This window comes from Saccharothrix sp. CB00851 (assembly GCF_001905065.1).
In the GTDB taxonomy this organism is placed as follows: Bacteria; Actinomycetota; Actinomycetes; order Mycobacteriales; family Pseudonocardiaceae; genus Actinosynnema.
The window spans coordinates 1-115,343 of record NZ_LWLC01000022.1; the positions used below are offsets into that span (position 1 = coordinate 1).

Here is a 115,343-nt window from a genome sequence, read left to right on the forward strand (position 1 = left end):
GACCGACCAGCACAAACGGGTTAAAACGCCAGCGTCCGGCGAGGACGCTCTTTATCTTTTGCTTTCGAGACCCCGACCTCACCCGATCGGTGCGTCCCGCTCCACCGCCCGTCACCGCGCTCCAGCCCGTGGGAAGCGTTGACAGCGGGCATGATGATGCCCATGAGGACCATCACCCTGAACAACGGCGTCACCATGCCGCAGCTCGGTTTCGGTGTCTTCCAGGTGTCCATTGAGGACACCTACGCCGCGGTGACCGAGGCGTTGCGGGTCGGCTACCGCAGCATCGACACGGCCGCCGCCTACCGCAACGAGCAGCCCGTCGGCCGGGCCGTCGCCGACTCGTCCGTGCCGCGCGATGACATCTTCGTGACGACCAAGCTGTGGAACTCCGACCAAGGCTACGACGAGGCGCTGCGCGCGTTCGACACCAGCGCCGACCGGCTCGGCCTCGACCGGGTCGATTTGTACCTGGTGCACTGGCCCGCACCCAAGCAGGACCGGTACGTCGACAGCTGGCGCGCGCTGGGCAAGCTGCACGCCGACGGCCGGGTCCGGGCGATCGGCGTGTCCAACTTCCAGCCCGCCCACCTGGAGCGGATCGTGGAGGCCACCGGCGCGGTGCCCGCGGTGAACCAGGTCGAGCTGCACCCGTGGCTCCAGCAGGCCGACCTGCGCGCCTTCCACGCCCGGCACGGCATCGCGACCGAGGCGTGGAGCCCGCTGGCGCAGGGCGGCGCGCTGCTGTCCGACCCGGTCATCACCGGGATCGCGGCCAAGCACGGCCGCACACCGGCACAGGTGGTGCTGCGCTGGCACGTGCAGCTGGACAACGTGGTCATCCCCAAGTCGGTGACGCCCAGCCGCATCGCGGAGAACTTCGCCCTGTTCGACTTCGAGCTGGACGCCGAGGACATGGAGCGCATCAAGGGCCTGGACCGGGACGAGCGCACCGGCCCCGACCCCGACACGTTCGGCTGATCCCCGCCGAACACCCGACCTACGAACATCCGACCACAGAACGACCCACGGCCGCACCGTCGCGCCGCCGGCCGCGCCCGACACTCACCGCGCGACCGGCCGCGCCAGACACTCATCGCGCACCGGCCGCGCTAGACGCTCACCGGGCCGCCGGACCGCCAGTACTCGCCGTCGGCCCGGCTGAGCAGGCCTTCGTCCACGAGGTACCGCCGCACGGTCACGTGGTCGACCTCACCGCCGTCGCACCACCGCTTCAGCACCTCCACCACGTCCCGCTCGGGGTACCGTCTACCCGGCTCGAACGCGGTGCTCACCTGTTCGAGCACCGCCCGCCTGCGCCCGCGCTGCGCGGGGAGCTTCACCAGCCGCCCATCTCGCACGAACGGGTCCTCCGGGGCCCGGTTCGCCTGTTCGACCCGGGTGGCCTCCTTGAACAGTTCCTCGCGCAGTCGCAAGCCCGACCCGTCGGTGACGACGAGTCCCGCCGACCGCAGTCGGCGCAACGAGTTCTCGACCCTCCGAACGTCCAACCCGGTCGCCGCGGTGATGTCCGCACTCGTGCGGGCGCCCAGGACCAGCGCGGCGGCCACGCGCAACCGTTCGGGTTCGGCCAGCAGTCCGATCAGTGAATCAGGGGTCACGCTTCGAGCTAACCGAAGGCGGCGGGCTGGTGCACGCCCATTTGGGGCGGACCTTAATAGCCGTGCGCACTGATCACCTCTTCCCCCTGTCGTCGGTGGAGCCGGTTTTCGGCATGCCGATCGAGAACGCCCGCAAGTTCCAGCAGGTGGCCGCCGAGCAGGACCTGGTCATCGACGTGCGGGCGACGAACCCGCACGCGGTGGCGTGGTTGCGCGAGGGCGCGCTGCCCAAACCCGAGGCGGTGAAGGCCAAGACCATCGACGACCTCGACGTCCGGCTCGGCGCGGCCCGCCGCCACCGCGGCCTGGTCGGCTACTTCCGGCCCGAGTTACCCCGCTTCGACCTGCACGACCGGCTGCTGCGCCGCTACGACCAGCGGCGCGTCGAGTTCGAGGCGCTGCGGGACAAGATGGACCGGTTCGAGCGGCGCGGCGAGTACGTCGTGCGGGACGGCGTGGTGCACGGTTTCGACCGGCGCGGCAGGCTGCGGCCCCTGACCGGCGACCACGACGTGTTCGACATCCGCGCCTCCGGTGGTGCGGACCTGAGCCGGCGCCGGTACGACCGGGCGGTGGCGACCATGATGTCGATGGACATGGGCGTCACCCACGGCGCCCACATGTACTGGCGGCCCACCACCAAGTCCGACCTCGCGATGTTCGAGTCGATCGCGCGCAGCGGCGACGCCAAGCTCCGCTTCCACCCCGACGGCACCCTGACCGCGGGCGACTACCGCCGCTTGAACGCGGGCACCAGCGCGATCACCACGCCCGCCAGGGCGGCCCGCCCGTACGCCAGCGTCTCCCACGTCGGCAGGCCCAGGACGCCGGTCTCCTCCGCGTCGGTGATGAACAGCTGACCGTAGAGCAGCAGCAGGAGCACGCCGTACATCCGCGCGTGCCGGTGCTGCCACGCGAGCAGGACCCCGGCCACGCCCGTGCACACGTACAGGGTGTGGATGGCGCCGTCGCCCATCGGCAGGAACGGGAAGGACGCGAGCACGATCTGCAGCACGCCCACCAGGAGCGCGAGCAGCTGAGCCCGGCTGAAGGAGCGGCTCCCGGCCTCGGTCCCCGGCCGGGTCTTCTTCCCCGTACGCCGTTCGGTCAAGACTGCCTCGTTCCGCATGACACGGGGTTACCCGGGCCCGTTCGGCTCACCCTCGGCCGCCGGTGCATTACCCCTATGGGTCAGATCGCGCAACACGGTCCGGCATTACGGCTGATCGGCGGGTCGCGGCAGGTCGACGCCCGTGCCGCCCGGTCAGCGCAGCAGCCGGTCGATCTCCGCCCTGGCGTCCGCAGTCGCCTGATCGGGGCGTCGCTCGCCGGTGAGCACCCGGGTGGCCATGGTGGCGAGCGCGCGGGACACCTCCGGGTACTTCGCGCCGTACGCGGTGCGGTTGCGCGCCGACCCCAGCCCACCGGTGAAACCGGGCACGTTCGGGTCCCACCGCCAGGCCAGGTCGTCCACGGTGTCGGTGCGGTTGGGCAGCGCGCCGAGGCCGCCGCCGAACTCGGTGGTGTTGTCGGGGTGCTCGGCCAGCCAGGTGAGCACGTCCCACGCCCGGTCGACCTCGCCGTGGCGGCCGATCACCCAGGTCTCGCCGCCCAGCAGCCCCGCCGCACCCGCCGCGCCGTCGGGCAGCGGCGCCGCCGCCCAGTCCAGCCCCGCCTGGTTGAGCTCGGGGATCGCGGCCGGCCCGGTGACCGCCATCGCGCAGCGACCCTCGGCCAACCGCTGCCGCGCGTCGGCGTCGGTCCAGCCCAGCACGTCCGCCGGGGTGCTCCGGTCGGCGTTCACCAGGCCGTCGAGGTGGGCGAGGGCGTCGAGGGACGCCTCGTCGCCGAGGTCGGTGACGTCACCGCCCGCCTGCCACAGCAGCGGCAGGAGCGTGGCGGTCAGGTCGTCGTCCTTCGCGCCGAAGCACAGGCCGGACCGGTCGGCCGTGGTCAGGGCCTTCGCCGCGGCACGCAGCCCCGCCCAGGTCGTCGGCGGGTCGGTGAGGCCGGCCGCGGTGAAGTGGTCCCGGTGGTAGACGAGCGCGGTGGTGGTGGTGCGCAGCGGGACGCCGTGCACGCGGCCTTCGTGGACGACGCTGTCGCGCACCGGCGGGAGGAACCGGTCGCCGACGTCCCACCGGTCGAAGCGGTCCGTGACGTCGGCCAGGGCGCCGCCCTCGGCCAGCCGGGGCAGGTCGGTGGTGTCGACCGCGGCGATGTCGGGGAACACGCCGGACGCGGTCGCCTCGGCGAGCTTGGCCTGGAACTCGGCGCGGGGCAGGGACGTCCGCTCGATCCGCACGTCGGGGTGTTCGGTCTGGTAACGGGTGAGGAGGCTGTCCACGGCCTGGTCCGCCATGGGGGAGTGGTTCAGGTAGTCCCACCAGGTCAGTGTCACCTGTTCAGGGGGGTCGATCTGCTCTGCGTTGCACGCGCCGGCGGCGAACAGGGCTGCTGCCAGGAGCAGCGCTCGTCCACGCATTCCGCTCCACCCTTCGGGGTAGGCGACCTTTACGGGCTGCGTTCGTCCTACTCCGCTGCGCGAGGCGGTGTCAAGATCGGAAGTGGTTCAGACCTTCGGACGGGGTTGCGGCTGGGGCCGCGGTGCGGACGGCGCGGCCGGGGGCGCGGGCCGCTCGGCCGGTTCCGCCGGCCCGTCGGAACCGGCCGGCTCGGGGATGAGGTCGGCGAGGTAGGTGGCCGCCAACTCGTCGTAGATCGGTGTTGAGCTCACGTTTCGGCATCCTGTCCGGCCGCGGGCCGCAGCGCTGCCCCTCTCACTCCTGTGGGTTACCTTCCGCGTCGCGGCCGGCCGAGCGCGCCCGCCCGGCCGCGGAGATCGTCCGCGCTGGTCAAGCCCCTGCACGAGGCAGTGGACGGTGCGCTCTGGCGGGTGATGACGCGGATCACGGTGCCAAGGCCAAATCGGATGGTTGAACTCCGGTAACAGGGGTACCCGTGCCTGCGATGAGGGCTTAGGCGGCCACCGCCCCCCAACTGGCCGCCTGACAAGTCCCGGCCGGACTCCCCTCCCCCCAAGAGTCCGGCCGGGCACCTCATCGCCGATCTCCTTGCCCGGCCCTGGTTCCGGCGTTCCGCCCACCCCCGGAACGCCTGTGAACGATCAGCGGACCGGCGGCACCCTCCGCGCCGGGGCGCGGTGCGGCGGCTGGGTCAGCTCGGGCGGTTCCGGCGGGTCCGGTGTGGACATCGTGACCGGGTGGCCCGGCTCCACCACGATCGGCTCGCCGTGGTGGCTGGTGCGCAGCACCCCGCCGGTGACGATCCGGTAGGTGACCGAACCGCCCTCGACCTCCACCGCGAACCGGGTGCCGCGCCACGACATCCGGAACGCCATCCTGGTCAGCCCCGGCGGCAGGCGCGGCGCGAACGACAGCTCGCCGTCGTGGTCGCGCATCCCGCCGAACCCGGCCACCAGGCCGACCCACGCGCCCGCCAACGACGCCATGTGCAGTCCGTTGTGGACGTTGCGGTGCAGGTCGTGCAGATCGGTGAACGCCCCCTCGGCCAGGTAGTCGTAGGCCAGCCGCAACGCTCCCACCTCGGCCGCCAGCACGGCCTGCGACCCGGCCGACAGCGACGAGTCGCGCACCGTCCGCGACTCGTAGTAGGCGAAGTTGCGCGCCTTCTGCTCCGGCGTGAACGCGTCACCGCGCACGTGCATCGCCAGCACCAGGTCGGCCTGCTTGACCACCTGCTTGCGGTACAGGTCGAAGTACGGCCGGTTGAGCAGCAACGGGTACTCGTCGGGGTCGGTGTTCTCGAAGTCCCACTCGGCGTGCGAGGTGAACCCCTCGGCCTGCTGGTGCACGCCGAGCAGGTCGTCGAACGGGATCAGCATCCCGTCCGCGGCCTTGCGCCACGACTGCACCTCCTCGGCGGTCACGTCCAGCCGATCGGCCACGTCGGGGTGCCGCTCGCACGCCTCCGCCGCACCGCGCAGGTTCTTCTGCGCGATCAGGTTGGTGTAGATGTTGTTGTCCACCACGGCCGAGTACTCGTCCGGCCCGGTCACCCCGTCGATGCGGAACCCGCCGTGCTGGTCGTGGTGCCCCAGCGACGTCCACAGCCGCGCCGTCTCCACCAGGATCTCGCCGCCGCACTCCCGTTCGAATGCGCGGTCGCCGGTGGCGTTGACGTACTGCAGCACGGCGTGCGAGACGTCGCCGTTGACGTGGAACGCGGCCGTGCTCGCGGGCCAGTACGCCGAGCACTCCGCGCCGCTGATCGACCGCCACGGGAACGCCGCGCCGCGCTGGCCGAGCACCTCGGCCCGCTCCCGCGCCTTGGGCAGCGTCGAGTGCCGCCACCGCAACGCGTCCCGCGCCGCCTCCGGCACGGTGTAGGCCAGCACGGGCAGCACGAACATCTCGGTGTCCCAGAACGCGTGCCCGTCGTACCCCGGGCCGGTCAGCCCCTTGCCCGGGATCGCCCGCGTCTCGCCGCGCACCGCCGCCTGCATGATGTGGAACAGCGCGAACCGCAGCGCCTGCTGCAACTCGTCGTCGCCGTGCAGCTCGATGTCGGCGGCCTCCCAGAAGTCGTCCAGGAACCGGCGCTGCTCGGCCAGCAGGCCGTCCCAGCCGGTCTGCCGCGCGCCCGCCAGCGCCGCCTCCACCTGGGCGCGCAGCGCGGGGATCGACCGCTGCGCGGACCAGCCGTAACCCAGGTACTTGACCAGCCGCAGCTTCCCCCCGGCGGGCACGTCCACGGCCGCGGTGAAGCGGGCCAGGTCGCCCTCGGCGTGGATCTCGGTGCGCACGCCGTCCTCGACCTCCAGCTCGTGGTCCATCGCGGCGGCCATCCGCAGCCCCGAGTTGCGCGCGTGGTGCGCCAGCACCGCCCGGTAGTCCTCGGCGTGCGCGAACTCCGACACCAGCGGTTCGTTCAGCGCCGCCGCCACCCGCGGGTCGTCGCCCTCGTTCTCCACCGGCTCGTTGGCCAGCAGGTCGGACTGCACGACCAGCTGCACGTCCTCGTCCGGCACGACCTCGTAGTGGATCGCCGCGACGGCCCGCTGGGTCAGCGACACCAGCCGCTCGGTGCGCACGGTCACCCGGCGGCCGGTCGGCGACTCCCACTCCGTGCAGCGGCGCAGCGTGCCGGTGCGGAAGTCCAGCTCCCGCTGGTGCGCGTGGGCCCGGCCGTAGCGCATGTCCAGCGGCTCGTCCTCGACCAGCAGCCGGATCACCTTGCCGTCGGTGACGTTGACGACCGTCTGCCCGGCCTCGGGGTAGCCGTAGCCGGATTCGCCGTACGGCAGCGCGTGCGCCTCGTAGAAGCCGTTGAGGTAGGTGCCGGGCAGGCCGCGCGGCTCGCCCTCGTCCAGCGTGCCGCGCAGGCCGATGTGCCCGTTGGACAGCGCGAACACCGACTCGGTCCGGCGCAGCTGGTCCACCGCGAGGCCGTCCCAGCGCACCATCCAGGGGTGGATCTCCCAACCGGTCACAGCAGCTCCGCGAGGTCTTCGACGACGACGTCCGCGCCGTGTGCCAGCAACGCCTCCCGCTGACCGGTCCGGTCCACGCCCACGACGTGCCCGAACCCGCCCGCTCGACCGGCCCGCACGCCCGCCAGCGCGTCCTCGAACACCGCCGCGTGCTCCGGGCTCACGCCCAGCAGCCGGGCGCCCACCAGGAACGAGTCCGGCGCGGGCTTGCCCTTGAGCCCGTCGCGGCTGATGACCACGCCGTCCACCAGCGCCCGCACGAACGGGCTCAGGCCCGCCGCGTCGAGCACCTTGCGGGCGTTGGCCGATGACGTCACCACACCGATGCCCAATCCTTCGTCCTCGACCGCGCGCAGGTACGGCACCGTACCCGCGTAGGGCGTCACACCTTCGTGTCGGATGATCGCCTCCAGCAGGTCGTTCTTGCGGTTGCCGACGCCGTGCACGGTGTCCGCGTCGGGTGGGTCGTCGGGCTCGCCCTCGGGCAACGTGATGCCGCGCGAGGCGAGGAACTCGCGCACCCCGTCGTACCGGGGCCGGCCGTCCACGTACTTGAGGTAATCCGATTCGGCGAACGGAGGCTCGCCGCGCGGGCGCAGGAAGTCGTCGAACGTGCGCCGCCACGCGCGGCGGTGCAGCACGGCCGTGCTGGTCAGCACGCCGTCGAGGTCGAAGAGGCAGGCGGTGATCGCGTCGGGCAGTCCCAGGGCCATGGTCGTTGTCTACCCCGTCCGACCGCGGGGTACCCGCTGGCGGAACGCACATCGGCGGAGGGAACGGTCATGGGCGAGCCGCGCGTGCTGGTCGTCGGAACGGGCTTCGCGGGCTACCACTGCCTGCGGACGCTGGAACGCGTGCTGCCCGCCGACGCCGCCGAACTGGTGGCGGTCAACCCCACCGACTACATGCTCTACGTCCCGCTGCTGCCCGAGGTCGCGGGCGGATCGCTGGACCCGCGCCGGGTGGCCGTGCCGCTGCGCCCCAAGCTGCCGCGCACCCGCCTGGTGCAGGCGCACGCCACCGGGCTCGACCTGGCCGCGCGCACGTGCACCGCGGTCGACGTCGAGGGGCGCGAGCACGTCCTGGAGTGGGACCGGCTCGTGCTGACGGCGGGCTCGGTCACCCGGCTGCTGTCGATCCCGGGGGTGGCCGAGCACGCGTTCGGGTTCAAGTCGGTCGCCGAGGCGGTGTTCCTGCGCGACCACGTGCTGCGGCAGGTGGAGTTGGCCGAGCAGGCCACCGACCCGGCCGAACGGGCCGCGCGCGCGACGTTCGTCGTGGTCGGCGCCGGGTACACGGGCACGGAACTGGTGGCGCAGGGCCAGCAGCTCACCCGGTCGGCGTTGCGCGGGCGCAACGGGTTGTCGGAGTCCGAGGTGAAGTGGGTGCTGGTCGACATGGCGCCGCGCGTGCTGCCCGGCCTGGACGAACGGCTGTCCGGACCGGCGGCGCGGGTGCTGCGGGCCCGTGGCGCGGACGTGCGGCTGGAGACCAGCGTCGAGGAGGTCACCGCGCACTGCGCGAAGCTGACCGACGGCAGCGAGATCCCGACCCGGACGGTGGTGTGGTGCGTGGGCGTGCGGCCGGACCCGTTGGTGGAGTCCGTCTCGCTGGCCACCGTGAAGGGTCGGGTGGTGGTCGACCCGACGCTGGCCGTGCCGACGCACCCGCACGTGTTCGCCGCCGGTGACGTGGCGGCCGTGCCGGACGTGTTCAACGACGGCAAGCCGACACCCATGACCGCGCAACACGCTCAGCGCCAGGGCAAGCTCGCCGGGCGCAACGTCGCCGCCTCCCTCGGCCACGGCACGGTCGGCACCTATCGGCACCGCGACCTCGGCTTCGTGGTCGACCTGGCCGGCTCACAGGCGGTGGCCGACCCGCTGCACGTGCCGCTGACCGGCCTGCCCGCGAAGGCCGTGGCCCGCGGCTACCACCTGCTGGCGATGCCCGGCAACCGGCTGCGGGTGGCCGTGGACTGGCTCACCGACCTCCTCGCCCGCCGCCAGGTCGTGCAGTTCGGGCTGGTGCCCGAGGCGGGCGTGCGGTTGGGGGACGCCGAGAAAGTCGGCGCCGCCCACCGGGGCTGAAGCTCAAGCCGGCTTCAGCGGGTCGTGGCCGATGGACATGAGCCGGTGCCGCCAGTGCGCCTCGCCCGCCGTCGGCTCCAGGTCGTCGCGCCGCTGCTCGTGCACCCGGTCCACGACCTTGCGCATCACCTTGACGTCCTCCGTGGTCAGGTCCGTGCGGCGCTTGCGCAGCACCCGCAGCACCTCCTGGCCGGTCGGCGTGCCCGCGTGCTCGGGCACGGTCTCGCTCTGCTCGTCCGCCGAGCGGGTGCGCAGCCAGTCCTCCAGTTCGTGCGAGGTCATGTTCACTACGCGGTGGAACTCGTCCCACAAGGTGTCGGTCATGGGGGAGAGGGTTGCCGCTGGGGTGGCGGGTGAAACGGGCCGGTTTCGAGAACTTTGCGTGATCCGAACATTCGTCGCACGGGCTCCACACCCTGTCCCGCCATGGTGGTCGCCATGGACACTTGGATTCGCCTCGCGGTCATCGCGACCGCCGCCTTCGGCCTCACGTCCACCGGCGTCGCCGCCGCCCAGGACTACTCGCCCATCACGATCAGCCCCGAACAGGTGAAGAAGCTGTGCGAGGAGCGGGCGCCGAAGGTTGAGGAGCGCATCACCCGGCTCACCACCCGCATCAACGGCGGTGCCGACGTGCCGGGGTCGACGGCGTGGCTGCGGGCACAGGCGCAGAAGGCGCGCGACGTGGGCAACACCGCCCGGGTCTCGCGACTGGAACGCCGGTTGGAGCGGCGCGACGGTCAGCTGGCCAAGCTGGGTGACGCCCAGCGTCGCGTGGACACCTTCCAAGCCGAGCACTGCGGCGCCAAGTGAGGGCCGTGGTCGCCGCCTTCGTGCTGCTGTTCGCGGTGACCGGGTGCCGTGCCGACGACGCGGCACCCGTGGACCCCGGCTTCGACGGCATCGAGACGACGCTGGACGCGGTCGAATCCGAGGTCTCGGAACCGTAGGCGTCAGGTGAGGTCCGGCGCGTACTGGGCCTTCGCCGCCGTGACGGCCGCCGCCAGCTCCTCGTCCGTCGCGGTGCCCGAGGCCTCGACCGCCGCCGTCCACGCGTCGATGGTCCCCAGGTTGTACTCCTGCATCTCCCGCGTGTTCCTGGCGGCCACCGGGTCGTCGGCCACCTCGGCCGCCAGGAACCGGGCCAGGCTGAGCAGCGCCTCGTCCCAGCCGGGCCCGACGTACAGCGCGCCCGCGCCGCTGCCCGCCATCGTCTTGGGCACGGTGTGCTCCAGCTCGACGGTGGTGCGCTCGTCGCCGTCCTCGGTGAGGCGCAGTTCCACGACGCTGGACGGGGCACCCCACGTCACCCGCAGCAGCTTCGGTGGCGCACACGTGAGGACCTCGCCGCTCGCGTTGCCCTCCACCTGGAAGGTCCCGCCCTCCCGCAGGTCGCCGCCGACCGGCAGGAACCAGCGCTTGAGCCGGTCCGGGTCGGTCAGCGCGTCCCACACGTCCGCCGCCGCCGCGTCGTACGTGCGGCGCAGCAGCACACCGATGGTCTCCTCCGAGCCCTCGCTCACCTCGCGGTGGATGGCCTTGAGCCGGCCGGCGATGTCGATCACTGTTGTTCCTCCTTGAGTCGCCTCTCGCGCTTGCCGCGCGCGAGTTCGGTGGCCAGCGCGTCGAGGTGCCCGCTCCAGAACCGGCGGAACCGGTCGAGCCACTCGTCCACCTCGCGCAGGCCTCGGTCGTCCACCGCGTAGAGGCGCCGGGTGCCCTCCGCGCGGACGCGGGCGAAGCCGTTCTCGCGCAGCACCCGCAGGTGCTGGGAGACGGCGGGCTGCGAGATGCCGAACTCCCGGCGGACCACCTCCGTGACCGCGCCGGAGGTCTGCTCGCCGTCGGAGAGCAGCTCCAAGATGCGGCGACGGACCGGGTCGCCGAGGACGTCGAACGCGTGCACGACCAGCATCTTTCAGTCTCAGCTTATATAAGTCAAATCTTAGGAAGCGGAATTGTCGGTGGTCGGTGGCACTATCTCGAACGGATGTTCGGTACGCGTTCGAAGGGAGTCATGCGATGCGTGTTCGACTCGATCCCCGTCAGTGGCCCGGCCGTGTCATCCCCGAGACCGACGCCGAGATCGACACGGCGGTCGAGGCGCTCTGCCTGCGCGCGACCTGGCCCGACGCCCACCGCGCCGCCGTGCGCCGGGTCGTCGAGCCCTGGTTCGGCGAGGGGTGGAGCGTCGATGCCCTGCTCGCGGCGGTCGACCGCAGGCCGGACGGCACCAGGCAGGGCAGCCCGAGGAGCCGCGACCAGGTGGCGCACGACTTCCTCCGTGCGCGGCTGCGCTCGTGGTGGCAGGGGGGCGCGCGGCGTGCGCGCCCCCCGGTGGCGGGCATGACGCTGGGCGCCTGGTGGCGCATCAACCGGCGCAACGCCCGCCTGGTCGAGCCGCGCCCCCGGCGGCCGTTGAGCACGGCGGGCAGCCTGGCCCGTGAGCAGTCGCGGGAGCGGGTGCGCGCCCGGCTCAAGGATCCGGTCGAGCGGGCGCGCGAGTTGGCGCGGCGCCGGCAGGAGGTGCTGGACAGCTTGTTGGTTCCCGGGCAACGGGTTCCGACGTTCGACGACGCCCGCAAGCTGCTCGCCGACGTGCGGCTGCCCGCGCACCCGGTGTGCAGCCGGTGCGGCTGCAGGCAGGGGGTGCTGCCGAACGCCGCTTGACACGTCCTTAGTCTGTGGTTCCCGACACGGTGAATTCGGCCGACGGGTCGTGTGCTTTCGGGTCGAGCTGGTGGCATCGACGTCCTGCCGGCGGGTGCGACGCCCGCGGTGCCCGCCCTGCCCGCCGAGCTGCGCGCGGCCTGTCGTGACGCGTCCGGTCGACGTCCCTGTTCCGCAAGCTGTGGCCGTAGGAGTTGGCAGTGTCCTGGTTGTTCACCATCGTCCTGTGCGTGGCGGCGTTCCTGGCGGGCGCGGCGGTCGTCTGGCTGCGCCTCAACCCCACCATCGTCGACCTGCGCGCCCGCCTCGACCCGCCGTCCACCGAACCCGGGTCCAAGCCCAAGCACGCCAAGCCCGAGCCCGGCGACACCCCTGCCGCCAAGGCTGACGACACCGCCGCCGCTCCCGTCGTCGTCGCGGCGCCGGAGCCCGAGGTCGCGCCCGAGCCCGTGGCGGAGCAGCCGAAGACCGGCCAGGAGCCCGAGGTCGCCGCGGAGCCGAAGGCCGCCCAGAAGTCCGAGATTGTCGCGGAGTCGAAGGCCGCCACCAAGCCCGAGGTTGCCGCTGAGCCCGAGGTCGTGGCGGAGTCGAAGGCTGCCGAGAAGTCCGAGGCCGCTGCCGAACCCCAGGCCGCCGCTGAGCCGGCAGCGCCGCCGGCCGTCGAGGACGTGGTCGCCGAGGCCAAGGCCGAGCCCGAGGTCGAGCAGCCGGTCGCCGTCACCGAGCCGGTCGTTGTTGCCGAGCCGGTCGTGGTCGAGGAGCCGGCTGCCGCGCCCGAGTCGCTGGAGGTCAAGGCGAACTCCAAGTCGATGATCTTCCACACCCCGGACTCGCCGTACTACAAGCGCATGAAGGGCGACGTCACGTTCCGCTCGGTCGCCGAGGCCGAGCAGGCCGGCTACACGCAGTGGACCCCGAAGTCGAAGGTCGCCTCGTCCGCCCGCTGAGGTGAGCCGTCCGGGCCGGCCATGGAGTGCGTTCAGGCGAATAGGGTTGCACCGGCCGGGTATTCACCGGTCGGGGTGACGCCATGCCAACGCGAGACCGCAGGCCCGGAGCCGGCGGCGTGACCGCGTTCGCGCTCCACCGCACGGACGTCGACGGCGCGGCCGTGGTCCGCCCGACCGGCCGACTGGACCTGACCACCTACCGCGAGCTGCGCGACGGGCTGCTCAAGTGCGCGGTGGACGAGCCGACGGCCGTCATCGTGCGCCTGGACGACGGCTTCGAGTGCGTCACGCCCGTGTTCCTGTCGGTCTTCGCCACGGTGTGGCTGCGGGTGGCGGAGTGGCCGGGCGTGCCGCTGATGCTGGTCGGCGAGTCGCCCGGTCACCGCCGCGCGCTCGCGAGCAGCGGCCGCAGCGGTGCCGCGGTCGGCGCGGTGCCGCGGTTCGCCGGGCTGCGCGCCGCCCTGGCCGCCGTCGGACGCCCGCCCGAACGCACCCGTGACGAGATGCAGCTGCCCGGCGAGCTGATCAGCGGCCTGCTGGCGCGGGAGTTCGTCCGCGAGGTCTGCGAACGCCGCAGCGTCACCCACTTCGCCCACGACGCGGTCACGGTGGCCACCGAACTGGTGGAGAACGCCGTCCGCCACGCCCGCTCCGCGCCCGTGCTGCGCCTGGAACTGCGTGGCCACCGACTCACCGTCGCCGTGCGCGACGAGAGCCCGGACCCGCCCAAGGAGCCGAAACCCGAACCGCTGCGCCCCCGCGGCTGGGGCCTCACGATCGTGTCGGCGCTGAGCCGCACGTGGGGCTGCTACCCGTGGCCGCGGGGTGGCAAGGTGGTCTGGGCCGTGCTGGACGACTGATCACCTCAGCCCGCCTCGCACACCGCCGCCACGATTGTGAAGTGGCCGGTGAGGTCGGTCAGCTCCAGCGGCTGCAGCACGGCCTTCGTGGTCGCCACCAACCGCAGCTCCGCGCCCGCCGCGGCGCACTCCGCCCGCAGCGCGATCAGCAGGTTGATCCCGGTCGACCCGAGGAACGTCACCCCGGAGAGGTCGAGCACCAGGGCCCGGCTCGCGTCGCCCACCCTGGGCCGGACGTACTCCTCCACCACCGGCACCGTCGCCATGTCGAGTTCACCCGCCACGGCGACGACCACCACGCCCGCGGTCACCTCGCGCGCCGTGAGCGTGACGGCGTCGGTGAAATCCTCCATGTCCACCCCTGGGTGTGGTCGGCAGCGCGCGGCTGTCTGCTCAACCGCGTCCAGCCTAGGCACAGGGGAACTGTGAGCGCCCGTCAGGACGTGTGCAACTCCTCCGCCGACGGCGACCAGCCATCCGGGGGGATCAGCCGACCACGCGCCGGATGACGTTGACCGGTCCGATGGACTCGATGTCCTGGACCTTCACGGGCGCGTTCTCGGTCGAGGCGTGCACCGCGCGCAGCCCGTCGATCGCCATCGCCACGTGCGACTGGCCCGAGTAGTAGATGATCAGGTCGCCGGCCTTCACCTCGTTGCGCGACACCGAGCGGCCGATGGTGGCCTGGCCGTACGTGGTGCGCGGGATCGCGATGCCGACCGACCGGTACGCCGCCTGCATGAGGCTGGAGCAGTCCCACGAGTTGGGGCCGTTGGAGCCGTAGACGTAGGGCTTGCCACGCTGCGACAGGGCGAACGCCAACGCCTCACCGGCCTTGCCCGGGGGCACCGGGATCGCGCTCATGTCGCCCTTGTTGTTCAGGATCGCCCGGTCGGCCGCGCTCAGCGAGCGGTACGCCTCGCGCGCCTCGGTGATCTGCCCGTCCAGCGCGATCTTGCGCTGGTCGATGTCGGCGATCGCCTGGTTCGCGGCACCGGCGGCCTCGGTGGCCCGGCGAGCCGCGTCGTTGGCCAGGTCGACGGCGTCGCTGAGCCCCTGCAACGCCTCCGCGTTGTCACCCGCCAGCACGCCGAGCGCGGACATGCGGTTGAGGAAGTCCTGCTGCGAGTCGCTGACCAGCAACGCGGACAGCTGGCTGAACCGCGCGCCCTCGAACGACGCCTCGGTGAGCAGGTCGACCTGGCCGCGCAACGCCTCCTGCGCGTGCTGGGCCGCGGTGAGGTCGCGGTTGGCCTGGTCCAGCGCGCCCTGCGCGTTGGACAACGCCTCCTGCGCCCGCAGGTGCTCTTCGTTCAGCGCCTCGGCCTCGTGGGAGAGGTCGTTGTACCTCTTCAACGCCTCCGAGGCGTTGGGCGCCTCGGGGTCGGCGGCGGCGTGGGGGAGGGGCATCGCGGCGCCGAGCAGCGCGGAGACGGCGGTCGCCGTCAGGGCTGCGCGGACGGTGCGCTGAGCGGATTTCGACGCCACGGTTCGCGCAATCCTCCTTGAGCCGGGTGGGGCCCGAACGGGTTACCCCCGCCCAGGTCTCGGACAGGTTACGGAACCCGCCGTCGCTCGTCCATAAGGGGTCCACTTCCCGCCGGTTCAGGCGACGGCGGCGGCGTGGGTGAACTCGCCCGCCCGCACGCCGCGCAGGAACATCTCCCACTCGCCGCGCGTGTAGCGCAACGCGGTGCCGTCGTGGCGGGCGCGGAGGATCACTCCGCCGCGCGGGGCGGGCAGGACCGTCAACGCGCCGTCCGCGTCGACCGAACCCGCCTGCAACTGCCGGAGGAAGCCGTCCCACCGCATCGCGTCGAGGGTGATCACCGGGCCCCGTCCCCGGTCCTTGGTGTCCCGCACCAGGACCACGTCACCGTCGAACCGGACCTCGACGCAATCACCCGACGCCGTGCTGAAGCTGCTCTTGAACCAGGCCGAGGGGGTGTTGGGCATCAGTACCGCTCCATCTCGTGGTAGACCGCGTCGATGAACTCGCGCGAGTCGCGGTCGTCGAGCGCTCGGTCGAACGTCTCCGCGAAGCTCGCCGCCGATTCGAGTATCACTTGGCGCTTGTCGATGATGACACCGCTGATCGCGGTCTCCTGGTACATCAGATCGCCGAGCCTGTTGGAACGAAAGGAAAGGATCTTCAACGCCGCGCCGAGCAGCGGGTGCGCCCCGGCCGTGAACGGGATGACGCGGACGCGGACGTGATCACCCATCCGGTCCAGGACTTCCAGCAGCCGCGCCAGTTGTCCCCGCACCACCTCGGGATCGCCGACCCACTGCCGCAACGCGGCCTCGCCGAGCACGACGTCGAGCCGCAACGGGTCGTCGGCCTCGAGCCGGACCTGGCGCGCCAGCCGGGTTTCCAGTCGGGGGCCGACGTCGACCGGCCGGATGTAAGGCGTGCCGGCCCGCATCACGGCCCGTGCGTAGTCGGCGGTCTGGAGCAACCCGGGGACGAGGTCGGGCGCGTACTCGTAGACCTTCTCCGCGCCCGCCTCCAAGCCCAGCAACCGCAGGAAGTCGTCGGAGTAGAGACGCGCGTAGTCGTACCACCACTCGCGCCGCTCGGTCTGCGCCCGCAGCGCTTCGAGGTCGGCGCGCTCGTCATCCGGCAGTTCGTACGCGTCGGCGAGGTCACCGAGCTTCGCCGCCGTGAGCCGGCGCTTGCCGGACTCGATCGCGGACAGGTTGGTGCCGCCGATGCCGGTCGTCTTGCCGACCGCCGCCGCCGTGAGCCCGAGCCGTTCCCGGTGTTCGCGCAGCCTCAGCCCGAGTTCCCACGCCTGCACCGTGCTGGAGATCGGGCCGTCGCCCATGTCCTTCGTCCCGTCGGTCTGTGGTCACAGCGACACAGAGCGTAGCGACAGTGCACTCGATCGATGAGTCGACAGTCGGATAAGTATCAAGATAGCTTCGGGGGGGTAGGAACGCCGCCACCGAAAGCGATCAATCGCCGATGGAACGCAAGCCCGCGCTGCGCAGCCGCCTGCTGGGGTTGGAACTGCGCCGGGTCCGGGAGGCCAACGGTCTGACCGTGGCCGAACTCGCTCACCGCACGCAGCAGTCCCCGCAACGCATCTCCGAGTTGGAGAAGGGCGTCGCGGCCGCGCCGACGCCCGATCCGACCATGTGGTGCGCCTGGGGCACCGAGGCGACGTGCGTGATCAACGTGCTGTGCCGGACCGCGGTACGGATCGACGTGCTCGCGCCGTTGGGCCTCAACCCGATCTTCGAACGGCTCGACGCCGACCGCTGCACGGTCTACGTCCTGGAGGGCGCTGCGGTAGACCGCACCGATGTCACGGTCCGGGTGATCCCGCGCAGTGCCGGGTACTGCCCCGGCGTCGAGCACCCGTTGACCCGGTTCGTGCTCGCGGACGGCCCGGCCGTGGTCTTCTACGCCTACCTGCACCGCGCGATGTTCACCGAGGAACCGCGCCACCTCCGGTCGGCGGAGGAGCTGTTCGGCCGACTAGCCGAACTGGCGCGCGGCTAGCGAGAGCCCGGTGAGGTCCGTGCGGCCGCCGGGGTGGCGCACCGCGCGACCTGCGGCGGCGGTGGCCAGCCTGCCCGCGTCCTCCGGGTTGTCACCGCGCACCAAAGCCACCGTCAGCGCGGCCACGAACGCGTCACCGCCGCCCGTCGTGTCCACGACCTCCTCGTCGGTCAACCCGATCACCGCCGAGTCCTCGCCCCACGTCAGCACGTTCGCCTCGCCCGGCACCTCCAGCGCCACCACCGACGGCCCGCGGGCCAGCAGCTCGCGCCCCGCCCGGACGGCCGCGTCCGCCCCGGTGATCGACCGCCCGGTCAACGCCTCCGCCTCGGCGTGATCGGCGCGTACCACGTCGGCCGCGGCCAGGAGTTCGGCCGCGCGCCCGTCCGGCGCGCCGTCCAGCACGACCAGCCCGCTCGCGGCGCGGACCGCCGCCAGTGCCGCCTCGGCGGGCTGCTCCAGCTGCACGACCACGGCGTCCGCGCCGGCCAGCGTCGCCGCGGCGGCCCGCACGTCCCGCGCCGTCACGAGGGTCGACGTGGGGATGTCCATCAGGTACCGGTACTTGCCGTCGCACACGACGTCCACGATCAGAGCCGTCCGGCTGCCCTCCCGGCACACCACCGCGGTCGTCGCTACGCCGTCCGCGTCGAGCCGCTCGACCAGCAGGCGGCCCTCCCGGTCGTCCCCGACGACGCCCACCAGCGCGGCCGTTGCGCCGAGCTGCCTGGTGCCCCGCGCGATGTTCGAGCCCTTGCCGCCGAGCATTTCGCGACGTTCCACGACCGTCGCCCGACCACCGGGTTCGGGCACCTCCGGCACTGTCAAGACCAGGTCACGGGCTATCTGACCGACCACCGCGATCCGCATGGTCGAGCGGTACCCGGTGGCCACCAGTTGAAACGGGTCGTTGACGTGGCGTCACCGGTAATGCGATCGTAATTCTGGGAGCGCTCCCAGTCCCCGTTTCACAGATCACCGTCGATCTGAAGGAGAAGGTCCTTGCGACTCAAGCGCTTTGGGGCGTTGGCCGTGGCCGCGCTCGGTATCGTCGGTGTGACCAGCGTCTTCGTCCAGAGCGGCGTAGCGGTGGCGCACGGGTCGATGACGTACCCCGCAAGCCGCACCTACGCCTGCTACGAAGACGGCAGGGCGAACAGCGGTGGCGGTGACCTGAACCCGGCGAACCCGGCGTGCGTCGCCGCGGTGCAGATCGGTGGCAAGCAGCCGCTGTGGGACTGGTACGGCAACCTGATCAGCCAGGCGGCCGGCAAGCACCGCGAGATCATCGCCGACGGCGACCTGTGCGGGCCCACCACCAAGTACGACGCCTACAACCTGGCCCGCAACGACTGGCCGGTGACCACGCTGCAGGCCGGCGCGCGGATCAACTTCAAGTACAACGCCTGGGCTCCCCACCCGGGTCGCTGGGACCAGTACGTGACCCGGGACGGCTTCGACGTCACGCAGCCGCTGAAGTGGTCCGACCTGGAGCCGGCGCCGTTCGACAGCATCACCAACCCGCCGCTGGGCAACGGCGAGTACTCGTGGACCGGCACCCTGCCCAACAAGTCCGGCCGCCACATCATCTACTCGATCTGGCAGCGCAACGACAGCCCCGAGGCGTTCTACAGCTGCTCGGACGTGATCTTCAGCGGCGGCAACAGCGGCGGTGACACCCAGGCGCCCACGGCACCGGGCACGCCCACCGCGACGGCCACGGCCACCTCGGTGTCGCTGAGCTGGGCCGCGGCGTCGGACAACAACGCCGTCAGCGGCTACACGGTCTACCGGGAGGCGGGCGCCACCGACGTGGCGGTCGCGACGTCGTCGAGCACCTCGGCCACTGTCACCGGTCTGACCGCGGACACCGCTTACCAGTTCTACGTGGTGGCGCGGGACGCGGCGGGCAACACCTCGCCGCCGTCGGCGGTGGTGTCGGTGCGCACCAGCACGGGTGGCGGCACGACGCCGGGCGCCTGCGCGGTGACCTACAGCGTGCCCAGCCAGTGGTCCGGCGGCTTCACCGCGAACGTGTCGGTGAAGAACACGGGCACCAGCGCGGTCAGCGCGTGGCAGCTGGTCTGGGACGTCCCCGCGGGTCACGGGATCACCCAGGCGTGGTCGGCCGAGGTCGCCGTCGCGGCGGGCAAGGCGACCGCGAAGGGTGCGAGCTGGAACCAGAACATCCAGCCGGGCCAGACGGTGAGCTTCGGGTTCAACGGCACGTCGCAGGGGACGCCCGCGAACCCGACGTCGTTCGCCCTCAACGGCGCTTCCTGCGCCGCGGCCTGATGTTGGGTCGAAGCGCGGCCCTGGTCGCGCTCCTGGTGGGGTCGGTCGCCTGCTCCTCGGCGGCGACCGACTCCACCGGTCTGGCCGGTCCCAACGGTCTGGGGGCCAACGCCCTCGGGCCGCCGCTGGCCACCTCGTCGGAGGTGGGCAAGTGGGTCGAGGAGAAGACCGGGCAGTGCGACGAGGTGGTGCCGCGGACGTTGGAGGAGTTCGGGGAGTTCGTCGGCCCGTTGCGGGCGAAGCTCTACGCGCCGTACGTGGCGGAGTGGGCGACGTGCGAGGCGGGGCCGTACGAGCGGCTCGGACTGGTGGTGTTCCAGCGGGAGAAGCTGGCGGACTTCCAGAACTCGTGGAAGGGCGCGATGTCGAGCGGCGAGGTCTCGGACAACCCCGACTTCGGGTTCGGCAACGGCTTCGCGTTGAGCGGCACGCTCGGCCTGGAGCTGCTGGGACTGCACGAACTGCGTTGCACACCGGTGGTGCCCGGTGCGGACGTGGGGCACACCCTGCCCGCGGAGGCGGAGGGGTGCACCTACGTCCAGAAGCCGGGCCACCACCACTAGAGGCGGCTCGTCAGCGCGGCGCGGCGGTGCTCTGACGCACCACCAGCGTGGTGGCAAGCTCGATTCGGCGGTGTTCGGGCTCTTCACCACGTGCCAGCGTGATGGCGAGACGGGTGCCCGCCGCGGCCATGTCCTGCAGCGGCTGCCGGACCGTGGTCAGCGGCGGGCCCACCCACTGGGCGACCGGGAGGTCGTCGAAGCCGATGACGCTGAGGTCTTCCGGGATGCGCAGACCGGCGGCGCGTGCCGCCTCGTACACGCCGAGGGCCTGCAGGTCCGACCCGGCGAAGACGGCCGTGGGCGGGTCCGGCAGGTCGAGCAGCGGCGCGAACTGGGCGCGGCCGGACTCGACGTGGAAGTCGCCGTAGCGGACCAGGGCGGGGTCGAAGGCCAGGCCGGCGGTCTCCAGCGCGGCGCGGTAGCCGTCCACGCGGGCGCGGCTGCACAGGACCCGCTCCGGGCCGCCGATCATGGCGATGCGGCGGTGGCCGAGTTCGATGAGGTGGCGGGTGGCGGTGAGGCCGCCGTTCCAGTTGGTGGCTCCTATGGAGGGCGTCTCCAGCTGGGGTTCGCCGATCGGGTCGACCACGACGACCGGGATGTCCCGGGCGCGCAGCTTGGCGAGCTGCTGCGAGGTGAGGTCGGAGAAGACCGAGATCACGGCCAGGGGCTTGCGCGCGATGACGCCTTCGAGCCAGCCGTGGCCGGGCGTGAGCCTGCCCTGCGACTCGGAGAGCACGAGCGCGAGACCTTGCTCGGCGGCCACCTGCTCGGCGCCGCGGATGATCTCCAGCGCCCAGGCGCTCTCCAACTCGTGGAACATCAGTTCCACCAGGTTGGACCGCCGCGACCGCTCGTCCGCCCGCCGCTGGTAGCCGTGCCGCCGGATGATCGCCTCGACCCGTTCCCGGGTGTGCGGAGCCACGTCCGCGCGACCGTTCATAACCTTCGAAACAGTCGGAACCGAGACCCCGGCCTCCGCCGCGATGGCGGCGATAGTGATCTTGCCCGAGGCTGTGCCATCCGAGGGTGACGGGTCGGCTTTGGTCGGCATGGGGGCAGTCTACGGCAGCGCAGCCCAGTTCCAGCCGCTGGACGAGGGTTCACGGCGGTGGGTTGTTCATCACTTGGGACGCACGTAACCCGTTCGAAACAATCGCCGTTCGGGTCGAAACTGTCGAAGGTGCCGTGAGTGTCCAGTAATTGAGACGCTGCGCAACCCTCAGGTTACCGCACCGTAGTCGGAAGCTGCGGGAAGCTGCGGGAAGTTGTGGGGGGCTGTGGAAAGCTTGAAAGATCAAAAGCGTCCTCGCCGGACGGGCAGATCAGCAGGATGACATCCCCCGGTTCCGTCTCCGTCTTGTTGGGTTGGGAACTCCCGTTGGGTTGGTGGTCCCGGACTCCGTGTCATCCCACCGACCTCCCTCCGGGTTACCACACGTGTCAAGGGCGGCGCGAGGTCCCAGTGAAGTAGCAGGCAAAGGTGGACGCGCCGCCCTTGACACGTGCGGTAAGGCTGCGCCAGGTCGGCGGGATGACACGAAGCCCTCCTATGAGGGAGAAAGAGCGCCGCCAGTGGCACGTGCAGGGGGTCGCCGGCGAGCGCGGGGTCGAGCGGGCCCGGGGCGGGTGCGTCCGCTCTTCACAAAGTAGGGGTTCGTGTCATCCCGCCGACCTGGCGTAGCCCTACCGCACGTGTCAAGAGGGCCTCGTGCAAGCGTTGCCTGATACTCCAACTTCGGGGCCCTCTTGACGCGTGTGGTAGCCCGGAGGGAGGTCGGTGGGATGACACGCACCCCGGGACCACGCTGGGTCAGAAGTTCCCGACGCAACCAGACCCCGAACGGGACCGGGGGATGTCATCCTGCTGATCTGCCCGTCCGGCGAGGACGCTTTTCAAGGTTTTTGAAGGCCTTTTAAGCTTTCAAGCTCTTGCACGTTGACGGGAGGGCTCGGGCCCGCTGGGAGAGGTGTGACGGGCCCGAGCCCGGTCGGGTCAGTCCCGGCGGCGCACGCCGCCGAACGAGAGATCGTCACGCAACGCCCGACAAGCGGGCTTGGGCGCGAAGTTCTCGTCGAGGATGTTGGCCGCACCGTCACCCTCGAACCACCCGGGCACCCAGGAGTACCTGTCCGTGTACCCCCAGACCGTGAACGACAGGCAACCCGGCGTCACCAAGCAGGCGCGCAGCGCCGTGCGATACACGTTCGCCTGGGCCTGGAGCTTGACCGGGTCGGCCGGCAGCGCCATCCGCACGTCCGCCTCGGTCACCGCCGTGCGCAAACCCAAGGCGTCGAACCGCCCCAGGTTCTCCCGCATCGTCAACGGCGCGTGGTCGGCCGTGAGGTGACCCTGCAGGCCGACGCCGTGGATCGGCACGCCCTGTCGCAAGAGGTCGCGAACGAGGTCGTGCACGCCGTCGCTCTTGGCGTTGACCTCTTCGACCTCGTAGTCGTTGTAGAACAGCAGCGCGTCGGGGTCGGCCTCGTGCGCCCACCGGAACGCGTCCGCGATGTAACCGGGACCGAGCGCCCGCAGCCAGACGGTGTCGCGCGGCGACCCGTCGTCCTCGAAGACCTCGTTCACCACGTCCCACTGCCAGATCCGGCCCCGGTAACGCCGCACGGTGGTCTGGACGTGGTTCTTCAGCACCGCTCCCAGCTCGTCGGGCGGCACGTCCACCAGCCACGCCGGGTTCTGGTTGTGCCAGACCGGCGTGTGGCCGCGCACGCGCTGCCCGTTGGCCTGCGCGAACGCGACCAGCGCGTCCGCCGGACCCCACTCGTACCGCCCGCGGGCGGGCTCCAGCGCGGCCCACTTCATCGCGTTCTCGGCGGTGACGGTGTCGAACTGCGCCGCCACCCACGCCCGGTACTCCGCGTCCGCGGCCAACGTCGGCAGGTCGACGGCGGTGCCGAACGCGAGACCGTGCCGTGCCGCCAGCTCCCGCAGGGTCGGTTCCGCTGCCGCCGCGCGTGCGGCGGCAGCGGAACCCGCGGCCGGAACGGGTGCGACGTCCCGCATGAGCGTTCCTCCAGCCGCGAGTGGACTACTTGCCGAAACCGGCCGTGAGGCCGCTGAGCAGGAACCGCCGCCCGATCAGGTACACCACGAAGATCGGCAGCACGGACAGCGTCACGGCGGCGAGCAGCGCGGGCACGTTCGTGCCGAACTGCCCCTGGAAGTCCCACAACCCCAGGGTGAGCACCCGAGACGATTCCGACTGGGTGAGCACCAACGGGAAGAGGAACCCGTTCCACGCGTTGAGCGCCGTGTAGACGACGACCGTCATGATCGCGGGCCGCGCCAGCGGCAGGACCAGCGACACGAGCACCCGCATCGGGCCGGCGCCGTCGATCGCCTGCGCCTCGTACAGCTCACGCGGCACGTCGCGCAGGCTGTTGACCAGCACCAGCATCGCCACCGGCAGCGCGAACGCCGCCGTCGGCAGGATGATCGCGGTCAACGTGTCGTACAGCTGCATCCGGGTGATCATCAGGTACACCGGGATGATCGTGGCCTGCGCGGGGATCGCCAGCCCCATCAGCAGCAGGGTGAACCCCTTCTGCACGAACTGGCTGGTGTTGCGCACCACCGCGTACGCGGCGGGCACCGTCACCAGCACCACGATCGCCACCGTCGCGACGGTCACGACCACGTTGTTGAACAGGTACTGGCCGAAGCTGCCGGTGAGCACGGTGACGTAGTTGTCCAGCGTCAGCGCGTCCGGCACCTCCCACGCGCTCTTGCCGAGGTACTCGGAACGCGAGCGCAGGGACAACGTGACCAGGTAGAGCAGCGGTCCGACGACGATCGCCAGCCACGCCAGGGCGAACAGCCCGGCGGGCCAGTTGGGACGAGACTTCACGACCCCTCCTGCTGGCTGCTCATCTGACGGAACCCGCTCCAGCGCATCACCGCGAGCGACAGCGCGGTGCCGAGGACGACCAGCACGACCGCGATCGCGCTCGCGTAGCCCATCTCGAACCCGCTGAAGCCGGTGATGTACATGTGCAGCGGCAGGATGCGGGTCGCGGTGCCCGGCCCGCCCTGGGTCAGGATCAGCACGGTGTCGAACGTGGTCAGCGAGCCGACCAGCATGAGCACCGACGACGTGACGATGGTGTAGCGCAGCTGCGGCAACGTGATGTGCAGGAACTTGCTCACCCGCGAGGCGCCGTCGAGGGTCGCCGCCTCGTACAGCGACGGCGGTACCGCCCGTGCCGCGCCCTGGTAGAGCAGGGTGTGGAACGGGATGAACTGCCACGAGATCACGAGCACCACCGTGTACAGCGCGACGTCGGGGTCGCCCAGGAACAGCGGGCCGCCGACGAACGCGCCGAAGTTCGGGTCGAGCAGCGCCTGCCACAGCAACGCGATGGCGGTCGTGGACAGCAGCAGCGGCAGGAAGAAGATCGAGCTGAGCACCGCCCGGGACCGCTGCTTGCCTGCCGCCCAGACCCCGATCAGCAACGCGATCGGGGTCTGGACGAGCCACGACACGACCATCAGCACCAGGGTCCGCCACACCGAGGCACGCGCCTCGGTGTCGTCGAGCAACCGGGACCAGTTCTCACCGCCGTTGAGCGTCGGCGTGCCCAGCCCGTCCCAAGCGGTGAAGCTCAGGTAGATCACGAGCAGCATGGGCAGCGCCGCGAACAGGGCGAAGAACGTGAACGCCGGCACGGCATACCAGGCCGAAGGCCGCTGGGACGACATCAGCGCGCGGCCACCGCGTCGACGAACTGCTGCGGCGAGACCTTGCCCAGGAAGAACTCCTGGAGCTGCGTGAGCATGAACGTCGCGTCATCGGCGGGCAGGTCCTGGTCCCAGGACAGCTGGAAGTTCTTCGAGTCCAGCACCAGCTCGTAGATGAACGACGCGTACTCCGGGTTCGGCGACTTCTTCAGCTTCTCCTCGGCGCCCACCACCGGCGGGACGTCACCGGCGGCGACCAGCGCCTCGATGTAGGAGTCCTTGTGCAGCTCGGTGGTGACGAACTTCTTCGCCGCGTCCAGGCTCTTCGAGTCGGCGGTCGCGGAGTAGAAGTTGCTCACGTTGCCGACCAGGTTGCCCGGGTCGCCCTTGCCGCCGGGGATCGACGGGAACGCCACCCAGCCCAGGTCACCGTTCTTCACGAAGTCCGGGCTCTGGTCGAGCTGGTTGGTGTACTCCCACGTGCCCATGAGGTGCATGGCGGCCTTGCCCTGCGCCAGGATGGTCGAGGCGCCACCGGCGTCGTAGCCGACGGAGGCGAAGCTGTCGCCGAACGCGCCGCGGTCGATGAGGTCCTTGAGCTTGGTCATGGCCTCGACGACGGCCGGGTCCTTCCAGCCGGCCGGGCCCTTGTCCCGGATGTTCTGGAACACCTCGTGACCGGCCCAGCGGTCGAGCACGTACTCGGCCCACATCAGCTCGGTCCACGCCTGGGTGCCGGCGAGGGCGATCGGGGTGATGCCCTTGGCCTTGAAGGTGTCCACCAGCGTGAGCAGCTCGTCCCACGTGGTCGGCGGCTGGGCGCCTGCCTCGGTGAAGACCTTCTTGTTGAAGAACAGCAGCACGGGCTGCATGCCGCGCATCGGCACGCCGTAGTACTTGTCACCCAGCTTCGCGCCGTTGAGGACGCTGGGGATGAACGCGTCCTTGGCGGCCTTGTTCTCCTCGAGCACGGCCGTCAGGTCGGCGACCTTGCCGGCGTCGACGTACTCCTTGAGGTTGCCACCGCCCCAGTTGAAGAACAGGTCGGGGGCCTGCGGCGACCCGATGGCGACCCGGAGGCGCTGCTTGTACGGGTCGTTGCCGAACGTCTCCAGCGAGGCGTTGCCGCCGGCCGCCTTGAACGAGTCGATCGACAGGTTCTCGATCTTGTTGAGCACCGGGTCCTCGAGCGCCCAGATCTTCAGGGCACCTGCGTTGGTCTCGCCCGGACCGGACGTGCCACACGCGGACACCACTGCTGTCAAGGCGACTAGCCCCATCGCGATGAGGGGACGCACCCATGAACGGCGGGACATGCGACCGCCACCCTTCTGCCACGCTGCGGATTTGTTCGTGGCATCGAAATATTTCGAAACATCCACGACTTGCGCAGACCTTAGGCGGGTGTCCAACCGGTGTCAAGCATCACCAATCGGCGCGTCTCAGTGATGTTTCTGCACGTCAGGAGGTCACTCTTGTGTTTCGATCGAGTTTCGATACTATCGGCGCATGCGTCGAGCCACGTTGGCCACGATTGCCGCAGCAGCGGGGGTGTCTCTCCCGACGGTGTCCAAAGTCCTCAACGGGAAGGACGACGTCGGCGCGGAGACCAGGGCTCGGGTGCGGCAGTTGCTCGCCGAGTACGACTACGTGCCGGTGGGATCCCGGAGGGCCTCCGGCCACCTGTTGGTTGACCTCGTGTTCACCGCCCTGGACAGCCCCTGGGCGGTGGAGATCATCCGTGGTGTCGTCGACACCGGACTGCACGTCGTGGTGTCGTCCACCGACAAACCCCGTCAGCACACGTCCTGGGCGGCGTCGCTGGTCGAGGCCAGGCGCGCGGGCGCGCTCCTGGTCACCTCCCAGCTGACCGCCGCGGACCGCCGGGTGCTGGCCAACTCCCGCATCCCCGTCGTGGTCATCGACCCGGTCGACCTGCCGCAGCCGAACGTGCCCAGCGTCGGCGCCACCAACTGGGCGGGCGGCCTGGCCGCCACCGAACACCTCCTGCGCCTCGGCCACCGCCGCGTCGGCGTCATCGGCGGACCTGCCGGGATGCTGTGCAGCCGCGCGCGGGTCGACGGCTACCGCGCCGCGCTGGACCGCGCGGGCATCGCGTTCAACCCCGAGCTGGTCAAGCACGGGGACTTCAAGCACGAGGGCGGGTTCCGCCGCGCGGCCGAGCTCCTGGCGCTGCCGGACCGGCCGACGGCGATCTTCGCCGGCAACGACGAGCAGGCATTAGGCGTCATCGAGGCGGCCCGCGTCGTGGGCCTGTCCGTGCCGCACGACCTGAGCGTGGTCGGTTTCGACGACCTGCCGGTCGCGGTGTGGTCCTCGCCCGCCCTCACCACCGTGCGCCAGCCGCTCACCGAGATGGGCCGCCACGCGGGCCGCATGCTCGCCGACCTGATCGCGGGTCGCCCCGTGGAGACCGAACGGGTGGAACTGGCCACCGAACTCGTCGTCCGATCGTCAACGAAGGAGCCGCCGTGCTGAACCCCTGGGCCGATCCCGGAAGGCCGACCGGTGAGCGGGTCGCCGCCCTGCTGGCCGAGCTGACCCTGGAGGAGAAGCTGGCCCAGCTGGTGGGCGTGTGGGTGGGTATCTCGGAGGGTGAGGAGGTCGCGCCCGCGCAGCACGAGTTCGCCGAGCCGCTGCCGCCGTGGGACGAGCTGACCAAGCCCGGCCTCGGCCAGCTGACCCGCGTGTTCGGCACCGGCCCGGTCGAGCCGCTGGTCGGCGCGAAGGTGCTGGCCGAGACCCAGCGCAAGCTGGTCGCCAACACCCGCTTCGGCATCCCGGCCATGGCGCACGAGGAGTGCCTGGCGGGGTTCACCGCGTGGCAGGCCACCGTGTTCCCCATCCCGCTCGCGTGGGGCGCCTCGTTCGACCCGGAGACGGTCGAGCGGATGGCACGCGAGGTGGGCCTGGTGATGCGCGACGTCGGTGTGCACCAGGGTTTGGCCCCGGTGCTGGACGTGACGCGCGACCCGAGGTGGGGACGCACCGAGGAGACCATCGGCGAGGACCCGTACCTCGTCGGTCTCCTCGGTGCCGCCTACACCAAGGGCCTGGAGTCCAGCGGGATCGTGGCCACGCTCAAGCACTTCGCGGGCTACTCGGCCTCGCGCGGCGGGCGCAACCACGCGCCGGTGCACATGGGCCCGCGCGAGTTCGCCGACGTGGTGCTGCCGCCGTTCGAGATGGCGCTGCGGCTGGGCGGCGCCCGTTCGGTGATGAACTCCTACGCCGAGGTCGACGGCGTGCCGGCGGGCTCGGACCCGACCCTGTTCACCGACCTGCTGCGGGACAAGTGGGGCTTCACCGGCGTGGTGGTCGCGGACTACTTCGCGGTGTCGTTCCTGGAGACCGCGCACGGCGTGGCCGGCTCGCCGGGTGAGGCCGCGGCGCTGGCCCTGGCCGCCGGCATCGACGTCGAGCTGCCCAGCGTGCGCTGCTACGGCGAGCCGCTGGCGGAGCTGGTGCGGTCCGGGCAGGTGGACGAGGCGCTGGTGGACCGCGCGGTGGTCCGCGTGCTGACCCAGAAGTGCGAGCTGGGCCTGCTCGACGAGGGCTGGCAGCCGGACTCGCCCGCGGTGCTGCGCGGCGAGCCGGTCGACCTCGACCCGCCCGCGCTGCGCGACCTGGCCCGCACCATGGCCGAGCGCTCCGTGGTGCTGCTGGACAACGCCGCCGACGTGCTGCCGCTGCGTGACGCGGGCAAGCTCGCCGTGGTCGGCCCGTGCGCGGACGACCTGCTGGCGCTGATGGGCTGCTACGCCTTCCCGAACCACGTGGGCGTGCAGCACCCCGACGTGCCGCTCGGTGTCGAGATGGACACGATGCTGCAGGCCGTGCGCAAGGAGTTCCCGGGCGCGGCGGTCACCACCGCCAAGGGCTGCGAGGTCGACGGCGACGACCGGTCGGGCATCGAGGACGCCGTCGCGGTGGCGCGCGAGGCCGACGTGGTGCTGGCCGTGCTGGGCGACCGGGCCGGGCTGTTCGGCCGCGGCACGTCCGGCGAGGGCTGCGACGCCGAGGACCTGAACCTGCCCGGAGTGCAGCGCGAGCTGCTGGACGAGCTGCTGGCGCTGGACGTCCCGGTGGTGCTGGTGCTGCTGACCGGCCGCCCGTACGCGCTGGGGAAGTACGAGCCCTCCGCGATCGTGCAAGCCTTCTTCCCCGGTGAAGAGGGCGCGGGCGCGGTCGCGGGCGTGATCAGCGGGCGCGTCAACCCGTCCGGCAAGCTGCCGGTGCAGGTGCCGCGCGGTTCCGGCGGCCAGCCGACCACCTACCTGCACCCGCCGCTGGGTGGTCCGGGCGGGGTCAGCTCGGTCGACCCGTCGCCTCTCTACCCGTTCGGGTACGGCCTGTCGTACACGTCGTTCGAGCTGTCGGAGTTCACCGCGGGCGCGGAGTTCCCGGCCGACGGCGAGGTCGAGGTGTCGTGCCTGGTGCGCAACACCGGCGACCGGTCCGGTGCCGAGGTCGTGCAGCTGTACCTGCACGACCCGGTGGCGAGCGTGACCCGCCCGGTGCGCCAGCTCGTCGGCTTCGCGCGGGTCGAGCTGGAGGCCGGCGCGGCCACCGAGGTGACGTTCCGGCTGCACGCCGACCGCACCTCGTTCACCGGGCGCGACGGCAAGCGGGTCGTCGAGACCGGCGACGTCGTGCTGCAGGTCGGCTGTTCGAGCGAGGACATCCGCTGGGAGCACAAGGTGCCGGTCACCGGCGAGCCGCGCGTGGTCGGCCACGACCGCGTGCTGGTGACCCCGGTGACCACCACGGCACGTTGACCCGACGACCGTTGACCCGCTGACCACGACGTCACGATGAGGTGACCATGAGGTTGGTGCCCATGTCGGCGCCGCCGGCGCTCCCCGCGCCGGCGGCACCGGCCGCGGCCACGTCGACCCCGAACGGCCCGTCCCGGGTCGAGGGGTACGTCGTCGACCGCCCGGGACCGGGACGCTTCCCGTTGGCGTCCCGGGGCGCGGTGGCGCCCCTCGTGGTCAGCGACGCCGACCACCCCGGCGTCGTGCGGGTCGTCGGCGACCTCCGGGACGACCTCGAACGCGTCACCGGCGTGCGGCCGGAGATCACCTCGACCCCGCGCGGTGACGTGGTGATCGTCGGCACGGTCGGCCGCAGCCCGCTGGTCGACGGCCTGGTCGAGCGCGGCAAGCTCGACGTGTCGGCCATCGAGGGCAGGTGGGAGACCTCGCTGCAGCAGGTCGTGCACGACCCGATGCCGGGCGTGCGGCGCGCGTTCGTCATCGCGGGCAGCGACCAGCGGGGCACGATCTTCGGCGCGTACGACGTGTCGCGCGAGATCGGCGTGTCGCCTTGGTACTGGTGGGCCGACGTCCCCCCGGCCCACCGCACCGAGCTGCACGTCCTGCCGGGCAGGCACGGCCAGGGCACACCCGCGGTGCGCTACCGCGGTTTCTTCGTCAACGACGAGAACCCGGCGCTGGGCACGTGGGCGCCGAAGTACTTCGGCGACGGCCACGCGCCGGGCTACCCGGACGGGTTCAACCACCACTTCTACGCCAAGGTCTTCGAGACCCTGTTGCGGCTCAAGGGCAACTACCTGTGGCCCGCCGTGTGGGGCCGGGCGTTCGCCGAGGACGACCCGCTCAACCACGCGACCGCCGAGGCGTACGGCGTCGTCATCGGCACCTCGCACGAAGCCCCGATGATGCGTGGCATCGAGGAGTGGAACCGGCACGCGGAACCCGGCACGGGCGACCCGTACGGCGGCAACGGCGAGTGGAGCTTCCGGCGCAACCGCGAGGCCGTGGAGCGGTACTGGGCCGACGGCGTGCGGCGGATGAAGGACGAGGGCTTCGAGGGCGTGGTGACCCTCGGCATGCGCGGCAACGGCGACGCGAGCCTGCCCGACGGTGACGGCATCGAGCTGATGCGCGAGATCCTGGCCGCGCAACGGGAGATCCTGGCGCGTGCAGGCATGGCGGACGTCCCGCAGGTGCAGACGCTCTACAAGGAAGTCCAGCGCTACTGGGAACAGGGGCTGCGGCCACCGGACGACGTGACCGTGGTGTTCGCCGACGACAACTGGGGCAACCTGCGCAAGCTGCCCGCGCGCGACCTGGAGCCGCGCTCGGGCGGGTACGGCCTGTACTACCACTTCGACTACGTCGGCGGCGGGCGCAACTACAAGTGGGTCGACACCAGCCCGCTGCCGAACGTGTGGGACCAGCTGCACCAGGCCTACGAGTACGGCATCGACCGGCTGTGGGTCGTCAACGCGGGCGACGTGAAGGGCAACGAGCTGCCGCTGCAGTTCTTCCTCGACTACGCGTGGGACCCGGGGCGATGGCCGGTGGAGGAGCTGGGGGAGTGGGAGAGGCGTTACGCGGCGCGGAACTTCGGCGCGCGGTGGGCCGGTGAGATCGCTTCGATCCTGCACGAGTACGGCCGGCTGCAGTCCGTCCGCAAGCCCGAACTGCTCAACCGCAAGGCCTCCGGCGACGGCGCCGCGGTCACGTATGACGACCAGGCGTCGCCGTTCAGCCTGATCCACTACCGCGAGATCGATCGCGTCACCGAGTGGTGGCAGCGGCTGGCGGCCAGGGCCGAGCGGATCCGGGCGGAACTGCCGGCGTCGGCCCAGGACGCCTACTACCAGTTGGTGTACTACCAGGTGAAGGCGACGGCGAACCTGTACGCGTTGCGGCTGGCGGAGTTCACCAACCTGCTGTACGCGGCGCAGGGACGTGCGTCGGCGAACGCGTTGGCCGACGTCACGGACGCGAGGTTCGCCGAGGACCAGGCGATGTCGGACTACTACAACACGGCCCTCGCGGGCGGGAAGTGGCACGGCTTCCAGACCCAGCCGAAGATCGGCTACGGCGATGTCGCGCGGTACGGGCCCGACGCCCGGTGGCAGCAGCCCGAGCGCGACCACGGGGTGCTACCGGACGAGGTGTTCCCCGCCGTGCGGCGGATCGAGCTGCCGCCGGTGGCCGAGTTGGGCGTGGCCGTCGACGGCTCGGACCAGTGGTGGCCGGCGGCGACCGGACCGGCGACGCTGCCCGCGTTCAGCCCGTACCAGTCCCAGCCGGGGCAGTACGTCGACGTGTTCAACCGGGGCTCCATCCCGTTCGACTACTGGGCCACGTCGGGCGCGGCGTGGCTGGTGATCGACCGTCCACAGGGGACCGTGGACGACCAGGTGCGGCTGAACGTGCACGTCGACTGGGAGCGTGCGCCGAAGGGACGGACCACGGTGCCGATCACGATCACCGGCGCGGGCGCGCTGGTGACCGTGCGGGCGGTGGTGGAGAACGACCTGGTCGACCCGCGGGGTTTCGTGGAGGCCAACGGTTACGTCTCGATCGAGGCCGCCAACGCGACCCGGGTCGTGGACGGCGACGGCGTGCGGTGGCGGCGGATCCCGGACCTCGGTCGCACCGGCGACGGCGTGCAGGCGTTCCCGGTGACCGTGCCGAGCCGTGCGCCGGACGGGCCGCGGCTGGAGTACGAGCTGACCCTGCGTTCCGCCGGGCCGGTGACCGTGTGGGCGTACCTGTCGCCGCGCAACCCGGTGCTGCCCGGGCCGGGCCTGCGGTACGCGGTGTCGTTCGACGACCAGCCGCCGCGCGTCGTCGACATCACCGCGGCTACCGGCGCGGACGACACCACCATGAACCGCCAGTGGGAGCGCAACACCTCGGACAACGTCAACAAGACCGCCACCGGGCACCACTTGGACGCGGGCGTGCACACGCTCAAGTTCTGGCTGGTCGACTTCACCGTGGTGGTTCAGAAGCTGGTCGTGGACGCAGGAGGCCTCAGGTCGAGCTACCTGGGGCCCCCGGAGAGCCGCCGAGTCCACTGACCGGGCTGGGTCGTGAGAGGGCTATGGCGGTGGCCCTCTCACGACCCGCCAACTCGTTACAGGTGAGCGCGCAGGTGGCGGAGCTTGCGCTCGTCGTGCACCCGGGGCGTGGTGTGGCCGCTGAACGGGAACACCGCCATCTCCTTCGGCGCGGTGATCCCGTTGTACGCGGCGTACACAGTGGACGGTGGGCACACCTCGTCCATCAGGCCGACGCTCAGCAGCGACGTCGCGGTGATCCGCTTGGCCAGCAGCGCGCCGTCGACGTACCGCAGGGTGTCGAGGGCGGCCGGGATCAGGTCGACGTGGTGGGCCAGGAACTTCGCGATCTCCGCGTACGGCTCGGCGTCGGTGATCGTGATCGCCCGCTGGAAGTCGCACAGGAACGGCACGTCCGCGTGGCAGACCTTCACCGCCTCGCCGTTGAGCGCCGCGGCGGCCAGCGCCAGCCCGCCGCCCTGGCTGCCGCCGGACACCGCGATCCGGGTCTCGTCCACGCCGTCCAGGGAAGCGGCCACCTCGACGGCACGCGCGGCGTCCACCATGAGCCGCGTGACGTAGTAGGTCTCGGGGGCGGCGATGCCGCGCGTCATCACGCCGGGGTGCTCGGGGCCCGCGAACCCGGAGTCCGGGGTGGCGCCGAGCGTCCAGCGCCCGCCCTGGCCGCGAGTGTCCATCACGAACACCGCGTAACCGACCGACGGCAGCAGCGCGTGCTCCGAGGGCAGGCCGCGACCGCCGCCGTACCCGATGTAGCAGACCACGGTCGGCAGCGACTCGACACCGGCGCCCGCCGGGCGGATGTACCAGCCGCGGATGCGGTCGCCGCCGTACCCGGAGAACTCGACGTCCCAGACCGCGAGGGGCCCGTAGGCGTCGGCCGCGTACGGGGTGAGGACCGGCGGCAGCGCGGCGGCGCGGGCGTCCTCGAGGCGGGCCTTCCACCACAGGTCGAGGTTGTCCGGCTCGGCGGTGTCGGTCCGGTAGAGCGCCAACTCCCGTTCGGAGAGGTCGAACCAGGGCACGGCGGTCCCCTTTCACTTATCCGTTAAGCGCTTAATTACCCTACCGGGTCAGGCCGTGCGCTCGGCGGTCTAGACTCGATGATCACCGACCGAGGAGGCGCGGGTGGTAGGTGGAAAGCGTCCGACCATCTCGGACATCGCCAAGGCCGCGGGCGTGTCCACCGGCGCGGTGTCGTACGCGCTGAACAACCGGCCGGGTGTCTCCGAGCCGACCCGTCGCCGGATCATGGACATCGCCGACCGGCTCGGGTGGGTGCCCAGCAGCGCGGCGCGGTCGTTGAGCGACGGGCGGGCCAACGCGATCGGGCTGGTGGTGGACCGGCCGGCGCGGGTGATCGGCGTCGAGCCGTACTTCATGCAGCTGATCTCGGGCATCCAGGGCGCGCTGGCCGGCGGGCCGACGTCGTTGCTGCTCCAGGTGACGGACAACTCGGCGGCCGAGCTGGCGGCCTACCGGCGGTGGTGGGGCGAGCGCCGGGTGGACGGCGTGCTGCTGGTCGACCTGGTGCAGAACGACCCCCGGGTGGAGTTGGTGCAGGAGCTGCGGCTGCCCGCCGTGGTGCTGGGTGAGCCGGTCGTGCCGGACCTGCCGTGCGTGTGGACCGACGACGAGCTGGCCGTGACGGAGGTGCTGGAGTACCTGGTGGCGCTCGGGCACCGGCGCATCGTCCGGGTCGCGGGACCCACCAAGTTCGTGCACACGCAGACCCGTTCGCGCGCGTTCACCACCGCCGCCGCCCGGTTGAACCTGCCCGACGCGCGGGTCGTGCACGCGGACTACTCCGACGAGGCCGCCGCCCGCGTGACCCGTCGGGTGCTGACCGGCGGCACCGCACCTACCGCCCTCGTGTTCGACAACGACGTCATGGCCGTGTCCGCCCTCGGCGTCGCCCACGAACTGGGCCTCTCGGTCCCCGACCAGCTGTCCCTGGTCGCCTGGGACGACTCGGCCCTGTGCCGCCTGGTCCGCCCGGCCCTCTCGGCGGTCCGCCGCCCGATCGCCGAACGCGGCGCCGCCGCCGTGCGCCTGCTCCTGGACGTGATCAACGGCGCCCCACCGGAACAGGTGAAGACCTCGGACCCCGAACTGGTCCCCCGCTCCAGCACCGCCCACCCCCCAGCCTGACCCCGCGAGTCGAAACTTCAGGTCCCGCGTGTCGAACCCCCAGGTCCCGCGTGTCCTACGTTCCGGTCCCGCGTGTCCTACGTTCAGGACACCCGTGTCCCACGTCCAGGTTCGATCATGCCGTCGGGCGGCAAAAGCCCAGGTCGCGTGTTCTGAGTGTTGAACTCGGGTGTTCTGAACGTAGGACACGGTGGTCGCGAACGTAGGACACGCGCGTTCTGGATGTAGGACACGCGGGACTTGAGGGTTCGACTCGCGCGGGGGTGGGGGAGTGGGTGGGAGCGGTACCAGAGTGTTGACACTTAAGCGGTTAATTGCTTTGGTGTGGAGGCCTGCCGCGGGCAGGCGCGCTGCCCTGCGCTCGCTACGTCAACGTCGACAACAACGCGAGGTACATCCATGCGCAAGCGATTCGCCTTGGCCGGCGCCGCCGTCGCCGCCTTGGTCCTGTCACTGCTGACGGTGGTGCCGGCGCAAGCCGCGGCCGGGTTCACCGTCAGCAACGGGCGTCTGCTCGACGCCAACGGCAACGACTTCGTCATGCGTGGCGTCAACCACGCCCACACCTGGTACACCGACCGCACCACCCAGGCGCTCAAGGACATCAAGGCCACCGGCGCCAACACCGTCCGCGTGGTCCTCAGCTCCGGCGACCGGTGGACGCTCAACAACGCCGCCGACGTCACCAACGTCATCAACCAGTGCAAGGCCAACAAGCTCATCTGCGTGCTGGAGGTGCACGACACCACCGGCTACCAGGAGCAGAGCGGCGCGGTCAGCCTGGCCCGCGCCGTGGAGTACTGGAAGAGCATCCAGAGCGCCATGGCCGGCCAGGAGAAGTACGTCATCCTCAACATCGGCAACGAGCCGTGGGGCAACACCGGCTACACCGGGTGGACCCAGGCGACCAAGGACGCCATCACGTCGCTGCGCGCGGCGGGCTTCCAGCACACGATCATGGTCGACGCGCCGAACTGGGGCCAGGACTGGGCCTTCACCATGCGCGACAACGCCGCCTCGGTGTTCGCCGCCGACCCGCAGAAGAACACGGTCTTCTCCATCCACATGTACGGCGTGTTCGACACGGCGGCGGAGATCAACGACTACCTGAACCGGTTCGTCACGGCGAAGCTGCCGATCGTGGTCGGCGAGTTCGGCCACGACCACTCCGACGGCAACCCGGACGAGGACACGATCTTCGCCACCACCCAGTCGCTCAAGCTGGGCTACCTGGCGTGGTCGTGGTCGGGCAACGGCGGTGGCGTCGAGTACCTGGACATGGTCACCGGCTTCAACGCCGCCCAGCTCACCAGCTGGGGCCAGCGGGCGATCAACGGCGCGAACGGCATCAAGGCCACCTCCCGCCAGGCCACCGTCTACGACAGCGGCACCGGCCCGGACACCACTCCGCCGTCCGCGCCGGGCACCCCGTCCGCGTCCGGCGTCACGTCCTCCAGCGCCACCCTGACCTGGACCGCGTCCACCGACAACGTCGGCGTGAGCGGCTACGACGTGGTGCGCGTCAGCGGCACGACGGAGACCGCCGCGGGCAGCTCCGCCACGACCTCGACCACCATCACCGGCCTGTCGGCCAACACCACCTACACGTTCGCCGTGTACGCGCGGGACGCGGCGGGCAACCGCTCCACCCGCTCCGGCACGGTCAACGTCACCACGCAGGCCGGTGGTGGCGGCGGGTCGTGCGCGGTCACGTACAAGGTCGCCGGCCAGTGGCAGGGCGGCTTCCAGGGCGACGTGAAGATCGCCAACACCGGCACGGCCGCGGTGAACGGCTGGACGCTGCGCTGGACCTGGGCCAACGGCCAGACGGTCAGCCAGTCCTGGGGCGCCACCACGACCCAGTCCGGCGCCACGCTGAGCGCGACCAACGTGTCCTACACCGGCACGATCCCGGTGAACGGCTCGGTCAGCTTCGGCTTCATCGGCTCGTGGAACGGCACGAACTCGGTGCCCACCGCGTTCACCCTCAACGGCGCCACCTGCACGACGGCCTAGGAGTCCGCGATGTCGAGGAAAACCGCCGTCGCGGCGCTGTTAGCCGCGTTGGCCGCGCTCGTCGGCGTCCTGGTGGCCGCGCCAGGTCAGGCGGTCGAGGCCGCCGCACCGACGCGGATCATGGCACTGGGCGACTCGATCACCGGGTCGCCGGGCTGCTGGCGCGCCCTGCTGGACCGCGACCTGCGTGCCGCCGGGCACACGGACATCGACTTCGTGGGCACCCGCGCCGGTGACGGCTGCGGCTTCGCCTACGACGGCGAGAACGAGGGTCACGGTGGCGCGCTGGTCACCGCGGTCGCCGACCAGAACCAGCTCGTCGGGTGGCTCAACGCCACCAACCCGAACGTGGTGCTCATGCACTTCGGGACCAACGACGTGTGGAGCAACCGGTCGGCCGCGACCATCCTGGCGGCCTACGGCAAGCTGGTCGACCAGATGCGGGCGAACAACGCGAGCATGAAGGTGCTCATCGCCAAGATCATCCCGATGGCGGCGAGCGCGTGCGCGGAGTGCCCCCAGCGGGTGGCCGACCTGAACGCGGCGATCCCGGGCTGGGCGGCGGGCAAGTCCACCGCCCGGTCGCCGATCACCGTGGTCGACCAGTGGACCGGGTTCAGCACCGCGAGCGACACCTACGACGGCGTTCACCCGAACGCGTCCGGTGATCGCAAGATCGCGGACCGGTGGTTCCCGGCGGTGGTCTCGGCGCTCAACGGCACCACGCCCACGTCGACCACGACGTCAACCACGACCACTACTACTACGACCACCACGACCACCGCTCCCGGCGGCTCGTGCGACGTCGAGATCAAGGTCGTCAACAAGTGGCAGGGCGGGTTCCAGGTGGAGATCACCATCCGCAACTCCGGTGCCACGCCGAGCCGGACCTGGCGGATCGGGTTCACGTTCCTGCCCGGCATGGCCCTCGCCCAGGGCTGGAACGCCACCTTCGCCCAGGCCGGCACGTCGGTGACGGTGACCAGCGCGTCCTGGAACGGTGCCATCCCGCCGGCCGGGACGACGAAGGTCGGGTTCACCGGCACCGGTGACGCGACCGGCTGGACGCCGGCGCCGATCTGCGCGCTGTCCTGACCGGATCTCGCGGTTGTGCCTCCTCACGACGAGGGGGCACAACCGCGAGTGTGACTCAGGTCACATTCTGCGATGTAGGGAACGCCGTGTCGGCTCCGTCCGGGGGTTGCACGCGCCAAGATGGGCGCGAACGAAGACCTAGGAGTCCGACATGGCGAAGTTCCTGCTCCTCATGAACTACGGTCCGACCGCCAACTGCGACATCATGATGGACCAGTGGGCGCCCGAGGACATCGCCGCGCACATGCGCTTCCAACAGGACCTGGGCCAGGAGCTGGCCGACAACGGCGAGCTGGTCGACGCCCAGGGCCTGGCGAGTCCCACGCTGGCCAAGACGGTGACGTTCACCGGCGCGGGCGCGCCCGTCATCACCGACGGCCCGTTCCCCGAGACCAAGGAGCTGCTGGCGGGCTACTGGATGGTCGACACCACGCTGGAGCGCGCGCTGGAGATCGCGGCGAAGGCCTCCGCCGCGCCCGGTCCGAACGGCGTGCCGATCGGCCAGCCGATCGAGGTGCGCGAGGTGATGTCGGCGCCCACGACCTCCGACCTCTGATCCGTGGACCGGACCGTCGAGGACCTGCTGCGCGAGTGCGCGCCGCAGGTCCTCGGCACGGTCGCGCGCCGGTTCGGCGACTTCGCGCAGGCCGAGGACGCGGTGCAGGAGGCGTTGCTGGCCGCCGCGCGGCACTGGCCGGTCGACGGCGTGCCGGACAACCCGCGCGGCTGGCTCGTGCAGGCCGCCGTGCGCAGGATGACCGACCTGATCCGCAGCGAGGCCGCGCGCCGCCGCCGCGAGGCCGAGGTGTCCCGCGAGCCGGCGCCCGGTGACGTGGTGGACCGGGACGACACGCTGGTGGTGTTGTTCCTGTGCTGTCACCCGGAGCTGACGCCCGCGTCGGCGATCGCGCTGACGTTGCGCGCGGTGGGCGGGCTGACCACGGCGGAGATCGCCAACGCGTTCCTGGTGCCCGAGGCGACCATGTCCCAGCGCATCAGCCGGGCCAAGCAGAAGCTGCGCGGCGCGAGCTTCGCGATGCCCGGCCCGGACGAGTTCGCGGCCCGGCTGCGGTCCGTGCTGCACGTGCTGTACCTGATCTTCAACGAGGGCTACACCAGCAGCGTGGGCGGTTCGCTGCACCGCACCGAGCTGTCCGGCGAGGCGATCCGGCTGACCAGGGCCGTGCACGCCCGCCTGCCGTCCGACCCGGAGGTCGCGGGCCTGCTGGCGCTGATGCTGCTCACCGACGCCCGCAGGCCCGCGCGCACCGGCCCGGACGGCGCCCTGGTCCCGCTGGCCGAGCAGGACCGGTCGAAGTGGGACCAGGCGCTGATCGTGGAGGGCGTCGACCTGATCATGGCGGCGGTGGAGCGGGGTGCCATCGGCGAGTACCAGCTCCAGGCGTCGATCGCGGCCCTCCACGACGACGCGCGGCGCGCCGAGGACACCGACTGGCCGCAGATCCTGGGCCTGTACGGGCTGCTGGAGCGGATGACCGGCAACCCGGTGGTGTCGCTCAACCGGGCGATCGCGGTGGCCATGGTGCACGGTCCGGCGGCCGGCTTGGAGCTGGTCGACGCCCTCGCCGACCGCTTGCCCGGCCACTACCGCGTCGACGCCGTCCGGGCCCACCTGCACGAGATGTCCGGCGACGGGCCGCGGGCCGTGGCGCACTACCGCACGGCCGCCGCCCGCACCACCAGCGTGCCCGAGCAGCGCTACCTGTTGGACAAGGCCGCCCGCCTGGCCCGCTGACCGCCGGTATGCTCGGTGGGGGGTGGTGAGTCGTGACCCAGCGCAAACCGGCCGGTGTCGGCTTCGAGACCTGGATCGAGCGGCAGATCCGCGAGGCGCAGGACCGGGGGGAGTTCGACGACCTGCCCGGTGCGGGCAAGCCGTTGGCCGGGCTGCACGAGCCGCACGACGAGCTGTGGTGGGTGAAGGAGAAGCTGCGTCGCGAAGAGGGCACGGCGCTGCCTCCGACGTTGCTGCTGCGCAAGGAGGCGGCCGCCGCGCGTGAGGCCGCCGGGAAGGCACGCACCGAGGCCGAGGTGCGTTCGATCCTGGCCGCGATCAACGCCAGGATCGAGGACGCCATCCGCAAGCCGATGTCGGGACCGCCGCTGAACCTGATGCCGTTCGACGTCGAGCACGTGGTCGCGCAATGGCGGGAGGACCGGGCCTAGCGCTACCGGCGCTTGCGGGTTCGCCGGGCGATCGCCGCGGCCTGCTCCAGTTCCTGCTGGGGCGTGTCGAGGACCCGGCCGAGCCAGGCGCGCCAGTAGGGGCCGGGGATGCGCTTGCCGCGTTCCCAGCGGGACACCTCTTCCCTGGTGATGCTGACGTTGCCGGACGCCGCGTGCAGCCGTTCGGCCAGGTCGTACTGGGCCAGGCCGACCCGGCGCCACGGCGGGCCGACCACCACCGCCACCTCGGCCGCACCCGGTTCGCCGGTCGCCTCGTAACGCGCGATCGCCACACCCCGGTTGGTGGAGTCCCGGGCGACGATGGCGCAGCGGCGCACGTGGTCCAGGTCGGTGAGGTAGGTCAGCAGGGCGGGCGTCACCGGCGGCGCCGCGCCGCAGAACCGCTGGAACAGCGTGTCCACGTCCGCCCGGCGCAACGCCTCGGCCAGTTCGTCACGGTCGGCGGGCGTCACGGGCGTCAGCCGCACGTGCCGCCCGTCGGCCAGCCGCGAGCCGCGTGCGTCCGGGGATCTCGTTGCCATGGGTGTGTCACTCCTGTCGACGTTCGCGGGCAGCCACGCCGTCGGAGCTGCTGGTGGGGGAGGTGCGCGCCGTGACCGGCCACCGGCGGCGGATCGCCGCGGCCGCGCGGGCGGTCGCCCGAGGCCGCGGGGAACGCGATCACCCCTCGATTCCGGCCCCACGGCGGGCGTCGGCGCAGGGGGCCAGTGCGCACCCCTGACGGCGGCTCCCGCCGGGGTCGCGCCGGTGTCACCCTGGGTACCCCGCAGCCACATGCCTGTTGGATCCCCTCCACCGCTCTAGTGGAATTGCGAGGTGCGGCGATGGCAGAACCTCAGCACGTCCCGGCACACATCGGGGTCGAGGACGTGGAGCGCTTGGAAGCCGAGACCGAACGCCTGCGCGGGTTGGACTACCGGGAGGGCGGCCGGGCGTGCCGTGACGCGGCGATCGGCTGCGCGGCGTGGCACGACCGGTTCCTCGACGCCGCGGGCCCGGGCCGGGTGCACCGACGGCTGCTGGTCGCGTTGGCCGACCTGCACAACCTGGCCGCGTGGACGTGCTTCGACACCGGCCGGGAGGGCGCCGCCGCGCGGCACTGGGAGCGGGCGCTGGGGCTGGCGGTCGAAGCCGGGCACCACGACCTGCAGGCCAACATCCACTACCGCGTGGGCCGGATGCGGCTGCACGGCGGCAAGCGGCGCGCGGCGCTGCAGGCGTTCGGGGCCGGCCTGGTCGCGGCCAACCGGGCCGGTTCGCGGCGTGCCGTGGCCATGCTGCGCGCGAACCAGGCGTGGGCGTACGCGGGGCTGGGCGACCGGGATGAGGCGGTGCGGCTGCTGAACCTGGCCCAGGACGAGTTCGCCCGCGCGTCCGGCCCGGTGCCGGGGTGGGCGCGGTTCTTCGACGAGACGGACCTGTGCGGGTTGAGCGGGGTGGTGCTGACCGAACTGGCCCGGACGGTCGACCCGGCGCACACCTCGGCCGCCATCGACTCGCTCGACGCGGCCGTGGCGGGCTACCCGGAGGGCATGACGCGCAGCCGCGCGTTCAGCCTGATGGCGTTGACCGCGAACCACCTGGTGGACGGGGACTTCGACCACGCGGCCGAGGTGGGCGACCGGGCGCTGGCCGTGGCGGGCGTGGTCGGCTCGACCCGCGTCGCCGACCGGCTGCGACCGCTGCGCCGGCTGGCCGACCGCTATCCGGGCAACGCCCACGCCCGGACGCTGTCGGCGCGGATCGCCGCCTTCACGCCACCGGTCTGAGAGCCCTGCCCGGAACCGGTTCCGGGGTTCCGCGCCGCCCCCGGCCCACCAGGGTCGGGGGCGGCGTCGTTTTGTCGAACGGCAATCGAACGAAGTTACGTCGTTGACGTGTGGCGGATACTTTCGCAATACTCTGTTCGCACTTCTGGAACGTGTTCACACTTATGAACAAATTCGCCGCGGAAGGCCCCTCGTCATGCGGATACTCAGTACTGCGCTCGTGCTCTCCTGCGCCCTTGGCGTGACCGCGGCGGCACCCGCGCACGCAAGTCATGACCTGGGCAGACAGGTTCTCCAGCCCGGTGACGGGTGGGCTTCGAGCGGCACCGGAACGACCGGTGGGTCGGCTGCCACCACCGAGCACGTCGTGCGCACCGCGGCGGAGTTGCGTGCCGCCCTGGCGTCGCCCGCCCCGCGCCTGATCAAGGTGCGGGGCGTGATCGACGTCAGGGCTGATTGCGCAACATATGCCACGGGCGGCTACACGCTCGCGGGCTACCTGGCCGCATACGACCCTGCTGTTTGGGGGCGTGACGCTGAGCCGAGTGGCCCAATGGAGGACGCCCGCGCCGCCTCCGCGCGCAACCAGGCGGCGGCCATCGCGTTCAACGTCGGCTCCGACACCACGATCGTGGGCGACGGCAAGGGCGCGGGCATCACCGGCGCGAACCTGCGCATCCACGGCGTGAGCAACGTGATCGTCCGCAACCTCACGTTCCGCGACACCCGCGACTGCTTCCCCCAGTGGGACCCGACCGACGGCGCCGAGGGCAACTGGAACTCCGACTACGACGCGGTGTCCCTCCAGCGCGCCACGAACGTGTGGGTCGACCACAACACGTTCACCGACCAGCCGCACCCGGACAGCGCGGCGCCGACCTACTTCGGCCGTCCCTACCAGCAGCACGACGGCTCGCTCGACATGACCAGCGGCACCGACCTGGTCACCGCGTCGTACAACCTGTTCTCCGACCACGGCAAGACGATGCTCATCGGCTCGTCCAACACCTCGACCACGGACCCGGGCAAGCTGCGGATCTCGGTGCACCACAACATCTTCCGCAACGTCGAGGAACGCCTGCCGCGCGTGCGGTTCGGCAAGGTCCACGTCTACAACAACCTGTACGAGCCCGGCCCGACGTTCAACTACGCCTGGGGCGTGGGCGTGCAGTCCGCGCTGTACGTGGAGAACAACTACGTCAAGCTGCGCAACGGCGGCGCGGTCGAGGACCTGATCTACAACTGGGGCGGCACGGCCATCACCGAGGTCGGCACGCTCGTGGACGGGCAGCCGGTCGACGTGCTCGACGCGTTCAACGCGGCCAACCCGACCGCGCAGCTCGCCGGTGACGCCGGGTGGACGCCCGAGTTCACCCGCGGGCTGGAGGCCACGTCCCGGATCAAGAACCTCAAGGCGGGCGCCCAGCAGCGCGAGCGCTACCACGTGGCCAAGGGCACGGACTTCGACACCGTCCAGGCCGCGATCGACGCCGCGCCGCCCGGCACCACCATCACCATCGGCAAGGGCGTGTACCGCGAGGTCATCCGGGTGCCCGCGACCAAGCCGGGCCTGACGCTCAAGGGCTCCACCGGCACCGCGCGCGACGTCGTGATCGACTACGACAACGCCAACGGCACCAAGAAGCCCGACGGCACCACCTACGGCACCACGGGCTCGGCCACCGCGACCATCGAGGCCGACGGCTTCACCGCCCGCGACCTCACGTTCAGCAACTCGTTCGACCGGGCCGCGCACCCCGAGATCACCAACACCCAGGCCGTCGCGGTGAAGGCGACCGGCGACCGCCAGTACTACGACCGCGTCCGGTTCCTCGGCCACCAGGACACCCTGTACGCCGACACGCGGGCCGCGGGCACGAAGGCCCGCCAGTACTACCGGGGCAGCGAGATCGTCGGCGACGTCGACTTCATCTTCGGCCGCGCCACGGCGGTGTTCGACCAGGTCACGATCCGCGCGCTGGACCGCGGCGGCGACCCGAACGGCTACCTCACGGCCGCCAGCACCCGCCGCGACAACCCCCACGGCTTCCTGATCATGAACTCCAGGATCCTCAGCGACGCCCCGGCGGGCACCTACTACCTCGGCCGGCCCTGGCACCCCGGCGGCGACCCGGACGCCGTCGGCTCGGTCGTCATCCGCGACACCAAGCTGCCCGCCGCGGTCAAGACCGCGCCGTGGACCGACATGTCCGGCTTCTCCTGGCGTGACGCCCGGTTCGCCGAGTTCCGCAACTCCGGCCCCGGCGCGACCACCGGACCCGACCGGCCGCAGCTCACCCACGAGCAGGCCTCGCAGCACACCCTCCGCGCGTACCTCGGCGACTGGAACCCCGCATGAGGACACGCACGTGGGCGCCCTACGCCCTGATCGCACCGACGCTGGTGCTGATGGCGGTCTTCCTGGTCTACCCGATCGGGAGCGTCGTCTACTACAGCCTCCAGCGGTACAACGTCACGCAGCCGTGGAAGAACGGCTTCGCGGGGCTGGACAACTTCAAGCAGATGCTGTTCGACGACCCGCTGTTCTGGCAGAGCCTGGCGTTCAGCGCCAAGTGGGTGTTCGTCGAAGTCGGCCTGCAGCTGCTGCTCGGCCTGATCCTGGCGCTGATCGTGAACGAGACGTTCATCGGTCGGGGCATGGCGCGGGCACTGGTGTTCTCGCCGTGGGCGGTGTCCGGCGTGCTCACCACCGGCATCTGGATCCTGCTGCTCAACCCGTCCACCGGCATCTTCCAGCAGCTGTCGCAGTGGGGCATCGGCTCGCCGGGCACCTCGGTGCTCGGCAACCCCGACACGGTGTTCGAGGCCCTCGTGGTCACCGAGCTGTGGCGCGGTGTGCCGTTCTTCGCGATCCTGCTGCTCGCCGACCTCCAGAGCATCCCCAAGGACCTCTACGAGGCGGCGTCGGTGGACGGCGCGAGCCGGTGGCGGCGCTTCACCAGCGTCACCCTGCCGCACCTGAAGGACGCGATCATCCTGTCGACGCTGCTGCGCGCGGTGTGGGAGTTCAACAACGTCGACCTGATCTACACCCTGACCGGTGGCGGTCCCGCGAACCAGACCACGACCCTGCCGCTGTACGTGGCCAGGCAGGCCGTCGACTCGCACAACTTCGGGTACGGCTCGGCGCTCACCGTGGCCGGGTTCCTGATCCTGCTGTTCTTCTCGATCGCCTACCTGAGGCTGTCGAAGTTCGGGAGTCGCGCATGACCGAGATGCTGGGCAAGACCGACACCTTGGTGCGCGAGGTCGCCGAAACCACGCACGAGCACACGCCACCGCCCCGCAGGCGGCGTCGCCGGGCGGTGGCCGAGGAACCGGGCAAGCGCTGGATGATCCACGTGCCGCTGGTGCTGTACTTGCTGTTCACGCTCGTCCCGTTCTACTGGATGATCGTGTTCGCGGTGCGGCCGACCGGGTCGACGCAGCTGGTGCCGTGGCCGATCACGTTCGAGCACTTCGACACGGTGTGGAACGACATCGGCTTCGGGATCTTCTTCTACAACAGCGTCGTCATGGGCCTGGGCGTGCTCGTGTTCGTGACCATCCTGTCGGTGATGGGCGGGTACGCGCTCGCGCGGTACAAGTTCCGCGGCCAGCGGGCGTTCCTGCTGGCGATGCTGTGCAGCCAGTTCATCCCCGGCGCGATGATGCTGATCCCGCTGTTCGTGATCTTCAAGGGCCTGGGGCTGCTCAACAGCATCACCGGCCTGGTCATCGCCGAGGTGGCGTTCCAGCTGCCGCTGTCGCTCATCCTGATGAGCGGCTTCATCCGCAACATCTCGGTGGAGCTCGAAGAAGCCGCCATGGTGGACGGCTGCTCGCGGCTGCGCGCGTTCTTCGCGGTCGTGCTGCCGCAGCTCAAGCCCGCGCTGGTGGCCGTCGGGTCGTTCGCGTTCATCGGCGCCTGGAACCAGTTCCTGTTCGCCCTGATGTTCGCCACGCGGCAGGACAAGTTCACCCTGCCAGTGGGCCTGAGCTTCACCCTGGGTGAGTTCAACACCGACTTCGGCGCCCTCGCCGCGGGTGGTGTCGTCGCGGCCGTTCCGGTCGTCCTCGTTTTCGCCGTCGTGCAGCGGTTCCTGGTGCAGGGGCTCAGCGCCGGGGCTGTCAAGGGATAGGGAGCATCATGAGAAAACTGCTGGTCGCCGTGGCCGCCGCCGCGCTGGCGCTGTCCGCCTGCTCGTCGGGGGGAGGTGCGGGCGGTGACGGGAACGTCACCATCACGTTCTGGGACAACAACGGCGGTCCCGCCCGTGAGCCGATCTACAAGGAGCTGATCTCGCGCTTCGAGGCCGCGAACCCGACCATCAAGGTCGAGTACGTCGGCATCCCCAGCGCGTCGGTGCAGCAGAAGTACGACACCGCCATCGCAGGCGGCGAGACGCCCGACGTCGGCGGCGTCACCACCTCGTACCTCGCGCACCTGGTCGGCCAGGAGGCGCTGGCACCGCTGGACGACCGCATCAACGGCGGCGCGCTGAAGGACAAGCTCCTGCCGTCGCTGGTGGAGACGGTCCGGCAGACCGCGCCGGACGGCAAGCTCTACATCGTGCCCTCGTCGGCCAACATGGACATCATCTGGTACCGCGTCGACTGGTTCAAGGAAGCCGGCATCGAGCCGCCGAAGACCTGGGACGAGTTCATCACCGCCGCCACCAAGCTGACCGACACGGCCGCGAACAAGTACGGCTACACCATCCGCGGTGGCGCCGGCTCGGTGTTCCAGCTGATCACCGAGGCCTACGCGTACTCCGGCGTGGACGAGTTCTTCAAGGACGGCAAGAGCACGCTCGCCGACCCGGCCAACGCCGAGCTGGTCGACAAGATCGCCGACCTGTACAAGAAGGCCACCCCCGAGGCCGACGTCAACAACAACTTCACCCAGATGATCGCGCAGTTCACCGGCGGCTCCGTCGCGATGATGCACCACAACCTCGGCTCCTACAGCGACGTGACCAAGGCGCTGGGCGACAAGGTCGCCGCCATCCCGCTGCCGGTCGGCCCGAGCGGCAAGCGCACCGTCGTGCCCAACCCGACCGACGGCTTCGCGGTGTTCAAGAACAGCGAGAACCAGGACGCGGCCTGGAAGTTCGCCGAGTTCCTGACCTCGGCCGAGTCCAACAGCTACTGGAACGAGAAGGTCGGCCAGATCCCCGCCAACACCGACGTGCGCAGCGCCGCGTGGATCGACAAGGCCGCGCACGTGAAGATGGCGCTCGGCGTCCTTGAGGACCCGGCCACGGTGCTCGTCCCCGCCCCGGTCTACCTGCCGCAGTACTCGTCCATCACCAAGACCGACAGCGAACCCCAGTACCAGAAGGTGCTCCTGGGTGATCTCTCCGCCCAGCAGTTCCTCGACGACATGGCGAAGAAGCTCACCGAGGCCCAGAAGGAATGGGAGGACCGGAAGTGATCGAGCGCGTCGAGGTGTCGGTGTTCACGACCACCGCGTGGACCGCGGTGGACCCGCACGGGCACCGGCACCCGAGCGCCGAGCACGAGGTCCGCGAGGCGCTGCTGGAGATCACCGACTCCGACGGTGTGGTCGGACGCGTCCAGGTGCACCCCGACCAGCTGCGGCCCGCCGTGCTCGACTCGATCGTGAAGCCCGTGCTGATCGGCGCGGACCCGTGGGACCGGGAAGGGCTGTGGCGCAGGATGGCGCGCAAGCAGCGCGGCTCCCACGGCCGGTTCACCGATCGGGCACTGGGTTACGTCGACACCGCGCTGTGGGACCTGGTGGGCAAGAAGGTCGGGCAGCCGGTGTGGAAGCTGATCGGCGGCGCGCGGGACCGCGTCCCGGCCTACGCCAGCACCATGTGCGGCGACGAGATCCCCGGCGGGCTGAGCACGCCCGGCGACTACGCGTCGTTCGCGAAGCAGTTGGTGGAGCGCGGTTATCGGGCGATCAAGCTGCACACCTGGATGCCGCCGGTGCCCGGCGCGCCCAGCGTGCGCGCGGACATCGCGGCGTGCGAGGCGGTGCGCGAGGCGGTCGGACCAGAGGTGGCGTTGATGCTGGACGCCAACCACTGGTACTCGCGCACCGAGGCGCTGGAGCTGGGCCGGGCCTTGGAGGCGCTGGACTTCTACTGGTTCGAGGAGCCGATGGAAGAGGCGTCGATCAGCTCCTACCGGTGGCTGGCCGAGCAGCTGTCCATCCCGGTGATCGGACCCGAAGTGGCGTGGGGCAAGCACCTGAGCCGCGCCGAGTGGATCACCGCGGGCGCGTGCGACATCCTGCGCGCGGGGCCGACCGACGTCGGCGGCATCTCGCCGACGCTGAAGGCGCTGCACCTGGCCGAGGCGTTCAACATGGACTGCGAGATCCACGGCGACGGCTCGGCGAGCCTGGCCGTGCTCGGCGGCACGGACAACGGCCGCTGGTACGAGCGCGGCCTGCTGCACCCGCTGCACGACTTCGACCGCGTGCCGCCGCACCGGCTCGCGATCGCCGACCCCCTCGACGCGGACGGGCACGTCACCCTGACGTCCTCTCCCGGTCTCGGTGACGAGTTCGACGTCGAGCACATCCGCAAGCACACCGTGGAGAGGTGGTGAGTCCGGTGTAAGCCCTCGGTCGCCGCCACGTGACATCCCGCCGCCGGTTCCCTTTTCATCCACAGTCGTATGGAGGAAACCGCATGTCCCGCAAGATCTCCCGTGCGCTGCTCGCGGTCACGGCGCTCTCCGCGTCCGTGATCATGGCGCCCTCGGCGAACGCCGCGTCGTTCAACCTCCAGGGTTGGGCCACGCAGTGCGGCGGCACCACCGGTGGTGGCAGCGCCACGCCGGTGACCGTCACCAGCACCTCGGCGTTCGTGTCCGCGGTCGGCTCGTCCAGCGCCTCGGTGATCCGCGTGTCCGGCACCATCTCGTTGTCGAGCATGACGAAGGTGGCGTCCAACAAGACGATCATCGGCGTCGGTTCAGGCGCCACCATCACCGGGCACGGCCTGAACGTCTCCAAAGCGTCCAACGTCATCATCCGGAACCTGAACTTCACCGGGTGGCGGGACGACGCGATCAACGTCCAGTACTCGACCAGGGTCTGGATCGACCACAACAGCCTGCGCAACGGCTACGACGGCGCGATCGACATCAAGCGCGCGTCCGACTGCGTGACCGTGTCGTGGAACAAGATCAGCTCGCACGACAAGACCATGCTGCTGGGCCACAGCGACAGCAACGGCAGCGAGGACCGCGGCAAGCTGCGGGTCAGCTACCACCACAACTGGTTCGACGGCACGAACCAGCGCCACCCGCGGGTCCGCTTCGGCAACCCCGTGCACGTCTTCAACAACTACTACGGCGGCGTGACGTCGTACGGTGTGGCTTCCACGGAGGAAGCGGGCGTGCTCGTGGAGGGCAACTACTTCGAGAACACCGAGGACCCGTTCCACCGCGGTGAGGGCAGCTCCGACCCCGCCAACCTGGTGGCGCGCAACAACCACTTCGTCAACTCGGGTTCGGGTGACCAGGGTGGCAGCGTCAAGTCGATCCCGTACGGCTACACGCTGGACAGCGCGAGCGGCGTGAAGTCGATCGTGACCGGCGGCGCGGGTGTGGGCAAGGTCGGCTGACCCGCGGGTTCGGTGAGGTTCCACCGTTGACGGGCGGTCCCTGGCTTCGTCTCCCAGCCAGGGGCCGCCTCGGCGCGCCAGCCGACACCCACGATCACCGTCCCCCTACGCGTTGTGGGGCAGGAGGTGGTCGACGGACCGTGCCCTCGACCACCGGGTGGGCTGTCCGGTCCGGGTGGTGTCGGAGCCGTTCCCGCTCTCGACGCGGCGCGTGAGCAGGTGGAGCGCGTCTGCCGAGGAGGCGTCGTTGGGGGTGTAGACCTCCAGGCGGTGATCCGGGCTGTCGGGCTGGAGCCACACCTGGTAGGCGATGCTCGCGGTGCCGGCGGTGGGGTGTCGCAGGCTCATGTCGCCGGTGGTGCAGTCGGCGACCTCCCCGGTCGCCCACATCCGGGCGAACTGGTCGCCGTGCATGGTGAGCTCACCGATCAGGTTCGCCAGCAGGGCGTCGGTCGGGAATCGGCCGGCGGTGAGCCTGAGGTACGCGACGTGGACGCGGGCGAGTTCGTCCCAGGTGTCTGGTTGTCCGTCCGCGGCCGGCGGAGCGTTGACGACATGATTCGGCAACCCTCCGCCACGTCCGATGCCGGCGACCTCCGGGCGTGGCTCGGCCTGCTCGTCGTCCTCGGGCCGGTTCTGCTGGTCTCGATGGACGGGTCGATCCTGTTCCTCGCGATGCCCCGGGTCGACCGGGCGCTGAACCCCAGCGCGGACCAGGCACTGTGGATCCTCGACGTCTACGGCCTCGCCGTCGGGTCCCTCCTCATCGCGTTCGGGAACATCGGCGACCGCTACGGACGCCTCAAGCTCCTCATGATCGGCGCGGTCTGCTTCGGCCTCGGCTCGGCTGCCGCCGCGTTCGCCCCCACGCCCGAACTGCTCATCGCCGCCCGCGGCGTCATGGGGATCGCCGGCGCGACCCTGCTCCCGTCCGCGCTGGCGGTCCTCGGCGAACTGTTCGCCGACCCGAAGCGACGGGCTCGGGCCATCGGCGTCTTCGCCGCGGCGTTCGCGGCCGGCTTCGCGATCGGTCCGGTCGTCGGCGGTGCGCTCCTGGAACGCTTCTGGTGGGGATCGGTGTTCCTGGTCAACCTGCCCGTCATCGGCCTGTTCCTCTGTTCCGCTCCCGTGCTGCTGCGCGAAGTCCGAGCCGGCCGTCCGGGACGGATCGACGCGATCAGCGTCGTGACCTCCGCGGTCGGGCTCCTGCTGGCCGTCTACGGCGTCAAGCACGCGGCCGCCGAGGGCCTGACGCCGACCGCGGTCGCCTCCGCGGTGCTGGGCACCGTCGTGCTGGTGTGGTTCGGTCTCCGGCAGCGGCGACTCGAGCACCCGCTCATCGACTTCTCGCTGTTTCGCGACCGGACTTTCACCGTCGCGGTCATCACCGGGCTGTTGCCGCTCGCGGCGTGGTCGGCCGCTGCCTACCTGGCCGGGATCTACCTGCAGTCCGTCCTGGACATCCCCGTCCTCCAAGCGGCACTCCTGGCGCTTCCGGGAGCCGTCGTGCTCACCACGACCTGCATCGTCACCCCGATGGTCGTGGACCGCGTCGGCAAGCGCGCCGCGCTGCTCGTGTGCCACTTCTCCATCGCCGTCGGGCTGCTCCTGCTGCTCCCCACCACCGTCACGGGAGGGATCGGCTGGTACCTCGCCTCCACCACGGTCGCGGGCGTCGGCTACGGCATCTCTTTCGCGGTCGTCGCGGACACCGCCGTCGCCGCGGTGCCTCCCGAGCGCGCCGGATCAGCGGGTGCGATCGCCGAGACCAGCAATGAGATCGGCAACGCGCTCGGCATCGCGGTGCTCGGGTCGCTCGCCGCCGCGCTGTTCCGGCTGCAGGGGCCCGACCTCGCACCCACGCTCGACTCGACGCTCCACTTGCCCGGCCTCGCGGCCGCGGTCGTGACCGACGCGAAGTCGGCCTTCCTCACCGGGCTGCACATCGCCGCGGCCACCGCCGGCCTGCTGCACCTCGCGCTCGGCCTGCTCGCGCTCCGCTGGTTGTCGCGAGCGAGGTCGGACCACCGGGCCGATCGACGACGGGTGGTTCGGCGCGGGTCGAACTCCCGAGTTCCTCGACCGCGGACGTGACCGGTCGTTCGCTTCGCGGGATGGGTGCCGCGCCAGGCGGTGGGCTTCCCCGCCCGAGGGGTACTTCGGGCGGGGAAGCTGTCGGTCACCGGTTCCGCGTTCAGGCCGGTTGTGGGTGCTCAGCCGCGGCGCCACTTCTGGTTGGCGCCGCCGGTGCACTCCCACTGCTGCAGCTGCGTGCCCGTGCCGCCCCACGAAGTCACGTCGACGCACTTGTTCGCCTGGGGGTTGACGAGGTCGCCGGCGGCGCTGAGGACGAACTGCTGGGCCGGGTTGCCGGAGCAGCGGGCCAGTTGGATGGCCGCGCCGTTGTCGCGGGAACCCCAGGCGACGTCCATGCACAGCCCGAAGGCGCGGATGGTGCCGTCGCCGGGGAAGGTCCAGTTCTGGGCGGCCGTGCCGTTGCAGTCCCAGAGTTGGAGGCGCTGGCCCTCGACGCCGTTGGAGTTCGGCACGTCGATGCACTTGTCCTGCCAGCCGATGATCCGGCTCGTGCTGCCGCCGCCCGTGGTGGTGAGCTGGAGGCCGTAGACGTTCAGGATCTCGTTCAGCGGCTGGAACAGGGTGGTGCCGCCGGACGAGCAGTTGCCCGAACCGCCCGAGGTGACGCCCTGGGCCTGGTTGCCGGCCAGCCACGCGCCACCGGAGTCGCCGCCCTCGGCGCACGCGGTGGTGGAGGTGAGGCCGTGGACCAGTCGGCCCGAGTAGTTCACGGTAACGTTCTTCGCCTGGATGGTGCCGCAGCGCCAGCCCGTGGTCCGGCCCGAACGGCACACCGAGGCGCCGATGCCCGCCTCCTGCGAGCCGGCGACCGCGACGCTGCCGCCCGAGTAGTTGTTCACGTACGGCGTGGGCGTCCAGTTGCTGTTGGTGCGCACCCACGCGTAGTCGTTCTCCGGGAACGACGATCCGGCGAACGTGCCCTGGGTGACGTTGTTGTGGCCCAGCGTGGGGCTGCCCGTGCCGCCGCAGTGGCCCGCCGTGACGAAACCGCCGTTGTTCACCGAGAACCCGACCGAGCACAGCGTGTTGCCGTTGATCACGTACTGGTCGCCGCCCCTGATGTCGTACAGCGGGCGCGGCGCCTCGGACACCACCGGCACGGCGTCCACACCGGCCCGGGCGGCGAAGGCGCGGGCCGCCGAGGTGGTGCGGGCCTGGACGACCACGGAGTTGGACGTCGGGTCCACGTACCAGGAGTGGACGTCCGGGCTCGCGGCGGTCCGGTCGAGCCGGGCCTTGCCGCTGGCCAGCGACTTCTCGCTCTTGGCCACCTTGACCGGTGACGCGCCGGCGGCCCGGACCACGTCCGCGTCGGCGACGTCCACGATGCCGACCTTCAGTCCGGAGTCGTACCAGGCACCGCCGAAGCGATCACCCAACCTGGTCCGCAAGGCCTGTTCGACCGGGACGGACGCGGCCTCGGCGGCCTGGTGCACGGCGGCCTGCGCCGGGTCCCAGCCGAGGTCGCGCGCCAGGGCGGCGTGCAGGGCGTCGCCAGGGGCGGCGGCCTGGGCTGGTGCGGGCAGGACGACGAGCGCGGCGGCGGCCACCGCCACGCAACACTGCGCGATGAGTCTCACGACAGCTCCTTGTGCAGGGTAGGAGAGGTGTGAGAGCGCTCTCGCGGGGAAGCTTCGCAGGTGGTCCAGACCGCGTCAATAGAGAGGGCGCCGCCCCGGGGGACGGGGCGGCGCCCACTGTCAGGGGTTGACGGTGATGGTGAACGTGGACGTCCGGTTGCGGATGTTCTCGTTGTTGTTGCTGAACCGCAGGTTGTTGAACGTGACCGAGCCGACCGCCGGACCCTGGCCCGCCTCCGGCAGCTCGTTCGCCCACACGCCGATACCGGACTTGTGCTCGAACTGGTCACCGCTGAGCCGGGCCCCCGAGATGGACACGTTCGTCAACACCGTGTCCTGGATCGGGTTCTCCGGCGCGGACCCGGTGTACTTGGTCTGGAACATGATCCCGGCGTACGTCGGGTCGATGATGTCGACGTCGTCGACCCGGATGCCCCGGAACGGCTTGGAGGCCGAGAACATCCAGATCCCCGGGAACGTCTGCCCGTTCCAGAAGTGACCGCCGGTGCGCACCAACGTGATCCCGCTGAACGTCGTCGGCTCCGGCCCGAAGCCGTTCATGGGGTAGCCGAAGTCCAGCGAGCTGATCGTGACACCGGAGTAGGTGAGGGTGTCCGCGATGTAGATGTTGCGGAACGTGTTGAGGAAGCCGCCGTAGACCGCCAGACCCGCCGCGCGCCAGGTCGTCAACGACGACAGGTTCTCGTACACGTTGTTCTTCTCGTCCGCGCCACCGGCGTCGATCGCCGAGAACAGCGCGAAGCTGTCGTCACCGGTCGAGCGCGCCTCGATGTTGGCCACCCGGTTGTCCGTGCTGCCGTTGGTCATGTTGATGCCGTCGGCGAACATGTTCCGGATCCGGGAGTCCTTGATGGTCATGAAGTCGGTGTTCGCGCCCCAGTACAGGCACACCATGTGCTCGGCCCAGATGTCCTCGATGGTGATGTTCGAGACGTTGGCGAAGTCGAACACCTTGCCTGGGCCGTCGATGCGGGAGACGTAGTTGCCGAAGAACGCGAACCCGCTGAACGTCGAGCCGTTCACCGACTGCTCGGCCCGGAAACCCGCGTCGGTGTTCTCCTGCGTGGTCGGCACGACGAACTTGGTGAACCACGGTCCCGCGCCGATCACCCGGATCGGCTTGCCGTACACCTGGAACTTCTGCGAGGTGGTGTACGTCCCGGCCGGCAGGTACACGCCGAGCAGGTTCCCGCTGGTGTCCATGCGGAACCGGTCCAGCGCGTTCTGCACGTCCTGGTGGCCGAACCCGGTCGGCGTGAGGTACCGGGCCGGGTCGGGGTTGGCCCGCGCCACCGCGTGCTCGAAGTTCACGAAGTCGATGGCGTAGTTGGTGGTGTTGGCCGCGTCCTTCTGCAGCTTGATCTTCGTGCCCGGCGGGAAGGTGCCGTTCAGCAGCACGCTCGCCTCGTCGTAGATGTGTCGCGGCCCGCCCGCGCCCGGCGAGTTGCCCGGCGAGGCTTCGTTGCCGTAGAGCCAGATGTGCCGCGACGTCAGGTCGATCGCCTTGTGGAACGACCCGTTGACGTAGACGTTCAGCGTGGCGTTGATCCCGCCGCCGCCCGCCGAGTCCGGGATGGAGAAGCGGGTGACCAGGGTGTTGGTCGAGCCGGTGGTGGTGAACTCGACCGACGAGCCGGTGCTGGTGAGCGTGACCGCGCGCCGGCCGGACGCCTCACCGGCGAGGTCGCCGATGGTGCGGTTCGGGCCGATCTTCCGCGCGCCGCCCGCGGTGACGGCGTCCTCGGCCTCGATGTGCTCCCACGGCACGTTCGCGCCGCGCCCGACGAACAGCGACTGGGTGCTGACGTTGTTCGCCTGGCGTGCCGCGATCTCGTTGGCGTCCACCGCGACCTCGGTGCGCAGCGTGTACTTGCCGTTCGCGGCGGGCCAGGTGCCCAGGGTGATCGGCGCTGCCGACTGGCCCGGCTGGATCGCACCGGTGTGGCTGCCGGTGAACGTGCGCACGGTCGCGCCCGTGGTGGCGTTGACGAGCGTGAGCGTGACGCCGTGCGCACCGGCAGCCGTGGCGATCGAGCCTTCGTTGCGCAGCACCACGCTGAACGTCGTGTTCTGACCGTTGGCCGGGTTGTTCGGCGACCAGCTCAGCGCGCCGACCAGGTCCGAGCTGGGCACGGGCGTGACGACGAGCGCGCTCGGGTGCACGCGGGCGTTGTTGGCCTCGTTCTGCTCGACGACCTTCTTCGTCTCGTCCACCTTCGCGGTGTAGGAGTAGGAACCCGAGCCGCGCGGGCCGATGTTCGCCGTGGCGGTGGCCGACGCACCGGCCGCCAGGGCACCGACCTGTGCCGTGCCCACCGCGTCGTCGCCGAGGAAGAACGTCACGTCGGTCGCGCCGGACGCCGCGGTGCCCGCGTTGCGCACGGTCGCGGACAGGGTGATCGGGTTCGTCTCGACCGGGCCGGCCGGGGTGAACGACGTGGCGGTCACGGTCAGGTCCGGGTTGGGCGCGGCGACGCCGAAGACCTGGAACTCGGCGACCTGGCCGCCGGGCGCGCCGGTGTTGGCCGTGATGCGCAGCTGCACGTCCGCGACCCGCCCGGTCAACGGGATGGTGACCGTGTTGCCGGTGCCGGGGTTGAACACGTAGTCGCGCGCGGCCACCAGGCTGGTGAAGCCGGTGGCGCTCTGCTCGCGGCCCAGCACCTGGATGTTCTGCGTGCGGGTGGCCCACGCCGAGGCGGGGTTGAGCTTGAGCACGACCGAGCCGAGGTCGGCGTTCGAGCCGAGCTGCGTGGTCAGCGTGTTCGGGTAGGCCGCGCCTTCCCAGTACGTGGTCACGTCGTCGTCGTTGGCGTTGGTGGCCGCGAACGTGAAGACGTGGGAACTCGCCGTGATGGGCCTGCCCTTGGCGAGGTTCGTGCCCGTGGCACCGGCCCTGGTGACGGAGTTGCTCGGCGGTGACTGGTTGCCGGCCGCGTCCTTGGCGATCACGTGGTAGGTGACCGCGAGGCCGTCCGGCTGGGCGTCGGTGTAGGTCAGCACGGTGCCCGCGACGCTCGTGCGCAGCGCGCCGTTGGCGTACACGTCGTACCCGGTGACGCCGGTGTCGTCGGTGGACGCCGACCAGGTCAGCCGGATCTGCCCGGACTGCGGCGAGGTGTGGGCGAGGTTCGTGGGCGCCGAGGGCGCCTGCGTGTCGCCGGTGGTCGGGCCGTGCACCTCGAACTCGGACACCTGACCGGCGGGCCAGGCCGTGTTGCCGCTGATCAGCAGCCGCACGTACCGCGTGGTGGTCGCGGTGAACTGGATCGTCACCGTGTTGTTCGCGGTCGGGGTGAACGCGTACTGCGCGGACGGGACGAGGTCGCCGAAGTTCTGGCCGTCGGTGCTGTGCTGCACGGCCAACGTCTGCGTGCGCGCGCCCCAGCCCGCCGTCGGCAGCTTGAGCACGACCCGGTCCACCTTGAGCGCCGCGCCCAGGTCGGCCCGCAGCCACTGCGGGAACGCGTTGTTGGCGCTCTCCCAGTAGGTGGCCTGGTTGCCGTCACCGGCGTTGGACGCCTGGTAGACGTCGGTGTGGCTGCTCGCGGTGTACGTGGCGGCGAGCTGGGCGGACGCGGCGGCTTCGCGGACGTCGATGTCCTCCACCGGCGCGCCGTCCACGCGCACGTAGCGCACCAGCGTGGGGTCGACGTCGAACGTCTGGCGGTCGCCCTCGCGCGGGGCGGACGGTACGAGGGTGGCGAACCCCTTGCCGTCGAGGCTGGTCTGGACGGCGAACGTGGCGGCGTCGTCCGGCAGTGCGAGGCGGACCTGGTCGATGCGGGTCGGCTTGCCGAGGTCGAGCACCCCGGTGGACGGCGCGGCCTGGGCGGCAGGGGGGCTCAGGGTGGACGCGGCGAGGGACAGTGCGATCAGGGAGGCGGCGAGGCGTGGTCGTGTCGTCGTTGACATCGTCGTGCTGGCCCTTCTCGTTAGGGCATTCCGGGATCTTGTCGCAAAGTTCCGTACAGTTGTCGATTTCTTGCGTAACCGGATCGCAGCGTTGCAGAGCCCTCTCCGGAAAGTCAACGGTCGGCGCCTCACCGCCCCGACCGTTGCGCCAACCGGCCGAACACGACGAAGGCCGCCCCCGCTCGGGGACGGCCTTCGTGGCGTGCGACGTCCGTGGTCAGGACGCCTTGCGCCGGGCGGCGAGCAGGCCGGTCAGGCCCACGATCGCGAGCGGTGCGCCGACCAGCGGCAGCAACGGGACCCCGCCACCAGGCCGATGCCGTTCAGCAGCACCCCCGAGAGCAGCAGCACCCTCCACACCACCGCACCGTTCCCGTTCTGTTCCGCCACGTCCGCTCCTTCCGCTCGACTGCGGTCGCACGCTAGCCGCGCCGCACCGGCCCGCACGCGTTCACGCAGGTGGGAAGCGGTGCCCAGGTCCCCGTTCCGGGCCGTTGCGGTGATCGGGTGCCGGTCGCGGCACTAGACTGCGTGATCATCCGGAGGTGGCGGTGAGCGACCCGAAAGCGGCGTTCGCGCGGGCGCTGGCGCGGTTGCGGGGACGGTTACCCGACGTGTCCGACGAGGCGTTGGCCCGGCGGGCGAGCGTGGTCGTGCTGCCGTCCGGCCGGCGGGTGGCGGTGAACGCCCGGCGGCTGGGGGAGTGGGTCGGCGGCCAGTCCGTGCCCCGGGACTTCGACGTGGTGCTCGCGGTGGCCCTGGCGAGCGGCGGCGTGCCGGAGTTGGCCGAGCTGCGCGAGCTGTGGCGTGCCGCCCACCGGGACCGCCGCGCCACGCCGAAGTCGGGGCGCGTGGTGGTCGGCCGGCCGCCGAGCGACGCGGCGGCGTTGCGCGACCGCGCGGACCTGGCCGACGCGATCGACACCGCGTTGCGGGAGCCCGACCTCCGCCAGGTCCTGCTCCACCGCGCCGGGCACGCCGACGAGGCCGTCGAGGAACTGCGCGCGGTCCTCGCGGAGATGTCCGCCGTGCAAGGTGACAACCACCCGCGGACCAGGGAAGCCGCCGACCTGCCGGCCGGCTGGCACACCACCTGACAGACGCCGAGGGCCCGGCGGGTGCTCGCCCCGCCGGGCCCTCGGACTCGGACGCGCGCTACGTCCGCCGCACGATGATCCGCTGCAACGCGATGAACGCCAGCAGCAGGGCGCCGATCACGATCTTCGTCCACCACGACGACAGCGTGCCCTCGAACGAGATCAGCGTCTGGATCGTGCCCAGCACGAGCACGCCCACCACCGACCCGATCACGAACCCGACGCCGCCGGACAGCAGGCTCCCGCCCACCACGACCGCCGCGATCGCGTCCAGCTCCATGCCCACCGCGTGCAGGCTGTAACCGGACAGCATGTAGAGGCTGAACAGCAACCCGCCCAACGCCGAGCAGAACCCGCTGATCACGTACACGCCGATCTTCACCCGCGTGGTCGCCAGGCCCATCAGCCTCGCCGACGACTCGCTGCCGCCCACGGCGTACACCGTGCGCCCGAACCGCGTCAGGTGCAGCACGTACACCGCCGCCAGCACCGCCGCCAGCGCGATGACCACGCCGTAGGTGATGGTCACCCCGCCCGGCAGCTCGATCGAGCCGGTGGCCAGGTCCCGGAACGTCGGGTCCTTGATGGACACCGACTCGACGCTGATCACGAAGCACAGCCCGCGGGCCAGGAACATGCCCGCCAGGGTCACGATGAACGGCTGCACGCCGAACCGGTGGATCACCCACCCCATCGCCAGGCCCAGCCCGGACCCGGTCGCCAGCACCGTGATCACCACGAGCCACGCGGGCCACCCGGCCTGCAGCGCCGCCGCCGCGATCATCGTCGACAACGCGACCACCGACCCGACCGACAGGTCGATGCCACCGGTCAAAATCACGAACGTCATCCCGACCGCGAGCACGATCAGGAAGGCGTTGTCGATGAACAGGTTCGCCATCACCTGCCCGGACGCGAACCCCTCGTACCGCACCGAGCCGACGCCGAACGTCGCCACGAACACCACGAACGTCGCGATCACCGGCAGGAACCGCTTGGGCACGCTCACCCGGCCACGCGACCGGGCCGACCCGGACCCCGACGACTTCGCGGGCACCGCCTCGACCTCGGGCGCGACCACCACTGTCTCCTTCACGCGGGCACCCCTTGCTTCCCACGAACCCGAACCCGAACCCCGACCGGTGCCTGCATCAGGCACACCGCGATCACCACGACCGCCTTGAACACCAGCGTGATCTCCGGCTTGATGCCGATCGTGTACACCGTCGTGGTCAACGTCTGGATGATCAACGCACCGAGCAGCGTGCCGGTCAGCGAGTACCGGCCGCCCGCCAGCGACGTGCCGCCGATGACGACGGCCAGGATCGCGTCCATCTCGATCCACAGACCGGCGTTGTTGGCGTCCGCCGCGCTCACGTTCGAGCTGATCATCAACCCGGCCACGGCCGCGCACAGCGCCGCGAACACGTACACCGTCCAGATGATCGTGCGCGCCCGCACGCCCGCCAGCCGCGACGCCGCCGGGTTGACCCCGACCGACTCGATCAGCAGCCCCAACGCGGTCCGCCGGGTCACCAGCGCGACCAGCCCGAGCACCGCCAGGCTGATCAGGATCGCGATCGGCAGCACCAGGAACCCGGCGCCCACCTGCCGGTAGGTCGGCGAGTCCACCGTGACGATCTGGCCCTCGGTGATCAGCATCGCGACCCCGCGCCCGGCCGTCATCAGCACCAGCGTGGCGATGATCGGCTGGATGCCCAGCACCGACACCAGGAACCCGTTCCACAGCCCGAGCAGCGCGCACAGCGCCAGCGCCAGGCCCATCGCCACCCACGGGTTGCCGCCGGCGGCGATGTGCGTGCACGTCACCGCGCCGGCGATGGCCGCCACCGCGCCGACCGACAGGTCGATGCCGCGGGTCGCGATCACCAGCGTCATGCCCAACGCGATCAGCAGCGTGGGCGCGCCGTTGCGCAGGATGTCGATCAGGCTGCCGTACAGGTGCCCGTCCTGCAGCCGCAGGGAGAAGAACGACGGCGTCACCACCACGTTCAGCACCAGCAGCGCGACCAGCGCCAGCACGGGCCAGAGCAGTCGGTTCTTCACGACGCCACCGCCTTCTCCGCACCCTGGTCGACACCGTGGTCGCCGCCCGCGATGAGCGCCATCACGTCGTCCACGCCCACGTCACCGTCCAACTCGGCCACCTTCTGCCGGTCGCGCATCACCACGACGCGGTCGGACACGCGCACCACCTCCTCCAGTTCGGCGGAGATGAACAGCACCGCCATGCCCTCCGCGGCCAGGTCGGCGACGACCTTCTGGATCTGGGCCTTCGCGCCCACGTCGATGCCGCGGGTCGGTTCGTCCAGGATCAACAGCTTCGGCTCGGTCACCAGCCACCGCGCCAGCAGCACCTTCTGCTGGTTGCCGCCCGACAGGTTGCCCACCGCCCGGTCCGGGTCGGCGGGCCGGATGTCGAGCAGCTCGATGTACTTGGCCACCAGCTCGTCGGCGAGCTTGCGCGGCACCGGCCGCGCCCACCCGCGCGCCGCCTGCATGGCCAGGATCAGGTTGTCCCGCACGCTCAGGTCGGCCACGATGCCCTCGGCCTTGCGGTCCTCCGACGAGAACGCGACACCGGCCTCGATCGCCGCCCGCGGCCCGGTCAGCCGCAGCGGCTTGCCGTTGACCAGGAGCCGGCCCGAGTCGGCCTTGTCCGCGCCGAACAGCAACCGCGCCACCTCGGTGCGGCCCGAGCCGAGCAGCCCGGCCAGCCCGACCACCTCGCCGGACCGAATCTCCAGGTCGAACGGCGCGACCGAGCCCTTGCGGCCGACCCCTTCGGCGACGAGGAACGCCTGGCCGGGCGCGCCCGAGCGGCGTTCGATCTCCTCCAGCAGGCCCATCTCGCGCCCGAGCATCGCCGACACGAGGTCGATCCGGCTCAGCGCGGCGGTCGTGTGCTCGGCGACCAGGCGGCCGTTGCGCAGCACCGTGATCCGGTCGGAGATCTCGTAGACCTGCTCCAGGAAGTGCGTCACGAACAGCACCGCGACACCCTCGTCGCGCAGCACCCGGACGATCCGGAACAGCTCCGCGACCTCGTCGGCGTCCAGGCTGGAGGTCGGCTCGTCCAGCACGAGCACCCGCGCGTCGACCGCCACCGCCCGCGCGATCGCGACCAGCTGCTGCACGGCGATCGGGTGGCTCTCCAGCACCGAACCCGGGTCGATGTGCAACCCGATCCGGGCGAGCAGCTCCGCGGCCCGCGCGCGCATCCGCTTGCCGTCGATGCGGCCGAACCTGCGCGGCTCGCGGCCGAGCAGGATGTTCTCCGCCACGGTCAGGTTCGTGCACAGGTTGACCTCTTGGTACACCGTGCTGATCCCGGCGGCCTGCGCCTCCGCGGGAGCGGTGAACGACACGGGCTCACCCGCGTAGCGGACCTCGCCCGCCGCGAGCGGGTGTACCCCGGTCAGCGCCTTGATGAGCGTGGACTTGCCCGCTCCGTTCTCGCCCATCAACGCGTGGACCTCGCCGGGGAACAGCCGGAAATCCACCTCCTGCAGGGCTTTGACTCCGGGGAACTCCACCGAGATGCCCCGCATGTCCACGACCGGCACGGTCACCGGACAACTCCCCTCACACGCTGGGTGCGGCCCCCGCCACCACACCCGGAGGGTGGCGGGGACCGCGGTCTGTGATCACTACCGGCGGTATCAGTACTTGCGGTTCGGCAGCTCGGTCTTCGCCTGCTCGGTGGTGAAGGTGCCCTCCTCGGTCACCACGCGCGGCGGGACCTCCTCGCCCGCGACGACCTTCTTGGCCAGCTCCATCAGCTGCTTGCCGAGCAGCGGGTTGCACTCGACGATGAAGTTGATCTCACCGGCGGCCAGCGCGGTCATGCCGTCCTTCACCGCGTCCACGGTGATGATCTTGATGTCCTTGCCGGGCACCTTGCCCGCGGCCTTGATGGCCTCGATCGCGCCCAGGCCCATGTCGTCGTTGTGCGCGTAGACCACGTCGATCTGCGGCACGGACTTCAGGAACGCCTCCATGACCTGCTTGCCGCCCGACCGCGTGAAGTCACCGGTCTGCGTGGCCACGATCTTCAGGTCGGTGCCGGCGATGGCGTCCTCGAAGCCCTTCTTGCGGTCGATCGCCGGCGCGGCGCCGGTCGTGCCCTGCAGCTCCACGACGTTCTTCGCGCCGCCCGCGTTGGCCTTCAGCCACTCGCCGGCCTTCTTGCCCTCTTCCACGAAGTCCGAGCCGAGGAACGTCTTGTACAGCGACGTGTCGTCCGAGTCGACCGCGCGGTCGGTCAGGATGACGGGGATGTTCGCGCGCTTGGCCTCCAGCAGCACGGCGTCCCAACCGGTCTCCACCACCGGGCTGAAGGCGATGACGTCGACCTTCTGCTGGATGTAGGACCGGATCGCCTTGATCTGGTTCTCCTGCTTCTGCTGCGCGTCGGAGAACTTCAGGTCGATCCCGGCGGCGGCGGCCTCCTCCTGGATCGACTTGGTGTTGGCGGTGCGCCAGCCGCTCTCGGCACCCACCTGGGCGAAGCCCATCGTGATCTTGCCGTCGTCCTTAGCGGCGGTGCCCGACCCGGCGTCCCCGGATCCACCGGAACCGCACGCGGTCAACGCGGCCAAGAGGACCGCGGCGGCGGCGGTCGTGATCTTCTTCAACACTGGTCTTCCTCCGTGGGAACCCGAGACACTGACGGGGCGGCGAACCGCGTGACGGTGGTCACCTGGGCCACAAGAGTGAACGCTCACAATCGGCCCGTCAACCCCTCGGAAACGTCAACTTCGCATCCTTGACACGTTTGTTAGCAGGGACATATGTTAGCGCTCACTTTGGTGACTGTGACTCAGCGCACCCGCCATCCCGATGCCTGTTCAGCCGCGGCCCCGCGCCGCGCGCCAGACGAGAGCGACGCCCAATGGTCACCCTTCGTCATCGCCCACGCACCCTTGTCGCCGGTCTCGTCGCGGTGGTGGCCGCCGCGACTTTGAGCGCGCCACCGGCGTCGGCCGCCGACGGCCTCGTGCTGCACTACCCCCTCACCGAAACCGAAGGCGCCGTCGCAGCCGACACCTCGGGCGGAGGTCGCAACGCAACCGTTATCGGGGACGCCACTCCCGGCGGTGCTGAAGGGCTCCAGTTGGGCGGCGTGAACGGCCACCTGAAACTGCCCGACAACGTCCTGCGCGGACTGACCGACGTCACTGTCTCGATCCAGGTGCGTCTCGCGCCGGACCAGGCGACGCCGTACTTCATCTACGGCCTCGGCAACTCCTCGGGCACCGCCGGCAACGGCTACCTGTTCACCACCGGCAACGCCTACCGGTCCTCCATCGCGACCGGGAACTGGTCCACCGAGCAGACCGTCACCGCCGGCCGCAACCTCGCGCGGGGCGTCTGGAAGACGCTCACCTACACCCTCGGCGGCGGCACCGCCGTGCTGTACGAGGACGGCGTCGAGGTCGCCCGCCGCACGGGCGTGACGATCACCCCGGCCATGATCGGCGGCGGCACGACGACCGCCAACCACATCGGCCGCTCGGTCTACAGCGGCGACCGCTACCTCAAGGGCTCGGTCCGCGACTTCCGTCTCTACGACCGCGCGCTCACCGCGGCCGAGGCGCACGCCCTCGGGTTCGTCCCCGACGACGAGAAGGGTCGCCGCGACCTGGCCGCGATCGACCTCGGCGACACCTCCGCCGTGACGGAGGACCTGACCCTGCCGACCACCGGCCCGTACGGCTCCGCGATCACCTGGCGGTCCAGCGACCCGGCGGTCGTGTCCACCGCGGGTGCCGTCACCCGTCCCGCACCCGGCAGCGCGCCCGCGACCGTGACGCTCACCGCGACCGCGTTCGGGCAGACCCGCGACTTCGAGGTCACCGTGCGCCCGCAGCTCACCGACGACGAGAAGGTCGCCGAAGCCGACGCCGCGCTGGTCGTCTGGGACGAAGACGACATCCGCGGCAACATCACCCTGCCCACCACGGGCCTGCACGGCACCGCGATCACTTGGAAGAGCAACAAGCCCGAGGTCGTCACGCCCACCGGCGAGGTCACCCGGCCCGCGTTCGGCGAGAAGCCGGTGAAGGTGCAGCTGACCGCCCAAATCCGGGCGGGCGAGGAGACCACTCGCAAGAAGTTCAAGGTCACGGTCACGCCGCGGCCCGAGCAGCAGGACTACGAGGGCTACCTGTTCGGCTACTTCACCGGCGAGGGGTCGGCCACCGGCGAGCAGGTCTACTTCGCCGCCAGCCGGGGCAACGACGCGCTCAAGTGGGACGAGCTGAACCAGGGCAACCCGGTGCTCACGTCGTCCCTGGGCGACAAGGGCGTGCGCGACCCGTTCATCATCCGGTCGCCGGAGGGCGACAAGTTCTACCTCATCGCCACCGACCTGAAGATCCACGGCAACGGCAACTGGGACCTGGTGCAGCGCAAGGGCAGCCGCTACATCGAGGTGTGGGAGTCCACGGACCTGGTCAACTGGGGGCAGCAGCGGCACGTGCTCGTCTCGCCGGAGACGGCGGGCAACACGTGGGCGCCCGAGGCGTACTACGACGAGTCGATCGGCGCGTACGTGGTGTTCTGGGCCTCGAAGCTCTACGCCGCCAACGACCCGGACCACACCGGCAACACCTACAACAAGATGCTGTACGCGACCACGCGCGACTTCCGCACGTTCAGCGAGCCGCAGGTGTGGGTCGACCCGGGCTACTCGGTGATCGACTCGACCGTGATCGAGCACGGCGGCGAGTACTACCGGTTCACCAAGGACGAGCGGAACAACACGTCCACCACGCCGTGCAGCAAGTTCATCCTCGCCGAGAAGTCGACGCAGCTGCGGGACACGTCGTACGACTTCGTCGCCGACTGCATCGGCAAGGGCTCCATCCGCCAGGGGGAGGGGCCGACGGTGTTCAAGTCCAACACCGAGGACCGCTGGTACCTGTTCATCGACGAGTTCGGCGGCCGCGGTTACGTGCCGTTCGAGACGACCGACCTCGCCTCCGGCCAGTGGACCCTCGCCACCGGCTACGAACTGCCCAGCCGACCGCGGCACGGCACCGTGCTGCCGGTGACCAAGGCCGAACTGGACCGCGTCCGGGCGGCGTTCCCGTGACGGCGGCGCCCGCCGCGCGACATTCCGAGTGGTCGGACCGCGTCCCTGCGCTGGTGGGAACGGTCCCTGGTGGACAATGGGTACTGAGCACCTCGGCGGTGATCAGGGCGTGTTATCGCTAACATCGAGTGTGCAGGCTGCAGTGTCGACAGGGGAGATGGGGCGGTAGTGGAGCACAAGACCTCGCGCGATCCCGCGATGACGGACGTCGCCCGGCTCGCCGGGGTCTCGCACCAGACGGTGTCGCGGGTCCTCAACGGGCACCCGAACGTCCGGGAGCAGACCCGGCTGCGGGTGCGCGCGGCCATCGCGGAGTTGGGCTACCGGCCCAACAAGGCGGCCCGTGCGCTGGTGACCGGCCGGTCCCAGCTGATCGGGGTGGTGGCGCAGAACTCGACGCTCTACGGCCCCGCGTCGCTGCTGGCCGCGTTCGAGGCGGCGGCGGCCGAGGCCGGGTTCGCGGTGAGCGTCGGCCGGGTCAACGTGCTGGACCGCAACTCCATCTCCGACGCCGTGGAACGCCACCGCGACCAGCGGGTCGCCGGGATAGTGGTCATCGCGCCGACCGCGTCGGCCAACGACGCCGTCGGCGACGTCTCGGCCGGCATCCCGCTGGTCACGGTGGACGGCGACCCGGAGCGCTCCACCCCGCTGGTGACGGTCGACCAGGCGGCGGGCGCGTTCGCGGCGACCACCCACCTGCTCGAAGCGGGCCACCGCACGGTGTGGCACGTCTCGGGCCCGTCGGACTGGTTCGACAGCCTCGGCCGCATCAGGGGTTGGCGGTCGGCGCTGGAGACGGCGGGCCTGGAGGTGCCGCCGGTCGTGCCCGCGGACTGGAGCGCGGCCTCGGGCTACCGGGCGGGCCAGATGCTGGCCCGGATGCCGGAGGTCACCGCGATCTTCGCGGCGAACGACCACCTGGCGCTGGGCATCCTGCGCGCGATGAGCGAACGGGGCCGCCGCGTGCCGCACGACGTGAGCATCGTGGGCTTCGACGACGTGCCGGAGGCGGCCTACTTCATCCCGCCGCTGACGACCATCAGGCCCGACTTCCACGCGGTGGCCAAGGAGACGCTGGAGCTGCTGCTGGCCCAGGTCGGCGACGGCGACGTGGGCGCGCCCCAGCGCAACGTCCCGCCGGCCCTGGTGAAGCGGGACAGCGTCGCGCCGCCTTCGGCCTGACACCGGGCACGCGGCACAGCGCCGTGCCGCGTGCCGCATCCGGGCCATCGACCGTGCCCGCAACAATTTCGTGCCGTCTCCGCGCATCTGCGGTCCCGCGCACGCGCCGAAGACGCCTAGGCTAGGTGGGCGACCGCAGGGTGGGCGCAGCCCGCTGAACACGGGGTTTTGTGCACGCTCACTAACGACTTAAGACCACGTTGCGGGCAGGTCTTGACGCCGTGAATGTTAGCGATAACACTGCTCACCATGGCGAGCGATCCATTGGTGGTGGGTGTCGACTTCGGCACGTTGTCCGGCCGCGCGGTGGTCGTGCGGGTGCGCGACGGCCTCGAACTCGGCACCGCGGTGCACGACTACCGGCACGGGGTGCTGGACCGGGCCCTGCCCGACGGGCGCCCGTTGCCCCCGGACTGGGCGTTGCAGGTGCCGCAGGACTACGTCGACGTGCTCAAGCACGCGGTGCCCGCGGCCCTCGCCGACGCCGGGGTCGACCCGGCCGACGTGATCGGCATCGGCACCGACTTCACCGCGTGCACGATGGTCCCGGTCAAGTCCGACGGCACGCCGCTCAACGAGCTGCCCGAGTTCGCCGACAACCCGCACGCGTACGTGAAGCTGTGGAAGCACCACGCGGCCCAGCCGCAGGCCGACCGGATCAACCACCTGGCCGCGCAGCGCGGTGAGGGCTGGCTGCCCCGCTACGGCGGCCTGATCTCCTCGGAGTGGGAGTTCGCCAAGGGCCTGCAGCTGCTCGAAGAGGCCCCCGAGGTCTACGCGGCGATGGACCACTGGGTCGAGGCCGCCGACTGGATCGTCTGGCAGCTGGCCGGCACCTACGTGCGCAACGCGTGCACCGCCGGCTACAAGGGCATCTACCAGGACGGTTACCCGTCCGCGGACTTCCTGTCCGCGCTCAACCCCGACTTCGCCGACTTCGTCACCGCGAAGCTCGACCACCCGCTGGGCCAGCTCGGCGACCGGGCGGGCGGGCTCACCGAGCAGGCCGCCGAGTGGACCGGCCTCCGGCCCGGCATCGCGGTCGCGGTCGGCAACGTCGACGCGCACGTCACCGCGCCCGCGGCCCGCGCCGTCGAACCCGGCCAGATGGTCGCGATCATGGGCACGTCCACGTGCCACGTGATGAACGCCGACGTGCTGGCCGACGTGCCGGGCATGTGCGGCGTGGTGGACGGCGGGATCGTGCCCGGCCTGTGGGGCTACGAGTCCGGGCAGAGCGGCGTGGGCGACATCTTCGCCTGGTTCGTCGAGCACAACGTGCCGCCGGAGTACCACGAGCAGGCCAAGGCGCGTGGCATCTCGGTGCACGAGCTGCTGACCGAGCTGGCCGCGCAGCAGCGCATCGGCGAGCACGGCCTGATCGCGTTGGACTGGCACAGCGGCAACCGCTCGGTGCTGGTCGACCACGAGCTGTCGGGCGTGGTCGTCGGCCAGACGCTGGCCACCCGCGCCGAGGACACCTACCGGGCGTTGCTGGAGGCCACGGCCTACGGCACGCGGGTGGTCGTGGACTCCTACACCGACGCGGGCATCCCGGTGACCGAGCTGGTGATCGCGGGCGGCCTGCTGCGCAACCCGCTGCTGATGCAGATCTACGCCGACGTGACGAACCTGCCGCTGTCGGTGATCGGCTCCGAGCAGGGCCCCGCGCTCGGCTCGGCGATGCACGCGGCCGTCGCGGCGGGCGCCTACGACGACATCCACGCCGCCGCCAAGGCGATGGGCTCGGTCAAGCGGGGCGTGTACCTGCCGATCCCGGACAACGTCGAGGCCTACGAGCGGATGTTCGTGGAGTACCAGGAGCTGCACGACTACTTCGGCCGTGGCGCCAACGAGGTCATGCACCGGCTCAAGGCGCGTCGCCGCGCCGCCAAGGGGGAGTGACCGTGTCCATCGCCCAGGACCTCCGCCGCACGGTCGCCGACCTGCACCGCGAGCTGACCCGCTACGAGCTGGTGATCTGGACCGCCGGCAACGTCTCGGCGCGCGTGCCCGGCCAGGACCTGATGGTGATCAAGCCGTCCGGCGTGTCGTACGACCAGCTCACGCCCGAGGCGATGGTCGTGACGGACCTGCACGGCAACCTGGTGGAGGGCGACTACTCGCCGTCCTCCGACACCGCCGCACACGCGTACGTGTACCGGCACATGCCCGAGGTGAACGGCGTGGTGCACACGCACTCCCCGTACGCCACGGCGTGGGCCGCGCGCGGCGAGCCGATCCCGTGCGTGCTCACCATGATCGCCGACGAGTTCGGCGGCGAGATCCCGGTGGGGCCGTTCGCGCTCATCGGCGACGACTCGATCGGCCAGGGCATCGTGGAGACGTTGCGCGAGAGCCGGTCCCCGGCCGTGCTGATGCGCAACCACGGCCCGTTCACGATCGGCAAGGACGCGCGGGCGGCGGTGAAGGCCGCGGTGATGCTGGAGGACGTGGCCCGCACCGTCCACTTCGCACACCAGCTCGGCACGCCGAAGCCGATCGAGCAGCACCACGTCGACAGCCTGTACGCCCGTTACCAGAACGTCTACGGGCAATGAGCCCACGAGGGGAGACCCGCATGTCGCCTGCTGGGAAGCCGCAGGTCTGGTTCCTGACCGGGAGCCAGCACCTCTACGGCCCGGAAACGCTCGAACAGGTCGCCCAGCAGTCGCAGCAGATCCAGCGGATGCTCACCGAGTCGGGCCGGATCTCGGCGGAGGTGGTGTGGCAGCCGGTGCTGACCGACACCGCCGCCATCCGCGACGTGATGCTCGCGGCGAACACCGACCCGTCGTGCGTCGGCGTGATCGCGTGGATGCACACGTTCTCGCCCGCCAAGATGTGGATCACCGGGCTGGACGCGTTGCGCAAGCCGCTGCTGCACCTGCACACGCAGCTCAACGAAGCCCTGCCGTGGTCGACGATCGACATGGACTTCATGAACCTCAACCAGGCGGCGCACGGCGACCGCGAGTTCGGGTTCATCCAGACCAGGATCGGCGTGCCGCGCAAGACCGTGGCCGGCCACGCGAGCGACCCGCAGCTGGCCGACCGGATCGACGGCTGGGTGCGTGCCGCGACCGGCTACAGCCACCTCAACGGGATGAAGCTGGCCCGGTTCGGCGACAACATGCGCGGCGTCGCGGTGACCGAGGGCGACAAGGTGGAGGCCGAGCTGCGCTTCGGCGTCTCGGTGAACACCTACGGCGTGAACGACCTGGTCGCGCTGGTGGACGCGGTCGACGAGGAGGAGATCGACGTCCTGGTCGCCGAGTACGCCGACGTGTACCGGCTCGCGCCCGAGCTGCACAAGGGCGCCGAGCGGCACGAGTCGCTGCGCTACGGCGCCCGCATCGAGGCCGGGCTGCGGAGGTTCCTCACCGACGGCGGCTTCGGCGCGTTCACCACGAACTTCGAGGACCTGGGCGGGCTGCGGCAGCTGCCGGGCCTGGCCGTGCAGCGGCTGATGGCCGACGGCTACGGCTTCGGCGGCGAGGGCGACTGGAAAACCTCCGCCCTGCTGGCCGCGGTGAAGGCGATGGGCGCGGGCACGGGCCGCGGCACGTCGTTCATGGAGGACTACACCTACCACTTCGGGCCGGGCGAGCCGAAGATCCTGGGCGCGCACATGCTGGAGGTCTGCCCGACCATCGCGGCCGACCGGCCCTCGTGCGAGGTCCACCCGCTGGGCATCGGCGGCCGGGAGGACCCGGTGCGGCTGGTGTTCGACGCGGCGGCGGGTCCCGCCGTGGTCGTCGGCCTGGCCGACCTGGGGGAGCGGTTCCGCTTGGTGGCCAACGAGGTCGAGGTCGTGCCGCCGGACGAGCCGCTGCCGAACCTGCCGGTCGCGCGCGCGGTGTGGAAGCCCGCGCCGTCGCTGTCCACGTCGGCCGAGTCGTGGCTGACCGCGGGAGGCCCGCACCACACCGTGATGACGCAGGCCGTGGGCTCGGATACGCTGCGCGACTTCGCGACCATGGTGAACACCGAGCTGGTGGTCATCGACCAGGACACGACCACCGCCTCGTTCAGCGACCGCCTGCGCTGGAACCAGGCGTACTTCCGACTCGCGCAGGGTCTGCGCTAGCCACACCGCCAAAGGGAGAGAGAGAAACAATGAGGTTTCCGCGGATCGCCGCCGTCACCGCGGCCGGCCTGATGATGGCGCTCGCCGCCTGCGGGTCGGCGGAGAAGACCGTCGACCAGCAGACCGGGTCCACGGAGGGCGCGCTGGTCGGCGTCACCATGCCGACCCGGTCGTCCGAGCGCTGGATCCACGACGGCGACAACATCAAGAAGGCGTTGGAGGAGAAGGGCTACCAGGTCGACCTCCAGTACGCCGAGAACGACATCCCGACGCAGGCCAACCAGATCGAGAACCAGATCACCAAGGGCGCGAAGCTGCTCATCGTGGCCTCGATCGACGGCACCGCGATCACGTCGCAGCTGCAGCAGGCGCAGGACGCCAACATCCCGGTCATCGCCTACGACCGGTTGCTGCGCAACACCGACAGCGTCGACTACTACGCCACCTTCGACAACTTCAAGGTCGGCGTGCAGCAGGCGACGTCGTTGCTGACGGGCCTGAAGGTGCTCAACGCCGACGGCACCCCCGGCACCGCGACCGGTCCGCTGAACATCGAGCTGTTCGCCGGTTCGCCGGACGACAACAACGCGACGTTCTTCTTCAACGGCGCGATGTCGGTGCTCCAGCCGCACATCGACAAGGGCACGCTGGTGGTCAAGAGCGGCCAGACCGACTTCAAGACGGTCGCCATCCTGCGCTGGGACCCGGCCACGGCCCAGAAGCGCATGGAGGACCTGCTGACCTCGACCTACGGCGGTGCCCAGGTCCACGGCGTGCTGTCGCCGTACGACGGTCTGTCGATCGGCATCCTGTCCGCGCTCAAGAGCAGCGGCTACGGCACCAGCGGCAACCCGTACCCGATCGTCACCGGCCAGGACGCCGAGGTCGCGTCGGTGAAGTCGATCATCGCGGGGGAGCAGTACTCCACCATCTACAAGGACACCCGTGAGCTGGCCAAGACCACGGTGACCATGGCCGACGCCGTGCTCAAGGGCCAGAAGCCGCAGGTCAACAACGAGAAGGACTACGACAACGGCAAGAAGGTCGTGCCGTCGTACCTGCTGGAGTCGGTGATCGTGGACAAGACCAACTACCGGAAGGTCCTCGTGGACAGCGGCTACTACACCGCGGATCAGCTGAAGTAGGTTTGCCCACCATGTCCGACGAAATCCTGGTGATGCGCGGCATCACCAAGCGGTTCGCCGGGGTCACCGCGCTGCACGACGTCACGCTCGCCGTGCGGCGCGGTGAGATCCACGCGATCTGCGGTGAGAACGGCGCGGGCAAGTCCACGCTGATGAAGGTGCTCTCCGGCGTGCACCCGCACGGGTCGTACGAGGGCGAGATCGTCTTCGAGGGCGAGCCCTGCTCGTTCGGCGGCGTCCGCGACAGCGAGCGGCGCGGCATCGTGATCATCCACCAGGAGCTGGCGCTGTGCGGCCAGCTGTCCATCGCGGAGAACCTGTTCCTCGGCAACGAGCGGGCCAAGCGCGGGCTCATCGACTGGAACCGCACCAACCACGCGGCGGGCGCCCTGCTCGCCCGCGTGGGCCTGCGGGAGAACCCGACCACGCCGGTCCACGACCTGGGCGTGGGCAAGCAGCAGCTGGTGGAGATCGCCAAGGCGCTGGCCAAGGACGTGAAGCTGCTGATCCTGGACGAGCCGACCGCGGCGTTGAACGACGACGACTCCGCGCACCTGCTCGACCTGCTCGACGGGCTGCGCGCCGAGGGCATCACCTCGGTGATCATCTCGCACAAGCTCAACGAGGTGACCCGGATCGCCGACAGCATCACGATCCTGCGCGACGGCCGCACCATCGAGACGCTGCCCGCGCGGGGCGTGAGCGAGGACCGGATCATCTCCGGCATGGTCGGCCGCGACCTGGAGCACCGCTTCCCGCCGCGCACGCCCAAGATCGGCGACGAGGTGCTGCGGATCGAGGACTGGACCGTGCACAGCCCGTCCCAGCCCGACCGGGTGGTGGTCGACCGCGCCACCCTCGTGCTGCGGCGCGGCGAGATCGTCGGTCTCGCCGGTCTCATGGGCGCGGGCCGCACCGAACTCGCGATGAGCGTGTTCGGGCGGTCCTACGGCGTCGGCATCTCCGGCCGGGTGGTCAAGGACGGCCGCGAGATCGACACGCGCACCGTCCGCAAGGCCATCGAGCACGGCCTGGCCTACGTCAGCGAGGACCGCAAGCGGTACGGGCTGAACCTCATCCAGGACGTGAAGCTCAACGTGTCCGCGGCCGGTCTGGGCAAGCTCGCGCCGCGCGGCTGGGTGAACGAGAACGAGGAGCACGCGGTCGCCGAGAAATACCGGCGTTCGATGAACATCAAGACGCCCAGCGTCGCCACGCCCACCTCGTCGCTCTCGGGCGGCAACCAGCAGAAGGTCGTGCTGGCGAAGTGGATGTTCACCGACCCGGACGTGCTCATCCTCGACGAGCCGACCCGCGGTATCGACGTCGGCGCGAAGTACGAGATCTACTCGATCATCAACGACCTGGCCGACCAGGGCCGCGCGGTGCTGGTCATCTCCTCCGAGCTGCCGGAGCTGCTCGGCCTGTGCGACCGGGTGTACGCGCTGTCCGAGGGCCGCATCACCGGTGAGCTCGACCGCGCGGACGCCACCCAGGAACGCCTGATGCTCCACATGACCCAGGGACAGACCTCATGACCACCAAGATCGCGGCCACGCCGGAGGCGCACCAGGCCGGGCAGCCGCAGCGCAGGTTCACCATCAACCTGCGGCAGTCCGGCATCTACATCGCGTTCGGGCTGATCGTGGTGCTCTTCACGGTGCTGACGGACGGTGCTCTGCTGACACCGCAGAACATCTCCAACATCATCGTGCAGAACTCGTACGTGCTGATCCTGGCCATCGGCATGATCCTGGTGATCATCGGCGGGCACATCGACCTGTCGGTCGGCTCGGTGGTCGCGCTGACCGGCGCGATCTGCGCGGTGCTGACCGTCCAGATGGGACTGCCGTGGCCGCTGGCGGTGCTGATCACGGTGCTCGCGGGGGCGGTGATCGGCGCGGCGCAGGGCTACTGGGTGGCGTTCTTCGGCATCCCGGCGTTCATCGTGACGCTGGCGGGCATGCTCGTGTTCCGCGCGCTCACGTTGACCGTGCTGGGCAACCAGGGCATCGGGCCGTTCCCGGATCAGATCCGCACCCTGGCCAACGGCTTCACCGAGGGCTACCTGGGCAACGTCGGCCTCGGCCCGCTGGGCGGCGCGGACCTGCTCAGCCTGCTGGTCGGCGTCGCGGTGGTGGCCGGGTTCGCGTTCAACCAGTGGCGCAACCGCAAGGCGCGGCTGAGCTACGGGCAGGTCGTCGACCCGTTCCCGATCTTCGTGGCGAAGATCGCGCTGGCGGCGGCCGTGGTGCTGGCCGTGGTCGTGCAGCTGGCCCGGTTCCGCAACCTGCCGTGGGTGCTGGTGCTGCTCGCGGTGCTGGCGCTGGGCTACTCGGTGATGGCGAACAAGTCGGTGTTCGGCCGGCACATCTACGCCATCGGCGGCAACCTCCAAGCCGCCACGCTGTCGGGCGTGAAGGTCAAGCAGGTCACGTTCTGGGTGTTCGTGAACATGGGCGTGCTCTCGGCCCTGGCCGGCGTGATCTTCGCCGGTCGCCTCAACCAGGCCGGTCCGACCGCGGGCAACGCGTTCGAGCTGGACGCGATCGCGGCGGCGTTCATCGGCGGCGCGGCCGTGCAGGGCGGCGTCGGCCGGGTGGTCGGCGCGATCACCGGCGGCCTGATCATGGGTGTGATCAACAACGGCATGTCGTTGATCGGCGCGCCGAGCGAACGGGTGATGCTGGTCAAGGGCCTGGTCCTGCTGGCCGCCGTCGCCTACGACGTGTGGACCAAGCGCCGGGGCCGTGCCTGATGCACTGTACCGATCAAGGGCCTGCCTCACACCTGTGCGGCAGGCCCTTGACGTCTCCCCGTCACTTCAGCTTCACTACCTGACAGACCTGGGAACGCTCCCAGTGCCAACTCGGGCGGTGGCCCGCCACGTCCCCCGGCGGGCCACCACCGGCCACTTCCCTACCCGCGATGCCCAGCACGATCTCCGCCGCCACTCAGGAAAGCGCTTACCAAGCCCTAGGAGATCACCACATGAAAGCACTCCTCGCCGTGTCAGCGTTGACAGCGGCGCTACTCCAGGTCACCACCGCGCCGGAGGCCCAGGCCGCCTGCGGCGACGGCACGTACCACGCCGAGGTGACCGGCTCCGGCAGCAGCTTCACGGCCCGCCGGGGCAGCAGGACGGTCTACTCCGGCAGCAGCCTGCGCGCCGCGATGCAGGCGGCCAACGACAGCCTCACCGCGAACCGCACCTACAAGGAGCGGATCGTCGTCCGCGCGTCCGGCTCCATCCCCGCGGGCGAGCGGTACTCGATGCGCAGCTACACCACGATCGACGTGTGCGGCACCATCAACGTGACCGGCACCGGCTCGGGCGACTACGCCCCGGTCTACGCGCGCGGCGTCCGCGACATCGAGGTCCAGAACCTTACCCTCACCGGCACCCCGCTGTACGGCATCTTCATGCGCAACGTCACCAACGTGGTGATCGGCAACGTGAACATGCGCCTGTCGAGGGGCCTGGGCGTGCGCATCGACAACCGCGGCGACACCAGCCAGTGGACCCGCAACGTCCGCATCGACTACGCCTACGTGCAGGGCGCCAGCTCGCACGCGGTGGAGACCTACGGCGTGGACGGCCTGACCATCGGCACGGTGGTGGCGCGCGGCGTCGGCGAGTCCGGCCTGCTGCTCAACCAGACCATCAACGCCACCGTGGGCACCGTCGACGCGGAGAACGCGGGCACCGGCACCGGCTACGCCGCGTTCCGCACCGCCAACCGCAACGGCCGGGTCGGCAGCAGCTACCCGATCAACATCCGGGTCGGCACGGTGAAGGCCCGCGGTGGCGGCCGTGGCGTCTTCTGCGTGTCGGAGAGCGGCGGCCTGCAGATCGACCGGATCGACATCGCCAACACCGGCAACAACTCGATCCTGATCGAGAACTGCTACAACGTGAACATCGCCGCCCAGAGCGGCAGCGTCAGCGGCGGAGGTGAGATCCGCCTGGCGGCCCGCAGCGAGTTCCCCATCACCCGGGACATCACCATCCAGAACCTGACCGTCACCAACTCGGCCATCACCGAGAACCCGTGCGGCACGAACACCACGTTCCGCAACAACACGCTGGTCAACAGCAGGCAGAACATCTGCTAGCACTGGTCACGGCCCTGGCGCCCCGGCCGGGACGGGTATGTTCGATCGGTGACCTCGGGAACCGACCCTCGCACCACCCCGTCCTGGCCGGACCTGCCCGAAGTCGCCCGTGACGTGCTGCTCGAGGTCCTGATCCACGGCGCGATGCCGCGGGCCGAGATCGCCGCCCGCCTGCACCTGTCCCGCCCCACCCTCACCCGGGTGACCCGCACGCTCGTGCTGCACGGCCTGCTCGTCGAGGGTGAGACGCAACTGCGCTCGTCCACCGGCCGGCCCTCGGAGATGCTCCACGTGCGCGGCGACTCCCACCACTTCCTCGGCGTGAAGCTGACCGCCGACCGCCTCTACGCCGCCGTCACGGACCTCACCGCCACGGTCGTGGAGACCACCGACCATTCGCTGCGCTCCACCGACCCGGCCGACGTCGTCGCCCAGATCGCCGACCTCGCCACCGGCCTGCCCGCCGTCACCGCGATCGGCGTGACGCTGGGCGGCATCGTGCACCACGGCGTCGTCACCCAAGCCGAGTTCCTGGGCTGGGCGGACGTGACGCTGCGCGACGACCTGGTCGCCGCCACCGGCGTCCCGACCGCCGTGGACAACGACGTGCAGGCCCTGACCTCGGCCGAGCACTGGTTCGGCGCCGGTGCGGGACTGGACTCGATGGTCCTGATCACGGTGGGCGCGGGCGTCGGCTGCGGCATCGTCGTGGACGGCGAACTCGTCCGCGGCGCGCACGGCCTGCCGCCCCGGATCGCCCACATCCTGGTCGACCCGACCGGCCCCCGGTGCGGCTACGGCCACCGCGGCTGCGCCTCCAGCTACCTGATGACCCACGTCATGCTGCGCCAACTCGACGGCGACCCGACCTACGAGCAGGCCGTGGACCGCGCCAGAGCGGGCGACCCGGCGGCCAAGCGGGTCTTCGACAACGCCGGCTACGCCCTGGGCGTGCTCATCGGCACCGTCGCCAACTTCCTGGACCCCCGGAAAGTCCTGCTCACCGGCGACGGCCTGCCGGTCTACGAGGTCTCGCCCGACCGCGTCGCCGACGGCATCAGGGCCAGCTACGAAGCCGACCCGGCGCTGATCGACCTCGACGTCCAGCCGTTCGACTTCACCGAGTGGGCGCGTTCGGGTGCCGCGCTGGCCATCCGCGCCGCGCTGACCCGGGGGATCTGAACCGATCCGGTCGCACACCGACCGCACTCGGTCAGTTGCGGTCAGGTCACGTCAACCTCAAGCCTCTCCCAGTCTCCTTGACACTGCGCTGTAACCCGCGACACAGTTGCCGCCGCTCGAAACGGTCCTACGACCGTCGAAGTGTGCGCTCGCGGGTGCGCCGCGGCGGCCGGCGAAGGCGGAGGGAGCAGGTGGTGGCACGACACAGCGGTCCAGTCGCGGTCGACCGGTGTCCGAGCCCTCCTCGCGGGTGCCTCCGCACCGCCTCCGACCTGCGCGCGAACCGGTCGTCCCGCTCCGGGCGGGACGCCGTCGAGGCGCGTCGCACCGCGTCGGGCGCCTTGCTGGATCCCGAAGTCCGTCGCCACGTCTTGATCGCCAAGGACGGGCCTCGTGCTGTAGGTGTGCTCGGTGCGGCGCGGCGCCGGGGGTTCCGGCGGAGGGTGGAGGTCGTGGTGGCGCGTTCCGGCGCACGACCGGCGAACTCCACAGTGGACAGTGGTCCGACCTCGGCGCGGCGACCGGTCGAGGAGTTCGCCCACGCCGCGGCGGACCGGCCGGCCAGCGCTCGGCAGAACAGGGTTGTGAACGAATGGGAGTCTCGGTAATGGGCGTTCGGACAACGGTGTCGCGGGCAACCGCGGCGCTGGGTGTGGCGGTCCTCCTCGCTTCGTGCGGCAGCGGAGGGGACGGAGGCGGCGAGCAGCCCGGCGGTGCGCTCGAAGGTCGGGGCGAGGTCACCTTCGCCACCGGCAAGGACACGTCCGGCAACATGCAGAAGCTCGTGGACGAGTGGAACGCCTCGCACCCGAACGAGCAGGTCCGGATCATCGAACTGCCCGAGTCCGCCGACGCCCAGCGCCAGCAGATGGTGCAGAACGCGCAGGTCAAGTCCGACGCGTACACGATCCTCAACCTCGACGTCGTCTGGACGGCCGAGTTCGCGGCCAACCGGTGGGTGGTCGAACTGCCCGCCGACACGGTCGACGCGGGCAAGTTCCTGAAGCCGGCGGTGGACACCGCGAAGTACCGCGACAAGCTCTACGCCGCGCCCGTCTACTCCGACGGCGGCCTGCTGTACTACCGCAAGGACCTGCTCGACGCGGCCGGCCTGCAGCCGCCGAAGACGTGGGCCGATCTCACCGCCGCCTGCCAGGCGGTCAAGGCGGCCCAGCCCGCCATCGGCTGCTACGCCGGTCAGTTCGAGAAGTACGAGGGCCTGACGGTCAACTTCGACGAGGCCGTGCACTCCGCGGGCGGCGAGGTGGTCGACTCCACCGGCAAGCCGGTGGTCGACTCGCCCGAGGCGAAGGCCGGGCTGGACACCCTGGTCACCGGGTTCCAGCAGGGCATCATCCCGCAGAAGGCCATCACCTACAAGGAAGAGGAGGGTCGCCGCGCGTTCCAGGCCGGCGAGCTGCTGTTCCACCGCCAGTGGCCCTACCAGTGGAACCTGGCGGGCAAGACCGACGGCTCCTCGCAGGTCGCGGGCAAGTTCGACGTCGCGCCCCTGCCCGGCCTGAACGGTCCCGGCAGCTCCACCCTCGGCGGCCACAACTTCGCCATCTCCGCGTTCGGCAAGAACAAGGCCACCGCGCTGGACTTCATCAAGTTCTTCATCAGCGAGTCCTCGCAGCGCTCCAACCTGCTGGCCACCTCGCAGGCGCCGACCCTGGCGAGCCTGTACGACGACGCCGAGCTGATCAAGCAGTTCCCGTACCTGCCGACGCTGAAGGAGTCGATCCTGTCGGCCAAGCCGCGCCCGCAGGCCGTCCGCTACGGCGACGTCACCCAGGCGATCCAGGAAGCCGCCTACGCCGCGCTGACCGGTGCGAAGCCCAGCGACGTGGCCCTGAAGGACCTGCAGTCCAAGCTGGAAGAGCTGCTGAAGTGACGGCGGTCGCCCGCCGCGCCCGGGGTGCGACCTCGGGCGCGGGGCGACTCGCCGCGGCGCTGCTGTCACCGACGTTCGTCGTGCTCGGCCTGGTGGTCGGGTACCCGTTGGTGGCGGCGCTGCGCGAGTCGGTGTTCCGGGAGGGGACCGACCTCGACGAGAGCGGTTTCGTCGTGGAGGGCTCGCGTTTCGTCGGCGTCGACAACTACACCGCGATCTTCGCCGGTGAGTCCGCCGCCCGGTTCTGGAACGCGTTCGGCAACACCACGCTGTTCACCGCCATCACGGTCGCCCTCGAAGTCGTGATCGGTGTGGCCATGGCGTTGGTGATGCACCACGCGATCCGCTGGCGCGGCATCGTGCGGGCCAGCATCCTGGTGCCGTGGGCCGTGCCCACCGCGGTCTCGGCGTTGCTGTGGCGCTGGATCTTCCAGGCCGACGGCGTGGCGAACGCGGTGATCGGCCAGCAGATCCTGTGGACCACCGAGGGCTGGCAGGCGAAGTTCGCGGTGATCCTCGCCGACGTGTGGAAGACCGCGCCGTTCGTCGGCCTGCTCGTGCTGGCCGGGTTGCAGATCATCCCGAACGACGTCTACGAGGCGGCCCGCGTCGACGGCGCGTCACCGTGGCGGCAGTTCTGGCGGATCACCCTGCCGCTGGTCAAGCCCGCCCTGCTGGTGGCCGTGCTGTTCCGGGTGCTGGACGCGTTGCGCATGTTCGACCTGCCGTTCGTGCTCATCGGCAGCCGCAAGGAATCGGTGGAGACGTTGTCCATGGTGGCCTTCGACGAGGCGTCGAGCCTGCGGTTCGGACCCGCTGCCGCTTACGCGACGATCCTGTTCGTCTACGTGGCCGTCACCGCGTTGGTGTTCGTGCGGCTGCTGGGCGCGGACGTCATCGGCGCCGCTCGGGAAAGGGCGCGCAAATGACCGCCACACCGGCCAAGTCCACGCTGCCCCGCAAGGTGCTGACGTTCGCCGGGCTCGGGTTGATCCTGCTCTACTGCCTGGCGCCGTTCTACTGGATGGCGGTGTCGGCGTTCCGCCGCCCGTCCGACCAGTTCGAGCTGACCGCGCTGCCGTCGCCGTTCTCGCTGGACAACCTGACCGCGGTGTTCTCGCCCGGTGTCGGGTTCGGCCGGTCGCTGCTCAACAGCCTGGTCGTGGCGGGCACCACGACGGTCCTCACGCTGATCATCGGTGTGTCGGCGGCGTACGCCTTGGCCCGGCTGCACTTCCGGTTCAAGAACGCGGTCGCGGCGCTGATCATCGCCACCTCGATGTTCCCCGGCATCTCCCTGCTGGTGCCGCTGCTGGCGCTGTTCACCGACATCGGCTGGATCAACACCTACCAGTCGATGATCGTGCCGAGCCTGTCGTTCGCGCTGCCGCTGGCGGTGTGGAACCTGACCGCGTTCTTCCGGCAGATGCCGGAGGAGCTGGAGCAGGCGGCGATGATCGACGGCTGCACGCGCGGCCAGGCGTTCCGCAAGGTGATCCTGCCCCTGGCCGCACCGGGCATCTTCACCACCGCGATCATCACGTTCATCGCGGCGTGGAACGAGTTCATCATCGCCCTGTCGATGGTCAACGACAGCACCATGCAGACCGCCACCGTCGCGATCTCCCGGTTCACCGGGGCGTACGGTTTCGACCAGCCGTTCGGCACCCAGATGGCCGCCGGCGTGATCGTGACCGTGCCGCTGGTCGTGGTGGTGCTGCTGTTCCAGCGCAGGATCATCGCAGGCTTGACCGCAGGCGGTGTCAAGTAACCGCCTGGCGGTGTCAACGGCCGGTCGCCACGTGTCGGGAGAGCCGTGGCGACCGGCCAATTTACTTCCGGGCCGAGCCGACGTCCCACAAACCCCGCCCCGCTCGGTCCAACCACACCACGTGCACCCGCCGCACCCCTGCCGACCGGGAACTGATCTCGAACACCGTCCGAAGGCGTTCGACGCTCGTGGAGTTCAGGTGGAAGTCGCCTTCCACCGAGTTGACCTCGGCACGTGCGGCGTAAGCCAACCCATAGCCGGCCACGCGCGCGCTTTCCGCGGCGCCGTACTCCTCCACGAGGGCGAACATCCTGGGTGCGGCTTCCGTCACCAGCTCGTCCACGAGATCGGTCAATTCGGCCGGGCCGCACAGCCGGCCTGCGGTGTTCGAGGCGGTCAGGTCGTTCACGCGGCGTCCCGTTCGTGAGCCTGGATGAGGTCCGCCAAGGCGTCGCCCGGCATCAGGGTGTCGCCGGCCTCATCCGGTGTGATGAGCCAGATCACCGGCATGGTCTCGAGGGCGCTCGGCGGCAAGGGCAGGGGCATCCCCGTGCCGACAACTCGTGCCGCATCGCTCAGCAGCACCGAGGGCATCGGCGGCCGGACGAGGAAGTAGGCCAGTGGCAGGTTCGGAAAGGCAAGCACAGGCGTCGGCCGGGCACCGAACCGAGGGTCGTCCGCCAAAGCCGTGACCAGCGGCTCGGCCACCATGAAGGCGCCGAGGGCCGAACCCGTCACGGTGAAGACGTTGGGCATGTGCAGACCGGGGGCGGACCACCACTCGCGCACCAAATGGGCGTCGGTGGTCGCGACACCGAGAGGACGTAGGCACGGATTGGCGACTGGGTTCTCGTTCGCCGGATCGGCGAAGCGTCCGTCGTGCCACACGGCTCCCGGGAGGACGGGCCAGCCCAGGTCGGCGTAGCCCAGAGCGGCCTGCAAGGTCGTGCGTGAATCGGCCTGCGGCAAGTTGCTCGCCACTTCCTTGCCTTTCGGTCGGAGGACTTCGGGTGGGGGCAAGGATGGGGTCCGGGTGGGGCGACGCACAGAGCCGGCATGAGGCCTCAGACGTCGCCCGAATGGGGCACGCACGGCGCAGCGGTAGGCTCGACCAGCGATTATTGAACCTGCGGACGAGGTCATACATGCCGGGAGGTCGCCCGATGGCAGTACGGCGCACCGGCCTCGCCCGTGCCAGGAAAGCGGCCGGTTACACGCAGGAGACGTTCGCCGAGGCGCTGAACGTGGAGCGCTCGACGGTCGTGCGTTGGGAGGCGGGTGCGCGGGAGCCGCTGCCGTATCAGCGTCCGAAGCTCGCCCGGCTGCTCAAGGTCGGCATGGCCGAGCTGGACGAGTTGCTGCGCACTGACATGCTGGATGCCGGGACGCGACTTCACGGATCGGGTATGAACCCGGCGGTTGGCGAGCCGGCCGGCCAAGATCGGCAACGACCGCCTGGAGACCCGCCCACGCCGGCTGTCGCGATGCGTATGGTGATCGGTTTCCACACGATCGCGGAAGCGTTCAAGGTGGCCGATCGCAAAGTCGGTGGAGGCCTCCTCTATGGCCAGGCTGCACCTGACACAGGCCTATCACCTGGCCATGACCGCGCAGAACGTCCAACTCGCTGCCAATGTTCTCTCCTCGCTGTCCCACCTGGCCGTGCAGATGGATGACGCGATCAGCGCGGAACGCCTTGCGCTCAGTGGGATATCACGGCTGACCGGCCATCGAGCGGATGCGGCTCACCTGCGGGCACGGCTGCACACCATGCACGGCCGTGCGCTCGCGCGGCAGGGAAAGGAACGCGAGGCGCGGCTCGCACTCGACGCCGCGGAGAACGCCCTCAGCTCTGCGTTGCCGCATCAGCGCCACAGTTGGCTGGCAGGCTTCGACCGAGCCTCCTTCGCCGCCGAAGTGGCACTGTGCATGTACGACCGGTGGTGGTCCGGCACACCACATCGCAGTCACCTCGCGGCAGGCGCCACCGCTGGATGCCCGTGTCGTTGCACGTCCACAGCTGAACCCAGGTTCCGTTGGCCCGGCCGCCCACGTGGCCGGGTTCGGTCCCGGGCTCGGCCACGTCCACCTCGCCGACGGTGTGGGCTGATCAGGTTTTTGCATGCAGTAGCCTCGATGATTTCAGTGTAGACAGAATCCCATCACTCGACCGGCGCCGGTGAGGCGGCCTCCGGGACCAGGACGGCAGCGGCGCCCGAACCGTCCGCGGGCACAGCCCAGACGTCGTTGATGCCGTCGTCGCGCTGGATCCCGTAGGCGATGGTCCGGTCGTCCACCCAGGTCGGCTGGTCGTCGATGCTCCGGGTTTCGGCGAGCGGTGTGATCGCCAACGTCTCAAGGTCCATCGTGGACAGTCGCCACCCTTGCTGGGGATCGCCGTTCACCGCCGCTTTGTAGGCGATCCGCGTGCCATCGGGTGACAGTGAGGGGCACTCCACGTTGTCCACCACGGACCGCAGCGTCCGGGCCGCGAAGTCGCCCTCCATCAGGTAGCGGTGGCCGCCAGTGGACATGGTGGCGTAGAAGCGGTTGTCGTCGGCGGTGAAGGTGACGCCCCAGAAGTTGCGGTCGACGGCGGTCACCTCCAAGCCATCCACTGTGGACGTGAACTCCTCCAGCGAGGTGACCACCGCACCGGACCGCGTGTCCAGGATCCCCGTGCTGGTGGAGAAGCCGTTGGCCGCGTACGAGTGCCCGTCCACGAACAACGTCCACGCCACCATCCGCCCGCTCGCCGACACCCGCGTGCGGTTCGGGAACCCGGTCAGCGGCAGCGTCCGCACCTCCCGCAGCCCGGCGTCCAGCACCGCCAGCTCACCCGCCTTGAACGCACCGACCGGCCGCAGGCACGACGTCGTCCCGCCCGCGCTGTACACCCGGTCGCACCGCTGCTCGGTCACCTCACGCGGCCCGCTCGGGTCCGACCGCGACACCGTCGACAGCCGACCGTTGCTCAACACCACCAACCGCGGTCCGCTGACCGAGGTCGACGCCACCTCCTCCGGCCGTGACCCGGACAACGCGGCATACCCGACCGCGACCCCCGCCAGCAGCACGGCGACGAGCACGGTGATCAGCAAACGCAGTCGAGTGGTCATGAGCGACGCCCCAGGAGCACGACGGTGGCGGCCAACGTGAGCGCGACGCCACCGGCGGCCAACCGGGTGGCGGCCTCCGGCCCCCAGAACTGCCAGGCCAGGCCGAACAGCACCGACGAGCCCAGGTACGCCAGAGCCTGTCCACTTTGGATCAACGCGATCCCGGTCGTGCGCAGCCGCTCCGGCAGCAACGGCCCGGCCAACGCCATCAGCACGCCATCGGTGGCCGCGTAGAACACGCCGTACAGCGCGACCACGACGACGACCAGCGCCCACCCGCCCAACGGCCCGAACAGCAGCAGGTACACCGCACCCAGCGCCACGTACCCGCCGAGCATCACCGGCAGCCTGCCGACCCGGTCGGCCAACGCGCCCAGCGGCGCGGCCAGCAGCAGGTACACCAGGCTCGTGCCGACCGCGAGCAGCGGGAACCACCCGATCGACAGTCCTTCGCGCTTCTGCAGCAGCAGGTACACGAACCCGTCGCCGATCGTGGCCAGGCCGAGCAGCGACGCCGCCAGCACGACCCGCCGCACCCCGCCGTCCCGCCACAAACCGCCGATCGCCTTGACCCGCACCGGTTCCGACGCCACCGGCGACCGGTGGTCGCGCACGAACAGCACCAGGATCACCACGCCCAGCGCCGCGATGCAGAAGCTGGTCATGAACACGGCGTCGAACGACTCGGCGGCCAGCGCCAGGACGGCCAGCGCGACCAGCGGCCCGGCGAACGCGCCCATCCCGTCCATCGCCCGGTGCACGCCGAACGCCCGACCCAGGTCACCGGCGGGCGTGGACAGCGTGATCAGCGCGTCGCGCGGCGCGGTGCGCAGTCCCTTGCCCGCGCGGTCGAGCGTGATCACGGCGCCGAGCGCGGCGGTGGAGTTGCCCGCCAGCAGCAGCCCGATCTTGGCGACGGCGGACAGCGCGTAGCCGAACCCGGCCACGCCCTTGCGCCGGTCGGTGCGGTCGGCGAGGTAGCCGCCGACGAGCCGCAGCAGGGTGGTGGCACCGGTGTAGACGCCGTCGATGAGGCCGTAGGCGGCGGGGCTGAGCTGGAGGCCGACGACGAGGTAGAGCGGCAGGACGGCGGTGACCATCTCGGACGAGACGTCGGTGACGAGGCTGACCGCGCCGAGCGCGAACACGTTGGCGCTGAGGCCTTTCCAGCCTGCGGTCTTGGGGCGGGTGATGGTGGACAGGTACACAGCGCACCTCCGAGTGGGTGCCGCGCCCGGCCGGGGGACGACCGGGCGCGGCGGTCGGGCGGATCAGTGACAGGCGGTGGTACCGCTGTCGGTGAAGGTCTGGCCCGCCACGGGCACGAACTGCCAGTCGAAGCTGTTGCTGTGCAGGGTCAGCTTCAGCACGCCGTACGCGGTGGTGTTGCGGACCTCGCTGTTGGGCCGGATGGTGCCGAAGCCGTAGTGGCTGGCGCCGCCCATGCCCGCGACGAACGTGCGGATGCCGCGGGTGGTGTCCAGGCCGCCGCTGGGGTTCTGCGGCGCGAAGCGTTCGTAGTGGTGGTTGTGGCCGAACAGCACCACGTCGGCGTTGTAGTCGTACAGCGCCTGGAACAGCGGGCGCGTCGCCGTGGACGGCGAGTGGTTGGCGCCCGAGGTGAACAGCGGGTGGTGCCAGTACGCCGCCGTGCACGGCTTGGTGCTCGCGGCGAGGTCGGCGCGCAGCCACTGCTCCTGCGCGGAGCCGGTCGCCATGCTGATGTTGGAGTTCAGCGACACGATGTGCCAGTTGCCGAGGTCGTAGGAGTAGTAGCCGCGACCGGACGGGCCGGCCTGGGCGCCGAAGTAGTTGTAGTAGCCGGTCGCGCCGGAGGTGCCGTAGTCGTGGTTGCCGGGTGACGGGCGGGTGCGGGCCTTGTGCCTGCCCCAGGTCGGGTCGTAGTAGCTCGCGAACTGGGAGGCGGTGCCGCTGCTGTAGACGTTGTCGCCGGTGGTGAAGACCGTGCCGGGGATGCTGTCGAGCAGCGCGGCGGTGGCGGAGTCGCCGGAGCCGGAGTTCGAGATGTCACCGGCGCCGACCAGGACGGGGTCACCGCTGGGCGGGGGAGTGGTGGTCGTGGTGGTGGTGCCGGTGGTGACGACGAGTTGCGGCGCGGTGGCGCCGGTTTCCCGCGAGTCGTAGTCGGCGCCGTCCGTGCTGGTGGAGGTGACGCCGAAGCTGTACGTGCCGTTGGCCCGCACGTGCGCGGTGACGTCGACCTCGTACCAGGCGTTGCGGGCGACGGAGCCGAGCGTGTCGAGCGTGGCGCCGTCGATGGCGGGCTGGTTGTTCCAGGTCACGCCGGTCTCGGACCAGGTGGTGTTGGTCATGGCGCGGAACGTGCCGCCGGTCGGGCTGTTGGAGTTCGAGACGTCGTCGGTGTGCAGTCGCAGCTTGGCGCCGCTGACCGTGCCGGAGACGCCGGAGACGGTGAACTTGAGGAACATCCGCTTGATCGGCGAGCCGTCCACGCCGAGTTGGCCGGACGTGCCGTAATTCCTGCTGGTGGCGGAGTTGTCGACGTAGGTGTCGGCGGAGGGGGTGAACGTCGTGGTGGCCGCCGAGGCGGTCGGCACGTGTTCGGAGGAGGCGATGGCGGTGAGGGTGGCGGCGGTGACGACGCCGATGGCGAGCAGCGCCAGCGGAGCTCTGCGTCCTGACATGCGGAACCCTTCGTTCTTCGAACGACGGCAATGAGGGCTTCGCAGACAGTAGGGACGTGCGGACACTGTGTGGTGATGGTCGGGCGGCCGGGCGGTGAACGACCGGCGAACCGCTCACACGTACATCGGTGATGGGTGTATCAGTGCAACTCGGCCGCCGCGGCGCGGAAGACGGCGTCGGCGACGCGGGCCAGCGGCGGTGAGTCGAGCTTCCACTGCTGCCAGTGCAGCAGCACGTCCACGGGCCGGTCGGGGGCCAGGTGCACGAGCCTGCGGTGGGCGGCGATCTGGTGCTCGGTGAGCAGCGCCCATCCCGCGCCCGCGACCACGGCGTCCTCGAACACGTGCCCGTCGGGCAGGTGGTGGCGGTGCGCGGAGGCGTTGCGGCCGGACAGCTCGCGGCAGAACCGGTCCTGCAGGTCGTCCTTCTCGTCGAAGACGATCACCGGGGCGTCGTGCAGCGGCTGCCCGTCGGCGAGCCAGCGCCGGGTGAACCGCTTGGTGGCCACGGCGTGGTAGCGGATGCTCCCGAGTGGACGGACGACGCAGCCCTGCACCGGACGGGGTGAGGACGTGACCGCGCCGACGACGAGGCCCTGGCGGAGCAGTTCGGCGGTGTGGTCCTGGTCGTCGCGCCGCACGCTGAGCACGAGGCCCTCGTCGGCGGCCAGTTCCTTGACCACGCGGCGGAACCAGGTGGCGAGCGAGTCGGCGTTGACCGCGACCGGGATCGGGGTGGGGTCCTCGACCAGGCCGAGCGCTTCGCGGGCGTCGCGGTCGAGCAACGCCTGCTGCCGCCCGTACCGGGCGATCACCGCGCCGGAGTCGGTGAGCCGCGCGGGCTTGGACCGGACCAGCAGCACGCGGCCGGTGCGCTGTTCGAGCAGTTTGATGCGCTGGCTCACGGCGGACGGTGTGACGTGCAGCGCCTTGGCGGCGGCGTCGAAGGTGCCTTCGTCCACGACGGCCAGCAGGGTGCGCACGCACTCCGGATCGAGCATCACGAGCGCTAATGATACGTAAGAAAACGTAGCTGGCCTTATCCCAGTCGCGTTCCTACCGTCGAGGCCGTGACCTACGCGCTGCTCGCCGGGCTCGGCACCGGACTGTCCCTCATCGTCGTGATCGGCGCCCAGAACGCCTTGGTGCTGCGCCAGGGCGTGCTGCGGCAGCAGGTGCCCGCGATCGTGGCCATCTGCGCGGGCTCGGACGCGCTGCTCATCGCGCTCGGTGTCGGCGGTGTCGGTGCGGCGTTCACCGCGTGGCCCGCCGCGTTGACGGTGGTGCGGTGGGTCGGTGCGGCGTTCCTGGTCGGGTACGGCGTGCTGGCGGCACGGCGGGTGCTGCGGCCGGCGGCGCTGGAGCCGGCCACGACGGCGAAGGCGGGTGCCGCGGTGATCGCCACCTGCCTGGCGCTGACCTGGCTGAACCCGCACGTGTACCTGGACACCGTGCTGCTGCTGGGCACGGCGTCCACCGGGTTCGGCGGCGACCGGTGGTGGTTCGCGGCCGGTGCGATCGCGGGCAGCGTGCTGTGGTTCAGCGCGCTCGGGTTCGGCGCCCGCTGGTTGTCGGGGGCGTTCGCCAAGCCCGAGGCGTGGCGGGTGCTGGACGCGGCGGTCGCCGTGGTGGTCACGGCGACCGGCGTCTCCCTCGTCGTCTGAGGAACTAGACCAGGCGTGCCTTGGCGCGTGCCGTGATCGGCACGTGCTTGTAGCCGGACACGAAGTTGGAGATCAGCCGTTCCGGTTTGCCCGCGGGCGCGAAGTCCTCGAAGCGGGTCAGCAGTTCCTCGAACAGGATCTTCAACGTCACCCGTGCCACGCTGTGCCCGATGCAGTAGTGCGGCCCGATGCCGAACGCCAGGTGCTTGTTGGGCTTGCGCCGGATGTCGAAGGTTTCCGAGTCCCCGAACTCGCCCTCGTCCCGGTTCGCCGAACCCAGCCACACCACGACCGCGTCACCGGCGGCGATGGGCGTGTCCCGGATCACCAGGTCGCGCGTGGCGTAGCGGAGCATGTGGTTCACCGGTGACGCCCACCGCAGTGCCTCCTCCACCGCCGTCGTGGTGACGGACATGTCGGCGGCCCAGTCGCGCAGCACGTCGGTCTCGGCGAACTCCGCCATCACGTAGTTCGGCGCGTGCGGCGTGGTGACGTTCGCGCCGAGCAGCAGGCTGTAGCAGTTGGACACGATCTCCGGCGGCGTCATGTGCCTGCCCTCGAACCGGGTGGAGATCAGCACGCTGAGCAGGTCGTCGCCGAGGTTGTCGCGCCGGTGCCGCACCAGGTCCTGGAAGTAGGCGAACAGCTCGTGGTGCGCCATGGACAGGGTCGCGGACTTGCTGCCCGCGTCCTGGTACTCCGGGTCGTCGGCGGCGATGCAGATGGTGGTGAGCCTGCTCAGCCACGCCCAGTCGGACTGCGGCAGGCCCATCATCGTGCCGGTCACCGACATCGGCATGGCGAACATCGCCTGCGCGAAGTCGAAGGTGCCGCCGTCGCCCAGGGGCAGCAGCAGGTCGAGCACGAGGCCGCGGATCATGTCGCGCTGCCGGTCCACCGCGTTGACCGCCAACGCCTTCTTCAGCCTCTTCTGCATCACCGTGTGGCGCGGCGGATCGGTGACGGCCAGCTGCTGGCCGCCGGCCGGGTCGTCCATGCCGAGCAGGCTGAGCATGGTGCCGCGTTCGGAGGTGAACAGTGCGGTGTTCCGCAGCACGTGGTCGGTGTCGTCGAACTTCACCACGGACCAGAACCCGCGGTCGTCGTCGACCTGCAGCCAGCTCAACCCGTCCAGCCCGCGCAGTCGGCGCCACTCAGCGCGGGCGTCACCGTCGCTGTACAGGTGCGGATCCACGAGGTCGGTCGAGCCCACGTGCACCGGACATCCGGACGTGGTGGTCATGGCCCGTTTCCTTTCGTTCGAGCGCGCGTTCATTCCGCGCCGGTCTCGGTCCGCGGTGCCGGGAAATGCGGCCAGCAAAAATCGCCACCCACCTGCCGCGGGTGGCTTCGTCCGCCAGTGGAGCGATTTACGCGTGCCGCGTCGCACGCACCCGTCGGATCCGTTCACGAGTAATGCCGTGAACCAGGTCGCGACCTTCGCGGGAAATCCCCCAGGATGTGCCCGATAGTCCCCAGACCCCAGCGCCGAACTGCGTGCAGCCGACGGAGTTCGAGTGAAGCACGGGGTCACGGGGGTGTCAACCCCGTCTCAGCGAGGCCTCAGAGGTAACTGTTAAAGCCGAACGGGCCAGCGATATTCACGGTCCGCAGTCGCGTTTTGATGACCTTCGAAAGCTTTGCTCCATGCGTGTTCTCGAAGTCGTTCCGACTGACTTTTCGGGATCGCTTGACGCCTTGTGCCGGCCGTCCTACGTTGAGCCACGGCCGCCAGGAGAACTGCGGGGACTGGCTGGCAAGTCTGGGGACTCGAGGGGTAATCGTGGGGCTTTCGCCCGATTCCGGTATTTGTGCTGCGCATTTTCGGGGCGCGCCGACTTTCGCGTCGACCGCGTCCGGCCGCCCGGTCCGGGGCGGGTTCGGGCATGTCTAGCCCGCTGCCGACCACCACCTGGCACGAGGCGACGCCGACCCAGCAGGGCCTGTGGATCCTCGACCGGATCGAGCGGCTGCGGCCCACCTACCTGCTGCCGTCGGTGGTCGAGTTCACCGGCCCGGTGGACCACGCGCTGCTGGTGGAGTCCGTGCGACGGGCCATCGCCCGGCACCCGGCGCTGCGGTCCCGGTTCCGCCTGCAGGCGCGGCTGCGCCGGGTCGAGTACCGCACCGACGCCGAACCGGCCGAGGCCGGGTTCATCGACGCGGCGGCCGACGGCTGGACCGGCGCGGAGCTGGACGACCTGGTCGAGGTGCTCTGCTACACGCCGTTCGACCTGGCCGAGGAGGCGCCGACGCGCGCCGAGGTCATCCGGGTCGACGACCGCACCACGCTGCTCTTGCTCAACGTGCACCACATCGTCTTCGACGGCTGGTCGCGCGGCCTGCTCATGGACGAGATCGCCGCGATCTACCGGGGGAAGCTGCGCGGCGAGGAGATCGAGCTGCCGCCCGCCCCGCACCCGGCGGACGTGCTGTCCCCGCCGGACCCCGAAGACCTCGCCGACCGCGTCGCCGACGTGGTGCAACGGCTGCGCGGCGCGCCCATGGGCGTCGCCCTGCCGTACGACCGCGACCCGGCGTCGGAGGAGTTGTCGCTGCTGGGCGCGGACAGCGCCACGCACCTGGACGCCGACCTGACCAAGCAGCTCGTGGACGTCGCCACCACCGAGGGCGCCACGCTCTACATGACCGGTGTCGCGCTGCTCGCGGCGACGCTGGCGCGGATGAGCGAGCAGCGCGACTTCCTGTTCGCGGTGGTGTGGCCGGGCCGCGACGACCCGGCGACCGCGGACGTGGTCGGCATGTTCATGACGACGCTGGTCGTGCGCATAGGCCTGGACGAGACGACCACGTGGCGGGAGTTGCTGCGCGACGCGCGGTTCGCCGCGATGGAGACGTTCGTGGCCGCCGACGTGCCGCTGGACGCGATCGCCGCCGCGCTCGACCCGAACCGCGACGTGAGCAGGCCGCCGCTGACCCCGGTGCTGGTGCAGCTCAACGCCGTGCCGGACGGGTTCGAGCTGGCACCGGGCGTGCCGGGCCGCTACCGCCCGCTCAAGCCGCAGTACAGCAAGTACGACCTGGCCCTGTTCGTGCGCCTGGACCACAGCTCGGGCGCCGAGCGGCTGGAGCTGTCCCTGGACCGCCCGGCCGACCTGTTCGAGGGCACGACCCTCGTCGACCTGTTCGCAGGCCTGCGCCGCAGTGCCGCCGACCTGGCCCGATTCCCGGAGGAACCCGTGTTGGAACCCACCACCGCCGTTGACGGCATCGCCGACGACCCCGCCGCCCGCCTGGACGCCGTCCGCGGCCTGTGGCGCGAAGTGCTCGGCGTCGAGGAGGTCGCCGACGACGTCAGCTTCTTCGAGGCGGGCGGCGACTCGCTGCGCCTGGTGATCCTGGTCGAACGGCTCAACCAGGTGTCCGGGCACGCCCTGCGCACCGTGGACCTGTTCCGCGCGGGCACGATCCGCGCCCAGGCCGAGCTGCTGGCGGGCCCGGCGAAGTCCACGTCCTCGTCGGCGGGCAGCAGCCGGCAGCGCCTGCTCGACGCCGCCCGCGCCCGTCGCGGCGAGGCACGGGCCTGACCACCACCACCCGGTAGTTCCGCTCTGCGTTGGAGGGGCAGGCAGGCGATGACGTTCAACCAGTACGCGACCGCTGTTCTCGGTTCGGAGATCGACGCTTCGGCGTTCGCCACCCGCAGCTTCATCGGGCTCGGCGGCGACTCGTTACGCGCCATGCGCCTGGCCGCGCTGGTGCAGGAGCGGCTGGGCGTGCGGATTCCGGTGGCCGCGCTGCTCGGTGACGCGCCGCTGGCCGAGGTCCTCGCCGAGGCGGGCGTCGTCACCGCGCCCGCCGAGCCCGCCCCGACCGCCACGTCCGACGACGGGCCGGCGGAGTCGCTGTCCCACGCGCAGCGCGGCATGTGGCTGATCGAGCGGGTCACCGGGGGCTCGCCGTACAACCTGGTGTTCACCTGCTTCGTGCTGCCCGGCACCGAGGGGCGGCTGAAGGGCGAGGTGTTCGAGCGGGCCGTCGCCGCGACCGTCGCCCGCCACCCGGGCCTGCGCACCGTGTACCGCGAGGTGGACGGCGACGTGGCGACCGAGGTCCTCGACCGCCACACCGCCGACATCACGGCGGTGGAGCACGAGGGCGACGGGTTCGAGGAGCACGTGCGGTTCCTGGCCGCCGAGCACGGCAGGCGGCCGTTCGACCTGGCCGCCGCGCCCGCGTTCCGGTTCCTGCGGGTGACCGGCTCGCGCCAGGACGCCGTCGTGCTGATGGCGCACCACATGGTGCTCGACGGGTGGGCGGTCGGCCTGCTGCTCAATGAGCTGTTCGCGCACTACGACGCCCTGGCGCTGGGCCTGCCCGCGCCGTTCACCGGGGTCGCGCCGTCCACGCGGGCGTTGTTCCGGCACCAGGAGCGGGCCCGCGTGAGCGGTGAGTGGGAACGGCAGGCCGAGTTCTGGATCAAGCAGCTCGACGGCGTGCCGACCGTGCTGGAACTGCCCGCGGACCGGCAGCGGCCCGCGTTGCAGGACGCCGCCGGCGACCGCACGGTCGTGGACTTCGGCGTGGACACCAGCGCCGCGGTGGTGCGGCGGGCCCGCGAGCTGGGCATCACGCCGTTCGCGTTCCTGCTCGGCGCGTACGGGGTGACGCTGAGCCGGTGGACCGGCGCGCGCCAGCTGCTGGTCGGCGTGCCGCTGACCGGCCGCGGCACCTCCGAGCTGGAGGAACTGGTCGCGGTGGCGGGCAACCTCGTGCCGGTGCGCATCGACGTGGACGACGACGCGCCGGTCGCGGACTACCTGCGCGCGGTGCACACCTCGTTGGCGCAGAGCATCGACGCGGGCGCGCTGCCGTTCGAGGAACTGGTGGCGCGGCTGGGCGTGGAGCGCAGCCTGGGGTGCCACCCGCTGGTGCAGGCCACGTTCGGCATGCACGACCAGCTGGTGCCGCAGCGGCTGGAGTCGGCGGGGCTGGAGATCCGGGTCGAGGAGGGGCACGGCGGCGGCTCGCAGTTCGACCTGTCGCTGCTGATCCGGCAGTCCGAACCGTCACTGGCGGGGCACCTGGAGTACGCGACGAGCGTGTGGGGGGTGGCCGAGGTCGAGGGCTTCGTGGCCGACTTCCGGACCGCGGCGGCGGAACTGGCGGCCGCCGGCGGCGCGCTGGAGGAGGTGCGCTGCGTCGCGCCGGAACGGCGGGCGTCGCTGGACCGGATCAACGAGACCCGCCGCGACTTCCCGTTCGCGTCCCTGGACGAGCTGTTCCGCGACGTCGCGCGCAGCACGCCGGACGCGGTGGCGGTGCGCGAGGGTGACGTGGAGCTGACCTATCGGCAGCTGGCCGGTGCGGCGGCGCGCCAGGCGCGGCTGCTGCGCGAGGCCGGGGTGCGGCCGGGTGACCGGGTGCTCGTGGGGGTGGAGCGGTCGGTCGCCGAGGTCGTCGCGGTGCTGGGCGTGGTCTGGGCCGGTGCCGCCTACGTGGGCGTCGACCTGGGCCTGCCCGCCGCGCACACCGGGAAGATCGTGGCCAAGGCCGCGCCGACGGCGGCGTTGGTCGCACTCGACGCGGCGGACCGGGTACCCGGTGTCCCGGTCGTGTCCACTTGGGACTCGTCATGGACCGGGGGCGAGGTCGACGTGCTGCCCGCCGACCCCGATCGGCTGGCGTACGTGGCGTTCACGTCCGGCTCCACGGGTCAGCCCAAGGGTGTCGCCATCCCGCACCGGGCGGTCGTGCGGCTGGTGCACGACGCCGATTTCGTCCGGCTGGGCGCGGGGGAGCGGGTGCTGCGGCTGTCGCCGCTGGCGTTCGACGCGTCCACCCTGGAGCTGTGGGGCGCGCTGCTCACCGGCGCCACCCTGGAGGTGCACCCGGCCGGCCTGCCCACGCCCAGCGAGCTCGGCGACTTCCTGCTCGAACGGGAAGTCACCGTGGCGTGGCTGACCGCGGGCCTGTTCCGGCTGGTCGAGGAGTTCGCGCCGGACTCGTTCGCGGGCCTGCGCCAACTGCTGTCCGGCGGTGACGTCGTGCCGCACGACCACGCCGCCCGCGTGCTCGCCCGCCACCCCGGCCTGGTCATCACCAACGGCTACGGGCCCACCGAGAACACCACGTTCACCACGACGTACTCGGTCAGCGACCCCGACGGGATCGACGGTCCGCTGCCCATCGGCACCCCGCTGCCCGGCACCCGCGTGTACGTGCTGGACGAACGCGGTCGGCGTGTGCCGCCCGGCGCGGTCGGCGAGCTGTACGCGGCGGGCGAGGGCCTGGCCGTCGGCTACCTGGACGACGAGGCCGAGACCGCGCGGGCGTTCGGGCACTTCTCGCCCGAGGTCGACGAACGCCTCTACCGCACCGGTGACGTGGTGCGCATCGACACCCGGGGCAGGCTGCGGTTCCTGGGCCGCCGCGACGACCAGGTGAAGCTGCGCGGCTACCGGGTCGAGCTGTCCGCGATCAGCGACGCCCTGGTCGCGCACCCGGCCGTGCACGACGCCGTGGTGGCCGTGACCGGCGACAACAGCGCCGACAAGCGCCTGGTCGCCGCGGTGGTGCTCGAAGCCGGTCAGCAGACGGGAACCGCCGAGCTGCGCGACTTCCTGGCCGACCGGCTGCCGGTCTACATGGTGCCGGTGCTGTGGGCCGTGGTGGACCGGATCCCGTTGACGGGCAACGGCAAGGTCGACCGCCGTGCCCTGGTCGCCCAGGCCGCGCCCGCCGGACAACGCGCGCCCAAGCCCGTGGTGGCCGACCGGAGTGCCGACGAGGGCCTGGTGCCGCTGTTCGTGGAGGCCATCGGCGGCGAGCCGACCACCGCGGTCGACGCCGACACCGACTTCTTCGTCGTCGGCGGCAACTCGATGGGCGCGGTGCGGCTGGTGAAGCTGGTCAAGGACCGGTTGGGCGTCACGCTGCGGCTGCGCGACTTCCTGCGCACCCCCACCCCGGCGGGCCTGGGGCAACTGGTGGCGAAGGCGGGCGGGAAATGACCGCCGTCGCCGTCATCGGGATGGCCGCCCGGCTGCCCGGCGCCGACGACGTCCGGGAGTTCTGGGCCCTGCTGCGCGGCGGGGTCGAGGGCATCTCCCGCTTCGATCCCGACGACCTGATCCGGCGCGGCGCGGACCCGGACTACGTGCGGCGGCCGAACTTCGTGCCCGCCATGGGCACGATCCGCGAGCCGTATCACTTCGACTGGTCCTTCTTCGGCTACAGCCGGGCCGAGGCGGCGAACATCGACCCGCAGCAACGGGTGTTCCTGCAGGCCGCCACCGCGGCCCTGGACGACGCGGCGATCGACCCGACCCGGTTCCCGGGCTGGATCGGCGTGTACGCGGGCGCGGACAAGGTCGCCGCCCGCGCCGACGACCAGCTCAGCGAGCTGGCCCAGTACATCGGCACCGAGAAGGACTTCCTGGCCACCCGGGTGGCCTACAAGCTGGGGCTGCGCGGCCCGGCGGTGACCGTGCAGTCGGCGTGCTCCACCTCGCTGGTGGCCGTGCACCTGGCCGCGACGGCGTTGCGCGGCGGCGAGTGCGACGTGGCCCTGGCGGGCGGCGTCGCGGTCACCGGCAAGGGCGAGTGGGGCTACCTGTACGAGCCGGGCGGCATCCTGTCGCGCGACGGCCACTGCCGCCCGTTCGACGCGGACGCCGACGGCACCGTGCCCAGCGAGGGCGTCGGCGTCGTGGTGCTCAAGCGCCTGGACGACGCGCTGCGCGACGGCGACCGGGTCGACGCGGTGATCCTCGGTTCGGCGATCAACAACGACGGCGGGGAGAAGATGGGCTACACCGCGCCGTCCATCCCCGGCCAGAGCGACGTCATCCGCTACACCCAGCAGGTCGCCGACGTCGACCCGGCGGACCTGGACTACGTCGAGGCGCACGGCACCGCGACCAAGCTCGGCGACCCGGTCGAGGTGTCCGCGTTGACCGACGTGTTCCGCGACTCCACCGACGCCACCGGCTGGTGCCACTTGGGCGCGGTGAAGTCCAACCTCGGCCACACCGGGTCGGCGGCGGGCGTCGCGGGCCTGATCAAGACCGTGCTGATGCTCAAGCACGGCGAGCTGGTGCCCACGCTGCACTACGGCAGCCCCAACCCGCTGCTCGACCTCGACGCCACCCCGTTCCGGGTGGTCACGACCACGCAGCCGTGGCCCGACCGCGGCACCCGGCTCGCGTCGGTCAGCTCGTTCGGCGTGGGCGGCACCAACGCCCACGTGATCGTGCAGGGAGCACCGCCGCGCACCGCGCCCGTCGCCCGCGACGGCGCACGGGTGCTGGCGCTGTCCGCGGCGTCCACCGACGCCCTGGGACGGATGCGCGACGACCTCGCGCGAGCGCTGCGGTCCGAGCCGAAGCTCGACCTGCCCGAGGTGGCCCGGACGCTCGCCGACCGGCGGGCGCACGGGCACCGCCAAGCCTTCGTCGCCGGTGATGCCACCGAAGCCGGGGACCTGCTGGCCGCCGCCGGGGAACCCGCGCCGCCCGGCAGGCTCGACAAGGTCGCGTTCCTGTTCCCCGGCCAGGGCACGCTGGAGTCCGCCGCGGGCGCGGCCGCCCACCGGCTGCTGCCCGGCTTCCGCCGCTGCTTCGACGAGATCCGCGAGGTCGTCGCCGAGCGGCACGGCGTGGACCTCACACCGGTGGTGGACCCCTCCGCCGCCGACACCGCGTGGTTCGCCGACACCGTCCACCAGCAGCTGGGCCTGTTCGCCCTCGGCTGGGCACTGGGCAGGCAGGTCGCCGACTGGAGCGTGCGCCCCGCGGCGATGCTCGGCAACAGCATCGGCGAGTACGCCCAGGCCACGCTCGCCGGGGTGTGGCGGCCGGCGGACGCCGCCGAGCTGGTGTTCCGGCGCGCGACCGCCATGGCCGCCCTGGAGCCCGGCCGCATGGTCGCCGTCAAAGCGCCCGCCGAGGAGGTCGCGCGGCGGCTCGGCGACGGCGGCGACGTCACCATCTGCATCGTGGGCCCCGGCAGCGTGGTCGTCGGCGGGCTCGCACCGGCGGTGGACGAGGTGCTGCGCGGCGGCGCGCTGCACGGGCTGGACGTGCGGGTGCTGAACATGAGCCGCGCCTCGCACAGCCCCGTGATGGCACCGGCGGCCGAGGTGCTGGCGGCGCTCGTCACCACCGTGCCCGGCGCCCGGCCCGGGGTGCGGCTGGTGTCCAACACCACCGGCGACTGGGCCGACCCCGACGAGATCACCGGGCCCGCCTACTGGGCCGACCAGCTGCGCCTGCCGGTGCGCCTCGACCGCGGCCTGGGCACGCTGCTCGCCTCGGGCTGCGACACGTTCCTCGAACTCGGCCCCGGCACGTCGATGACCGGAGCCCTGCGGCGCCACCGCGACTGGGACACCGGCCACACCACGATCCCGCTGCTGGGCCGACCCGAGGACACCGAGCGCAGCCTGCTGCGCGCCCTGGGCACGTTGTGGGAGCGCGGCGCGGACGTCGCGCTCGACGACCTGCGCGACGACGTGTTCCCGGTCTCGCTGCCCACCTACTCGTTCACACCGCACGACCCCCAGCAGGGGTCCGCACAGCTCGGACCGGCTGCCCCCCAGGGGAAACCCGGGGCCACACCGACGCGCAAGCCCGCGGGGCAGCCGGTCCGGTCCACCGCCCTGGCCACCGCCGAACGCCTGTGGCGCGCCACGCTCGGCACCGACTCGGTGGCCGCGGACGACGATTTCTTCGCCCTCGGCGGCGAATCGCTGATGGCGGTCGACTTCACGGCCCGGCTGCGCGAGGAGGCCGGGCTGGACATCACGGTCACCGAGTTCACCCGCGACCCGAGGTTCGGGGCGCTGGCGGCCTTGGCCGAGCGGGCCGACAGCGCCGTCCCGCGCGCGGTGGACGCCGTCGTGCTGCACGGGGGCACCGGGCGGCCCTTCGTCCTGATCGCCGACGCGGCGGGCGGCGCGCTCGCCTACCGCACCCTGACCGAGGAGCTCGGCGACCACGCCCTGTACTGCCTGGAGCCGCGCGGCCCGCTGCGCGGCGGCATCGCCCGGCAGGCCGCGCACCACGTGGAGGCGCTGCGGCGGGTGCTGCCGCACGGCCCGTACGCGCTGGGCGGCTGGTCGTTCGGCGCGGTGCTGGCGCACGAGGTGGCGCGGCAGCTCGAACACGACGGCGAGACCGTGGACGCCGTGGTCGCGCTCGACGCGTACGTGCAGGGCAGGCGTGGCGTGCCGATCGGCGTGGACCCGGGGTTCGTCTACAGCCGGATCCGCACCGAGCTCGACGCCGCGCTGGGCCTGGGGCCGGTGGGCGCGCAGGTGCGCCGCAACCCGGCGCTGCGCCGACTGCTGCGGACCAAGGCCGCGGCCCTGGCGACCTACGTGCCCGGACCGGTCGCGGCGCGGGCCGTCGTGTTCCGCACCGGCACGTCCGACCGCGCCGCGCGGCGCCTGGAGAAGCGGCTCGCCCCGCTGTACCGCGGTGGCGTCCGGGTGCGGCCGGTGGGCGGCGACCACTGGTCGGTGCTGGGCCGACCGCACGTCCGCGACCTCGCCGAGGACCTGCGCGAAATCATGATCGAAGCCGAGAGGGTGCAGTGATGTCAGCAGAACCCGCCGTGACCACCGAGGTCCAGGCCACGCCGCCGCCCGAGAAACCGCTGTTCCGCAACAAGGACTTCCAGGCGCTGTGGATCAGCCAGTTCCTGGCCGCGGTGGCCAAGGAGTCGGCGGAGATCGCCTACCCGCTGCTGATCCTGGCGACCACGGGTTCGGCGACGTACGCGGGCGCGGTCGGCTCGGTCGCCCTCATCGTGGCGGGGGTGGCCTCGCTGCCCGGCGGCTCGCTCACCGACCGCTTCGACCGGCGCAAGATCATGCTCCTCACCGACGGCATCCGCATGGTGCTGCTGGCCCTGTTCAGCTTCCTGGTGCTCACCGGCACGACCAACATGGCGATCATCTTCGCGATCGTCATCGTCTCCTCGGCGTGCCTCGGTGTGTCCAACCCGGCCGGCCTGGCGGCGATCAAGCAGCTCGTGCCGCCGTCCCAGCTCACCCAGGCCCAAGGGCAGAACCAGATCCGGTTCTTCGGCGCGACGGTCGCCGGTCCGCCGATCGGCGGCGCGCTCTACGGCATCGCCCGCGCGCTGCCGTTCCTCGCCGCCGCCATCGCCTTCCTCGCCTCCGCGGTGATCCTGCTGTTCATCAAGAAGCCGATGCAGGCACCGCCGTCGCCGACCGACACCGGCAAGCGCGGCGCGTGGGAGGGCTTCAAGTTCATCGCGGGCCAGCCGATCATCCGCATCCTGATCCTCTGGGTGTGCGTGTCGAACATGGCCTTCAACCACTCCGGCATGTTCCTCGCGCTCATCGCCACCGCCGAGGGCCGCAACGCCTCCGAGGCGGTCATCGGCACCACGCTGGCCATCGCCGGCGCCGGCGGCCTCACCGGCGCGATCATCGGCCCGGTCGTGCTCAAGTACGTCAAGCCGTCGCTGATCATGGCCTACGCCATCTGGATCGGCCCGGTCGCCGCCGTCCTGCTCGCGATCATCCCCGCGGTGCTGCCGCTGGGCATCATCGTCGCCTGCATCTTCCTGCGCGCCGGCGTGGTGAACGCGCTGTTCTTCGGCTACATCGGCGCCCTCGTGCCGGATTCCAAGCAGGGCCGCGTCATCGGCGCGATCATGTTCATCTCCATGATCGCCCAGCCCATCGGCATCTTCGCCGTCGGCGCGATCTTCGACCTCGCCGGGCCGACCTGGGTGTTCATCACCATGGCCGTCGTCGGCACGGCCGCGGCGCTGCCCACCCTCACCAAGCAGATCCGCACGCTGCCCGCGCCCGAAGAGCTGGCCAAGCAGGACTGACCGCCCAAGCCCACCGGGAGGACACCGCAATGACCACCGAAGCGCACCCCGTCGACGCGGCGGCAGCCGAGACCGCGCCCACCGAGATCGCGCCCATCGAGACCGCGCCCACCGACACCGCGCCCACCGACACCGCGCCCATCGAGACCGCGCCCACCGGCACCGCGCCCGCCTCGCGCTGCCCCGTCGCCCACCGCGAACCGCTGCCGCCCGAGTTCTTCACCGAGCCCGGCGCGAACCCGTACCCGGCGTTCGCCGAGCTGCGCGCGCACTGCCCGGTCCGGCCCATCAACCACCCGCCGGGCGCCGAGGCCTACGTCGTGGCCGACTACGACACCGTGTCGAAGCTGTTCACCGACCCGCGCGTCTCCAAGAGCGTGGACAACGCACCCCAGTGGTTCCGCGACCTGCTCGTGGACTCCAGCCCCATCCTGATCCGCAACATGCTGACCGCCGACGCACCGGAGCACACCCGGCTGCGCAAGCTGGTCAGCCGGGCGTTCGTGCCGCGCAAGATGGAGCTGATGCGCCCGCGCATCCAGGAGATCACCGACGGGCTGATCGACGCCTTCCCCGAGCACGGCGTGGGCGACCTGTTCAACGACTTCGCGCTCGCCCTGCCGCTGCGGGTGATCTGCGAGTTCCTCGGCGTGCCGCTGGAGGACCGCCCGCAGCTGCACGAGTGGGGCACCATCCTCACCGGCGCCCCCTACGCGGACGAGGAGTCCAACGCGCGCCTGAAGTGGGCCAGCGAGAGCACCGAGCGCTACCTGCTGGACCTGCTGGCGCAGCGGCGCGACAACCTCGGCGAGGACCTGGTGTCCAGCCTCATCCGCGCCACCGACGAGGACGTGTTCACCAACGACGAGCTGGTGTCCACGCTCATCCTGCTGATCATCGCGGGCCACAAGACCACCGCGAACCTCATCGGCAACGGCACCCACGCGCTGTTCCAGCACCCCGACCAGCTGGAACTGCTGCGCAACGACCCTTCGCTGGTGGAGAACGCCATCGAGGAGTTCCTGCGCTACGAGGGCCCGGTCTACCGGGGCACGCTGCGGCTGGCCGCGCAGGACATGGAGATCAACGGGGTGCCGATCCCCAAGGAGAGCTTCGTCCACCTGCTGCTCAACTCGGCCAACCACGACCCGGCGGTGTTCTCCGACCCCGACCGGCTCGACATCACCCGGCAGGGCATCAAGCACTTCGCGTTCGGCCACGGCGCCCACTTCTGCCCCGGCGCGCCGCTGTCCCGGGTCGAGGGCCGGATCGCGTTCACCACGCTGCTGCGCCGCCTGCCCGGCCTGCGGCTGGCCGTCGAACCGGACGAGGTGGAGTGGCTGTTCGACAACTCGACCAGCCGCGGCCTGGCGAAGCTGCCCGTCACCTACGACCGCAGGCTGCCGCGGTGAGCGCGAAGCTGGTGTGCCTGCCGTTCGGCGGCGCGGGCGCGTCGTTCTTCCGGCCGTGGTCGGCGATCGCCGGCGACCGGCTGGAGGTCGTGCCCGTGCAGCTGCCCGGCCGGGAGCGGCAGATCGACCTCGACCCGTACACCGACGTCCACGAGGCCGTGGCCGGGTTGCTGCCCGGTCTGCTCGCCGAGCTCGGGCGGTCGAGGGTGGTGCTGTTCGGGCACAGCCTGGGCGCGGTGCTGGCCTACGAGTTCGCGCACCGGCTGCTCGACGAGCCGGGGGTGGAGCTGCTGCGGCTGGTCGTCAGCGGCTCGCCCGCGCCCGGCGTGCGGCGCGAGCTGACCGCCACCGGCCTGGCCGACGACGACGAGTTCCTGGCCAGGGTCAACCGGATCGCCGGCTACACGCACGAGGCGTTCGACGACCCGGAGATGCGGGAGCTGATCCTGCCGACCCTGCGCGCCGACGTGGAGATGCACGAGACCTACCTGCCGTCCACCGAGGAACCGCTGGCCGTGCCCGTCACCGCCGTGCGCGGCGCGGACGACGCGCTGGTGTCGGCCGACGAGGCGGCGGGCTGGGCCAAGGTCACCGGGCGCGACTTCGAGCTGGTCGAGGTGCCCGGCGGGCACATGTACCTGACCGATTCGGCGCCCGCGCTGATCGACCTGATCGACTCGACCGTCCACTGAGGGGGGAACAGCGTGGCACACGCGCCGGACTGGGGACTGGGGCGGGGCCGAGGCACGGGCACGCTCACCGTGCCGCTGCCCGCCGACACCGACGTGGCCGAGTGGGGTTGGCGGGCGGCGCTCGCCACCACCGTGCGCGCCTACGACGGCGAGCACACCGCCGAGCCGACCACCTCGGTCGGCCTCGGCGACGGCTTCCCGCTGGCCATCACGGTGGCCGACGGTGAGCTGCGCGCCGTCTACCGGCGGGAGCACTTCGCGCCCGAGATCGTCGAGCAGTTCACCCGGCACCTGATGTCCGTGCACCGCACCGGCGTGCTGCTGGACGACGCCGAACGGGCCCGGATCGCGGAACTGGGCCGTCCCGGCGTCGAGCTGGTCACCACGCCCACCACGATCCACGAAGCGTTCGCGCAGGTGGCGGCGGAACGGCCGGACGCCATCGCGTTGTGCGACAACGAAGTCCGGCTCACCTACCGGGAGCTGGACGAGCGGGCCGACCGGGTCGCGGGCGGGCTGCGGGCGCTGGGCGTGCGCGCCGGCGACCACGTCGGCGTGTGCGTGGAGCGGTCGGCCGAGCTGGTGGTGACGCTGCTCGGCGTGCTCAAGGCGGGCGCGGTGTACGTGCCGACCGATCCGGCGTACCCGGCCGAACGGCTCGCGTACACGGCGGACGACGCGGGACTGCGCGTGGTCGTGACCAGGCTGCCGGAGTTCCCGCGCGGCGGCGGGATCACCGCGGTCACGCCGGACGAACTGGACGGCGGTTCGGCGGCGAGCGGTGCGGGCCCGGACGACCCGGCGTACATCATCTACACGTCCGGGTCCACGGGACGGCCCAAGGGTGTCGTCGTCCCGCACCGCAACGTGATCAGCCTGGTCGACGCGACCCGCGACGAGTACGGCCTGGGCCACGACGACGTGTGGACGTTGTTCCACTCCAGCGCGTTCGACTTCTCGGTGTGGGAGATTTGGGTCTGCCTGCTCACCGGCGGACGGCTGGTCGTGGTGCCCTACTTCGTCTCCCGCGAGCCGGACCGGTTCCACGAGCTGCTGGCCGCCGAACGCGTCACCGTGCTCAGCCAGACCCCGTCGGCGTTCGCGCAGCTGCTCGACGTGGACGCGGGCGCGTCAGCCGACCTGGCGGTGCGGCTGGTGGTGTTCGGCGGCGAGCCGCTGGACGCCCGGATGCTGCTGCCGTGGTTCGACCGGCACCCCCGCTGCCGGCTGGTGAACATGTTCGGCATCACCGAGACCACCGTGCACGTCACGCACCAGACGGTCACCCGCGACCTGGCCGAGGCCGCCACCAGGTCGGTCGGCCCGGCGCTGCCCGGCTGGCACCTCTACGTGCTCGACCCGGCCGGGCGGCTCGTGCCGCCCGGGGTGGCGGGCGAGATCCACGTCGGCGGCGCGGGCGTCGCCTCCCGCTACCTGAACCGGGACGACCTGACCGCACAGCGGTTCCTGCCCGACCCGTTCACCGGTGGCCGGATGTACCGCAGCGGCGACCTCGGCCGGTTGCGCCCGGACGGCGCGCTGGAACACCTGGGGCGCATCGACAGCCAGGTCAAGATCCGCGGTTTCCGCATCGAGCTGGACGAGATCCGCTCCGTGCTGCTGGAGGACCCGGACGTGCGGGCGGCGGCCGTGGTCGTGCGGCGGGAGGACCCGGACGACGCCGCGACCGCGCGCCTCGACGCGTACGTGGTGCTCACCGGCGGCGACCCGGCGAGCGTGCGCAAGCGGGCGGCGGGGATCCTGCCCGACTACATGGCGCCCGCCACGGTCACCGCGCTGGACGCGTTGCCGTTGACCACCAACGGCAAGCTGGACGCGGCCCGGCTGCCCGCGCCCGTGATCGCCACCGGCACCGACGACCCGCCCAGCGAGGGCTTGGCGGGCAGCCTGCGCGAGGTGTGGCGCGAGGCGCTGGGCGTGCCCGTCGGGCTGGACGACGACTTCTTCGAACTCGGCGGCAACTCGCTGGTGGCGGTGCGCATCGGCGCGGCGCTGCGGGCCCGCGGCCTGCCGTCGGTGCCGTTGCGCGAGCTGTACCGCAACCCGACCATCCGGGACGTGGTCGCGGTGCTGCGCCTCGCGGACAGGGGCAGGTGACTCCCGCTGAGCGGATCCACTGGGGGAAATGCGATGAGCCGGCCGGCGACGTCCGATGTCGACCTGCTCCGGGAGGCCGACCGCCCGGGCTTCACCGAGCACCTGCACGCGGGCGCGGTCCGCTGGGACCTCGTCCACCCGTTCCCGACCTCGGCGCGCGGCGACCGGGCGGCCCGTGAGGTCGTCGCCGTGCTGCGCGCGCTGGTCGACCCCGAGCAGGTCGACGTGACCAGGGAGCTGCCCGACGGCGTGCTCGCCGCGCTCGGCGCCCGCGGCTACCTCAACCTCGCGGGCGGTCCGGACACCGGCGGGCACGGCCTCGGGCACCGCGAGGTGTTCGACGTGGTCGAGGCGGCGGTGGCGTTCTGCCCGGCGGTCGGGCTGGCGATGGCGGTGGACAACGCGCTGGGCTTCAGCGCCTACCTGCCCGTGCTGCCCGACGGCCCGCTGCGCGAGTGGGTGCGCGACCGGGTGGCGGCGGGCGTGGTGTCGTGCACGGCCGACACCGAGCCGTCCGGCGCGCACAACAGCGGCCGGTCCACCACGGCGACACCGGTGACCGGCGGGTACCGGCTCGACGGCCGCAAGATCCACGTCGGCAACGCGCCGGCGGCGGGCGCGTTCGTGGTCACCGCGACGCTGGGCGACGAGCTGCGGCTGGTGTTCGTGGACGCGGCCACCCCCGGTGTCACGGTGACCGCGCGGCACGACTTCCTGGGCCTGGCCGGTTTCCCCAACGGCAGCGTGGAGCTCCAGGACGTGTTCGTGCCCGCCGAGCAGGTGCTGGTCGAGCCGAAGCACGCGGGACGGCTCACCCCGGTCTCCACCCGGCTGGTGGTGCTGGGCCGGATGCACCTGATCGCCGCGCCGTCGCTGGCGTTCGCCCGGCTCGCGTCGCGGTGCGCAGCGTCGTTCGTGAACCGGCGTGCCATCGACGGCCGCGCCCTGGGCGACTACCCGGAGATCCGGCGACAGCTCGCGGTGGCCGCGGCGGACGTGTTCGCCGTCGAGACCGTGGTGGAGTGGTCGCTGGCCGACCACGTGGCGGTGAACCCGCTCTACGAGCAGCTGGCGGCGAAGAACATCGCGTCGCTGGCGGCGTGGCGGGTGGTGGACCGGGCGTTGTCGGTCATGGCCGCGGAAGGGCTGGAGACGGCGGGCAGCAAGGCCGGTCGGGGCGCCGACGCGGCACCGCTGGAGCGGGTGTTCCGGGACGCGCGGGCCATGCGCGTGTCCGGCGGCGTCGACTTCCAGCTCGACAACTGGGCCGGGCGGCACCTGCTCACCGGGTACTACGAGGGCGCGGCGGTGCCCGACGTGGTGCCGGACTTCTCGGCGTTGACGCTGTCCCACCGCAACGCCGGGCACGCGCGGTTCGTCGCGGACCAGGCCCGCCGGCTGGCGTCGGCCTGCGCGGAGCTGACCGCCCGGTACCCGCGGGAGGAGCTGTTCGAGCGCGAGCGCACGGTGATCCTGCTCAGCCGGGTGGTGAACGAGCTGGTCGCGATGGCGCTGGTGCTGGCCCGCGCGTCCACCGAGGACCGCCAGGACCTGGCCGACGTGTTCTGCGCCTCGGCGTCGTCGCGGGTGCACGACGCGTGGCGCGAACTCGGCGCGGACGAGCCCGACTACGCCCGGATCGCCCTGGGCCTGCTGGCCGAGGTGGCGCCATGACCGTCCCCGAGCTGGTCGCCCGGCAGGTCGCCGCCCGCCCCGACGCGCCGGCCGTGGAGTCGGCGGCTGGTGTGCTCACCTACCGGTCGATGGACCGGCGGGCCACCGCGCTGGCCGCCCGGCTGCGGCCGTCGCTGCGCGGTGACGACCCGGTGGTGGCGGTGGTGCTGGGCCGGGGCGCGGACTTCGTGGTGGCGATGCTCGCCGCGTGGAAGGCCGGTGCGGCGTTCTGCCCGATCGACCCCGACGCGCCCGCGGACCGGGTGAGGTTCATCCTGGACGACCTCGGCGCGTGCCCGGTGGTGCGCGAGGTGCCGTCGGAGGAGGCGGACGGTGCGTTCACCGCACCGTCACCGTCGTCTCTGGCGTACGTGCTCTACACGTCCGGCACGACCGGCACGCCGAAGGGCGTCGAGGTCACGCACGCGAACCTGGCCAACCTGGTGACGTGGTGCGTGTCCTCGCTGGGATTGGCGCCCGACGACCGGGCGAGCCACCTGGGCAGCGTCGGGTTCGACGTGTCGCAGATCGAGGTGTGGCCCTACCTGGCGGCCGGTGCGTGCGTAGTGCCGCACGAGCCGCCGGTGGTGGCCGGGGACGTGCCGGGTTGGTTGCGCGAACGGCGGATCACCCGCGCCATGCTCGTCACGCCGTTGGCGGAGACGGTGTGGGCGCTGGGCGAGCCGTTGCCGTCGTTGCGCACGATGATGATCGGCGGCGCGGCACTGGCCCAGCCGCTGCCGTCGCTGCCCTACCCGGTGCACAACCTCTACGGGCCGACCGAGTGCACCGTCCTGGCCACGGCCCACGTGCTGTCCGCCGGCGACCGGAACGTCATCGGCCGACCGATCGACGGCGTCGACGTGGAGATCATCGACGGCGAGATCCACCTCCGCGGTGCGTGCGTGGCACGCGGGTACCGGGGGCGACCCACGTTGACGCGGCGAAGGTTCACCGCCGCCGGTTACCGCACCGGCGACCGCGGCCGGTGGCGGCCCGACGGCACGATCGAGTACCTCGGCCGGCTGGACCGGCAGGTCAAGGTCCGCGGGCACCGGATCGAACCCGGTGACGTCGAGGCACGGCTGTGCGCGGACCCGCTGGTGGCCAACGCGGTGGTGTGCGGCTCGTCCGACCGGCTGCTGGCCTACCTGGTCCCGCGACCCGGCGTGGTGCCGGACACCGCGGCCGTGCTGGACCGGCTCGCCGGGTGGGTCGCGGTGACGCCCGCCGTGGTGTGGCTGGACGAGTTCCCGTTGACCGCCAACGGGAAGGTGGACGTCACCGCGCTGCCGGAGCCCGCACGGACCGTCGAGTTCGTCGAACCGGTGGGTGATGTGGAACAGCGGATCGCCAAGGTGTGGTCGAGCGTGCTGAACGTCGACGCGGTCGGGTTGCACGACAACTTCTACGACCTGGGCGGCAACTCGCTGCTGCTGGCGACGTTGCGCGCGCGGTTGCAGGAGGAGCTCGGCACGCCGGTGTCGATGACGCTGCTGTTCGCCCGGCCGACCGTGGGCGAGCTGGCCAAGGCGCTGGACTCACCCGGTGACGTCGCGCCGGACGTGGACGACGCGGTGGCACGGGCGCGACGGGCGCGGGCGCGGAGGCGGGCGTGACCGGTGTGGAGCCGGACGACGGCATCGCGATCGTCGGGATGGCCTGCCGGTTCCCCGGCGCGGCCGACGTGCGCCGGTTCTGGGCGAACCTGCGGGCGGGCGTGGACACGATCTCGCGGTTCCCGTCCGACGGCACGCCCGATTACGTGCCCGCGCGGGGCGTGCTGCCCGGCGGTGAGGGGTTCGACTGGCCGTTCTTCGGCTACAGCCCCGGTGAGGCGGCCCGGATCGACCCGCAGCAGCGGGTGTTCCTGGAGTGCGCGTCGGTGGCGGTGGACGACGCGGGCCTCGACCCGGCCCGGTTCGACGGGCTCGTCGGGGTGTTCGCCGGGTGCGACGCGGCACCGTCGACCGACGCGCGGGCCGGTGACGACGCGACGGCCCGGGTCATCGGCGCGGACAAGGACTTCCTGGCCACGCGGGTGGCGTACAAGCTGGGGCTGCGCGGCCCGGCGCTGACCGTGCAGACGGCGTGCTCGACATCGCTGGTCGCGGTGCACCTGGCCGCGCAGAGCCTGCTGGACCACGAGTGCGACGCGGCTTTGGCCGGTGGGGTGTCGTTGGTGCTGCCGCAGGCGGTCGGCTACTCGTACCGGGAGGGCGACATCCTGTCGCGGGACGGGCGGTGCCGTCCGTTCGACGCGCTGGCCTCGGGGACGGTGCCCAGCGCGGGTGTCGGCGTGGTCGTGCTGCGCCGGTTGGCGGACGCGCTCGCGGCCGGTGACCACGTCGTCGCGGTGATCAAGGGTTCGGCGGTCAACAACGACGGCGGCGGCAAGATCGGCTACACCGCGCCGTCGGTGCCCGGCCAGGTGGCCGCGATCAGGATGGCGCACGCGCGGGCCGACGTGACGCCGGCCCAGGTCTCGTACGTGGAGGCGCACGGCACCGGCACCCCCGTGGGTGACCCGATCGAGGTGGCGGCGCTGGCGGAGGTGTTCCGCGGTGTGCCCGGACCGTGCCGGCTGGGCGCGGTGAAGTCCACCATCGGGCACACCGGTGCGGCGGCGGGCGTCGCCGGGCTGATCAAGACCGCGCTGATGCTGGCGCACCGGGAACTCGTGCCGACCGCGCACTTCACCCGGCCCGACCCGGAGCTGGGGCTGGCCGGGACACCGTTCGAGATCGCGGTGCGGCACGAGCCGTGGTCCGGGCCGCTGTGCGCCGGGGTGAGCTCGTTCGGCATCGGCGGCACGAACGCGCACGTGGTGCTCGGGGCCGCGCCCCCGGTGGCTTCCCCCGGGCGTGGGGCCGGTGCCGGGGTGCTGCTCGTGTCGGCGGCCAGTCCCGCGGCGTTGGCCGCTCTGCGTGGTGATCTGGCCGGTGCGGTGTCGGACGTTGTCGCGGCGGAACGGACGTTGGCGGCGCGACGCCGGTTCCGGTACCGGGCGGCGCACGTCGTGGCGGATCCCGCTTCGGCCGCTGAGGCGTTGCGGGCACCCGTTCCGGCGGTCGAGGCTCCGGAACGGCCGCGGGTGGCGTTCCTGTTCCCCGGCCAGGGCGCGTTGCGGCGGGGGATCGGCCGGACGGCGTACGAGCGGCTGCCGGAGTTCCGGCGGGTGTTCGAGGAGTCCACAGTGGACCTGACGCCATTGCTGTCCGCTGAGGTCGACCCGGAGTGGTTGCGGGACACCGAGGTGCAGCAGGTGGCGTTGTTCGTGCTCGGGTACGGGTTGGCGGCGCAGTTGCGGGCGTGGGGCGTCACACCGGTGGCGATGCTGGGCAACAGCGTGGGGGAGTACGTCGCGGCGACGGTGGCGGGCCTGTGGACGTTCTCGGACGCGTTGGCGCTGGTCGCGGCCCGTGGCCGGGCAATGCGGGACGCGCCCGCCGGGCGGATGCTCGCGGTCTTCGGCGCCGAGGTCCCGGTCGGCCCCGGCCTCGTGGTCGCGGTGCGGTCACCCGGCCAGGTGGTGGTGTCCGGCGAGGTCCAGGCCGTCGCGGAGCTGGAGGAGGACTTGCGGCGGCGGGACGTCGCGTGCCGGGTGCTGGACACCGCCGGGGCGTTCCACTCGCCGCTGATGGAGGGCGCGGCGGCGCGGTTGCGTTCAGCGCTGGCGGCTACGCCGACCTCGCGCCCGCGCCTGCCGTTCGTGTCGAACGTGACCGGTGGCCTGGCCGACCCGGACGAGGTGAGGTCGCCGGAGTACTGGGTGCGGCACCTGTGCGCACCCGTGCGGCTGGACCTCGGGGTGTCGGCGTTGGCGGGTGGTGCGGTGTCGGTCGAGCTCGGGCCGGGGACGTCGATGACCCGGATGGTGCCCGGCGCGATCCCCGTGCTGGGACGTGAACCGGACGACGTGCTGCACGCCTTGGGGCGGTTGTGGGAGCAGGGCGTTGACGTGACGTGGGCCGACACCGGCGCCCGCAAGGTGCCGCTGCCACCGCACCCCCTGACCCCCGCGCCGATGGCCGCCCCGGTCGACCTGCCGGGCGGTCTGCGGTGGCCCGAGCCGGTGCCGTCGTTGGCGACGCGGCCGGACCTGCGTGCGCGCCTGGGCACCTACTGCCTGGGACTCCTGGGTCGGTTCCTGCTGGACCACTCCTCGGCTGACGGAGCCCTGCCCAGGCTGGCCTCCTTCGTGAGGCGGTCGTTGACCGACGAGGGCTGGCTGACCGACGACGGGTTCGCGGCCGACGTGGAGGAGCGCATCTCCCTCGCCCTGGCCGAACACGACCACCTCGGCGAGGTCGCCGGCCTGCGCGACCTGGTGCGCCACTGCGTCGAGTCCTACCCGGACGTGTTCGCCGGTCGCCGTGACCCGGTGTCGGTGCTGTTCCCGGACGGTGACGACGGTTTCGTGAGCGCGCACTACGCGGCGAACGACGTCGCCGTGAGCGATGCCGAGCCCTGCCTGGCGGCGCTGGCGACGGCGATCCGCTCCGGCCGGGTGCGCCGCGTGCTGGAGGTGGGCGCCGGCCGTGGCGACTTCGCCGACCGCCTGCTGACCGACTCCCCGCACCCGATGTCGTACCACGTGACCGACGTGAGCCCGCTGCGCGTGCGCCAGGCCATGACCCGGCTCCAGCCACTGGCCGGACGGCACGACCTGCGCTTCTCGACCCTGGACATCACCAGCCCACCGAACGGCCTCGGCACGTACGACGTGATCGTCGCCCACAACGTCGTACACGTGGCCCCCAACATCCACCGCGCCCTCCGCGACCTGACCGGCCTGCTCACCCCGACCGGCTGGCTGGCCCTAATCGAAGTAACCCGCCCCGACCGCTGGAGCCACTTGGTCTGGGGCCTGGCACCCGGCTGGTGGACCTTCGCCGACGACCGAACCGACTCACCGCACCTGGACCAACCGACCTGGCTGACCACCCTGGCCACCGCGGGCCTGAACGCCACCGCCGCCACCGCCCCGGGCCACCCGGACCACACCGTCCTCCTGGCCACGAGAGCCGACCTGCCAACCACCCACCACCGCCCCCCGCCACCTCCACCAACCGAAATTGTCGGTCCCCCGTGGGAGAATGAAAGCAGGGGTCCCCTGGGCGAGGACCCCTGCGAAGCGATCCCGTCCGCCGGCACGGAGTCGCCGACAACTCGCCACCCGTCGCCCGCTGCGGCAGCAGTTCCCTCGGCGACGACCACCGCGCCGTCCATGGACGGTTCGGCGGCAACCTCGTCGGCGTCCGTCGCGTCACCGGTCCGGGCTTCGGCGGCGTTCCCAGGCACGTCCGCAGGCAAGGTTGCGTCGGCCGCCGCAGCGTCATCAGCAGACCTGGGCCGGTCGGCGAGCGCGCACCCATCCGCGATCGATCGTCCCGTGTCGGCGTCCGTCGCGTCATCGACCCGACCTTCGGCCGCGTTCTCAAGCGTGTCGGCTGTCGCAGGTGTGTCGGTTGCCGCAGCGTCATCAGCGGATCCGGGACTGTCGGCAAGCTCGGGCCCACCCGTAACCGATCGTCCCGTGTCCTCGGTGAACTCGTCGGTGAACTCGGCGACAGCCGGAATTGTCGTACCCCTCTGGGAGAATAAGAACAGGGGTCCCCTGGGCGAGGACCCCTGCGAAGCGAGCCTGTCGGCGGCGGATCTGTCGGCGGAGCTGGCGGCCATCTGGGGTGAGGTCCTCGGCGTCGGGCAAGTCCGGGACGCGGACGACTTCTACCGGCTCGGTGGCGAGTCGTTGATGCTGGTGCACCTGCTCGGCCGCGTCCGCGAACGGCTCGGGGTCCGGGTGTCGTTGACCGCGTTCTCGGCACGCGCCACGTTCGGGCGGCTGGTGGAGCTGGCCCACAGCGGGAAAGCGGAGCCGGTGCCGCTGAACGACGTCACCGACGGCGTCCCGCTGTACCTGGCCGCCCCCGGCGCGGGCAGTTCGGCGCCCTACCGCGCCCTGGCCGCCCTGCTCGACCGGCCCGTGCTCGGCCTCGACCCACCCGGCCCCCTGGGCACGGTCGAAGAGATCGCCGCCCACCACGTCGACCTGGTCCGCCGCCACCGACCCGAAGGCCCCTACCTGGTCGGCGGTTGGTCCATCGGTGTCACGGTCGCCCACGAGATGGCCCGCCTCCTGCCCGCGACCACCCTGATCGGCATCGACGGCCACGTGCCCGACACCTCCGGCAAGCCCCTGGGCGCCCTCCCCGACATCATCACCAGCGCCACCCGCCACTACGCCGAACGCGGCCGGCCCGAGGTCTACTACGCCAACATCCGCGCGATGCTCCGCTACACCCCCGGACCGGCACCCACGCGCGCCGCCCTCTTCCCGACGACCGGCACACCACCCATCGACGTCGCCCCGATGTACACCCACGTCGACATCCACCCCACCCCCGGCGACCACTGGACCGCCCTCGAACCGCCCCACGTCACCCACCTCGCCGCCGCCGTCCGCCGAGCGCTGAACGGAGCCCCGTGACCGTCCACGCGCTGGTCGAAGCCCAAACCCGACGCACCCCCGACGCCGTGGCGGTCGAAGGCACCTACCGCCTCACCTACGCCGAGCTCAACGACCGCGCCGACCGGCTGGCAGGCGCACTCCGCGCGAGAGGCGTCACCAAGGACACCCTCGTCGGCGTCCACCTCGACCGCCGACCCGACCTGGTCGTGGCACTGCTCGCCGTCCTCAAAGCCGGCGGCGCCTACCTGCCCCTCGACCCGCGCCACCCGGCCGAACGCCTCGAAGCGGTGAAAGTCGACGCCCGACCCGCCGTGATCATCGCCCGCGAACCCGGCCCGGACGTCGTCCTCCCCACCGACGAAGGCCCCCTCGGCACCACACCGGTCGACCCGACCGACCTCGCCTACGTGCTGCACACCTCCGGCTCGACCGGCCGCCCCAAAGGCGTCATGGTCGAACACCGCAACGTCGTCCACCTGGTCGAAGCCGTCCGCGAACCGTTCCGCCTCGGCCCGGGCACCCGCTTCCTCCAGTTCGCCGCGATGACCTTCGACGCCTCCGTCCTGGAGATCTTCGCCCCGCTCGCCGCCGGCGGCACGGTCGTCCTCGCCCCACCCGTGGACGGCCCCGACCTGGTGGACTTCCTGCGCGACCGCCGGATCACCACGCTGTTCCTCCCACCGTCACTGCTGTCCGTCCTGCCCGAAGCCGACCTGCCCGACCTGCGCGTGCTGTCCGTCGGTGGCGAGGCGTGCACGCGTGACGTCGCCGAACGGTGGGGCCGGGGCCGGGTCTTCCTCAACGGCTACGGCCCGACCGAGACCACCGTGTTCGCCACCCTCGGCGACACGCTCCGCCCCGACGGCCCACCGCCCATCGGCCGCGCGATCCGAGGCGTCGACACCTACGTCTTCCACGACTTCCGGCCGGCCGACGTGGGCGAGCTGTTCATCGGCGGCGCCGGGGTGGCCCGCGGCTACCTGAACCAGCCCGACCTCACCGCCGCGCGGTTCGTCGCCCACCCGGTGACCGGACAGCGCCTCTACCGCAGCGGCGACCTCGTGGGCGTCGCACCGGACGGCCAACTGGAGTTCCTGGGCCGCGTGGACGACCAGGTCCAGGTCCGCGGCCACCGCGTCGAGCCGCACGAGGTCGAGCACCACCTGGGCCTGCTGCCCGGCGTGCGGGACTGCGCGGTCGTCGTCCAAGGCCAAGCCGCCGACGCACGGCTGGTCGCGTTCGTCGTGGGCAACACCAGCGACCCGGCCGGCCTGCGCGACGCGATGAGCCGCAAGCTGCCGCACTACCTGGTCCCGTCGGTGGTCGTGCCGGTGCCCGCCCTGCCCCTCAACGCCCACGGCAAGGTAGACCGCCCCGCCCTGCGCGCCACGAGCATCGACCGAGCCGCCGAGGTGCCGTACGAAGAGCCGGTCGGCCCGATCGAAGCCCGGCTTGCCGACCTGTGGTCGACCGTGCTGGAAGTCCGGCCGATCGGGCGACACGACGGCTTCACCGCATCAGGCGGCACGTCCCTCATGGCGACCCGCCTCCTGGCCCGCATCCGCGACGAGTTCGCCGTGCACGTGTCGGTGCCGGAGTTCTTCGCCGCGCACACCGTCGCCGAACTCGCCCGCCTGGTCACCGACGGCCGCCGCGACGACCTGCCACCGCTGACCACCGGCGCCGCCCAGGACGAGGTCTCCGCCGGTCAACGCCGCCTGTGGTTCCTGACCCAGCTCGACGCCGCCGCGAACGCCGCCTACAACGTGCCCGCCGCGACCCGCCTGCGCGGACCGCTGGACGTCACCGCCCTCCGCGCCGCCCTCAACGCCGTCGTCGCCGACCACCCCGCGTTGCGCACCGGTTTCCACCTGCGCGACGGCGAACTGGTCGCCGAGGTGGTCGAGGCCGCCGAGGTCGCGCTGACCGTCGAGCACGGCACCGCCGACCTCGCGACCAAGGCAGCCGAACCGTTCGACCTGACCGTGCCGCCGCTGTGCCGGGCCACGCTGTTCCGGCTCGCCGAAGACGACCACGTGCTCCTCGTCGTCCTGCACCACCTGGTGTCGGACGGCTGGTCGCTGGACAACTTCGACCGCGCGCTCGCCGCCCACTACCAGGGCAACACGCCATCGCCACCGAAAGCCGGGTACGGCGACTACGTGCGCCGGCAGCGTCGACTGCCGGACCGCACCGCGCCCTGGCTCGCCGACGCCCCGCCGGTGCTGGACCTGCCGACCGACCGGCCACGCCCCGCCACCCAGCGCTACCGGGGCGGCCGGACCACCCGCACGGCGTCCGGCGACCTGCGCCGAGCCGTGCAACGCCTGGCCCGCGAGCACACCACCACGCCGTACGCGGTGCACCTGACGGCGCTCGGCGTTCTGCTGCACACCCTCACCGGACGACGTGACCTGCTCATCGGCTCACCCGCCGCCGGACGACCCGGCCCGGAACTCGAAGACGTCATCGGCTTCTTCGCCACCACGGTCGTCCTGCGCCTGACCCCGACACCCGGCGACACCTTCGCCGACCTCCTCCGCCGCACCGCCCGCACCGCGTTGACGGCCTTCGAACACCAGCACCTCCCGTTCGACCGCTTGGTGGACGCCCTGGTGCCGCACCGCGACCCCACACGTCCACCACTCGTCCAAGTCGTGCTGGCCTACCAAGGCCGACGGCGCACCGGACCGCGGCTGCCCGGCGTGACCGCCGAACCGCTGCCCGTCGACAACGGCACCGCGAAGTTCGACCTGCTCCTGGAGTTGGAAGAGGTCGGTGACGAGCTGTCCGTCACCGCCGAGTACAACACCGACCTGCTCGACCAGTCCACAGTAGACGACTGGCTCGACGCCTACCTCCGCGTGCTGGAACAGGCGACCGCCGACCCGCTGCTGCCGATCCGGGCGACCGAAACCCGTTGCCTGCACCAGGAGTTCGCCGCCACCGCCGCCCGCCACCCCGACCGGATCGCGGTCACCGACGGCGTGCGCGACCTCACCTACGCCGAGCTGGACCGTGCGGCGAACCGCCTC

The 115,343-nt window shown here is 71.2% G+C and carries 91 protein-coding genes (1 of these 91 running past the window's edge); 55 read left to right on the top strand and 36 right to left on the bottom strand.

Annotation, left to right across the window (positions count from 1 at the left end; all coding sequences use genetic code 11):
• Window positions 1–153: 153 nt before the first annotated feature.
• Window positions 154–981 (top strand): aldo/keto reductase, encoded by an 828-nt coding sequence (locus A6A25_RS21095; protein WP_073892669.1) that lies wholly within the window; start codon window positions 154–156, stop codon window positions 979–981.
• A gap of 131 nt (window positions 982–1,112) precedes the next feature.
• On the opposite strand, the gene A6A25_RS21100 is transcribed toward A6A25_RS21095, so the two are convergent.
• Complete coding sequence (locus A6A25_RS21100; protein ID WP_073892533.1) at window positions 1,113–1,622, bottom strand: DUF2087 domain-containing protein; 510 nt, start codon at window positions 1,620–1,622, stop codon at window positions 1,113–1,115.
• Between the two features lie 62 nt (window positions 1,623–1,684).
• On the opposite strand from A6A25_RS21100, the gene A6A25_RS21105 reads away from it, so the two are divergent.
• A complete protein-coding gene (locus A6A25_RS21105; RefSeq protein ID WP_241828832.1) occupies window positions 1,685–2,482 on the top strand; it encodes a hypothetical protein in 798 nt (265 codons plus the stop codon).
• 404 nt (window positions 2,483–2,886) lie between these two features.
• Here A6A25_RS21105 and A6A25_RS21110 read toward each other — a convergent pair whose 3' ends face one another.
• From A6A25_RS21110 to A6A25_RS21120, 4 genes are all read right to left on the bottom strand, one after another.
• Window positions 2,887–4,107, bottom strand: coding sequence for an ABC transporter substrate-binding protein (locus A6A25_RS21110; protein WP_073892535.1), 1,221 nt, complete (start codon window positions 4,105–4,107; stop codon window positions 2,887–2,889).
• 87 nt (window positions 4,108–4,194) lie between these two features.
• Window positions 4,195–4,359, bottom strand: a complete 165-nt coding sequence (locus tag A6A25_RS44160) for a hypothetical protein (protein ID WP_158073781.1) — start codon at window positions 4,357–4,359, stop codon at window positions 4,195–4,197.
• 390 nt (window positions 4,360–4,749) lie between these two features.
• Window positions 4,750–7,068: a glycoside hydrolase family 65 protein gene (locus tag A6A25_RS21115; RefSeq protein WP_143193320.1), complete on the bottom strand. Its 2,319-nt coding sequence runs from the start codon at window positions 7,066–7,068 to the stop codon at window positions 4,750–4,752.
• A gap of 23 nt (window positions 7,069–7,091) precedes the next feature.
• Window positions 7,092–7,808 (bottom strand): HAD family hydrolase, encoded by a 717-nt coding sequence (locus A6A25_RS21120; RefSeq protein ID WP_073892538.1) that lies wholly within the window; start codon window positions 7,806–7,808, stop codon window positions 7,092–7,094.
• 69 nt (window positions 7,809–7,877) lie between these two features.
• On the opposite strand from A6A25_RS21120, the gene A6A25_RS21125 reads away from it, so the two are divergent.
• On the top strand, window positions 7,878–9,185 hold the full coding sequence (locus tag A6A25_RS21125; RefSeq protein WP_073892539.1) for an NAD(P)/FAD-dependent oxidoreductase: 1,308 nt from the start codon (window positions 7,878–7,880) through the stop codon (window positions 9,183–9,185).
• Between the two features lie 3 nt (window positions 9,186–9,188).
• Here A6A25_RS21125 and A6A25_RS21130 read toward each other — a convergent pair whose 3' ends face one another.
• Window positions 9,189–9,509, bottom strand: a complete 321-nt coding sequence (locus A6A25_RS21130; RefSeq protein WP_073892541.1) for a DUF3140 domain-containing protein — start codon at window positions 9,507–9,509, stop codon at window positions 9,189–9,191.
• Between the two features lie 114 nt (window positions 9,510–9,623).
• On the opposite strand from A6A25_RS21130, the gene A6A25_RS43200 reads away from it, so the two are divergent.
• Both A6A25_RS43200 and A6A25_RS46400 read left to right on the top strand, forming a co-directional pair.
• Window positions 9,624–9,998, top strand: a complete 375-nt coding sequence (locus A6A25_RS43200) for a hypothetical protein (RefSeq protein WP_073892673.1) — start codon at window positions 9,624–9,626, stop codon at window positions 9,996–9,998.
• A 5-nt stretch (window positions 9,999–10,003) separates the two neighbouring features.
• The gene (locus A6A25_RS46400; protein ID WP_274534332.1) at window positions 10,004–10,135 is read left to right on the top strand and encodes a hypothetical protein; all 132 of its coding nucleotides are present in this window, start codon (window positions 10,004–10,006) and stop codon (window positions 10,133–10,135) included.
• 3 nt (window positions 10,136–10,138) lie between these two features.
• Here the strand turns inward: A6A25_RS46400 and A6A25_RS21140 are convergent, their stop codons facing one another.
• Window positions 10,139–10,750, bottom strand: coding sequence for an SRPBCC domain-containing protein (locus tag A6A25_RS21140; protein WP_073892542.1), 612 nt, complete (start codon window positions 10,748–10,750; stop codon window positions 10,139–10,141).
• Window positions 10,747–11,091, bottom strand: a complete 345-nt coding sequence (locus tag A6A25_RS21145) for an ArsR/SmtB family transcription factor (protein WP_073892675.1) — start codon at window positions 11,089–11,091, stop codon at window positions 10,747–10,749. Before A6A25_RS21145 ends, A6A25_RS21140 begins: the two co-directional genes overlap by 4 nt.
• A gap of 116 nt (window positions 11,092–11,207) precedes the next feature.
• Between A6A25_RS21145 and A6A25_RS21150 the strand changes: the two genes are divergently transcribed.
• The 3 genes from A6A25_RS21150 (at window position 11,208) to A6A25_RS21160 (ending at window position 13,665) form a co-directional block, all read left to right on the top strand.
• Window positions 11,208–11,855 carry a hypothetical protein gene (locus A6A25_RS21150; protein ID WP_073892544.1) on the top strand — a complete coding sequence of 216 codons (648 nt, stop codon included), beginning with the start codon at window positions 11,208–11,210 and terminating at the stop codon, window positions 11,853–11,855.
• Window positions 11,856–12,055: 200 nt separating this feature from the next.
• A complete protein-coding gene (locus A6A25_RS21155) occupies window positions 12,056–12,802 on the top strand; it encodes a sunset domain-containing protein (protein ID WP_073892545.1) in 747 nt (248 codons plus the stop codon).
• Window positions 12,803–12,885: 83 nt separating this feature from the next.
• Window positions 12,886–13,665, top strand: coding sequence for an ATP-binding protein (locus tag A6A25_RS21160; protein WP_073892547.1), 780 nt, complete (start codon window positions 12,886–12,888; stop codon window positions 13,663–13,665).
• Window positions 13,666–13,670: 5 nt separating this feature from the next.
• On the opposite strand, the gene A6A25_RS21165 is transcribed toward A6A25_RS21160, so the two are convergent.
• The 4 genes from A6A25_RS21165 to A6A25_RS21180 form a co-directional block, all read right to left on the bottom strand.
• Window positions 13,671–14,018 (bottom strand): STAS domain-containing protein, encoded by a 348-nt coding sequence (locus A6A25_RS21165; protein ID WP_073892548.1) that lies wholly within the window; start codon window positions 14,016–14,018, stop codon window positions 13,671–13,673.
• Between the two features lie 133 nt (window positions 14,019–14,151).
• On the bottom strand, window positions 14,152–15,153 hold the full coding sequence (locus A6A25_RS21170; RefSeq protein ID WP_073892550.1) for a C40 family peptidase: 1,002 nt from the start codon (window positions 15,151–15,153) through the stop codon (window positions 14,152–14,154).
• Between the two features lie 117 nt (window positions 15,154–15,270).
• Entirely contained in the window at window positions 15,271–15,621 is a 351-nt protein-coding gene (locus A6A25_RS21175; protein ID WP_073892551.1) for a DUF397 domain-containing protein, read from the bottom strand.
• A complete protein-coding gene (locus A6A25_RS21180; RefSeq protein WP_073892553.1) occupies window positions 15,621–16,493 on the bottom strand; it encodes a helix-turn-helix domain-containing protein in 873 nt (290 codons plus the stop codon). Before A6A25_RS21180 ends, A6A25_RS21175 begins: the two co-directional genes overlap by 1 nt.
• 140 nt (window positions 16,494–16,633) lie before the next feature.
• Here A6A25_RS21180 and A6A25_RS21185 point away from each other — a divergent pair, with 140 nt between their 5' ends.
• Window positions 16,634–17,173, top strand: a complete 540-nt coding sequence (locus A6A25_RS21185) for a Scr1 family TA system antitoxin-like transcriptional regulator (RefSeq protein ID WP_073892555.1) — start codon at window positions 16,634–16,636, stop codon at window positions 17,171–17,173.
• On the opposite strand, the gene A6A25_RS21190 is transcribed toward A6A25_RS21185, so the two are convergent.
• Window positions 17,150–18,043, bottom strand: coding sequence for a PfkB family carbohydrate kinase (locus A6A25_RS21190; RefSeq protein ID WP_073892677.1), 894 nt, complete (start codon window positions 18,041–18,043; stop codon window positions 17,150–17,152). The genes A6A25_RS21185 and A6A25_RS21190 overlap by 24 nt on opposite strands.
• A 132-nt stretch (window positions 18,044–18,175) precedes the next feature.
• On the opposite strand from A6A25_RS21190, the gene A6A25_RS21195 reads away from it, so the two are divergent.
• Together A6A25_RS21195 and A6A25_RS21200 are read left to right on the top strand one after the other, a co-directional pair.
• A complete protein-coding gene (locus A6A25_RS21195; protein ID WP_073892558.1) occupies window positions 18,176–19,468 on the top strand; it encodes a lytic polysaccharide monooxygenase in 1,293 nt (430 codons plus the stop codon).
• A complete protein-coding gene (locus A6A25_RS21200) occupies window positions 19,468–20,031 on the top strand; it encodes a hypothetical protein (RefSeq protein ID WP_073892559.1) in 564 nt (187 codons plus the stop codon). The genes A6A25_RS21195 and A6A25_RS21200 overlap by 1 nt, the downstream gene beginning before the upstream one ends.
• A 10-nt stretch (window positions 20,032–20,041) precedes the next feature.
• Here A6A25_RS21200 and A6A25_RS21205 read toward each other — a convergent pair whose 3' ends face one another.
• The 5 genes from A6A25_RS21205 to A6A25_RS21225 form a co-directional block, all read right to left on the bottom strand.
• A complete protein-coding gene (locus A6A25_RS21205) occupies window positions 20,042–21,085 on the bottom strand; it encodes a LacI family DNA-binding transcriptional regulator (RefSeq protein ID WP_073892561.1) in 1,044 nt (347 codons plus the stop codon).
• 942 nt (window positions 21,086–22,027) lie between these two features.
• Complete coding sequence (locus tag A6A25_RS21210; protein WP_073892563.1) at window positions 22,028–23,056, bottom strand: endo-1,4-beta-xylanase; 1,029 nt, start codon at window positions 23,054–23,056, stop codon at window positions 22,028–22,030.
• Window positions 23,057–23,081: 25 nt separating this feature from the next.
• Window positions 23,082–23,900: a carbohydrate ABC transporter permease gene (locus tag A6A25_RS21215; RefSeq protein ID WP_073892564.1), complete on the bottom strand. Its 819-nt coding sequence runs from the start codon at window positions 23,898–23,900 to the stop codon at window positions 23,082–23,084.
• Window positions 23,897–24,751, bottom strand: a complete 855-nt coding sequence (locus tag A6A25_RS21220; protein WP_073892566.1) for a carbohydrate ABC transporter permease — start codon at window positions 24,749–24,751, stop codon at window positions 23,897–23,899. The genes A6A25_RS21215 and A6A25_RS21220 overlap by 4 nt, the downstream gene beginning before the upstream one ends.
• Entirely contained in the window at window positions 24,751–26,010 is a 1,260-nt protein-coding gene (locus A6A25_RS21225; protein ID WP_083668528.1) for an extracellular solute-binding protein, read from the bottom strand. Before A6A25_RS21225 ends, A6A25_RS21220 begins: the two co-directional genes overlap by 1 nt.
• Window positions 26,011–26,239: 229 nt before the next feature.
• Between A6A25_RS21225 and A6A25_RS21230 the strand changes: the two genes are divergently transcribed.
• Genes A6A25_RS21230 through A6A25_RS21240 form a run of 3 tightly spaced genes read left to right on the top strand, consistent with a single transcriptional unit; the run spans window position 26,240 to window position 32,597 of the window.
• Window positions 26,240–27,229, top strand: a complete 990-nt coding sequence (locus A6A25_RS21230) for a LacI family DNA-binding transcriptional regulator (protein ID WP_053716050.1) — start codon at window positions 26,240–26,242, stop codon at window positions 27,227–27,229.
• The gene (locus A6A25_RS21235; RefSeq protein WP_073892569.1) at window positions 27,223–29,529 is read left to right on the top strand and encodes a glycoside hydrolase family 3 N-terminal domain-containing protein; all 2,307 of its coding nucleotides are present in this window, start codon (window positions 27,223–27,225) and stop codon (window positions 29,527–29,529) included. The genes A6A25_RS21230 and A6A25_RS21235 overlap by 7 nt, the downstream gene beginning before the upstream one ends.
• Before the next feature lie 47 nt (window positions 29,530–29,576).
• The gene (locus tag A6A25_RS21240) at window positions 29,577–32,597 is read left to right on the top strand and encodes a glycosyl hydrolase 115 family protein (protein ID WP_241828833.1); all 3,021 of its coding nucleotides are present in this window, start codon (window positions 29,577–29,579) and stop codon (window positions 32,595–32,597) included.
• A gap of 56 nt (window positions 32,598–32,653) precedes the next feature.
• On the opposite strand, the gene A6A25_RS21245 is transcribed toward A6A25_RS21240, so the two are convergent.
• Window positions 32,654–33,622 carry an acetylxylan esterase gene (locus A6A25_RS21245; protein ID WP_073892572.1) on the bottom strand — a complete coding sequence of 323 codons (969 nt, stop codon included), beginning with the start codon at window positions 33,620–33,622 and terminating at the stop codon, window positions 32,654–32,656.
• Between the two features lie 103 nt (window positions 33,623–33,725).
• Here A6A25_RS21245 and A6A25_RS21250 point away from each other — a divergent pair, with 103 nt between their 5' ends.
• The 6 genes from A6A25_RS21250 (at window position 33,726) to A6A25_RS21275 (ending at window position 40,046) form a co-directional block, all read left to right on the top strand.
• Window positions 33,726–34,748 (top strand): LacI family DNA-binding transcriptional regulator, encoded by a 1,023-nt coding sequence (locus A6A25_RS21250; protein ID WP_073892573.1) that lies wholly within the window; start codon window positions 33,726–33,728, stop codon window positions 34,746–34,748.
• Window positions 34,749–35,147: 399 nt separating this feature from the next.
• Window positions 35,148–36,764 (top strand): cellulase family glycosylhydrolase, encoded by a 1,617-nt coding sequence (locus A6A25_RS21255; RefSeq protein ID WP_073892575.1) that lies wholly within the window; start codon window positions 35,148–35,150, stop codon window positions 36,762–36,764.
• Window positions 36,765–36,773: 9 nt separating this feature from the next.
• Window positions 36,774–37,859 carry a cellulose binding domain-containing protein gene (locus A6A25_RS21260; protein ID WP_073892577.1) on the top strand — a complete coding sequence of 362 codons (1,086 nt, stop codon included), beginning with the start codon at window positions 36,774–36,776 and terminating at the stop codon, window positions 37,857–37,859.
• A 151-nt stretch (window positions 37,860–38,010) separates the two neighbouring features.
• The gene (locus A6A25_RS21265; protein ID WP_073892579.1) at window positions 38,011–38,415 is read left to right on the top strand and encodes a YciI family protein; all 405 of its coding nucleotides are present in this window, start codon (window positions 38,011–38,013) and stop codon (window positions 38,413–38,415) included.
• A 3-nt stretch (window positions 38,416–38,418) separates the two neighbouring features.
• Window positions 38,419–39,615: an RNA polymerase sigma factor gene (locus tag A6A25_RS21270; RefSeq protein ID WP_073892580.1), complete on the top strand. Its 1,197-nt coding sequence runs from the start codon at window positions 38,419–38,421 to the stop codon at window positions 39,613–39,615.
• A gap of 32 nt (window positions 39,616–39,647) precedes the next feature.
• Window positions 39,648–40,046 (top strand): J-domain-containing protein, encoded by a 399-nt coding sequence (locus A6A25_RS21275; RefSeq protein ID WP_073892582.1) that lies wholly within the window; start codon window positions 39,648–39,650, stop codon window positions 40,044–40,046.
• 2 nt (window positions 40,047–40,048) lie between these two features.
• On the opposite strand, the gene A6A25_RS45650 is transcribed toward A6A25_RS21275, so the two are convergent.
• Entirely contained in the window at window positions 40,049–40,588 is a 540-nt protein-coding gene (locus tag A6A25_RS45650; protein ID WP_241828834.1) for a helix-turn-helix transcriptional regulator, read from the bottom strand.
• 303 nt (window positions 40,589–40,891) lie between these two features.
• Here A6A25_RS45650 and A6A25_RS21285 point away from each other — a divergent pair, with 303 nt between their 5' ends.
• From A6A25_RS21285 to A6A25_RS21315, 7 genes are all read left to right on the top strand, one after another.
• Window positions 40,892–41,836, top strand: coding sequence for a tetratricopeptide repeat protein (locus A6A25_RS21285; protein WP_073892583.1), 945 nt, complete (start codon window positions 40,892–40,894; stop codon window positions 41,834–41,836).
• 367 nt (window positions 41,837–42,203) lie between these two features.
• Window positions 42,204–44,195, top strand: coding sequence for a pectinesterase family protein (locus A6A25_RS44840; RefSeq protein WP_198932798.1), 1,992 nt, complete (start codon window positions 42,204–42,206; stop codon window positions 44,193–44,195).
• Window positions 44,192–45,067 (top strand): carbohydrate ABC transporter permease, encoded by an 876-nt coding sequence (locus A6A25_RS21295; RefSeq protein ID WP_073892586.1) that lies wholly within the window; start codon window positions 44,192–44,194, stop codon window positions 45,065–45,067. Before A6A25_RS44840 ends, A6A25_RS21295 begins: the two co-directional genes overlap by 4 nt.
• Window positions 45,064–45,978 carry a carbohydrate ABC transporter permease gene (locus A6A25_RS21300; protein WP_073892588.1) on the top strand — a complete coding sequence of 305 codons (915 nt, stop codon included), beginning with the start codon at window positions 45,064–45,066 and terminating at the stop codon, window positions 45,976–45,978. Before A6A25_RS21295 ends, A6A25_RS21300 begins: the two co-directional genes overlap by 4 nt.
• Window positions 45,979–45,986: 8 nt before the next feature.
• Entirely contained in the window at window positions 45,987–47,273 is a 1,287-nt protein-coding gene (locus tag A6A25_RS21305; RefSeq protein ID WP_073892589.1) for an ABC transporter substrate-binding protein, read from the top strand.
• A complete protein-coding gene (locus A6A25_RS21310) occupies window positions 47,270–48,421 on the top strand; it encodes an enolase C-terminal domain-like protein (protein WP_198932799.1) in 1,152 nt (383 codons plus the stop codon). Before A6A25_RS21305 ends, A6A25_RS21310 begins: the two co-directional genes overlap by 4 nt.
• 83 nt (window positions 48,422–48,504) lie before the next feature.
• Window positions 48,505–49,443 carry a pectate lyase family protein gene (locus A6A25_RS21315; protein WP_073892593.1) on the top strand — a complete coding sequence of 313 codons (939 nt, stop codon included), beginning with the start codon at window positions 48,505–48,507 and terminating at the stop codon, window positions 49,441–49,443.
• 105 nt (window positions 49,444–49,548) lie between these two features.
• Here the strand turns inward: A6A25_RS21315 and A6A25_RS21320 are convergent, their stop codons facing one another.
• Complete coding sequence (locus A6A25_RS21320; protein WP_241828835.1) at window positions 49,549–50,010, bottom strand: MmyB family transcriptional regulator; 462 nt, start codon at window positions 50,008–50,010, stop codon at window positions 49,549–49,551.
• Here A6A25_RS21320 and A6A25_RS21325 point away from each other — a divergent pair.
• Window positions 49,999–51,537 carry an MFS transporter gene (locus A6A25_RS21325; protein ID WP_073892595.1) on the top strand — a complete coding sequence of 513 codons (1,539 nt, stop codon included), beginning with the start codon at window positions 49,999–50,001 and terminating at the stop codon, window positions 51,535–51,537. The two genes, A6A25_RS21320 and A6A25_RS21325, sit on opposite strands and share 12 nt — an antisense overlap.
• 119 nt (window positions 51,538–51,656) lie before the next feature.
• On the opposite strand, the gene A6A25_RS21330 is transcribed toward A6A25_RS21325, so the two are convergent.
• From A6A25_RS21330 to A6A25_RS44165, 3 genes are all read right to left on the bottom strand, one after another.
• Window positions 51,657–53,120 carry a ricin-type beta-trefoil lectin domain protein gene (locus A6A25_RS21330; protein ID WP_073892597.1) on the bottom strand — a complete coding sequence of 488 codons (1,464 nt, stop codon included), beginning with the start codon at window positions 53,118–53,120 and terminating at the stop codon, window positions 51,657–51,659.
• 120 nt (window positions 53,121–53,240) lie between these two features.
• Window positions 53,241–57,056 carry a discoidin domain-containing protein gene (locus A6A25_RS21335; RefSeq protein ID WP_083668529.1) on the bottom strand — a complete coding sequence of 1,272 codons (3,816 nt, stop codon included), beginning with the start codon at window positions 57,054–57,056 and terminating at the stop codon, window positions 53,241–53,243.
• Window positions 57,057–57,308: 252 nt separating this feature from the next.
• Window positions 57,309–57,446: a hypothetical protein gene (locus tag A6A25_RS44165; RefSeq protein WP_158073782.1), complete on the bottom strand. Its 138-nt coding sequence runs from the start codon at window positions 57,444–57,446 to the stop codon at window positions 57,309–57,311.
• A 161-nt stretch (window positions 57,447–57,607) separates the two neighbouring features.
• Between A6A25_RS44165 and A6A25_RS21340 the strand changes: the two genes are divergently transcribed.
• Window positions 57,608–58,153: a hypothetical protein gene (locus tag A6A25_RS21340; protein WP_073892600.1), complete on the top strand. Its 546-nt coding sequence runs from the start codon at window positions 57,608–57,610 to the stop codon at window positions 58,151–58,153.
• Window positions 58,154–58,211: 58 nt separating this feature from the next.
• On the opposite strand, the gene yjfF is transcribed toward A6A25_RS21340, so the two are convergent.
• The 4 genes from yjfF to A6A25_RS21360 form a co-directional block, all read right to left on the bottom strand.
• Window positions 58,212–59,210 (bottom strand): galactofuranose ABC transporter, permease protein YjfF, encoded by a 999-nt coding sequence (gene yjfF, locus A6A25_RS21345; protein ID WP_073892681.1) that lies wholly within the window; start codon window positions 59,208–59,210, stop codon window positions 58,212–58,214.
• Between the two features lie 35 nt (window positions 59,211–59,245).
• Window positions 59,246–60,220: an ABC transporter permease gene (locus tag A6A25_RS21350; RefSeq protein ID WP_073892602.1), complete on the bottom strand. Its 975-nt coding sequence runs from the start codon at window positions 60,218–60,220 to the stop codon at window positions 59,246–59,248.
• Window positions 60,217–61,725 carry a sugar ABC transporter ATP-binding protein gene (locus A6A25_RS21355; protein WP_073892683.1) on the bottom strand — a complete coding sequence of 503 codons (1,509 nt, stop codon included), beginning with the start codon at window positions 61,723–61,725 and terminating at the stop codon, window positions 60,217–60,219. Before A6A25_RS21355 ends, A6A25_RS21350 begins: the two co-directional genes overlap by 4 nt.
• Window positions 61,726–61,836: 111 nt before the next feature.
• The gene (locus tag A6A25_RS21360; protein WP_073892604.1) at window positions 61,837–62,814 is read right to left on the bottom strand and encodes an ABC transporter substrate-binding protein; all 978 of its coding nucleotides are present in this window, start codon (window positions 62,812–62,814) and stop codon (window positions 61,837–61,839) included.
• A 485-nt stretch (window positions 62,815–63,299) separates the two neighbouring features.
• Between A6A25_RS21360 and A6A25_RS21365 the strand changes: the two genes are divergently transcribed.
• The 13 genes from A6A25_RS21365 (at window position 63,300) to A6A25_RS21425 (ending at window position 80,656) form a co-directional block, all read left to right on the top strand.
• Entirely contained in the window at window positions 63,300–65,273 is a 1,974-nt protein-coding gene (locus A6A25_RS21365) for an immunoglobulin-like domain-containing protein (RefSeq protein WP_338013224.1), read from the top strand.
• Window positions 65,274–65,471: 198 nt separating this feature from the next.
• The gene (locus A6A25_RS21370; protein WP_073892685.1) at window positions 65,472–66,458 is read left to right on the top strand and encodes a LacI family DNA-binding transcriptional regulator; all 987 of its coding nucleotides are present in this window, start codon (window positions 65,472–65,474) and stop codon (window positions 66,456–66,458) included.
• Between the two features lie 249 nt (window positions 66,459–66,707).
• Window positions 66,708–68,363, top strand: coding sequence for a ribulokinase (gene araB, locus A6A25_RS21375; protein ID WP_073892621.1), 1,656 nt, complete (start codon window positions 66,708–66,710; stop codon window positions 68,361–68,363).
• A gap of 2 nt (window positions 68,364–68,365) precedes the next feature.
• Entirely contained in the window at window positions 68,366–69,019 is a 654-nt protein-coding gene (locus A6A25_RS21380) for an L-ribulose-5-phosphate 4-epimerase (RefSeq protein ID WP_083668530.1), read from the top strand.
• Between the two features lie 20 nt (window positions 69,020–69,039).
• Window positions 69,040–70,548 carry an L-arabinose isomerase gene (gene araA / locus A6A25_RS21385; protein WP_073892624.1) on the top strand — a complete coding sequence of 503 codons (1,509 nt, stop codon included), beginning with the start codon at window positions 69,040–69,042 and terminating at the stop codon, window positions 70,546–70,548.
• Between the two features lie 29 nt (window positions 70,549–70,577).
• Entirely contained in the window at window positions 70,578–71,693 is a 1,116-nt protein-coding gene (gene chvE / locus A6A25_RS21390) for a multiple monosaccharide ABC transporter substrate-binding protein (protein WP_073892626.1), read from the top strand.
• A gap of 11 nt (window positions 71,694–71,704) precedes the next feature.
• On the top strand, window positions 71,705–73,231 hold the full coding sequence (gene mmsA, locus A6A25_RS21395) for a multiple monosaccharide ABC transporter ATP-binding protein (RefSeq protein ID WP_073892687.1): 1,527 nt from the start codon (window positions 71,705–71,707) through the stop codon (window positions 73,229–73,231).
• Window positions 73,228–74,451 carry a multiple monosaccharide ABC transporter permease gene (mmsB, locus tag A6A25_RS21400; protein WP_073892628.1) on the top strand — a complete coding sequence of 408 codons (1,224 nt, stop codon included), beginning with the start codon at window positions 73,228–73,230 and terminating at the stop codon, window positions 74,449–74,451. The genes mmsA and mmsB overlap by 4 nt, the downstream gene beginning before the upstream one ends.
• Before the next feature lie 233 nt (window positions 74,452–74,684).
• Window positions 74,685–75,809, top strand: a complete 1,125-nt coding sequence (locus A6A25_RS21405; RefSeq protein ID WP_073892630.1) for a hypothetical protein — start codon at window positions 74,685–74,687, stop codon at window positions 75,807–75,809.
• 48 nt (window positions 75,810–75,857) lie between these two features.
• Window positions 75,858–76,991 (top strand): ROK family transcriptional regulator, encoded by a 1,134-nt coding sequence (locus A6A25_RS21410; RefSeq protein WP_241828837.1) that lies wholly within the window; start codon window positions 75,858–75,860, stop codon window positions 76,989–76,991.
• A gap of 607 nt (window positions 76,992–77,598) precedes the next feature.
• The gene (locus A6A25_RS21415) at window positions 77,599–78,885 is read left to right on the top strand and encodes an ABC transporter substrate-binding protein (RefSeq protein WP_073892631.1); all 1,287 of its coding nucleotides are present in this window, start codon (window positions 77,599–77,601) and stop codon (window positions 78,883–78,885) included.
• Window positions 78,882–79,814: a carbohydrate ABC transporter permease gene (locus A6A25_RS21420; RefSeq protein WP_073892633.1), complete on the top strand. Its 933-nt coding sequence runs from the start codon at window positions 78,882–78,884 to the stop codon at window positions 79,812–79,814. Before A6A25_RS21415 ends, A6A25_RS21420 begins: the two co-directional genes overlap by 4 nt.
• Window positions 79,811–80,656: a carbohydrate ABC transporter permease gene (locus A6A25_RS21425; protein WP_073892635.1), complete on the top strand. Its 846-nt coding sequence runs from the start codon at window positions 79,811–79,813 to the stop codon at window positions 80,654–80,656. The genes A6A25_RS21420 and A6A25_RS21425 overlap by 4 nt, the downstream gene beginning before the upstream one ends.
• Before the next feature lie 61 nt (window positions 80,657–80,717).
• Here the strand turns inward: A6A25_RS21425 and A6A25_RS21430 are convergent, their stop codons facing one another.
• Both A6A25_RS21430 and A6A25_RS21435 read right to left on the bottom strand, forming a co-directional pair.
• Window positions 80,718–81,065 carry a hypothetical protein gene (locus tag A6A25_RS21430; protein ID WP_073892636.1) on the bottom strand — a complete coding sequence of 116 codons (348 nt, stop codon included), beginning with the start codon at window positions 81,063–81,065 and terminating at the stop codon, window positions 80,718–80,720.
• Window positions 81,062–81,637 carry a bifunctional DNA primase/polymerase gene (locus A6A25_RS21435; RefSeq protein ID WP_073892639.1) on the bottom strand — a complete coding sequence of 192 codons (576 nt, stop codon included), beginning with the start codon at window positions 81,635–81,637 and terminating at the stop codon, window positions 81,062–81,064. The genes A6A25_RS21430 and A6A25_RS21435 overlap by 4 nt, the downstream gene beginning before the upstream one ends.
• A 182-nt stretch (window positions 81,638–81,819) precedes the next feature.
• On the opposite strand from A6A25_RS21435, the gene A6A25_RS42375 reads away from it, so the two are divergent.
• Complete coding sequence (locus A6A25_RS42375; protein ID WP_083668531.1) at window positions 81,820–82,332, top strand: helix-turn-helix transcriptional regulator; 513 nt, start codon at window positions 81,820–81,822, stop codon at window positions 82,330–82,332.
• Window positions 82,333–82,369: 37 nt separating this feature from the next.
• Here the strand turns inward: A6A25_RS42375 and A6A25_RS44170 are convergent, their stop codons facing one another.
• From A6A25_RS44170 to A6A25_RS21460, 5 genes are all read right to left on the bottom strand, one after another.
• Window positions 82,370–82,522: a hypothetical protein gene (locus tag A6A25_RS44170; RefSeq protein WP_158073783.1), complete on the bottom strand. Its 153-nt coding sequence runs from the start codon at window positions 82,520–82,522 to the stop codon at window positions 82,370–82,372.
• Window positions 82,523–82,818: 296 nt separating this feature from the next.
• Complete coding sequence (locus tag A6A25_RS21445) at window positions 82,819–83,775, bottom strand: TolB family protein (RefSeq protein WP_073892641.1); 957 nt, start codon at window positions 83,773–83,775, stop codon at window positions 82,819–82,821.
• Entirely contained in the window at window positions 83,772–84,983 is a 1,212-nt protein-coding gene (locus tag A6A25_RS21450) for an MFS transporter (protein ID WP_143193318.1), read from the bottom strand. The genes A6A25_RS21445 and A6A25_RS21450 overlap by 4 nt, the downstream gene beginning before the upstream one ends.
• A gap of 63 nt (window positions 84,984–85,046) precedes the next feature.
• Window positions 85,047–86,441 carry a CBM96 family carbohydrate-binding protein gene (locus A6A25_RS21455; RefSeq protein ID WP_073892643.1) on the bottom strand — a complete coding sequence of 465 codons (1,395 nt, stop codon included), beginning with the start codon at window positions 86,439–86,441 and terminating at the stop codon, window positions 85,047–85,049.
• 140 nt (window positions 86,442–86,581) lie between these two features.
• Window positions 86,582–87,442 carry a LysR family transcriptional regulator ArgP gene (locus tag A6A25_RS21460; RefSeq protein ID WP_073892645.1) on the bottom strand — a complete coding sequence of 287 codons (861 nt, stop codon included), beginning with the start codon at window positions 87,440–87,442 and terminating at the stop codon, window positions 86,582–86,584.
• Between the two features lie 69 nt (window positions 87,443–87,511).
• Between A6A25_RS21460 and A6A25_RS21465 the strand changes: the two genes are divergently transcribed.
• Entirely contained in the window at window positions 87,512–88,105 is a 594-nt protein-coding gene (locus A6A25_RS21465; RefSeq protein WP_073892647.1) for a LysE/ArgO family amino acid transporter, read from the top strand.
• A 4-nt stretch (window positions 88,106–88,109) separates the two neighbouring features.
• Here the strand turns inward: A6A25_RS21465 and A6A25_RS21470 are convergent, their stop codons facing one another.
• Window positions 88,110–89,348, bottom strand: a complete 1,239-nt coding sequence (locus A6A25_RS21470; RefSeq protein WP_073892649.1) for a cytochrome P450 — start codon at window positions 89,346–89,348, stop codon at window positions 88,110–88,112.
• 643 nt (window positions 89,349–89,991) lie between these two features.
• Here A6A25_RS21470 and A6A25_RS21475 point away from each other — a divergent pair.
• The 11 genes in view from A6A25_RS21475 to A6A25_RS21525 are tightly spaced (at most 48 nt apart) and all read left to right on the top strand, a layout consistent with a single transcriptional unit that may run on beyond the window.
• On the top strand, window positions 89,992–91,653 hold the full coding sequence (locus A6A25_RS21475) for a condensation domain-containing protein (protein ID WP_241828838.1): 1,662 nt from the start codon (window positions 89,992–89,994) through the stop codon (window positions 91,651–91,653).
• A gap of 48 nt (window positions 91,654–91,701) precedes the next feature.
• Entirely contained in the window at window positions 91,702–95,079 is a 3,378-nt protein-coding gene (locus tag A6A25_RS21480) for a non-ribosomal peptide synthetase (protein WP_073892651.1), read from the top strand.
• Complete coding sequence (locus A6A25_RS21485; RefSeq protein WP_073892653.1) at window positions 95,076–98,666, top strand: type I polyketide synthase; 3,591 nt, start codon at window positions 95,076–95,078, stop codon at window positions 98,664–98,666. Before A6A25_RS21480 ends, A6A25_RS21485 begins: the two co-directional genes overlap by 4 nt.
• Window positions 98,666–99,937, top strand: coding sequence for an MFS transporter (locus A6A25_RS21490; RefSeq protein ID WP_073892655.1), 1,272 nt, complete (start codon window positions 98,666–98,668; stop codon window positions 99,935–99,937). Before A6A25_RS21485 ends, A6A25_RS21490 begins: the two co-directional genes overlap by 1 nt.
• 29 nt (window positions 99,938–99,966) lie before the next feature.
• Entirely contained in the window at window positions 99,967–101,349 is a 1,383-nt protein-coding gene (locus A6A25_RS21495; RefSeq protein WP_143193319.1) for a cytochrome P450 family protein, read from the top strand.
• Entirely contained in the window at window positions 101,346–102,041 is a 696-nt protein-coding gene (locus A6A25_RS21500; protein WP_073892657.1) for a thioesterase II family protein, read from the top strand. The genes A6A25_RS21495 and A6A25_RS21500 overlap by 4 nt, the downstream gene beginning before the upstream one ends.
• A 12-nt stretch (window positions 102,042–102,053) precedes the next feature.
• Entirely contained in the window at window positions 102,054–104,159 is a 2,106-nt protein-coding gene (locus tag A6A25_RS21505) for a non-ribosomal peptide synthetase (RefSeq protein ID WP_083668532.1), read from the top strand.
• Between the two features lie 33 nt (window positions 104,160–104,192).
• On the top strand, window positions 104,193–105,833 hold the full coding sequence (locus tag A6A25_RS44175; protein WP_073892659.1) for an acyl-CoA dehydrogenase family protein: 1,641 nt from the start codon (window positions 104,193–104,195) through the stop codon (window positions 105,831–105,833).
• Window positions 105,830–107,452, top strand: coding sequence for a non-ribosomal peptide synthetase (locus A6A25_RS21515; protein ID WP_073892661.1), 1,623 nt, complete (start codon window positions 105,830–105,832; stop codon window positions 107,450–107,452). The genes A6A25_RS44175 and A6A25_RS21515 overlap by 4 nt, the downstream gene beginning before the upstream one ends.
• A complete protein-coding gene (locus tag A6A25_RS21520; protein ID WP_073892663.1) occupies window positions 107,449–112,326 on the top strand; it encodes a type I polyketide synthase in 4,878 nt (1,625 codons plus the stop codon). Before A6A25_RS21515 ends, A6A25_RS21520 begins: the two co-directional genes overlap by 4 nt.
• A protein-coding gene (locus A6A25_RS21525) for a non-ribosomal peptide synthetase (protein WP_073892665.1) crosses the window boundary here: on the top strand, window positions 112,323–115,343 show its 5' portion. The gene runs 2,772 nt beyond the window's last position; only the first 3,021 of its 5,793 coding nucleotides appear in the window; it begins with the start codon at window positions 112,323–112,325; its stop codon lies beyond the right edge, outside the window. Before A6A25_RS21520 ends, A6A25_RS21525 begins: the two co-directional genes overlap by 4 nt.

What these genes read in the sequence shown, in the direction of transcription:
- A6A25_RS21175 (WP_073892551.1), bottom strand. Translation starts at nt 15,621, where the DNA reads ATGCCCAACACCCCCTCGGCCTGGTTCAAGAGCAGCTTCAGCACGGCG.
- A6A25_RS44175 (WP_073892659.1), top strand. Translation starts at nt 104,193, where the DNA reads ATGAGCCGGCCGGCGACGTCCGATGTCGACCTGCTCCGGGAGGCCGAC.
- A6A25_RS21200 (WP_073892559.1), top strand. Translation starts at nt 19,468, where the DNA reads ATGTTGGGTCGAAGCGCGGCCCTGGTCGCGCTCCTGGTGGGGTCGGTC.
- A6A25_RS21220 (WP_073892566.1), bottom strand. Translation starts at nt 24,751, where the DNA reads ATGTCGTCCCAGCGGCCTTCGGCCTGGTATGCCGTGCCGGCGTTCACG.
- A6A25_RS21190 (WP_073892677.1), bottom strand. Translation starts at nt 18,043, where the DNA reads ATGCGGATCGCGGTGGTCGGTCAGATAGCCCGTGACCTGGTCTTGACA.
- A6A25_RS21485 (WP_073892653.1), top strand. Translation starts at nt 95,076, where the DNA reads ATGACCGCCGTCGCCGTCATCGGGATGGCCGCCCGGCTGCCCGGCGCC.
- A6A25_RS21205 (WP_073892561.1), bottom strand. Translation starts at nt 21,085, where the DNA reads ATGCCGACCAAAGCCGACCCGTCACCCTCGGATGGCACAGCCTCGGGC.
- A6A25_RS43200 (WP_073892673.1), top strand. Translation starts at nt 9,624, where the DNA reads ATGGACACTTGGATTCGCCTCGCGGTCATCGCGACCGCCGCCTTCGGC.
- A6A25_RS21160 (WP_073892547.1), top strand. Translation starts at nt 12,886, where the DNA reads ATGCCAACGCGAGACCGCAGGCCCGGAGCCGGCGGCGTGACCGCGTTC.
- A6A25_RS44170 (WP_158073783.1), bottom strand. Translation starts at nt 82,522, where the DNA reads ATGCGGCAACGCAGAGCTGAGGGCGTTCTCCGCGGCGTCGAGTGCGAG.
- A6A25_RS21425 (WP_073892635.1), top strand. Translation starts at nt 79,811, where the DNA reads ATGACCGCCACACCGGCCAAGTCCACGCTGCCCCGCAAGGTGCTGACG.
- A6A25_RS21225 (WP_083668528.1), bottom strand. Translation starts at nt 26,010, where the DNA reads ATGGGGCTAGTCGCCTTGACAGCAGTGGTGTCCGCGTGTGGCACGTCC.
- A6A25_RS21315 (WP_073892593.1), top strand. Translation starts at nt 48,505, where the DNA reads ATGTCCCGCAAGATCTCCCGTGCGCTGCTCGCGGTCACGGCGCTCTCC.
- A6A25_RS21305 (WP_073892589.1), top strand. Translation starts at nt 45,987, where the DNA reads ATGAGAAAACTGCTGGTCGCCGTGGCCGCCGCCGCGCTGGCGCTGTCC.
- A6A25_RS21120 (WP_073892538.1), bottom strand. Translation starts at nt 7,808, where the DNA reads ATGGCCCTGGGACTGCCCGACGCGATCACCGCCTGCCTCTTCGACCTC.
- A6A25_RS21110 (WP_073892535.1), bottom strand. Translation starts at nt 4,107, where the DNA reads ATGCGTGGACGAGCGCTGCTCCTGGCAGCAGCCCTGTTCGCCGCCGGC.
- A6A25_RS21480 (WP_073892651.1), top strand. Translation starts at nt 91,702, where the DNA reads ATGACGTTCAACCAGTACGCGACCGCTGTTCTCGGTTCGGAGATCGAC.
- A6A25_RS21335 (WP_083668529.1), bottom strand. Translation starts at nt 57,056, where the DNA reads ATGTCAACGACGACACGACCACGCCTCGCCGCCTCCCTGATCGCACTG.
- A6A25_RS21415 (WP_073892631.1), top strand. Translation starts at nt 77,599, where the DNA reads ATGGGCGTTCGGACAACGGTGTCGCGGGCAACCGCGGCGCTGGGTGTG.
- A6A25_RS21285 (WP_073892583.1), top strand. Translation starts at nt 40,892, where the DNA reads ATGGCAGAACCTCAGCACGTCCCGGCACACATCGGGGTCGAGGACGTG.
- A6A25_RS21240 (WP_241828833.1), top strand. Translation starts at nt 29,577, where the DNA reads ATGAGGTTGGTGCCCATGTCGGCGCCGCCGGCGCTCCCCGCGCCGGCG.
- A6A25_RS21265 (WP_073892579.1), top strand. Translation starts at nt 38,011, where the DNA reads ATGGCGAAGTTCCTGCTCCTCATGAACTACGGTCCGACCGCCAACTGC.
- A6A25_RS45650 (WP_241828834.1), bottom strand. Translation starts at nt 40,588, where the DNA reads ATGGCAACGAGATCCCCGGACGCACGCGGCTCGCGGCTGGCCGACGGG.
- A6A25_RS21325 (WP_073892595.1), top strand. Translation starts at nt 49,999, where the DNA reads ATGATTCGGCAACCCTCCGCCACGTCCGATGCCGGCGACCTCCGGGCG.
- A6A25_RS21490 (WP_073892655.1), top strand. Translation starts at nt 98,666, where the DNA reads ATGTCAGCAGAACCCGCCGTGACCACCGAGGTCCAGGCCACGCCGCCG.
- A6A25_RS21300 (WP_073892588.1), top strand. Translation starts at nt 45,064, where the DNA reads ATGACCGAGATGCTGGGCAAGACCGACACCTTGGTGCGCGAGGTCGCC.
- A6A25_RS21475 (WP_241828838.1), top strand. Translation starts at nt 89,992, where the DNA reads ATGTCTAGCCCGCTGCCGACCACCACCTGGCACGAGGCGACGCCGACC.
- A6A25_RS21495 (WP_143193319.1), top strand. Translation starts at nt 99,967, where the DNA reads ATGACCACCGAAGCGCACCCCGTCGACGCGGCGGCAGCCGAGACCGCG.
- A6A25_RS21355 (WP_073892683.1), bottom strand. Translation starts at nt 61,725, where the DNA reads ATGCGGGGCATCTCGGTGGAGTTCCCCGGAGTCAAAGCCCTGCAGGAG.
- A6A25_RS21180 (WP_073892553.1), bottom strand. Translation starts at nt 16,493, where the DNA reads ATGGGCGACGGCCCGATCTCCAGCACGGTGCAGGCGTGGGAACTCGGG.
- A6A25_RS21115 (WP_143193320.1), bottom strand. Translation starts at nt 7,068, where the DNA reads ATGGTGCGCTGGGACGGCCTCGCGGTGGACCAGCTGCGCCGGACCGAG.
- A6A25_RS42375 (WP_083668531.1), top strand. Translation starts at nt 81,820, where the DNA reads ATGGCAGTACGGCGCACCGGCCTCGCCCGTGCCAGGAAAGCGGCCGGT.
- A6A25_RS21470 (WP_073892649.1), bottom strand. Translation starts at nt 89,348, where the DNA reads ATGACCACCACGTCCGGATGTCCGGTGCACGTGGGCTCGACCGACCTC.
- araA (WP_073892624.1), top strand. Translation starts at nt 69,040, where the DNA reads ATGTCGCCTGCTGGGAAGCCGCAGGTCTGGTTCCTGACCGGGAGCCAG.
- A6A25_RS21210 (WP_073892563.1), bottom strand. Translation starts at nt 23,056, where the DNA reads ATGCGGGACGTCGCACCCGTTCCGGCCGCGGGTTCCGCTGCCGCCGCA.
- A6A25_RS21095 (WP_073892669.1), top strand. Translation starts at nt 154, where the DNA reads ATGATGCCCATGAGGACCATCACCCTGAACAACGGCGTCACCATGCCG.
- mmsB (WP_073892628.1), top strand. Translation starts at nt 73,228, where the DNA reads ATGACCACCAAGATCGCGGCCACGCCGGAGGCGCACCAGGCCGGGCAG.
- A6A25_RS21445 (WP_073892641.1), bottom strand. Translation starts at nt 83,775, where the DNA reads ATGACCACTCGACTGCGTTTGCTGATCACCGTGCTCGTCGCCGTGCTG.
- A6A25_RS21460 (WP_073892645.1), bottom strand. Translation starts at nt 87,442, where the DNA reads ATGCTCGATCCGGAGTGCGTGCGCACCCTGCTGGCCGTCGTGGACGAA.
- A6A25_RS21455 (WP_073892643.1), bottom strand. Translation starts at nt 86,441, where the DNA reads ATGTCAGGACGCAGAGCTCCGCTGGCGCTGCTCGCCATCGGCGTCGTC.
- A6A25_RS21130 (WP_073892541.1), bottom strand. Translation starts at nt 9,509, where the DNA reads ATGACCGACACCTTGTGGGACGAGTTCCACCGCGTAGTGAACATGACC.
- A6A25_RS21255 (WP_073892575.1), top strand. Translation starts at nt 35,148, where the DNA reads ATGCGCAAGCGATTCGCCTTGGCCGGCGCCGCCGTCGCCGCCTTGGTC.
- chvE (WP_073892626.1), top strand. Translation starts at nt 70,578, where the DNA reads ATGAGGTTTCCGCGGATCGCCGCCGTCACCGCGGCCGGCCTGATGATG.
- mmsA (WP_073892687.1), top strand. Translation starts at nt 71,705, where the DNA reads ATGTCCGACGAAATCCTGGTGATGCGCGGCATCACCAAGCGGTTCGCC.
- A6A25_RS21150 (WP_073892544.1), top strand. Translation starts at nt 11,208, where the DNA reads ATGCGTGTTCGACTCGATCCCCGTCAGTGGCCCGGCCGTGTCATCCCC.
- A6A25_RS21260 (WP_073892577.1), top strand. Translation starts at nt 36,774, where the DNA reads ATGTCGAGGAAAACCGCCGTCGCGGCGCTGTTAGCCGCGTTGGCCGCG.
- A6A25_RS21515 (WP_073892661.1), top strand. Translation starts at nt 105,830, where the DNA reads ATGACCGTCCCCGAGCTGGTCGCCCGGCAGGTCGCCGCCCGCCCCGAC.
- A6A25_RS21295 (WP_073892586.1), top strand. Translation starts at nt 44,192, where the DNA reads ATGAGGACACGCACGTGGGCGCCCTACGCCCTGATCGCACCGACGCTG.
- araB (WP_073892621.1), top strand. Translation starts at nt 66,708, where the DNA reads ATGGCGAGCGATCCATTGGTGGTGGGTGTCGACTTCGGCACGTTGTCC.
- A6A25_RS21230 (WP_053716050.1), top strand. Translation starts at nt 26,240, where the DNA reads ATGCGTCGAGCCACGTTGGCCACGATTGCCGCAGCAGCGGGGGTGTCT.
- A6A25_RS21185 (WP_073892555.1), top strand. Translation starts at nt 16,634, where the DNA reads ATGGAACGCAAGCCCGCGCTGCGCAGCCGCCTGCTGGGGTTGGAACTG.
- A6A25_RS21370 (WP_073892685.1), top strand. Translation starts at nt 65,472, where the DNA reads ATGACGGACGTCGCCCGGCTCGCCGGGGTCTCGCACCAGACGGTGTCG.
- A6A25_RS21165 (WP_073892548.1), bottom strand. Translation starts at nt 14,018, where the DNA reads ATGGAGGATTTCACCGACGCCGTCACGCTCACGGCGCGCGAGGTGACC.
- A6A25_RS21405 (WP_073892630.1), top strand. Translation starts at nt 74,685, where the DNA reads ATGAAAGCACTCCTCGCCGTGTCAGCGTTGACAGCGGCGCTACTCCAG.
- A6A25_RS21125 (WP_073892539.1), top strand. Translation starts at nt 7,878, where the DNA reads ATGGGCGAGCCGCGCGTGCTGGTCGTCGGAACGGGCTTCGCGGGCTAC.